The sequence below is a fragment of the Treponema sp. TIM-1 genome (assembly GCF_046533115.1).
Taxonomy (GTDB): domain Bacteria; phylum Spirochaetota; class Spirochaetia; order Treponematales; family Breznakiellaceae; genus JAIRMO01.
The window spans coordinates 1-99,464 of the sequence record NZ_JAJQRC010000009.1 but is presented as its reverse complement, the minus strand read 5'-3'; the positions used below and the strand labels follow the sequence as shown (position 1 = coordinate 99,464).

Annotated in this window: 88 protein-coding genes and 1 other RNA gene; 55 read left to right on the top strand and 34 right to left on the bottom strand. The window is 52.9% G+C overall.

From position 1 onward, the window contains the following. The first annotated feature begins 232 nt into the window (after positions 1–232). Positions 233–928, top strand: coding sequence for a DUF554 domain-containing protein (locus LQZ21_RS06040; RefSeq protein WP_411043341.1), 696 nt, complete (start codon positions 233–235; stop codon positions 926–928). Here LQZ21_RS06040 and LQZ21_RS06035 read toward each other — a convergent pair. After that, complete coding sequence (locus LQZ21_RS06035; protein ID WP_411043340.1) at positions 876–2,162, bottom strand: MFS transporter; 1,287 nt, start codon at positions 2,160–2,162, stop codon at positions 876–878. The two genes, LQZ21_RS06040 and LQZ21_RS06035, sit on opposite strands and share 53 nt — an antisense overlap. Positions 2,163–2,362: 200 nt before the next feature. Here LQZ21_RS06035 and LQZ21_RS06030 point away from each other — a divergent pair, with 200 nt between their 5' ends. Beyond that, the gene (locus LQZ21_RS06030; RefSeq protein ID WP_411043339.1) at positions 2,363–4,540 is read left to right on the top strand and encodes a methyl-accepting chemotaxis protein; all 2,178 of its coding nucleotides are present in this window, start codon (positions 2,363–2,365) and stop codon (positions 4,538–4,540) included. A gap of 141 nt (positions 4,541–4,681) precedes the next feature. Here the strand turns inward: LQZ21_RS06030 and LQZ21_RS06025 are convergent, their stop codons facing one another. The 5 genes from LQZ21_RS06025 to LQZ21_RS06005 form a co-directional block, all read right to left on the bottom strand. After that, positions 4,682–6,334, bottom strand: a complete 1,653-nt coding sequence (locus LQZ21_RS06025; RefSeq protein ID WP_411043338.1) for a putative manganese-dependent inorganic diphosphatase — start codon at positions 6,332–6,334, stop codon at positions 4,682–4,684. A 113-nt stretch (positions 6,335–6,447) separates the two neighbouring features. Beyond that, positions 6,448–7,044 carry a TetR/AcrR family transcriptional regulator gene (locus LQZ21_RS06020; RefSeq protein WP_411043337.1) on the bottom strand — a complete coding sequence of 199 codons (597 nt, stop codon included), beginning with the start codon at positions 7,042–7,044 and terminating at the stop codon, positions 6,448–6,450. A gap of 130 nt (positions 7,045–7,174) precedes the next feature. Then, complete coding sequence (locus LQZ21_RS06015; RefSeq protein ID WP_411043336.1) at positions 7,175–8,362, bottom strand: THUMP domain-containing class I SAM-dependent RNA methyltransferase; 1,188 nt, start codon at positions 8,360–8,362, stop codon at positions 7,175–7,177. A gap of 76 nt (positions 8,363–8,438) precedes the next feature. Then, positions 8,439–9,350, bottom strand: coding sequence for an SAM-dependent methyltransferase (locus LQZ21_RS06010; protein ID WP_411043335.1), 912 nt, complete (start codon positions 9,348–9,350; stop codon positions 8,439–8,441). Positions 9,351–9,393: 43 nt separating this feature from the next. After that, positions 9,394–9,720 (bottom strand): PilZ domain-containing protein, encoded by a 327-nt coding sequence (locus LQZ21_RS06005; protein ID WP_411043334.1) that lies wholly within the window; start codon positions 9,718–9,720, stop codon positions 9,394–9,396. Positions 9,721–9,970: 250 nt separating this feature from the next. Between LQZ21_RS06005 and LQZ21_RS06000 the strand changes: the two genes are divergently transcribed. The 11 genes from LQZ21_RS06000 (at position 9,971) to era (ending at position 22,724) form a co-directional block, all read left to right on the top strand. Continuing rightward, positions 9,971–11,179 (top strand): ROK family protein, encoded by a 1,209-nt coding sequence (locus LQZ21_RS06000; protein ID WP_411043333.1) that lies wholly within the window; start codon positions 9,971–9,973, stop codon positions 11,177–11,179. Positions 11,180–11,400: 221 nt separating this feature from the next. Further along, the gene (locus tag LQZ21_RS05995) at positions 11,401–12,900 is read left to right on the top strand and encodes a sugar ABC transporter ATP-binding protein (RefSeq protein ID WP_411043332.1); all 1,500 of its coding nucleotides are present in this window, start codon (positions 11,401–11,403) and stop codon (positions 12,898–12,900) included. 9 nt (positions 12,901–12,909) lie between these two features. Continuing rightward, positions 12,910–13,911 (top strand): ABC transporter permease, encoded by a 1,002-nt coding sequence (locus tag LQZ21_RS05990; RefSeq protein WP_411043331.1) that lies wholly within the window; start codon positions 12,910–12,912, stop codon positions 13,909–13,911. Positions 13,912–13,975: 64 nt separating this feature from the next. Further along, positions 13,976–14,956, top strand: a complete 981-nt coding sequence (locus LQZ21_RS05985; RefSeq protein ID WP_411043330.1) for a substrate-binding domain-containing protein — start codon at positions 13,976–13,978, stop codon at positions 14,954–14,956. Positions 14,957–15,020: 64 nt separating this feature from the next. Beyond that, on the top strand, positions 15,021–16,187 hold the full coding sequence (locus tag LQZ21_RS05980) for an iron-containing alcohol dehydrogenase (RefSeq protein WP_411043329.1): 1,167 nt from the start codon (positions 15,021–15,023) through the stop codon (positions 16,185–16,187). 9 nt (positions 16,188–16,196) lie between these two features. Continuing rightward, positions 16,197–16,619 (top strand): D-ribose pyranase, encoded by a 423-nt coding sequence (gene rbsD, locus LQZ21_RS05975; RefSeq protein ID WP_411043328.1) that lies wholly within the window; start codon positions 16,197–16,199, stop codon positions 16,617–16,619. Between the two features lie 23 nt (positions 16,620–16,642). Beyond that, positions 16,643–18,691, top strand: a complete 2,049-nt coding sequence (locus tag LQZ21_RS05970) for a beta-galactosidase (RefSeq protein ID WP_411043327.1) — start codon at positions 16,643–16,645, stop codon at positions 18,689–18,691. A 219-nt stretch (positions 18,692–18,910) separates the two neighbouring features. Then, on the top strand, positions 18,911–19,717 hold the full coding sequence (gene larE / locus LQZ21_RS05965) for an ATP-dependent sacrificial sulfur transferase LarE (protein ID WP_411043326.1): 807 nt from the start codon (positions 18,911–18,913) through the stop codon (positions 19,715–19,717). A 46-nt stretch (positions 19,718–19,763) separates the two neighbouring features. Continuing rightward, a complete protein-coding gene (gene larC, locus LQZ21_RS05960) occupies positions 19,764–21,062 on the top strand; it encodes a nickel pincer cofactor biosynthesis protein LarC (RefSeq protein WP_411043325.1) in 1,299 nt (432 codons plus the stop codon). Then, the gene (gene larB, locus LQZ21_RS05955) at positions 21,052–21,804 is read left to right on the top strand and encodes a nickel pincer cofactor biosynthesis protein LarB (RefSeq protein ID WP_411043324.1); all 753 of its coding nucleotides are present in this window, start codon (positions 21,052–21,054) and stop codon (positions 21,802–21,804) included. Before larC ends, larB begins: the two co-directional genes overlap by 11 nt. Then, positions 21,804–22,724, top strand: coding sequence for a GTPase Era (era, locus tag LQZ21_RS05950; protein ID WP_411043323.1), 921 nt, complete (start codon positions 21,804–21,806; stop codon positions 22,722–22,724). The genes larB and era overlap by 1 nt, the downstream gene beginning before the upstream one ends. Before the next feature lie 58 nt (positions 22,725–22,782). Here the strand turns inward: era and thrH are convergent, their stop codons facing one another. Together thrH and LQZ21_RS05940 are read right to left on the bottom strand one after the other, a co-directional pair. Continuing rightward, positions 22,783–23,400 carry a bifunctional phosphoserine phosphatase/homoserine phosphotransferase ThrH gene (thrH, locus tag LQZ21_RS05945; RefSeq protein WP_411043322.1) on the bottom strand — a complete coding sequence of 206 codons (618 nt, stop codon included), beginning with the start codon at positions 23,398–23,400 and terminating at the stop codon, positions 22,783–22,785. Between the two features lie 77 nt (positions 23,401–23,477). Continuing rightward, on the bottom strand, positions 23,478–25,691 hold the full coding sequence (locus LQZ21_RS05940) for a methyl-accepting chemotaxis protein (protein WP_411043321.1): 2,214 nt from the start codon (positions 25,689–25,691) through the stop codon (positions 23,478–23,480). A 503-nt stretch (positions 25,692–26,194) separates the two neighbouring features. Here LQZ21_RS05940 and LQZ21_RS05935 point away from each other — a divergent pair. Then, positions 26,195–26,998, top strand: a complete 804-nt coding sequence (locus LQZ21_RS05935; RefSeq protein WP_411043320.1) for a biotin--[acetyl-CoA-carboxylase] ligase — start codon at positions 26,195–26,197, stop codon at positions 26,996–26,998. A 46-nt stretch (positions 26,999–27,044) separates the two neighbouring features. On the opposite strand, the gene LQZ21_RS05930 is transcribed toward LQZ21_RS05935, so the two are convergent. Further along, a complete protein-coding gene (locus LQZ21_RS05930) occupies positions 27,045–27,701 on the bottom strand; it encodes a glucosaminidase domain-containing protein (protein ID WP_411043319.1) in 657 nt (218 codons plus the stop codon). Positions 27,702–27,860: 159 nt separating this feature from the next. Between LQZ21_RS05930 and radC the strand changes: the two genes are divergently transcribed. Further along, positions 27,861–28,583, top strand: coding sequence for a RadC family protein (gene radC / locus LQZ21_RS05925; protein ID WP_411043318.1), 723 nt, complete (start codon positions 27,861–27,863; stop codon positions 28,581–28,583). 65 nt (positions 28,584–28,648) lie between these two features. Here radC and LQZ21_RS05920 read toward each other — a convergent pair whose 3' ends face one another. Then, complete coding sequence (locus tag LQZ21_RS05920; protein ID WP_411043317.1) at positions 28,649–29,902, bottom strand: S1C family serine protease; 1,254 nt, start codon at positions 29,900–29,902, stop codon at positions 28,649–28,651. Positions 29,903–30,172: 270 nt separating this feature from the next. Here LQZ21_RS05920 and LQZ21_RS05915 point away from each other — a divergent pair, with 270 nt between their 5' ends. The 6 genes from LQZ21_RS05915 (at position 30,173) to LQZ21_RS05890 (ending at position 37,943) form a co-directional block, all read left to right on the top strand. Next, positions 30,173–30,862, top strand: coding sequence for a helix-turn-helix transcriptional regulator (locus LQZ21_RS05915; RefSeq protein ID WP_411043316.1), 690 nt, complete (start codon positions 30,173–30,175; stop codon positions 30,860–30,862). Between the two features lie 179 nt (positions 30,863–31,041). Then, entirely contained in the window at positions 31,042–32,001 is a 960-nt protein-coding gene (locus tag LQZ21_RS05910) for a sugar ABC transporter substrate-binding protein (RefSeq protein ID WP_411043315.1), read from the top strand. Positions 32,002–32,075: 74 nt separating this feature from the next. After that, on the top strand, positions 32,076–33,578 hold the full coding sequence (locus LQZ21_RS05905) for a sugar ABC transporter ATP-binding protein (protein WP_411043314.1): 1,503 nt from the start codon (positions 32,076–32,078) through the stop codon (positions 33,576–33,578). Further along, on the top strand, positions 33,578–34,540 hold the full coding sequence (locus LQZ21_RS05900; protein ID WP_411043313.1) for an ABC transporter permease: 963 nt from the start codon (positions 33,578–33,580) through the stop codon (positions 34,538–34,540). The genes LQZ21_RS05905 and LQZ21_RS05900 overlap by 1 nt, the downstream gene beginning before the upstream one ends. A 179-nt stretch (positions 34,541–34,719) precedes the next feature. Then, positions 34,720–36,984: a pyruvate formate lyase family protein gene (locus LQZ21_RS05895; RefSeq protein ID WP_411043312.1), complete on the top strand. Its 2,265-nt coding sequence runs from the start codon at positions 34,720–34,722 to the stop codon at positions 36,982–36,984. A gap of 2 nt (positions 36,985–36,986) precedes the next feature. Then, positions 36,987–37,943: a glycyl-radical enzyme activating protein gene (locus tag LQZ21_RS05890; RefSeq protein WP_411043311.1), complete on the top strand. Its 957-nt coding sequence runs from the start codon at positions 36,987–36,989 to the stop codon at positions 37,941–37,943. 89 nt (positions 37,944–38,032) lie between these two features. Here LQZ21_RS05890 and LQZ21_RS05885 read toward each other — a convergent pair whose 3' ends face one another. Further along, a complete protein-coding gene (locus LQZ21_RS05885; RefSeq protein WP_411043310.1) occupies positions 38,033–39,280 on the bottom strand; it encodes a D-alanyl-D-alanine carboxypeptidase family protein in 1,248 nt (415 codons plus the stop codon). Between the two features lie 63 nt (positions 39,281–39,343). On the opposite strand from LQZ21_RS05885, the gene nagA reads away from it, so the two are divergent. The 5 genes from nagA to LQZ21_RS05860 all read left to right on the top strand — a co-directional run bounded on the left by nagA (position 39,344) and on the right by LQZ21_RS05860 (position 45,752). Continuing rightward, positions 39,344–40,513, top strand: a complete 1,170-nt coding sequence (gene nagA / locus LQZ21_RS05880) for an N-acetylglucosamine-6-phosphate deacetylase (RefSeq protein ID WP_411043309.1) — start codon at positions 39,344–39,346, stop codon at positions 40,511–40,513. 56 nt (positions 40,514–40,569) lie between these two features. Continuing rightward, the gene (nagB, locus tag LQZ21_RS05875; protein WP_411043308.1) at positions 40,570–41,355 is read left to right on the top strand and encodes a glucosamine-6-phosphate deaminase; all 786 of its coding nucleotides are present in this window, start codon (positions 40,570–40,572) and stop codon (positions 41,353–41,355) included. A 214-nt stretch (positions 41,356–41,569) separates the two neighbouring features. Next, the gene (locus LQZ21_RS05870) at positions 41,570–43,813 is read left to right on the top strand and encodes an alpha-galactosidase (RefSeq protein WP_411043307.1); all 2,244 of its coding nucleotides are present in this window, start codon (positions 41,570–41,572) and stop codon (positions 43,811–43,813) included. Between the two features lie 132 nt (positions 43,814–43,945). Then, the gene (locus LQZ21_RS05865) at positions 43,946–45,133 is read left to right on the top strand and encodes a cysteine desulfurase family protein (protein ID WP_411043306.1); all 1,188 of its coding nucleotides are present in this window, start codon (positions 43,946–43,948) and stop codon (positions 45,131–45,133) included. Positions 45,134–45,158: 25 nt separating this feature from the next. After that, the gene (locus tag LQZ21_RS05860; RefSeq protein WP_411043305.1) at positions 45,159–45,752 is read left to right on the top strand and encodes an iron-sulfur cluster assembly scaffold protein; all 594 of its coding nucleotides are present in this window, start codon (positions 45,159–45,161) and stop codon (positions 45,750–45,752) included. An 80-nt stretch (positions 45,753–45,832) separates the two neighbouring features. Here LQZ21_RS05860 and LQZ21_RS05855 read toward each other — a convergent pair whose 3' ends face one another. From LQZ21_RS05855 to LQZ21_RS05845, 3 genes are all read right to left on the bottom strand, one after another. Continuing rightward, the gene (locus tag LQZ21_RS05855) at positions 45,833–47,455 is read right to left on the bottom strand and encodes a P83/100 family protein (protein ID WP_411043304.1); all 1,623 of its coding nucleotides are present in this window, start codon (positions 47,453–47,455) and stop codon (positions 45,833–45,835) included. A 102-nt stretch (positions 47,456–47,557) separates the two neighbouring features. Next, positions 47,558–49,297 (bottom strand): outer membrane protein assembly factor BamB family protein, encoded by a 1,740-nt coding sequence (locus LQZ21_RS05850; RefSeq protein WP_411043303.1) that lies wholly within the window; start codon positions 49,295–49,297, stop codon positions 47,558–47,560. Positions 49,298–49,302: 5 nt separating this feature from the next. Next, entirely contained in the window at positions 49,303–50,517 is a 1,215-nt protein-coding gene (locus tag LQZ21_RS05845; RefSeq protein WP_411043302.1) for a class I SAM-dependent RNA methyltransferase, read from the bottom strand. 57 nt (positions 50,518–50,574) lie between these two features. Here LQZ21_RS05845 and LQZ21_RS05840 point away from each other — a divergent pair, with 57 nt between their 5' ends. Both LQZ21_RS05840 and pcnB read left to right on the top strand, forming a co-directional pair. Continuing rightward, positions 50,575–51,534, top strand: a complete 960-nt coding sequence (locus LQZ21_RS05840; protein WP_411043301.1) for an alpha/beta hydrolase — start codon at positions 50,575–50,577, stop codon at positions 51,532–51,534. Continuing rightward, complete coding sequence (gene pcnB, locus LQZ21_RS05835) at positions 51,534–52,724, top strand: polynucleotide adenylyltransferase PcnB (protein WP_411043300.1); 1,191 nt, start codon at positions 51,534–51,536, stop codon at positions 52,722–52,724. The genes LQZ21_RS05840 and pcnB overlap by 1 nt, the downstream gene beginning before the upstream one ends. Positions 52,725–52,776: 52 nt before the next feature. On the opposite strand, the gene LQZ21_RS05830 is transcribed toward pcnB, so the two are convergent. Genes LQZ21_RS05830 through LQZ21_RS05820 form a run of 3 tightly spaced genes read right to left on the bottom strand, consistent with a single transcriptional unit; the run spans position 52,777 to position 55,832 of the window. Next, a complete protein-coding gene (locus LQZ21_RS05830; protein ID WP_411043299.1) occupies positions 52,777–53,946 on the bottom strand; it encodes a tetratricopeptide repeat protein in 1,170 nt (389 codons plus the stop codon). Positions 53,947–53,996: 50 nt separating this feature from the next. Further along, on the bottom strand, positions 53,997–54,854 hold the full coding sequence (locus tag LQZ21_RS05825) for a hypothetical protein (protein WP_411043298.1): 858 nt from the start codon (positions 54,852–54,854) through the stop codon (positions 53,997–53,999). A 27-nt stretch (positions 54,855–54,881) separates the two neighbouring features. Continuing rightward, the gene (locus LQZ21_RS05820; RefSeq protein ID WP_411043297.1) at positions 54,882–55,832 is read right to left on the bottom strand and encodes an RluA family pseudouridine synthase; all 951 of its coding nucleotides are present in this window, start codon (positions 55,830–55,832) and stop codon (positions 54,882–54,884) included. Between the two features lie 93 nt (positions 55,833–55,925). On the opposite strand from LQZ21_RS05820, the gene LQZ21_RS05815 reads away from it, so the two are divergent. The 8 genes from LQZ21_RS05815 to LQZ21_RS05780 all read left to right on the top strand — a co-directional run bounded on the left by LQZ21_RS05815 (position 55,926) and on the right by LQZ21_RS05780 (position 63,924). Further along, positions 55,926–56,414 (top strand): divergent PAP2 family protein, encoded by a 489-nt coding sequence (locus tag LQZ21_RS05815; protein WP_411043296.1) that lies wholly within the window; start codon positions 55,926–55,928, stop codon positions 56,412–56,414. Between the two features lie 6 nt (positions 56,415–56,420). Next, positions 56,421–57,854, top strand: coding sequence for a hypothetical protein (locus LQZ21_RS05810; protein ID WP_411043295.1), 1,434 nt, complete (start codon positions 56,421–56,423; stop codon positions 57,852–57,854). Then, positions 57,851–59,173: an SLBB domain-containing protein gene (locus LQZ21_RS05805; RefSeq protein ID WP_411043294.1), complete on the top strand. Its 1,323-nt coding sequence runs from the start codon at positions 57,851–57,853 to the stop codon at positions 59,171–59,173. The genes LQZ21_RS05810 and LQZ21_RS05805 overlap by 4 nt, the downstream gene beginning before the upstream one ends. Continuing rightward, positions 59,148–60,233, top strand: a complete 1,086-nt coding sequence (locus tag LQZ21_RS05800; RefSeq protein WP_411043293.1) for an RnfABCDGE type electron transport complex subunit D — start codon at positions 59,148–59,150, stop codon at positions 60,231–60,233. The genes LQZ21_RS05805 and LQZ21_RS05800 overlap by 26 nt, the downstream gene beginning before the upstream one ends. Next, positions 60,221–60,682, top strand: a complete 462-nt coding sequence (locus LQZ21_RS05795; protein WP_411043292.1) for a hypothetical protein — start codon at positions 60,221–60,223, stop codon at positions 60,680–60,682. Before LQZ21_RS05800 ends, LQZ21_RS05795 begins: the two co-directional genes overlap by 13 nt. Next, positions 60,679–61,314, top strand: coding sequence for a hypothetical protein (locus LQZ21_RS05790; RefSeq protein WP_411043291.1), 636 nt, complete (start codon positions 60,679–60,681; stop codon positions 61,312–61,314). The genes LQZ21_RS05795 and LQZ21_RS05790 overlap by 4 nt, the downstream gene beginning before the upstream one ends. Then, positions 61,311–61,904, top strand: a complete 594-nt coding sequence (locus LQZ21_RS05785) for a hypothetical protein (protein WP_411043290.1) — start codon at positions 61,311–61,313, stop codon at positions 61,902–61,904. Before LQZ21_RS05790 ends, LQZ21_RS05785 begins: the two co-directional genes overlap by 4 nt. Positions 61,905–62,037: 133 nt before the next feature. Continuing rightward, on the top strand, positions 62,038–63,924 hold the full coding sequence (locus LQZ21_RS05780; protein WP_411043289.1) for an alpha-amylase/4-alpha-glucanotransferase domain-containing protein: 1,887 nt from the start codon (positions 62,038–62,040) through the stop codon (positions 63,922–63,924). A 54-nt stretch (positions 63,925–63,978) separates the two neighbouring features. On the opposite strand, the gene LQZ21_RS05775 is transcribed toward LQZ21_RS05780, so the two are convergent. After that, positions 63,979–64,905 (bottom strand): 1-phosphofructokinase family hexose kinase, encoded by a 927-nt coding sequence (locus tag LQZ21_RS05775; RefSeq protein WP_411043288.1) that lies wholly within the window; start codon positions 64,903–64,905, stop codon positions 63,979–63,981. Positions 64,906–65,070: 165 nt separating this feature from the next. On the opposite strand from LQZ21_RS05775, the gene LQZ21_RS05770 reads away from it, so the two are divergent. Then, a complete protein-coding gene (locus LQZ21_RS05770; RefSeq protein WP_411043287.1) occupies positions 65,071–65,553 on the top strand; it encodes a deoxycytidylate deaminase in 483 nt (160 codons plus the stop codon). 67 nt (positions 65,554–65,620) lie between these two features. Here LQZ21_RS05770 and LQZ21_RS05765 read toward each other — a convergent pair whose 3' ends face one another. Further along, the gene (locus LQZ21_RS05765; protein ID WP_411043286.1) at positions 65,621–66,571 is read right to left on the bottom strand and encodes a hypothetical protein; all 951 of its coding nucleotides are present in this window, start codon (positions 66,569–66,571) and stop codon (positions 65,621–65,623) included. 207 nt (positions 66,572–66,778) lie between these two features. On the opposite strand from LQZ21_RS05765, the gene ssrA reads away from it, so the two are divergent. From ssrA to LQZ21_RS05750, 3 genes are all read left to right on the top strand, one after another. After that, positions 66,779–67,126, top strand: a transfer-messenger RNA (tmRNA) gene (gene ssrA / locus LQZ21_RS05760). A 443-nt stretch (positions 67,127–67,569) separates the two neighbouring features. After that, positions 67,570–68,262, top strand: coding sequence for a peptidoglycan DD-metalloendopeptidase family protein (locus LQZ21_RS05755; RefSeq protein ID WP_411043285.1), 693 nt, complete (start codon positions 67,570–67,572; stop codon positions 68,260–68,262). A gap of 195 nt (positions 68,263–68,457) precedes the next feature. After that, positions 68,458–69,402 (top strand): sigma-70 family RNA polymerase sigma factor, encoded by a 945-nt coding sequence (locus LQZ21_RS05750; RefSeq protein ID WP_411043284.1) that lies wholly within the window; start codon positions 68,458–68,460, stop codon positions 69,400–69,402. A gap of 97 nt (positions 69,403–69,499) precedes the next feature. On the opposite strand, the gene LQZ21_RS05745 is transcribed toward LQZ21_RS05750, so the two are convergent. From LQZ21_RS05745 to LQZ21_RS05730, 4 genes are all read right to left on the bottom strand, one after another. Continuing rightward, positions 69,500–71,374, bottom strand: coding sequence for a TRAP transporter large permease (locus tag LQZ21_RS05745; protein WP_411043283.1), 1,875 nt, complete (start codon positions 71,372–71,374; stop codon positions 69,500–69,502). Next, positions 71,371–72,402 (bottom strand): TRAP transporter substrate-binding protein DctP, encoded by a 1,032-nt coding sequence (gene dctP, locus LQZ21_RS05740; RefSeq protein ID WP_411043282.1) that lies wholly within the window; start codon positions 72,400–72,402, stop codon positions 71,371–71,373. The genes LQZ21_RS05745 and dctP overlap by 4 nt, the downstream gene beginning before the upstream one ends. Positions 72,403–72,462: 60 nt before the next feature. Next, positions 72,463–73,425 carry a TRAP transporter TatT component family protein gene (locus LQZ21_RS05735; RefSeq protein ID WP_411043281.1) on the bottom strand — a complete coding sequence of 321 codons (963 nt, stop codon included), beginning with the start codon at positions 73,423–73,425 and terminating at the stop codon, positions 72,463–72,465. 173 nt (positions 73,426–73,598) lie between these two features. Further along, positions 73,599–75,341, bottom strand: coding sequence for a phospho-sugar mutase (locus LQZ21_RS05730; protein ID WP_411043280.1), 1,743 nt, complete (start codon positions 75,339–75,341; stop codon positions 73,599–73,601). Positions 75,342–75,535: 194 nt separating this feature from the next. Here LQZ21_RS05730 and LQZ21_RS05725 point away from each other — a divergent pair, with 194 nt between their 5' ends. The 5 genes from LQZ21_RS05725 to LQZ21_RS05705 all read left to right on the top strand — a co-directional run bounded on the left by LQZ21_RS05725 (position 75,536) and on the right by LQZ21_RS05705 (position 80,020). Further along, positions 75,536–76,741, top strand: a complete 1,206-nt coding sequence (locus tag LQZ21_RS05725) for an LIC_12708 family protein (protein ID WP_411043279.1) — start codon at positions 75,536–75,538, stop codon at positions 76,739–76,741. After that, entirely contained in the window at positions 76,738–78,381 is a 1,644-nt protein-coding gene (locus tag LQZ21_RS05720; RefSeq protein ID WP_411043278.1) for an NAD(P)H-hydrate epimerase, read from the top strand. The genes LQZ21_RS05725 and LQZ21_RS05720 overlap by 4 nt, the downstream gene beginning before the upstream one ends. Positions 78,382–78,409: 28 nt before the next feature. Continuing rightward, on the top strand, positions 78,410–78,997 hold the full coding sequence (locus tag LQZ21_RS05715; protein ID WP_411043277.1) for a hypothetical protein: 588 nt from the start codon (positions 78,410–78,412) through the stop codon (positions 78,995–78,997). A gap of 213 nt (positions 78,998–79,210) precedes the next feature. Then, positions 79,211–79,621 (top strand): hypothetical protein, encoded by a 411-nt coding sequence (locus LQZ21_RS05710; RefSeq protein WP_411043276.1) that lies wholly within the window; start codon positions 79,211–79,213, stop codon positions 79,619–79,621. Next, on the top strand, positions 79,622–80,020 hold the full coding sequence (locus LQZ21_RS05705) for a (deoxy)nucleoside triphosphate pyrophosphohydrolase (RefSeq protein WP_411043275.1): 399 nt from the start codon (positions 79,622–79,624) through the stop codon (positions 80,018–80,020). It abuts the gene before it with no gap. A 54-nt stretch (positions 80,021–80,074) separates the two neighbouring features. On the opposite strand, the gene LQZ21_RS05700 is transcribed toward LQZ21_RS05705, so the two are convergent. Beyond that, on the bottom strand, positions 80,075–81,073 hold the full coding sequence (locus LQZ21_RS05700) for an omptin family outer membrane protease (RefSeq protein ID WP_411043274.1): 999 nt from the start codon (positions 81,071–81,073) through the stop codon (positions 80,075–80,077). Positions 81,074–81,076: 3 nt separating this feature from the next. Here LQZ21_RS05700 and LQZ21_RS05695 point away from each other — a divergent pair, with 3 nt between their 5' ends. Together LQZ21_RS05695 and LQZ21_RS05690 are read left to right on the top strand one after the other, a co-directional pair. Next, the gene (locus tag LQZ21_RS05695) at positions 81,077–81,646 is read left to right on the top strand and encodes a hypothetical protein (protein WP_411043273.1); all 570 of its coding nucleotides are present in this window, start codon (positions 81,077–81,079) and stop codon (positions 81,644–81,646) included. Beyond that, entirely contained in the window at positions 81,643–83,034 is a 1,392-nt protein-coding gene (locus LQZ21_RS05690; protein WP_411043272.1) for a DUF445 family protein, read from the top strand. The genes LQZ21_RS05695 and LQZ21_RS05690 overlap by 4 nt, the downstream gene beginning before the upstream one ends. Before the next feature lie 14 nt (positions 83,035–83,048). Here the strand turns inward: LQZ21_RS05690 and LQZ21_RS05685 are convergent, their stop codons facing one another. From LQZ21_RS05685 to LQZ21_RS05675, 3 genes are read right to left on the bottom strand one after another with little or no spacing between them, the layout of a single operon-like run. Further along, a complete protein-coding gene (locus LQZ21_RS05685) occupies positions 83,049–84,131 on the bottom strand; it encodes an ABC transporter ATP-binding protein (RefSeq protein ID WP_411043271.1) in 1,083 nt (360 codons plus the stop codon). Beyond that, complete coding sequence (locus LQZ21_RS05680; protein ID WP_411043270.1) at positions 84,121–85,794, bottom strand: ABC transporter permease; 1,674 nt, start codon at positions 85,792–85,794, stop codon at positions 84,121–84,123. Before LQZ21_RS05680 ends, LQZ21_RS05685 begins: the two co-directional genes overlap by 11 nt. A 10-nt stretch (positions 85,795–85,804) precedes the next feature. Then, the gene (locus tag LQZ21_RS05675; protein WP_411043269.1) at positions 85,805–86,860 is read right to left on the bottom strand and encodes a thiamine ABC transporter substrate-binding protein; all 1,056 of its coding nucleotides are present in this window, start codon (positions 86,858–86,860) and stop codon (positions 85,805–85,807) included. Between the two features lie 358 nt (positions 86,861–87,218). On the opposite strand from LQZ21_RS05675, the gene LQZ21_RS05670 reads away from it, so the two are divergent. Beyond that, positions 87,219–87,818, top strand: coding sequence for a hypothetical protein (locus tag LQZ21_RS05670; protein ID WP_411043268.1), 600 nt, complete (start codon positions 87,219–87,221; stop codon positions 87,816–87,818). 86 nt (positions 87,819–87,904) lie between these two features. Here the strand turns inward: LQZ21_RS05670 and rlmN are convergent, their stop codons facing one another. The 5 genes from rlmN to LQZ21_RS05645 all read right to left on the bottom strand — a co-directional run bounded on the left by rlmN (position 87,905) and on the right by LQZ21_RS05645 (position 91,620). Continuing rightward, a complete protein-coding gene (gene rlmN / locus LQZ21_RS05665) occupies positions 87,905–88,969 on the bottom strand; it encodes a dual-specificity RNA methyltransferase RlmN (RefSeq protein WP_411043267.1) in 1,065 nt (354 codons plus the stop codon). A gap of 10 nt (positions 88,970–88,979) precedes the next feature. Then, the gene (locus LQZ21_RS05660) at positions 88,980–90,137 is read right to left on the bottom strand and encodes a tetratricopeptide repeat protein (RefSeq protein ID WP_411043266.1); all 1,158 of its coding nucleotides are present in this window, start codon (positions 90,135–90,137) and stop codon (positions 88,980–88,982) included. Next, the gene (locus LQZ21_RS05655) at positions 90,130–90,477 is read right to left on the bottom strand and encodes a hypothetical protein (RefSeq protein ID WP_411043265.1); all 348 of its coding nucleotides are present in this window, start codon (positions 90,475–90,477) and stop codon (positions 90,130–90,132) included. Before LQZ21_RS05655 ends, LQZ21_RS05660 begins: the two co-directional genes overlap by 8 nt. Before the next feature lie 159 nt (positions 90,478–90,636). Beyond that, on the bottom strand, positions 90,637–91,167 hold the full coding sequence (locus LQZ21_RS05650) for an RsmD family RNA methyltransferase (RefSeq protein WP_411043264.1): 531 nt from the start codon (positions 91,165–91,167) through the stop codon (positions 90,637–90,639). Positions 91,168–91,173: 6 nt separating this feature from the next. Further along, entirely contained in the window at positions 91,174–91,620 is a 447-nt protein-coding gene (locus tag LQZ21_RS05645; protein WP_411043263.1) for a hypothetical protein, read from the bottom strand. Between the two features lie 287 nt (positions 91,621–91,907). Here LQZ21_RS05645 and rpsF point away from each other — a divergent pair, with 287 nt between their 5' ends. The 7 genes from rpsF (at position 91,908) to LQZ21_RS05610 (ending at position 96,553) form a co-directional block, all read left to right on the top strand. Then, positions 91,908–92,189, top strand: a complete 282-nt coding sequence (rpsF, locus tag LQZ21_RS05640; protein WP_411043262.1) for a 30S ribosomal protein S6 — start codon at positions 91,908–91,910, stop codon at positions 92,187–92,189. A 10-nt stretch (positions 92,190–92,199) separates the two neighbouring features. Next, positions 92,200–92,658, top strand: a complete 459-nt coding sequence (locus LQZ21_RS05635; protein ID WP_411043261.1) for a single-stranded DNA-binding protein — start codon at positions 92,200–92,202, stop codon at positions 92,656–92,658. A gap of 50 nt (positions 92,659–92,708) precedes the next feature. Then, on the top strand, positions 92,709–93,038 hold the full coding sequence (rpsR, locus tag LQZ21_RS05630; protein ID WP_411043260.1) for a 30S ribosomal protein S18: 330 nt from the start codon (positions 92,709–92,711) through the stop codon (positions 93,036–93,038). Positions 93,039–93,056: 18 nt separating this feature from the next. Next, a complete protein-coding gene (locus LQZ21_RS05625) occupies positions 93,057–94,073 on the top strand; it encodes a YybS family protein (protein ID WP_411043259.1) in 1,017 nt (338 codons plus the stop codon). A gap of 45 nt (positions 94,074–94,118) precedes the next feature. Next, positions 94,119–94,808, top strand: a complete 690-nt coding sequence (gene rplI, locus LQZ21_RS05620; protein ID WP_411043258.1) for a 50S ribosomal protein L9 — start codon at positions 94,119–94,121, stop codon at positions 94,806–94,808. A 13-nt stretch (positions 94,809–94,821) separates the two neighbouring features. After that, complete coding sequence (dnaB, locus tag LQZ21_RS05615) at positions 94,822–96,174, top strand: replicative DNA helicase (protein ID WP_411043257.1); 1,353 nt, start codon at positions 94,822–94,824, stop codon at positions 96,172–96,174. An 82-nt stretch (positions 96,175–96,256) separates the two neighbouring features. Continuing rightward, positions 96,257–96,553, top strand: a complete 297-nt coding sequence (locus LQZ21_RS05610; RefSeq protein WP_411043256.1) for a late competence development ComFB family protein — start codon at positions 96,257–96,259, stop codon at positions 96,551–96,553. Between the two features lie 34 nt (positions 96,554–96,587). Here LQZ21_RS05610 and LQZ21_RS05605 read toward each other — a convergent pair whose 3' ends face one another. Further along, positions 96,588–98,642 carry a WD40 repeat domain-containing protein gene (locus LQZ21_RS05605; protein WP_411043255.1) on the bottom strand — a complete coding sequence of 685 codons (2,055 nt, stop codon included), beginning with the start codon at positions 98,640–98,642 and terminating at the stop codon, positions 96,588–96,590. Further along, on the bottom strand, positions 98,639–99,253 hold the full coding sequence (locus LQZ21_RS05600) for a CpXC domain-containing protein (RefSeq protein WP_411043254.1): 615 nt from the start codon (positions 99,251–99,253) through the stop codon (positions 98,639–98,641). Before LQZ21_RS05600 ends, LQZ21_RS05605 begins: the two co-directional genes overlap by 4 nt. Positions 99,254–99,464: the final 211 nt, after the last annotated feature.

Genomic DNA, 99,464 nt, shown 5'->3' with positions numbered 1-99,464 from the left:
AAATAACTTGCCCAAAAGGGCAAGTTATTTCGTTATTGCGTAAGCAATTAGAATAAAATGCATCGCATTTTATTCTTGAACAGTTCCTAAGGGACATCCCGGGTAAAAGTAATTTTTTGCCCGGGTAACCCTGGAATATTCCCCCCGATTCCGGTATATTCGGTCTAAAAGCAGCAATATTTCCAAAACGAACCGGGTTTTGGGATTGGCCCAACATGCAAGGAGGCATCTGATGCTGGGACCGGTGGTGAATTTTTTGGTGATTGTGGTATGCGCCTTGGGGGGATGTTTTCTGGTTAAGGGTATCCCCGATCGCTTTGAGGATACCATTAAAAAGGCCATAGGGCTTTCGGTTGTCTATGTGGGGATCAAGGGAGCCCTGGACAGCGAGCGGATCCTGCTCCTCATCATGAGCATGGTGGGAGGGGCTGTCATCGGGGAAGGGATCAATATCGATAAGCTGATGAACCGCCTCGGCGCTTGGGCGGAGGGGAAGCTCGGTATGGAGGGAGGGACTTTTTCCAAGGGCTTTATCTCCGCCAGCATCCTCTTTTGTACCGGATCGATGGCCATTGTAGGGTCCATGCAAAGCGGACTTTTGGGAAACCATGAGACCCTCTTCGCCAAATCCATCCTGGACGGTTCCATGTCCATCGTATTTGGGGCCTCCCTGGGGATAGGGGTTGTTTTCTCCGCCATTCCGGTCCTGATCTACCAGGGGGGTATAGCCCTGGCTTCCATGGCCGTCAAGGGCCTGCTCTCGCCGGAAATTATCCGGGAGATGTCCGCCGTAGGGAACCTCCTGGTGGCGGCCATAGGGTTTAACTTCCTTACCTCCCGGGAAATCAGGGTGGCAAACCTTATTCCCGCGATTTTTATCCCCTGGGTATACCTGGGCCTTCGGGGTCTATGGCCTTTGCCGGCTTAATCGTCGCCGCATAGAGGGTGTTGAGCAGCCCCAGGAAGGCCGAAAGGGAAAAAAGCACCTCAATCCCCACCACCTTCCAGATCAGGCCCCCCAGGAGGGCAATGAGGATGCTGATCACATGGTTCACCGAGATCCCCGTGGAGAGGGTGGCGGTTATTTCTTCCTGGCTTCCGCTTATATCCTGGACATACACATTACTGGCCATGCTGGCCAGGGATATGATCGCGTCCAGCACATAATTAACGCAGACCACGATATAGGCGATATTTCTGGGGAAGATCCGGTGGGCAAAGCCGTAGAGTAAACAGACCACGATCAGGACCAGGGTATCGGTGACCATGATGAATTTATACCCCAGCCGGTCGATGAGTTTGCCCATAAAGGGACTGAACAGGGCGCTGAAGAGGGCACAGATGGCCAGGAGCAGGGCAATGACTGAAGTATCGGCGCCGTACTGGAGGATCAACACATAGGGGGCAAAGGTGATAAAGATCTGCTTCCGGGCGCCGTAAAAAACCTCCAGCATATAATATTTGACGAATTTTCTCGCAAAATAAAAACGCCGCCGGCTGGTTTTAAGGGAGGATTCCGTTAAAGCCAGGGAAATAAGGACCGCGGCGGTCATCAGGGCCGCGGCGGCCGCGAAGACAACCTTGAACTGAACCGTATCCTTCCGGTCAAACCCCAGCCGGGAAAAAACAAAAAAAGAAACGGTGACCAGCACGAACCCCGCGATATTCCCCGCCTGACTTAAGGCGCTGGTGATGCCCAGGGCGGCGCCGCCCTTGTTTTTTTGGGCCAGATCCAGGGACATGGTGGTCCGTACGGGCATGATGATATGTTCCCCGGTACTAAAAACCACCATGAAAAGGACCACGATGAATTTTCCCGTTCCGCTGCACAAAAGCCCGATAAGGCCCGCGGTCATGATGGCGATCCCTATCTTGAAAATCCGGCTTTCGGCAAACCGGTACATCCAGGCCAGGATAAAAACCACCAGGAGTCCCGGAATTTCCCGGAAAAATTCCACAATTCCCCGCTCAAAGGCGTTGATATGGACGATTTCCGCAAGATAGTTATCCTGGATACCCCGGTATAATCCATAGGCAATACCGGAAAAGCCCAATACGCTGAGGAACCGCGCCACCTTCGCATCGGGGCGGTATATTGTTTTAAAATCCCCGAGAAGTCCTGCGGCTTGTTTCTCCTGGGGTGACGGAGTGTGATTTTTCATACCAAACGGTGACTGACGTGGTTTTTCAGGCCGCCGTCTCATCCCCCCTACTATATCGGGACGGTCGATAAAATGCTAGCGCCGGGTAACGGTTACTTTGTGGTCAATATATTTGCTCTTTTCTTGTTGTATTTATCATTACTTTGGAGTATGCTAAATAAAGATAGAATGTGGTTTTTTTCAAAAATTGGGGGTATGTTATGAAATTACGGTTACGACTTACCTTGATCACGGCTATATTGCTTGTGGTAGCCGTGGCGGGAGTATCGATTATTTTACTCATGCGGGCGCGGGCTATGCAGACGGAAGCGGCTTTTTCCAATTTGGAGGAGCTTACCGGCAGGTACTCCATGACGATACAGAACCGGTATGAGAATTACCTGTCCGCCGCCAAGACCCTGGCGAACATTATGGATTCCTATAGGGGCGTTCCCGCCGAAGAGCGCCGGACCCGCTATGACAATACGATGTTGTCTATCATGGAATCCAATCCCAACTTTATGGGGATGTTTTCCATCTGGAAACCCAACGCCCTTGATGGTAATGACGCGGCCTTTGCCGGGGAACCAGGGACCGATTCCACAGGCCGGTATATGCCCTGGTATTCCCGCAGGACGGGGTCCCTGGAAAAGGAATCCCTGTCGGAATACGAGCATTACGACGATGTGGTTGCCAACATAGACAATCCCGATCCGGTCATAAGCCTCCCGTATAAAACTCAATATGCCGGGAAACCGATCCTTGGCGTCAGGCTTTGTTATCCCATCGTTACCGATCAGGGGATTGTAGGACGGGTGGGGATCACGGTGGACCTCACCCCTTCGTCCGAGGTCATCGCCCAGATAAAACCCTACGGCAACGGCCGGGCGGTGATGTATGCCACCGACGGAACCATCGCGGGCCATTATGATCCGGCCAGGGTAGGCGAAAATATAAGCGACGCCGATTCCCTGGCCGTACTTGGCCAGCAGGCGGTAAACGATACCCTGGAAACCCTGAAAACCGGAACACCGAATTCGGGACAGAACCACGGGCGTATCTTTGAAAGCTATCCCTTTTATGTGGGGGGGGTAAAAACCGCCTGGACGATTCTTACCTCGGTTCCGGAGGAAGACGTATTCGCGACGGTAAACCGGCTCACCCGAATCGCCATTATTATCATCGTGGTCGCCATCGTCATCGCCGGGGCAATCACCTTCATGGTCGCCGGTACCATCGCCAAGCCTATCGTCAATGTATCCCTTACCCTGAAGGATATTTCCGAAGGGGAGGGGGATCTGACTAAGACCATTGACGTCCACTCCAAGGACGAGATTGGGGATCTGGCAAAATACTTCAACATGACCCTGGAGAAGATCAAAAACCTGATAATCGTCATTAAACAGCAGGCGGTAGCCCTCTTTGACATTGGTAATGAACTGGCCAGTAATATGACGGAGACCGCCGCGGCGATCAACGAGATCACCAGCAATATCCAGAGTATCAAGGGCCAGGTGATCAACCAGAGTGCCTCCGTAACCGAGACCAATGCCACCATGGAGCAGATCACCGTTAACATCGACAAGCTCAACAGCAATGTTGAAAAGCAGAGCGAAAGCGTATCCAAATCCTCAAGCGCCATTGAGGAGATGATCGCCAATATCCAGTCCGTCACCACCACCCTGAACAAGAACACGGAAAGCGTAAAGGACCTGCTGGAATCTTCCGATGTGGGCCGCACGGGGCTTCAGGAAGTGGCCACCGACATCCAGGAGATCGCCCGGGAGTCCGAGGGGCTCTTGGAGATCAACGCGGTGATGGAGAACATCGCCAGCCAGACCAACCTCTTGTCCATGAATGCCGCCATTGAAGCGGCCCACGCCGGGGAGGCGGGGAAGGGCTTCGCCGTGGTGGCCGACGAGATCCGTAAATTGGCGGAATCCAGCGGGGAACAGTCCAAGACCATCAGCACGGTACTCAAGAAGATCAAAGATTCCATCGACAAGATCACCAAGTCCACGGATAACGTACTGAACAAGTTCGAGGCCATCGATAGCGGGGTCAAAACCGTTTCCGAGCAGACCGAGAATATCCGTAACGCCATGGAAGAGCAGAGTGTGGGGAGCCGGCAGATTCTGGAAGTAATCGGGCAGCTTAACGAGATTACCCAGATGGTAAAGGGCGGTTCCGATGAGATGCAGGAGGGGAGCCGGGAGGTCATCACCGAAGGGAAGAACCTGGAAATGGTAACCCAGGAGATCACCAATGGGATGAACGAGATGGCTACCGGCGCGGATCAGATCAATGTGGCGGTGACCAGGGTGAATGAGATCAGTACAAACAACAAGGAAAGCATTGACGTGCTGGTCAGAGAGGTAGGCCGCTTCAAGGTCGAGTAAACGCTGGTACCTTGAAAATACCTGGCCCGGTATACGGAGTTTAAGAAATTCATACGAAGGGAAAAACAAGGAGAAAACAGGTAAATTTTTTCTTGTTTTTCCCTTCTTTTATGTGCCCTAGGGGTTAAAATTTCTTCTCTTTTACCCCCCTGCCTTTTCCACCAGTTCCGTCAGGAGGGGTATAAGCTGTTTTTTCCGGGATACCACCTCTTTAAGCATATAGATCCCCCCCTCGGTGATGGGAAAGTTGATGTGGCTGGTAAAGGCTTTTTTTCCGGCCACAAAGAGCAGGGAATCGAGTACGGTCACATCGGTGACGAGGAGGGCGGAGAAAAGATGATCCTTCGCGGCCCGGACTTTTTCCAGGGCCGTGGTAATTTCGGCCTGCCGTTTCACCAGCACCACGGGATTATCGGTCTCGATCTGGCTGACCGAAAAAGTCATACCCCCTTCGGCGTATTCCTTCATGTCCAGTTTGATGAGTTCTTCCCCGGTCAGGGAATTGACCTGATTCGAGATGGTCTGTATATCATGCCCCAGGCCTTTAATGTCCAGGCCGGTAATTGAAGCAAGGTACTCGGCGGTCTCTATGTCCGTTTCTGTCGTAGTTGCCGACTGCAAAACCAGGGTATCGGCGATAATTCCGCAGAGCAAAATTGAAGCGATGCCCTTTTCCAGGGGGATCTTCTGTTCCCGGTACAGGTTGGTAATAATGGTACAGGTGGCTCCCACCACCCGGTTGATGAAGGTTATGGGGTACCGGGTGGAAAGGTTCCCCAGCCGGTGATGGTCGATCACCTCCAGGAGCTTGTAGTTTTCGATTCCCTCAATGGCCTGGCCCGACTCATTGTGATCCACCATGATCACTTCCACATTCGGCTCCTTGATAAGGTCCCCCTCAAAGATAACCCCCCGCACCTTGCCCTCATCGTCGGCCACGGGCAAACAGCGGGAAGGCATCTTGGTAAGGAGTTCCCGGAATTTCCACACCGGATCGTTCAGACGGATCAGGGGGACCGTATCGTCCCCCAGGGTACTGGTCGGCACGGAATAGATGATCAACATCGCGGTGGAGGAGGTATCAAAGGGACTTATCAGCACGGTTACTTTATTTTTCTCCGCCAGCTCCGTCAGTTCCCGGGAAAGGGTATTCCCGCCGGAGAGGATCAGCGCCCGGACTCCCACCTCAATGCAGCATTTCTGGATATCCCAGCGATCCCCCACAATGACCAGGGCGTTATCGGCGCCCTCCGCTTCCAGGTGGCTTTTGAAATGTGCCGTATAGGACGCGGCCACCACAATGGGGGATTTTCTCAGTTCCGCACCGTTAAAGAGGGTAACCGGCTGGGCATGAATGGTTGCCGCCAGGTGATCCAGGGTAAGGGGAAAGGAGGATTTTTTCCGGGGGTTGATATGGTTGATAATATAACGGCTAAACCCCTGGTAGTGGAGCATACTCCGGTAGACCCCGTTCCGGTCCACAATGGGAAGTACCTTGGAATTGTCCTTTTCCATCAGTTCCAGGGCTTCCCATACGCTGGCATCCTCCTTGACCGTTACCGCGTTCCCGGAAATATAGTACTTCGCCTTGGGGATCAGATCCGGCAGATACTCCGGAACCGGTACGTCGAAGCGTTCAAAGATATATTCCGTCTGGGGATTGATTTTTCCCGCTCGGGCGGCTATAACCCTGCTTTGCCCCTGGATTTGCTTGAGCCGGGCATAGGCGACGGCGGAAACCACCGAATCCGTATCCGGGTTCCGATGTCCTATTACATAAACGGTTTTTTCCATATTTGTACTATACCTGAGCCCTGATATTTTTTATAGGGTTTTTTTCTATAACGGGGCGGTTTCCCATGCCAGATTTTGAGGCCGCCTCCATATTTTTCGGCCTAGTTGCGGGGTTAGATAAGCCGCAGCTGGTTTATGGTCAGTTCCACCGCCTGTTTCAGCTCCCTGGCGGAGGGACGCTTGAGGACCACCAGGCGGAAGATGGCGGATTCGATAAGGCTGTAGAAGAGGTCATCCGCGGTACGGACGTTCACCGCTTTGATTTCCCCGGAACGGATCCCCTCTATCATCATGGTGGCAATGATGTGCCGCAGCCGCAGGGTCCGCCGGCGGACCCTAATTTCGGGATCCGCGTCATTTTTGGAGAGGTATAAGAGAAAATCCAGGATAACCCGGAGAAGCCGGCGGTTTTCTTCCAATCGATCCAGGATCAGGGAGATAACCCGAAGGAGTTTATCGGAGCAATTCAAATTCGTATTTTCCCGTACCCCGGAGATATCCTGCTCCAGTACGCCCAGGAGCTGTTTTATACTGTAATTGAAGATATCCCGTTTATTTTTAAAATAAATATACAGGGTTGTTCTGGTAATTCCACAGAGATCGGCGATTTTTTGAAAGGTGGCGTTCTCAAAACCCTCTTCCATAAAAATATCCAGGGCCTTTTCCAGAATTTCCCGCCGCCGTTTTTCATGTTCTACCACAATGGACATAGTCGTTTTCTCCAGATTTGTATCAAAATCGATGGGGCTTTTCCAAAACCCCAGGTTTGGGAGGGGCGCCGATCCTTTTCTATAATATCCGAGGCGGTTTCAAAATGTCAAATTTCAGACCCCCCGGTCTTTAACCTTTCCCTGCGGACAGTTGGTGGTATTCATAAAAATACGAGGGAATAGCCCCGTTGGTTATTTTTCTAAGGCTGTCCGCCTTCCGGCCAAAATGAGACTCAAATCCGGGATGATCCGTGATAAGGCCGAGTTTCCAGCCCGGAAAATTTTCGGCCAGGCTCCTCATTTCCCGGTAAACAGCCTCCGCCTCCTGAGGATCCCCCAGGCGTTTTCCATAGGGCGGGTTGGTGATAATGAAACCTTCGGGCTCCGGCGCCCGGGCCTTCTTCATGGGGATAAGGCGGAAATCGGGCAAAGGGAATCTCCCCTCCGGCGGCCTGACCCGTATGCCCTTCCCCGGGTTTTCCCCGCGAGCCAATTCATAGGCCCGGATCAGGTTGGATTTTGCCTGGGAAACCGCCCGGGGATCGGCATCGCTCCCGTAGATGCGGATGGTATTTTCAAAATTCACCCGTGCCAAAAGCTCCTCCCGGATGGCCGTTTCCAGGGTCCGATCCCCCAGGGATAAGCCCGACAGGGCGAAAGACCGCCCAATCCCCGGGGCCATATCCCAGGCGTAGATTGCCCCTTCTAAAGGGATAGTGCCGGAGCCGCAGAAGGGATCGTAGAGGGGGAATTTCCGCTTCCATCCGGAGAGGAGCAGCATGGCCGCGGCGGTGGTTTCCCTGAGGGGGGCCGTACCGCCCTCACTACGATACCCCCGTTTAAAGAGAGGTGCGCCGGAGAGGTCCAGAAGCAGGGAGACCTGATCTTTTTCCAGGTACACCCGCAGTTCCGCCGCGTCCCCGTCAGGGAGCCGAAGGACGCCATAGGCATTGCAGAGCCGGTCCGCGACGGCCTTGTGGACCACCCCCTGGATACTGGTAACCGCCTCCAGCCGGGACCGGTTGGACCTGACCTTGGAAACCAGGAGGCCCTTCTCCCGGGGGATGAAATCTTCCCAGGGGATCCCCCGGCTTCCCTCAAAAAGCCCCTCAAAATCCAGGGCTTCAAACCGGGCGGCTTCCAGCAGCAGGCGATCCGCGGTCCTGAGGGCCATCAGCGCCCGGTAAAGCCCGGCAAGATCCGCCTCAAACCGGACCCGGCCAAACCCCGAATCCAAAACCCGGAGTTTGAGTTTTTTGAGCTCGTTGGAAGTCACCCGTTCCGCCCCAAGGGCACACAGGGCCATGGCAATCCACATGAAACCACTGTACCAGTAAAAATGCGATTGTACAATTAAACCGGAGAAAAAATGAAAAATGAGGAAGAACAGCCTGCTAGGCGATCCGGATCCAGGTTAATTCATGTTTGTTGTGGTATAGGTGGACCACCCTGCCGCCGGGCAGGGCAGTGAAGTCCCGAAGGGTTTCAAAGTCCGGCGCCCCCTGGAGTTTTATGGTACATACAAAATTGGCGCAGCGCCCCGAATCGAGCCATTTTTTTATCCATCCCAGGAGCCGGGGAGGATAACAAACCACATCGGAAAAAATCCAATCCAGGGGACCCAGATCTTCGGGGTTCAAGGTGAATGCGTCATGTTGGATAAACCGTACCCCGGGCCGGGCAAGGATCCGGTCTTCCGGGGGAGCGCGGTCCACGGCGATCACCTCCGCCCCGAGTTTAGCCAGTACCCAGGTCCAGCCCCCGGGGCTTGCCCCGGCGTCCAGGCAGCGATCCCCCGGGCCCGGCCATTTCCGGCAGAGAACCAGGGCTTCCTCCAGCTTTAGGTAGGCCCGGCTGGGCGGCCCCTGTTTATCCTCCTCAAAACGGATAATCCCCCCGGGAAAGGGACTTTCCGAGCGGGCCGAAGCGAGGAGGGTATGGTGGTCCAAAAGGGTCCATCCTCCCATGGGGGAATCCGGCAGCCGCCAGGGAAAAGGCCGTGGTTTTGTACTGAGGGGGGGCAGTTTTTCCGTGATCAGGGCGCCCCGGCGGAATTGGGTAAAAAGGACCGGCGCCCAATTCCGCTGCAGGTTCCGCAAGGCCCGGGCGGCTTCACCGATGGAATCGAACTCCAGCCGGAAGGGCTCGAGCCATATATTTCGGCACCACGAAGCGGGGCCGGTATAATCGGGGGAGTAAAAAAAGGGACCTCCCAATTCCTGCAAAGACCCAAGTTCGGCTCTTAAATGATGCTCGAACCCTGGAACGGCCTGAAAAACCCGGCCCGTGAGGGGGATCAGGTTCATCTGTCCATTTCCTTTAGGTTCCTTTTTTTAAGGTTTACCGGGCTTAACGCCAGGAAAGATAATCCACATACCGTTGAAACTGCTTTCCTTTGGGAGATTCTATTATAGCAAATCCTACTTCAAAGGAGTAACCGCCGGACCTTGTCCATAGGACTTCCACCACAATTTCAAAGGGGCCTATTTTTGAGGCCTCCTCGGGCAGAATCTCCATTTTGTACCGGTGATTAAGTTTGATATCCATAAAAACGGTACTCTCGATACCGCAGCCGGTCACGCTGATATCCTTGAGCAGGACCTTACTCTCAGCGACATCGGCAAGTCGGGCCTGGGCATGGGTGGTATAGCGAGTCTGCTTTCTTTTTTCTGTCATATCTTTCCTATTATTTCCTATACCACGGTTTTCGTCAACCGAAGATCCCGGAATTTCTGGCTGATTCGTTGCGAAGGGTACATACCCAAGAACCCACTCACGCGGGGGAGCCTTGGGGCGGAACCAAGGGTTGCGGCTGTTACCCCCGGTAGGTTTTAAAACAGCCTCAATAGTCGCGGGATTGAAATGTTGTTAGTTTTTTAAGTATCTTAAGTAAGTGAGGTATATGCCAATGCAGCGGTATAGAAAAATGGATAAGCTTCAAATCGCCCAGATAAATAAATACAATGTATTCCGGTGTTTAGTCCGTGAAGGTCCGATAAACCGGGCGGCCATCGCGAAACTTACCGATTTAAGTATCCCCACGGTTATGTCCATTGTTGATGATTTATTTGAAAAGGAAGTGGTCCGTTCCATAGGAAAAGGAGAATCCTCCGGGGGAAAGCCGCCTGAAATGCTGGAAATCGTCCCGGAGCGGTTTTGCTATATTGGGGTAGATATTGGCCGTACCACCATCCGGGTGGTGGCTAATAATATTATATCCCAGCAAATCGCCTGTCTTCAGGAACCAACGGGAGATCCCTTTCCCGAAAAGATATTTGCCGAACGTTTATGCAAACTGGTATTACAAATTGTTAAGCAGCTTCAGGCTAAAAAAGAGTGCGTCCTGGGGGTGGGAGTCGCCATGCCGGGACTCATTGAAAACGAAACAGGGAACGTGATCTTCTCCCCTGATTTTGGGTGGGACAATATTCCCCTGCGGGCCTGGCTGCAGGGAAGGCTGCCCTATCCTATCATCGTCGAAAACGCCAACCGCGCCTTGGCTTTGAATGAGAGTTATATCCCCGGTGAAGAGGATCATACCCATACCACCTTTTCGGTGAACCTGGGCTATGGTATCGGTGCCGGCCTGGTAATAGGCGAAGACCTTTATACCGGTTCCAGTGGTACCAGCGGGGAAATAGGGCATATTACGGTTGCTAAGGAAGGCCCGGTTTGTAAATGCGGAAATATCGGCTGCCTGGAGGCGGTTGCCTCCGGCGCGGCCATTGCCATAGAAGCGCAAAGAATCATAAGGGAGGGGATTCCCTCAAAAATTGCCGAATTTTGTGGGGGCGATCCCGATAAAATCGACGCAAAACTGGTTTTTCGGGCGGCGGATACGGGGGACGAAACGGCCCTTGAGATTATAAACATCGCCGCGGAGTATATTGGCATTGGGCTTTCCATGGCGATCAATGTACTGGACCCGGATAGGGTGGTTCTTTGCGGCGGTTTGATGAAAAACGGTCCCCTTTTCTTTAATATGATTAAAACCAGCCTGAAAAAACACCAAATGCGACAGGTTGGAAGGCGCCTGACTATATCCACGGAAACCAAGGGGGAGTATAGTACCGCCAACGGGGCGTGCAGGGTACTGGCGAATACCCTCTGGTGGCGGCGGGCCTTACCTATATAGAAATAAGTCAAAAACAATTTTTTTTTAAGATTCTTGTTGACAAATTTAAAATAATGGTGTTACAATGTTTTAATAACTTAGGAAACTTAACAAAGTTTAATATAGGTTTTTTTGAAATTTGAAATTTTGAAAAACCTTTGTGTTATGGTCTTGAATCCCTATAAGGGGAGGGATTTGGAATCGTTGGTGATACATTGAGAAATTCGTAAGAGGGGTTTGTTTTGGGGAACGAATATCTATTGGAAGTAAAGGACGTAAGCAAGGTCTTTCCGGGAACCCGTGCCTTGAATAAGGTACGATTACAGGTGAAGAAAGGTGAAATCCACGCCCTTTGCGGGGAAAACGGGGCGGGAAAGTCGACATTAATGAACATAATTGGAGGGGTTTATCAGCCGAGTGAAGGTTCACTCTTTTTTGACGGCAGGGAAATAGCCCCCAAAAATCCCCGGGAAGCCCAGGACATGGGTATTGGTTTTGTTCACCAAGAGTTAAGTCTTTGCCCGCACCTGTCGGCAGCGGAAAACATCTTCATCGGCAGGCTGCCCCGTAAGGGAGACATTATTGATTTTAAAAAACTCTATGCCGACGCGGATGCAATACTTGGAAAATTCAACGCCAGTTTTAGCTCCAGAACAAGGGTAGCCAGACTGACGGTCAGTGAACGGCAGCTTGTAGAAATAGGAAAATCCATCTCCCTCAACTGTAAACTGTTGATCTTGGACGAGCCCACTTCTTCCCTGAGCGATAATGAAACGAAAAAACTTTTTGAAGTGGTCCGTAATTTACGCGGCCAGGGCATTTCCATTCTTTATATTTCGCACCGTATGGTAGAAATTTTTGAACTTTGTGACCGGGTCACCGTTTTTAAGGACGGCGGCTATATCTCTACCATGAATATCAGCGAGATCAGCGATAATGACGTCATACGGGCCATGGTGGGTCGGGAGCTTTCAATTTTTTATCCTCCAAAATCGGATTGTATAGAAGAAAATAACATTATCCTGGTGGTACAAAATTTAAGCGGTAATCAATTCCAGAACATCAGCTTTACCCTGCGCCGGGGGGAAATACTCGGTTTTTCCGGCCTTGTGGGGGCGGGCCGCAGCGAGATCATGCGGGGGCTTTGCGGAATAGATCCGGTATACGAAGGGAAAATAACCCTTAACGGCAAAAATAAGCATTTTAGAAATTACCGTGAAGCGGTAAACAGCGGCATCTGTTACTTGACCGAAGACCGAAAACTGTCCGGTATTTTTCCGGTGATGAGTATTAAGGACAACATGATAAGCGCCAACCTTAAAAACGTTTCCCGGGGCATCTGGTTTGATAATGTGAAGGGAGAAAAAATGGTACAGGACTATATCAATCAGCTTAAAATAAAAGTTCCCGGCATTAACTATTCAATTATGAGCCTTTCCGGTGGTAATCAGCAAAAAAGCCTGGTGGGTAAATGGCTTTCGGTCAAGCCGAAAGTTCTTATCATGGACGAACCCACCAGGGGCATTGATGTGGGAACCAAGGCGGAAATTCATAATCTGCTTCGGGATCTCGCCTCGTCGGGAGTCGGGGTGATTATCGTTTCCAGCGAGCTGCCCGAGATAATCGGACTCAGCGATCGTATCGCGGTTATCCATGAGGGAAATTTGATGGGTATTCTTTCATCTGACAGGGCGACCGAAGAAAATGTGATGACCCTGGCCTCGGGGAAACAAATAGCTTAAGGGGGAAGCATGTTACCGGATAAGGTTAAGGCGCTAGCGAAAAAGATAATTGCCCAGCGGGAAGCTACCGTGTTTTTGATTATCATAGTAACGATTAGTATCGTAAGTATCTTTCAACCGAAATTCTTTACTATGGGCAATCTTCGCAGTATTGCCTTGGCTATTGCAACCGATGGCTTTTTTTCCATAGGTTTGTGTCTCGCTCTTATCCTTGGGGGCATTGAATTATCCGTCGGCGGTGTCGCGGCAATGACCTGTGTCGTTACCGGTTATATCTGCCTTCTGGGAGTAAACATCTGGCTTTCCTGTCTCTGTGCGATAGGGGCTGGTTTGTTTGTCGGTTTCTTTAACGGCTTTATGATAAGCAAAATAGGGCTGCCGCCTTTTATTGTTACGTTAGGCATGATGAACCTGTCCAGAGGAGTGGCCTATATTCTTACGACAGGTTCCACAATTTCAGTATCAGGCCGGTTGCCCGATTCATTCCGCGCTTTGGCAATCTCCGATATTTTTGGGATTCCGATGCTCTTTGTCATATTTCTTGTTGTCGCCATAATCGCCCATGTTTTTACGCGATACTCAAGTATTTGCCGTAATATTTTCTTTGTTGGATCCAATGAAAATGCCGCGCGTTTTTCCGGCATCAACGTTGATAAAGTAAAAATATCCGTCTATGTTATTGTCGCCCTCCTTTCAACCATTACGGGAATTTTAAGCGTAGCCCGTTTTAATGTGGCCACTTCCCAGCTCAGTGTCGGCGCTGAAACAACAGCCATTTCCGCCGCGGTTATAGGCGGTACTTCTTTTACCGGGGGTGCGGGCAGTATTGTAGGAACCTTTATGGGAGTTGTGTTGCTCAAAGTGGTCAATTCGGCGCTGGTTATGCTCAATATATCGGTATACTGGCAGAATTTCGTCCAGGGTGTAATCCTTATCCTGGCTGTATCAATGGACTATATTTCTCACCGTGAACGGGGACCGAAACGGAAGGTTAGAAAGCCCGCAAATTAACAATGGTGTCCATGTACGGCGAAAATGCCGTACAGCACATATTACGTTTTATCAGGAGGATTATATGAAAAAGAATGGGTTGCTCTTCTTGACGGTATGCATACTTCTGATCGGCTTTGTGTCCTGTAGTTCAGGATCGGGCCCTTCAGAGCAAAGCGCCGTCTCTTCTCCGCTTATTGGAGATGCCTCAGAGGAATACTACATGGTTACGTTTCTTTCCGGCATTGATTATTGGAAGATCTGTTTCCAGGGTATGGAGGATGCCGCTAAATTATACGGCGTTACCCCAAAATACACCGGACAGATTGATGCCGATGCGGCAGGTCAGGTAGCGGTTCTTGAGCAGGTTATTGCCATGAAACCGAAGGGAATTGCACTTACCTGTGTCGACGCGTATGCCCTTGCGGACACTATCAACAGTGCTATTGCCCAGGGTATCACCGTTATTACCTTCGATTCGGATTCGCCGACTTCAAACAGGCCTATGTACGTTTCTACCGATGCGGAGGTAGCGGGGCTTACCGCGGGTCAATTTATGGCTCCCAAAGTTGCGGGAAAGCAAGGAAAGATTGCTGTTGTCTATACTATTGGTCAATACAATGAAGAAATGAAATTCGCGGCTTTCCAGTCTTACCTTGCCGAACATGCGCCTAATATTGAGCTGGTCAAAGTCAGTGACGGTGGTGATACCACCAAGGCGGCCGATAATATGGCGGCGGCTTTACAGGCTAACAGTGACATAGTCGGCGTGTTCTGCATTTCTGGTATCTCAGGCTCGGTAGTTCCCACTGTGGTAAAAGAAGCAGGCAGGAGAGACCAGATTACCGTACTGACTTATGATGTGGATAAAGCGGTACTGGACATGCTCAAAAGCGGCGATATTGACGCAACCATGGCACAGGGGCAGTACAACATGGGGTACTGGTCTCAAGTTTATCTGTATCACCTGGCGCACGGTCTTCCCGCCGAACCGCCTCCGGGATTTGTTGATACCGGATCATTTGTCGTTACCAAGAATGAGGCTGATAAATACTACATCAAATAAGTAATCCATTTACAGGGAAAAGCGCTTGTGCTTTTCCCTGAATGTTAACGGCAGGAGGTTTTTGATGAAATCATTTAATTACTTTGCACCGACTGAAATCGTTTTTGGATGCGGCCGGGTCAGTGAAATAGGCGGCCTTGCCCTGCGATTCGGTAAAAAAGCGATTCTGGTAACGGTTCCGGAATTTCCTGCCGTTGCTCCGCTTTACAAAAAGATAAAGGATAAGCTTAATGAGGCGGGAGTCGAAATTATTCATTATGACCAGGTTATTCCCAACCCCACCACCGAGGTGGTCGGCGAGGGCGCAAAACTCGCCAGGAAATTCGGCGCCCAGCTGGTGATTGGCCTCGGCGGCGGTTCTTCCATGGATACCGCCAAGGCAATCGCCGTGGAAGCGACCCATCCCGGCACAGCCTGGGACTATCTACACTATACCGCCGGACCGTCTGAAAAGACCCTTCCGATTATTGCCATCGGAACCACGGCGGGTACGGGAAGCCAGACCACTCCCTGCGCGGTTATTACTAACACCGCGAAAAAAGACAAGTCCGCCATCTGGCACAAGAATATCTTTCCCCGGATCGCTATTGTGGATCCGGAACTTACCGTGAGTATGCCGAAGTCTGTTACCGCCCAAACCGGGTTTGACGCCTTCTGCCATAATTTTGAGGCCTACCTTTCGGTAAATACCAATCCCCTAGTAGAGGCCCTGGCCCTGGACGCGATAAAAATAGTGGTGGAAAATCTGCCCAAAGTGTTTGCAAACGGCGGTAATATTGAGGCCCGTTCGAAAATGGCCTGGGCCGATACCCTGGGCGGATTGACCAACGCTTCCGCCGGTGTTACCCTGCCCCACGGTCTGGGTATGCAGATCGGCGGCCATTGCCCCCATGTTACCCACGGTCAGGCTCTGGCGGCGCAGTACCCCGAATTCACCCGCTTTACCTGGCAATCGGCAGTTGAAAAATTCGCCGCGGTAGGACGGATTTTCAATCCGGCCCTGAACAACGAAGATGACAAAAGCGCCGCTGAAAAAAGCTGCGAAGCGATAGATAATTTCCTCAAGAAAATCGATCTCTGGATAGACCTAAAATCCCTCGATGTGACCAAAGAGGATATCCGTGAAATCGCCGACTGCGGCCAAGTACTGGGAGATTACAAGAATAACCCCCGGATAGCGACAATTCCCGAGATGTATGATTTGCTCATGCGCTGCTATGAACGCAAATAGGAGGAGGATATGACCGAAACAGGCATACTTAATCGTGATATCGCCGCGGAAATGGCAAAGCTGGGGCATACCGATAAACTGCTCATTGCCGATGCAGGGCTTGCGATACCGAATAGTACCAGGGTAATTGATATTTCCCTTGATAAAAATGAGCCCACCGCCCTTGAGACCCTCAAGGTGATTTTGCAGCATTTCAGCGTGGAAAAAATAATCCTTTCCCAAGCGACGGAAGAAGTAAGCCCTTCCCGAAAAAAAGAGTTTCTTGCCTGTTTTCCTCCGGATATGCCCTGCGAAATTGTGCCCCACCCGGTATTAAGGGATGAATTCACCAAGGAGGTAAAGTTTGCCGTTCGTACCGGCGACTTTACCGCCAATTCAAACATTATTCTGGTAAGCGCCGGCGGCCCCCGCTGGTACTGTGAAAAATCGTAATGGGAAAGATAGAGGTTGGTAGTATGGTAAAACTTTTTCAGGGAAAGGAAATACCCCTGGGTATATGTTACTATCCTGAACATTGGGATAAAAAATTATGGGCCGATGATCTCAGGCGCATGAAGGAAACGGGAATTTCCGTAATCCGAATCGGCGACTATGCCTGGAGCGTATATGAGCGGACCGAGGGGGTATTCACCTTTGATCTCTTTGATGAATTTCTCGCTTTGGCATCAAAAGAAGGGATGTGTATTATCATGTGTACTTCATCGGTTGCGCCGCCCGCTTGGCTATCCGAGAAGTACCCGGAGATTCTTAACGCCCGTAGAGACGGCGTGCTTTTCCGCCACGGGAACCGCCGTCATTACAATTACAATTCACCGGTCTACCGCGAATTCGTCGGACGGTTGGTCGAAAAAATCGCTTCCCGTTACGGGAAAAATCCCGCGGTCATCGGCTGGCAGATCGATAATGAACTCAACTGCCAAACCGACGAATTTTATTCCGAAAGCGACACTATCGCCTTTCGGGCTTTCTTGAAAGAAAAGTACTTGACCCTTGATGCCCTCAACGAAGCCTGGGGTACGGTAGTCTGGAATCAAACCTATACCGAATGGGAGCAGGTTTTTGTACCCCGTACCCATGTAAGCCCCGCGCCGAATCCTCATCTGCTTCTTGATTATATCCGCTTTGTTTCTGAAAGCGTGTGCGGCTATGTTAAGCTTCAGCGTGATATACTACGCCAATATATTAAAGAGGGTGATTTTATTACAACTAACGGCATGTATGCCAGTATCGATCACCACCGCCTGGTACGGGAAAATCTGGATTTCTACACCATCGTTTCCTATCCCAACGGGGTATTTACCCTAAACAACGATACGAAAAATTCGATGGATCTCAACGACCGCAAGGCAAGCAGGACGCTGGCCGAACTTCGGTCTATTTCTCCGGCATTCGGCATAATGGAACAGCAGGCCGGCGCCGGCGGGTGGAATATAGACGTACCCAGCTCCCAACCCAAGCCGGGGCAGATGACCCTCTGGACAATAGAAAGTATAGCCCACGGCGCCGATTATGTCGGATTCTTCCGATGGCGGACCGCCAATAAGGGGACTGAAATTTATTGGCACGGCGTCCTTGATTATGCGAATAAGGACAACCGGCGGCTTGCGGAATTAAGGGATATCGGCGGTAAGATAAAGGTCCTTTCCCCAGTTAAAGGGTCCCAATACGAAGCCGCCTTTGGCGTTATAAAGGATTATGATAATATTTTTGATTCCCAGGTTGATAAGTGGCATGAACGGCTCAGTAGTGAAAGCGAAGACGGCCTTTTCCAGGCCGCGCAGCTTTCCCATACGCCCATGGATTATGTGTACCTTACCGAAATTACCAAGCTTGAGGATCTAAGCAAATACCCGGTTCTTTTTTATCCACATCCGGCAATTCTCACGGAAGACCGCGTAAAGCTCCTGACCGAATATGTAAAAACAGGCGGTATCCTGGTGTTTGGAGCGCGGACCGGTTACAAAGATACAAACGGCAGATGCCCCATGACGGAACTTCCCGGCCTTGTGGGAGAATTTGCGGGCGTCACTGTGGTGGATTCCACTTTCGTAGGCCCGCAAGACGAAACGGTTAAGATCAGATGGGGGGATTCTGAATTTGATTCCGGGGTGTTTAACGATTTCTTTGAACCCCGGGGGAGATCAAATATCCTTGGGACGTATGAAAATAATTATTATGCCGGAACAGCGGCCCTGGTTTGTAACCCCGTGGGAAAGGGCAGCGTCTATTGCTTTGGTGGAACTTTTAACCGGGAAGCAGCCTTGGTGTTCCTGAAAAAACTCGAAATTGAAGATCCCTACAGGAATATATTGAATTTACCTGAGGGCTGTGAACTTGCGGTTCGTAAAGGCGGTGATAAAAGGTACCTTTTTGTTCTTAATTTTATGGGACAAAAGGCCGCATTGACTTTGAAAAAAGAACTCAGGAACCTTTATACCGGGGAAAAGGCCATTGGTGAAATTGAACTGCCGCCCTTTGGAACAATGGTATTTGAGGAAGGATAAAAAAAGAAGAATAGAGGGAGTCCTGAAACCCCCTGTCCTGCCCGCCAATTGACATCCCCACCCCAAAATGGTATATATGGAATGGCATGAAGCTTGGGTTTTTCCCGTTGGGTTGATCCTCCGGAGTAAACCTTTTAAAATCCCATGAAGGGTCTTTAGGTAAGGGGATAGAATCCTTTTCTATAAAACAGGGTTTATCCTGTTTATGGGAGCGCCATATTGACCATTGAAGAAAAATACGAAGCCCTTTTGCGGCTCATCGCCGGCCAGGGCAGGGTAGCGGTGGCTTTTTCCGGCGGGGTGGACAGTTCTTTCCTCTGCCATGCGGCGGCCGCGGCCCTGGGAGACCGGGCGGTGGCCATTACCGTGGTTTCCCCCATGCTTCCCAAAAGTGAAATCGACGGGGCTGCGGTTTTTGCCGCCAAGATCGGTATAAACCATATTCGTGTCGAAGAAGCCGAGATTGATGAAGAAGTGGCGGCCAATCCAAAAGAACGTTGTTATTTTTGCAAGAAGATAGAATTCGGCACTATTCTGCGGGTGGCAAAGGAGCGGGGGATCAACACGGTTCTGGACGGTTCCAACGTGGATGACCTGGGGGATTACCGGCCGGGCCTCAAGGCCCTGGAGGAATTACGGATCTTAAGCCCCCTGCGGGAAGTTACCCTTACCAAAGCGGAGATTCGGGAGCTTTCCCGGCGTTTTGAGCTTCCCACCTGGGACAAACCCGCCTTTGCCTGCCTGGCATCCCGGATACCCTATGGTGAGCGGATCGACAAGGAAAAGCTTTCCCGGGTGGAAAAGGCCGAGGAGACCCTGCGGGCCTACGGGTTCCGCCAGTTCCGGGTACGTTCCCATGACCGGATTGCCCGGATAGAGGTGGCCCCTGAGGAGCGGCGGCGTTTTTTTGATGAAACGGTACTGGATTCCATCTCACAGACCCTTAAATCCTATGGTTTTTTGTATGTCGCCCTTGAGCTGGAAGGGTACGCCATGGGGAATATGAACCGGGCGGCCCTGGTATAAAACCATACCGTCCTTTCTTTAAACCGCTTTTTGGAAGGTGATAACCTTGAAAACATTACATTTCGACTGTTTTGCCGGTATTTCCGGGGACATGGCCCTGGGTGCCCTGGTGGATCTGGGGCTTGATACCGATATATTGCGGGCAGAGCTTCGTAAACTCCCCATAAAGGGCTGGAACCTGGAATTTCACCGGGAGCAGCGGGGGGGTATTGTCGGCATCCAGGGAATAGTGGATCTGGGAGAACAGCGGGATCATATCGCCCACGACCATGGGCATGAACATCACCACGGTTCCCCGGAGCATCATCATGTCGGTCATGATGGCGGCTCCGGTACGCATCAGGGGGGGCATCATTCATGGAAGGAGATCCGGGCCCTCATTGAAAATTCCCCCCTTACCCCGGGGGCAAAAACACGGGCCCTGGATATTTTTACCCGGATTGCCCGGGCGGAAGCGGAGGTCCATGGCGTCCCTGAGGAGGATATCACCTTCCACGAAGTGGGCGCCCTGGATTCGATCATCGACATTGTGGGTTGTGCCATTTGCCTGGATATGATCAAGCCGGACCGGATCACCTGCGGGGAGGTGGAGTTGGGGAGCGGGACCGTTACCTGCGCCCACGGGGTACTGCCGGTTCCCGCCCCGGCAACCCTCATCCTCTGCCGGGGTATGCCGGTAAAAACCGGGGGCTTCCCCAAGGAAATGACCACCCCCACCGGGGCGGCGATCCTGGCGGCTACGGTGGATGAGTTTACCACCGCCGGCAGTTTCCGGGAAATTAAAACCGGCTACGGCATAGGGACCAGGAGGATGGAACGGCCCAATCTACTCCGGGTTTCCCTGCGGGAGGAGGCGGATGTTCCCCCCCACGGGGACTGGCGGATCGAGGAATTGGTCTTGTTGGAGGCCAATATCGACGATATGAGCGGCGAGGCCCTGGGTTTTCTCATGGAAACCCTCTTTGCCGCCGGAGCCCTGGATGTTACCTTTACCCCGGTGGTGATGAAAAAATCCCGCCCTGGAACCATTATTTCCGTGCTCTGTCCCCCTAAAAAACTGGATACTCTCCGGGAGCTTATGTTCAAAAAATCCGCCACCATAGGGTTTCGGGAAACCGAAGTGCGCCGCCTCTCCCTCCGGCGGGAAGAGGATACCCTGGAGGGGGAATGGGGGGCTTTTCGCCGTAAAACGGTATTTTACGGTGAAAAGCCCCTGCGCTCAAAGCTGGAATACGACGATCGCGCCCGGATAGCCCGGGAACAGGGACTGTCCCTGGAAGAAGCGGAGGAGCGTATCTTGACGGGTCTCCCCAAACGGAAAGAGGAAGCAGCCCATGGCGGATGAGGATATCACGGGGATCCTTCAATCCATCAGGGAAGGGACCCTGTCGGTGGAGGAGGGGAGCGAGCGGATTGCCTCCCTTTACCAGGATGATCTGGGTTTCGCGGTGATCGATACCTGCCGGGAGGAGCGTACCGGCTACCCCGAGGTGGTGTTTTGCGCGGGGAAACGGGTGGAACAGGCCCTGGCCATCATACGGCGGATGCGGGAGCGGGGCCTTCCCGTGCTGGGGACCAAGGCGGGGCCTGAGCTGGTCGCAGCGGTCCGTTCTCAATTTCCGGAAGCGGCCTACGATGAGCTGGCCCGGACCCTAACCCTGGGATCCCCGGCAGGGGAGGGGACCGGCCTCGTGACGGTGGTGGCCGCCGGAACCTCGGACCTGCCCGCGGCAAGGGAAGCGGCCCGGACCGCGGAATTTTTCGGCAGCCGGGTGGAAATCATTGCCGACGTGGGGGTAGCGGGGATCCATCGCCTTTTTGCCCGGCTCCCGGACATCAGGAAGGCCCGGGTGATCATCGCCGTGGCGGGTATGGAGGGAGCCCTGGCGGGGGTTATCGCGGGGTTGGTTAAGGTTCCGGTGATCGCCCTGCCCACCAGCGTGGGATACGGCGCCTCCTTTGGGGGGATTTCCGCGCTGCTGGGAATGCTCACCTCCTGCGCTCCGGGTATATCCGTGGTGAACATTGATAACGGGTTTGGCGCCGGGTACCAGGCCAACCTCATAAACCATCTGGGATCATCCTGATGGACCAACCGGCAATAGACCGGCGGCCCAAGGCCGCCTTTGTGGCGGTGGTGGGCCGGCCCTCGGTGGGAAAATCCACCCTGGTTAACCTTCTCTGCGGGGGCAAGGTTGCCATTGTAAGCCCCGTTCCCCAGACCACGCGGAATGCCATCCGGGGTATCATCAACCGCCCCCAGGGGCAGTTGGTTTTTGTGGATACCCCGGGGATGCATGTTTCGGAAAAAAAACTCAACCAGCGGCTCCTGGAGGTCGCGAACCGTTCGGTGGAAGAATCGGAACTTGTCCTCTATGTACTGGACGCTTCCCGGATCCCCGGCGCGGAGGAAGAGGCCGTTGCCGACCGGCTGGGTTCCCCGGCCTGTATGGAACGAACCCTGGCGGTGATAAATAAAATGGATGCCCCCGGCGCGGATTTTCAGCGGATCCGTAATTTTTTAGATCAGAAGCTGCCCCTTTTAAATCCCGCCCGGTGTTTTCAAGTTTCGGCCCTTAAAAACGAGGGGGTTGACGCCGTGGTGGAATGTCTTTTTGATATCGCCCCCCCGGGGGAACCCTTTTATCCGGAAGAGTATTATACCGACCAGGAGGTGTCCTTCCGGATTGCCGAAATTATCCGGGAAAAGGCCATCAACCGCCTGCGTCAGGAACTGCCCCATGCCATTTATGTGGAAGTGGCGGATACGGAACTAAGGGACGAGGGAAAACGGCTGTGGGTACGGGCCTTTATCCTGACCGAGCGGGAATCCCAAAAAGGCATGGTGGTGGGCAAGGGGGGGGAAGTGATCAAGGCCATAGGCAGGGAGGCCCGGAGGGACCTCAACCGGATCTTCGACTGGAAGGTGGATCTGGACCTCCGGGTCAAAACCGCCAAGGACTGGCGTCATAACGACCACCTCCTGCGGCGTCTCATCGGCCGCTGATAGGGCAGGGACCTTTGTTTTTTCAGCGGCTCAATAAAAAATGTTTTTACCCGGGGCCTTAAGCGGGGGCCTGCCGGGATAAAAAGCGGTCAATCTGGGAGAGGAGTCCGTCAAAGGTATCCACACAGACCAGATCGCTGTGATCTTTTCTGATCTTTTCCGGGGCCCGGAAGAGACAACCATTACCCGCTTCCCGAATCATGGCAAGGTCGTTGAAGGAATCCCCCGCGGCAAAAACCTCAATATTAAGGGACTTAAAGGCGGCCACCGCGTGTTTTTTGCCGTCCCTTTGGCGGAGTTTGTAATCGACAATGGAGCCGTCTTCGGCGATCACAAAACTGTTACAAAAAAGGGTAGGGTACCCCAATTTAGCCATCAGGGGCCGGGCGAATTCCTCATAGGTGTCGGACAGGATGATAACCTGGGCCCGTTCCTTAAGATTTTTGATAAATTCCTTCGCCCCTTCCAGGGGATCCATGCCGTTAATAACCCTGCGGATATCCCGCAGTTTTAAACCGTTTTTTTTCAGTAGTTCCAGCCGGAAACGCATGAGCTTGTCATAATCCGGCTCATCCCTGGTGGTAAGCCGCAATTCGGGGATTCCCGTCGCCTCGGAAAAAGCTATCCATATTTCGGGAATCAAAACTCCTTCAAGATCAAGACATATAAGACGCATATAAGTAAGTATACCATGGCGGTGAAAGCGGCGTCAATTAAGCGAACCGGTTCCCAAATCCGAAATTGGGACCCGCTTCATTTTTCGACTTTAAATTTTGAAACCTCTTTTACCAGGACGTCAATGTTTTTCTTGTTTTCCCCGCTGATGTTGTTCACCCGGTTTACCGCCACGTTGATCTCGTCGGCTCCGGTGGCCATCTCGTTCATCCCGCTGCTTATCTCCTGGGTTACCATTTCCAGGTTTTTACTTTCCTCTATTACCTGCCGGCTCCCCTCAAGCATCTCCTCGGAACTGCCCTTGACCATCTGGGTGACCTCGTTTAATTGGCCGATAGCCTCCAGGATCTGTTTGCTCCCCGCGCTCTGTTCCTCCATGGCATTCCGGATGTTTTCTTCCTGGTCCGATACGGTCCGTACCCCGGTGTCAATGGCTTCAAATTTGCTCAGAACGCTGTTGGTGGACTTGGTTATCTTGTCGATAGAGTCTTTGATCTTCTTGAGGACCATACTGATGGTCTTGGACTGTTCCCCGGAATTCTCCGCCAGTTTTCGGATCTCGTCCGCCACCACCGCAAAACCCTTTCCCGCTTCCCCGGCATGGGCCGCCTCAATGGCCGCATTCATGGATAACAGGTTGGTCTGGCTGGCGATATTTTCCATCACCGCGTTGATCTCCAGGAGCCCCTCCGATTCCCGGGCAATTTCCTGGATGTCCGCGGCCACTTCCTGCAGTCCCGTACGTCCCACCTCGGAGGCTTCTATCAATTCCTGGACATTGGTGGCATTTTTCACCAGGGTTTGGGTGACCGATTGGATATTGGCGAGCATTTCCTCAATCGCCGAGGAGGACTGGGCCACACTGTTACTCTGGCGATCCACCTGGGTCTTGAGCTTATCGATATTGACGGTGATCTGTTCCATGGTCGCGTTGGTTTCGGATACCGAGGAGGACTGATTGATCACCCGGCCCTTGATGCTTTGGGTATTGGCGGTAATCTCATTGATCGCCGCGGCGGTTTCATTCATGTTACCGGCCAGCTCGTTTCCAATATCAAAAAGGGTGACGGACTGATTTTTGATGGTTATCACCAGGTTCCGGATCTTCTCCAGGGTCGCGTTAAAGTACTGGGCCATGTCGCCGATTTCGTCCTTGGAATGGACCGCCACCGTTTTGGTAAGGTCCCCTTCCCCTTCGGATATATCCTTGAGGGTAAGGGCCACCTTGACGATGGGCTTGGCGATAGTTCCGGCAACCAGAAAGATGATCGCCGCCGCGATAAGCACCGCGGTGATCCCCAGGATGATGGAGAAGAGGGTTAAGGCGTTGACATCCTCAAGGATGATATTCTTCTCCGTACCCAGCATCAGGGACCAGGTGGAACCGGTTTCACCGATGGAAAAGGAGTAGATGATGAGTTCCAAATCTTTCTTGAGGACTTGCGAATATACCGAGAATCTTTTTTCCGTTCCCTGGAGTACCGCGTTTTGGGCCGCGTCAACATTCTTGCCATAGAGGCTGTTTTGCGCGTCCCTGAGGAGTTTACCGATATGCTCGTCGGCATAACTGGCGATAACCGTACTGTTGTTGGAATAGATCGTCATGGCGGTAATGTCCCTCAGGCTCGAGTCTTTGATGATATCGTCCACCAGCGGCTGAATGTAGGCCAGATTGATGGTTACCCCCACCCGGCCTACCACTTCGTTGGTCTTGCGCTGAATCACCGGTACGGTGATCTTGGTCGTATAGGTGTTCTTACCGGCCACGATCTGGGATTCCGGATCGTACATCAGATCCTTCCGGGCGTTTTCTCCGGTGATGTTCGCCATCATCGTTGGTATGTCATCATAGGTGAGGTGTTCGATCTCCCCGGAATGCCGGGTGTACCAGTTGGCCCACTGGCCGGTTTCGGTATTGCCGGGCAGTCCCACAAAAGCTTCGTCCATACCGGGATCGATGGTATTGGGCTTAAAAACCACAAAAATGGCAACCAGCCGATCCTCGGAATGTAAAATCGATTCCATGAACTGATCAAAACGGTTGCGCTGCCTTCCCACATCGGCCTTGTCAAAATCAGAAAGGGTATCCGCCAGGGTATGGGCGGTACGTATATAGGCCTCATAACGCATCTGAATGGTCCTGGCCTGTTCCGCCGCCAGCCGTTTCTGGCTTGTCTTGGCCGCATCCATCTGTAGGGAAGAGGCGCGGTTCAACAAAATAATAGACATGGCCGCGACAATGGCGACCACCACGGAAATAACGATGAGACTTAAACGATATTTTAGTTTCATAAACTTTCCTCGGATAAATAAGCCAGATTCCCTTCCTTCAATACCGCCGCTTGTTTACGGCGGGTTTCTTCGTCAGGGATCTGATAAGGGGGATAAAAATAGGATAATACAACGAACTTCATTAACAATTTAAACACAGGATAAAGGAACAGTTAAAAACAATAGCATCCGTAAAAAAAATAGCAGATAATCTTTTGCCATACAAGAAACGATCCGTCTTTATCAAAAAAAACACAATCCTTTTCCGTCATACTCCAAAACTTTTTTTACCAAACCAATTTTAAAACACACGTTTTTTTAAAATTGGCTTTGAAAAAGCGGTCAAAGATCCGCTTTTTCTCTTAACGCTCGATACGGTTTCAAAACTGAAGTTTTGAAACCGCCCTGCCTACTATAAGTATATGAGCATCTAACGCTTATTGTCAAGAAATCGGACTTTTTCCTAAACTTCGGCAGTTTACCCCGCCCTTGAGAAACACCTTTTTTTACCCTATGATAGGGGCATGGAAAGCCTGGTCCGCCTCTCTATCCCCAACCCCTCAGGGGCGCCGGTCTATTACCGGGAAACCCTCTCCAGCACCATGGATGAGGCCCGTCGCCTGGCCGCCCGGGGGGAACCCCATGGGACGGTGCTCTGCGCCGGCCTTCAGGAGGCGGGCCGGGGCCGCAGAAGCCGGTCCTGGATCGCGGCGGCGGGGGAAAGCCTCCTCTTTACCATCCTGCTGCGGTACCCTGCTGTTTCCGCCCTGCCCCGGGCCATAACCCTTAAGGCAGGGCTTGCCCTTTCCCTGGCGGTGGAGGATTTTGCCCCCCCGCTTTTCGGCCGGGTCCGGGTAAAGTGGCCCAATGACCTCATGATAGACTCCCGGAAAGCCGCGGGGATCCTTACCGAAGGGGACGGGGAAACCGTCTACATCGGCATGGGGGTTAACATGGCCCAAACCGCATTTCCCGAAGCCTTCCGCTCTAAGGCCACGAGTTTAGCCCTGGCCCTGGGGGACCCGGCATCCTGTGGGGCGGAATGCCGGTTTCTCCTCCTGGAAAAGATCCTGCCCCGGCTTTACCGGGAACTCACCCTCCCGGAGACCGGGGACGAAACCTGGCGGAGGCGGCTTGAGGATAGGCTCTATAAAAAGGGCTGTCCGGTACGGTTTTTTCCCGGTGGGGCCGATTCCGGCCGCCTGGTGGAAGGGATCCTGGAAGGCATAGGACCCGAGGGGGAACTCCTTATGATTCCCTCCGGCGACTCCGGGCCAGAGCCCTTTATTACCGGGGAACTGGACGTGTATGCCCCTGCCCCGGAATAAGGTTTTCCGTGGGGGAATGCCGTAAAATCAGGCGTCCGGCCGGGCATTAACTTTTTCCAAAGACGGTGTCGTAAAGCCGTTTCAGCAGGGACGTTATTTTATTGCCGTATTCCTTATCCGTGGCCCAGGTTCCGGCCAGGCCCTGGATCTGCGGGGCCGATCCGTAGCGGACCCAGTGGTAGCGGGGATCCACCAGGGTCTGTTTGAGGGGTTCGTCCGTGGCATAGGCCTTGAGGTGCTGTATGTGGGCCCGTACCCCGGTACGGGGATCGGGAAACCACTCCCCGTTTTGGCCGGGACCGATGGCGCCGAGGCCGCAGAAATTGTTCATATCCGGCGTTACCAGGCCCCCAAAGCGGAGAAAACCCGTTTCCAGGCACATCTGGGCAAAGGCCAGATCGTGGTTGACCCCTTCGACGGCGGCTTCTTCCACATAGATCTTGGCCAGGGAGAGCACAAAATCATCATCGGCCTCGGGATTTGCCTTTTCCAGAAAAGCGAAAAGTTTCTCCGGTTCCACCAGACCCTTTCCCAGGATCTTCTCCGGTACCGGGGGAACGGGGGGTTTTTCAACCGGCGTTGTCGTCATTGGTGGCACAGTTTCAGGTTCTTTTGGTCCCGCAAACCGGGCGGTGGTACAGGAGGAGAAAATCATGAGCATACTGAGCAAAACGATAACGTGGCGTTGCATTGAGTTTTCCATACCATTCTATCGGTTTTTTTATCGATAATTTTGAGGCTTTCCCCTAAATTCAGTTTTGGAAAAGCCCCTTTTTATCCATAATACTGAAGTATTTTCAAAAATTCATCTTTTAAAAAGTCCCAATAGAAGTAAGATTCAGGCGAGATCCATATACACGGTATGAAAAAAGACCATTTTTCAGTTTGTGATACCGGTGACGGAAAATTCTTGATATCCGGGCCCCGTTCCCTGCCCTTGTCCCAGCGTCCCCGGGAACGGCTCATCAAATTCGGGGCGGAAAGCCTATCGGACCGGGATTTGTTGTCTATACTCCTTAACACGGGGGTTAAGGGAAAGAACGTCAGTATTCTGGCGGAAGAACTCCTTAACCGGCTTGAACAGGATAAGGAAATTCCTCCGGTTAAGGAACTTATCCGCCTGACCGGGCTGGGGGAGTCTAAGGCCAGCGCGGTGGCGGCCATGCTGGAATTCGGCCGGCGACGGTGGGGTATGATGGGTGCCAAAATCGCCTCCCCCGGCGATATCTTTAATACCGTGCGCCATTATGCGGACCGCCGGCAGGAACGGTTTATCTGCCTTTCCCTGAACGGCGCCCACGAGATCCTGGCGGTCCGGGTGGTCACCATCGGCCTCGTGAACCGGACCATCATCCATCCCCGGGAAGTATTTGCCGATCCCATATCGGACCGGAGCTGCGCAATCTGCGTAGCCCATAACCATCCCTCGGGGGAGCTTAAACCTTCCCCGGAAGACGACGAGGTTACCTTAACCCTCTGGAAGGCGGCAAAAATTCTGGGGATCCGGTTCCTGGATCATCTTATTTTTTCAGCCAAGGCCTATTTCAGTTACAGCCAGGCGGGCAGAATGCCCCGGGAGGGTTAATTGGTTGGAAGGCGGCCTTCCATGCCCCAGGCAAGCTGCACTTGCCAGGCCTGCCTGGGTTAAATTTACTGGTTGCGGATCTCTTCCCGGTCCGCCAGGGTGATTTCGGTCTTGTTGGTTCTTCCCCCCCGGATAAATTCCACCACCACCTTTTCGCCGGGCTTATTATCCTCCAGGGCGGAATACAGATCCGCCAGGCTTTCCACCGCCATACCGTCCACGGAGGTGATAATATCCCCCCCCAGGTAGATCACGCTGGAACCGTACCGGATGGGTTCGCTCCCCTGACGGATCCCCGCCTGATCGGCAAACCCATTGCGTTTGGTCCGGGAAACCAGGAGTCCCGAGGAAACCGGGAGCTTGGCGTAACGAACCAGGGCGGGGAAGAGCTGGACCAACGAGGCGTCGATCCAGCCCCGCCGGACTTTCCCGTAGGTCATCAGCTCCGCCACCACCCGCTTGGCGGTATTCACCGGAACCGCGAAACCTATTCCCACGGATCCCCCCGTGGGGGAATAGATCATGGTATTGATCCCTATCATCCGGCCCTGGGCGTCCAGCAGAGGCCCCCCGGAATTGCCGGGATTGATGGAGGCGTCGGTTTGGATCATATCCCGGATGATGGTCTGCCGGGAGGTTTGAATGGGCCGTCCCAGGCCCGATACGATGCCCACCGTGAGGGTCCGTTCCAGGGCAAAGGGATTCCCTATGGCCAGAACCTTCTGGCCTACCCGGAGGTTCCTCGAATCCCCAAAGGGGATCGTCTTGAGGGCCGCTCCCCGGGGAGGCTCGAATTTGAGGACCGCGAGATCATTTTCCGGGTCTGTCCCTACCACGGTTCCCTCGTATTGACTGCCGTCGGCTAAATTAATAAATACCTTATAGGCGCTTTCGATCACATGGTTGTTGGTCAGTACATGGCCCGAGGTATCAATGATAGACCCGGACCCGGAGCCCCCTTCCTGGGGTACCGGCTCCAGAAACCAGTTGATCGCCACCGTCTCGGTGGTGATGTTTACCACCGCCTCATTAAGCTGTTCATAGATGGCGATATTTTCCCGCTCCCCTTCGCTAAAGGGGATCAGATCCGCGGTATTCAACTGGAGGGGGCTTACCGCGGGGGATTGACGGAGCCCCAGGGCTTCAAAGGCGCCGTCGGTACCCGGAGGGGATAGGGCGGAATCTTCCGCCGCCGGGGTTTCCGTTGTTTTTGTCATAAAGGGAATCCGCAAAAAGCCCACCCCCAAAGCGAACATAATCACAATAAGACCGCTCAGGAAGCAAAAAAAGAATAACTGTCCCTTGCTGTATAGTTTCATCGGATTACCTCCCTTTTTACTATACTCCAAAAGGCATCTTATAACAATCCGGTTTATGCCTGTTCGGGGTAATAACCGGTATGTACCGAAGTTATACCAAAAAGTCACAATCGGCAACATTAATGCCATTTTCAAGGCTGTACAATTACTGGTTTCAATTTATACTGGTTCTGTTGCTATTTATCGGAAACAACGGACCTGAAAATGATTAGTAAACTTATTGTTGATGAATTAGGGTATGGGTACATTATTTGTCCCAGAAAATGGGGAATGAAAGACGAAATTGCTTCATTTCACCGGTTTTATTATATCTTGGGCGGTAATGCCCATTATCTGAGCGCGACCCAGGACACCGATCTTCTGGCCGGCAATCTCTATATACTACCGACTTTTTCTTCGTATACCTTATGGCATGATCCGAAGGATCCCTTGGAAGTTATCTATTTTCATATCGAAATCGCGCCGGATATTACGGATGATTTATTGCGGATCCCCATCAATCAAAATACCCTCGAACTATCTCTGCTCCATACTATGCGGTATTTCAGTGATATTGGGGACGTTCAAAACCTGGATGAACTTTGCGGAATATTGGTTCGATATATAGCGGCTGTATATTGTCCGACCATAGTATATGATTCTCGTCTGGTAAGAGTAATTCGTTATATTACCCAGCATACAACGGAACATATTACTGTTGAAAATTTGGCACAGATAGCCTGTATGGAACGGGCGTATTTTACCCGATTATTTAAAAAACATTATAAGACCACCCCCATGAAATATGTAACCCAGAAAAAAATGGCGATAGCGGCAAAAGAATTATTGTCCGGCGCCATTATAGCGGACGTATCCCAAATGATCTCTTATGAGGATGAAAAAGCCTTTTCCCGGGTATTTAAAAGGGTGTATGGCTGTTCCCCTTCGGAATATTGTAAAAGTCATAATCGGCAACCTTAAAGACATATTTGAAACTGTACAAATACCAGGACTAATTTATAATGATACCTGTATTGGATAGAAAATATGGGGGTATTATAAGGCGCTTTGAAAAAGGCTTTATGATAAAATTACGAGGTCTTGCCAGGTGATTATGGCCGTAGGCCGTATAAATATTTTTTGGAGGAAGAGAGGAAAATATGAAAAAGCGCATTTTTTTGACGGTGATCATCGTCCTTAGTGTGGGTGTTTCAATGGCTTTTGCCGGTGGTGGAAAGCAGTCGGGGGGCGGTACTTTTACTATTGGCTATGCGTCAAAATCGTCGACCACCCCCTTCTGGGTACAACTCAATGCATCGATCCAGTCCGCAGCCAAAGAATTGCAAGTTACGGTCAGGGAACTCGGACCCGCCAAGGAAAACGATGCGGCCGGTCAGATCTCCGTTATCGAGGACTTCTTTACCCAAGATGTTGACGCCCTCATCGTTGCCCCCTGCGATGATGTCGGTGTAGGTCCGGCGGTCAAAAAATTCATGGATGCCGGCAAGCCGGTCATCGCCATTGATAACGGTGTTACCGGGGTTCCCATCACCGCCACGGTTTCCACCAACAATTTGGTCTCTGCGGGAGCTGCGGCCCAATACATCGCGGAAAAACTGGGGGCCAATGCCAAGGTGGTCACCGTTGACGGCATCGTCGCCCAGGGTACCGGTAAAGACCGTAAGGAAGGTTTCGTCAACGCCCTCAAGACGGCCAACGCCAATGCAAAGGTAGTCAACTCCATCGCCGCCGACTGGGTGGATGATACGGCACTGCGGGGTATCGAAGATCTCCTGAACGGCAAGGTGGATTTTAATGCCGTATTCGCGGCATGGGATGGCGGCGCCCTGGCGGCTTACCAGGCTCTGAAGCAGGCCGGCCGGTCGGACATCATAGTCGTAGGGCACGATGCATACGAAGCGGCCTGCGACCTCATGATCGCCAAAGATCCCATTTTCAAGGCTTCGGTGGCCCAGAATCCCGTCAACATGGGAAGATTGGCGGTGCAGGCCACGGTTGATGCCTTGAACGGTAAGACCGTTCAGAAGACTATCGATTCCGGTTACGAGATGGTAACCGGCGACAATGCCCAGGCCTATAAAGATACTAACTACAAGTAACAATTCCGGACAGCCCGTGTCCCGTCTTTTTGGGTGTATGATGCGGGCTGTTCAGATTATTATGGTATAACATATTGGAAAACGACATTATCCTTGAGATGCGGGATATTACGAAACGGTTTCCCGGTGTGCTGGCCCTGAATAAGACCAGGCTGACCCTCCGGAAGGGAAAAGTCCACGTACTCCTGGGTGAAAACGGAGCGGGAAAGTCAACGCTTATCAAAACCATCACCGGCGCCTATGTGCCCGACGAGGGCGAGATCCTTCTGGAAGGTAAACCGGTTAAACTGGATAGTCCTATCCATGCCCGGCAATTAGGAATCTCCGCGGTCTACCAGGAATTCAATCTGATAAATGATCTGGATGTAGCAAAAAATATCTTCCTTGGCAGAGAACTAATGACCGGCGGGTCCTTTGTGATGAACAGCCGCGCTATGTACCGCAAAAGCGCGGAATACCTGGATCGGATAGGAGCGAAGATCGATCCTCATACGGTGGTACGAAATCTGGGGGTCGCCGCCCAGCAGATGGTGGAGATCACCAAGGCCATTTCCACGGAGTGCAAGATCCTCATTTTGGATGAACCCACGGCGGTGCTGACCGGACAAGAGATAGACCGGCTTTTTGAAGCGGTGAAGATCCTCAAGTCCCGGGGCGTAGCCATTGTGTTTATCAGCCACCGCCTTGAGGAGATAGGACGTATCGGCGACGAAGTTACGGTCATGCGGGACGGCGCCTATATCAATACCTTGCCCATCAATGACGACAAAATCGATATTGACCTTCTGGTCAAATTGATGGTGGGCCGTGAAATCATCGATAAATTCCCCAAGGAAGAAGTTCCCATTGGGGAAGAGATCCTCAAGGTCGAGGATCTTTCCCGCAAAGGGACGCTCAAAAATATCAATCTAACCCTCCATGCGGGGGAGATCCTCGGTATCGGCGGCCTCGTGGGCGCGGGGCGTACCGAGATGGTAAAGGCCATCTTCGGTATCGACAAGGTGGATTCAAAGAAGCTGACGGTCTTCGGGAAAAAGGTGTCCATACGCCAGCCCAAGGACGCTATTAGGCTGGGCATAGGTCTTGCCCCGGAAGACCGCAAGGTCGAAGGACTTAACCTCGTTATGAGCGTGATGAACAACATCATAATGGCCAGCGCCGACAGGATGAGCCGTTTTGGAATTATCAGTAAGAAGCGCCGGGTTTCCGTACCCGAAACGCTGGTGAAGAAACTGCGTATTGTGACGCCCTCAATACATCAGTATGTTCAGAACCTTTCCGGAGGAAATCAGCAAAAAGTTGTCCTGGCCAAGTGGCTCGCCGTAGGGAGCCGTATCGTCATATTCGACGAGCCGACCAGGGGCATAGACGTGGGGGCCAAAGTCGAGGTTTATCAGCTCATGAACAACATGGTTAGGGAAGGAGCGGGGATCATCATGATCTCTTCCGAACTGCCCGAGCTTATTGCCATGTCCGACCGTATCCTGGTGATGCATGAAGGCCAAATCACCGGGGAACTTTTACGACAGGAAGCGACCCAGGAAAAAATACTGCGCCTCGCGGCGGGAGGAATATAATGTTTTCAAAGAAGAAAGTGCAAACCTTTATCGGCAATAATTCAAGCCAACTTACCGCGGCCACGGCGCTGCTCCTCCTGATTATTATCCTGGGCATTGTGTCTAAAAATTTCTTCTCGACAAAAAATCTTATCAATATTTGCCTTCAGGCGTCGATTATCGGCGTTCTGGCCATCTGCGAAACCTTCGTTATTATCTCCGGCGGCATCGACCTGTCGGTGGGCGCCGTGGTTGCCCTTTCCTCGTCCATGATGGGGCAGTTTGTGGTTAAGCTGGGTTTCCCCGGTATGGCGGGGATCTTCATTTGTCTGGGTTTTGGCCTCATAGCGGGACTAATGAACGGGCTCCTGGTCTCTCTTATCAATATGCCGCCCTTCGTGGTGACTTTGGGTACCATGACTATCTTCAGAGGTCTTGCCTATGAGTGGACCAATGCGGCGGCCATCTACGGCCTTCCCGACAGCATCAATTTTCTGGGTCAGAAATACCTTGGCATAGTGCCGGTGGCGGTCCTGGCGGTTCTGGGGCTTTACATTCTGTCGTGGTTCCTGTTTAAACACACCAGGTTCGGGCTGTACACCTATTCCATAGGGGGGAACGTGATGGCGGCCCGGCTTTCGGGGATCAACGTGAAGCTCGTTAAATGCGCCATCTACACCCTGAGCGGACTCCTCTGCGGCGTGGCGGGGATCATCATCGCCGGGAGGATGAATGGTACCACCGCCCTGGTGGCCAGCGGTTCCGAAACCGACGCCATTGCCGCCGCCGCCATCGGGGGCATCTCCATGGCCGGAGGCCGGGGCAATATCTGGGGTACCCTTATCGGGGTCCTGGTAATGCAGTGTATCCGCAACGGCATGAATCTGCTGGGGGTTTCCTCATACTATCAGATGGTTATCATCGGCCTCGTTATCATCATCGCCGTCGGTATAGATTGTATCCGTCAGCTTCGAAGCGCATAATGGTTTGTACCGGGGTGTTAATCTTGTTCGTGAATTAACGGCTCCCGGGGTCATGCCAAAAAGTCATAATCGGTAACTTTAAAGATATATTTGGAACTGTACAAAAACAGAAGACAATTTATATTTTATACAGTATTTGTAGGATTTTAAGAGATACCCTGTATTAATGCGGGAGGAGTATGATGGCAGTAAAACTTGAACCTTCAGAACGGATTGTCCGGCTTACGAAGCGGAGTACCGATTTAGCTGTTTCGGGGCGGAGAAATCTTTATGCGGATAACGCGGAATTTCTGGTTTACCACTGGTCGGGCCACTCCGCCGCTTTTTCACCCGCCACCGGTGAAATGGCGGTCAGCGCATCCCAGCGGATAAATATTGGAGACCATAATTGCCGGGTTGATGTGGGGGGAGATTTCCCCTTTGCGGCTCAAATGCCCTCAAAACTCGAAGGGTTTGAATATAGCGCCCTGAATTGGGCCAAGGATTACGCCTTCTTTTTGGATCATAGCCCGGCTGAAGTGTACCCTGACGAAACCATTGTCGGCGAGTTTCACTGGCAGTTGGACGAAGCCAGACTGTACAAGTACCCGGACGTAGTATATGAACTGGGCGAGAAGCTGCGCCAGGTAGGGGCCGGCGGCATGAGTTTGGCCCATACCTGTCCGGATCTTTCCATCGGACTAAAACTCGGCTGGACAGGGCTTTTGGACAAGGTACGGAAAAGCAAGGAGACCCAGGCCGGATACGGCGCGAAGCGGCGGGCGGATTATCTTTCCGCCCAGGAACTGGTGGTGGGGGCAATTATTCGTTTTGTCGCCCGTCATGCGGATAAAGCGCTGGCTTTGGCCCAAAATGAAAAGGACGGGGAACGCAAGGCCCGGTTTGAGCGGGTCGCGGCCAACTGCAGGGCCCTCAGCGAAGGCGCTCCCCAGACCTTTGAACAGGCGGTACAGTGGATCTATTTTTTTCAAGTAGTGGAGCGTCTTAACGGGCACGGAAACGGTTACGGCAGGCTCGATCTTCTTTTGGACGAATTTTATCGCCGGGACACTGAGAAGGGAATCCTTTCCAAAACCGAAGCCAGAGAATTAATCGCCGAAATGTATCTTAAATACGGCGGCAATTATTTTGCCTTCGGAGGCCGCTTAAAGGATGGGACCGACGCGACTAACGAAGTAAGCTGGATAGGTATAGAAGCCTATGATATTACCGGCGGGTACAACCATTTGGGACTTATGTGGCATCCGGACATGGATAAGGATTTTTATGCCTATGGATGCGAGGTGGTGGCCCGGCACGGCAGCGGAACGCCGACCCTGGTTAATTACGATATACTTCGAGATAGCGAACTCTATTCGGGATACAGCTATGATGACGCCTGGAATGTCGCATACAGTGGCTGCCAATGGTACTGCGCCGTGGGTTCGGAATATTCGGATCATGACATGAACTGTCTGGTATTGACCAAATCTCTCGATATGGCGGTTGAAGAAGGAATCAAAAACAACATCACCAAATTTGAGGAACTGTGGGAATTGTATGACCGGCACCTGGAAAAGACCATAGATATGCTGGTTGAATTCAAAAACAAGGTATATGAATGGCAGGATCGGGTTTGGCCGGAAATGGTTACGTCCCTGTGTATGCACGGCCCCATTGAGAAGGGTTGTGATGTTACCAGTCCGAGGGGAGTTAATAATACCTATACATCGGTGAATGTTCTGGGAGTCCCCAACGTTGTTGACGGTCTCCAGGCGCTGAAGGAAGTAGTGTTTGACCGGAAACTGTATAACCTCAGAGAAGTCCGGGAAGCCCGGCTTAACGATTGGCAGGGAGCGGAGGAAATGCGGCAGTTTCTGCTAAACGCCCAAAAATTCGGCAATGATCTTGATGAAGTCGACGCCCTATACGCCCGGGTCGCCAACCGGATTGTGGATATAATGGAACTGAAACGAAATATAAAGGGAGGACATTTCAGACCTTCCCTTTTTCAGTATATGGGCCACACCTATGCGGGACAGCTGCAGGGGGCCACCTATGACGGACGCTTTGCCGCCGAACCCTTTGCCCATGGCTGTAATCCCATGCACGGAAGAAATACCGAAGGGATTACCGCAACGGCGAATTCCCTGTGTAAAGTCGATTTCAGGCGTTTCCAGGGAGGTTCCCTGCAGATTGAGCTGCAGCCAAAATTTTTTGATGGAAAAGAAAATCCCAGAGAATTTGTCTACCGCTTTTCTACCGCCTTTATGGGTCAGGGCGGGGTACAGATAAATCTTAACATCATCGATCTGAAAAAGCTTAAAGCCGCCATGGAGGATCCGGTAAATCCGGTACATAAGGGCTTGGTTGTCAAAGTTACCGGTTATTCCGCCCATTTTTGCGTCATGGATCGCAAATTTCAGGAAGAGTTCGTTGCCCGGGTTAATTATGAAGCCATATAACCATGGAAGCCCTGATCTTTGATACACACCGGGGGACAAGTCATGACGGAGAAGGCTTGCGGACAACTTTTTTCTTTCAGGGTTGTCCTCTCCAGTGCAGGTGGTGTCATAATCCGGAGGGAATTCCCTCTAAACCCTATATAAAATGGGAGGCGCGGAAATGTATAGGCTGCCATACCTGCATTAAGGTATGTCCCCGGAACATTCTGGGGTTTACGGAAACAGGCCTCGGTATTGACCGGGCCCGTTGCACCCGCTGTGGTATATGTACCAAACGATGTCCTTCAAAGGCCCTGCAAATTTCGGCCCGGGCATGGACGATTGATGAACTGGTAGGATATGCTTTAAAGGACAAACATTTTTACGATTCCTTTAATGGCGGTGTTACCTTCAGCGGCGGGGAAGCGGCGTTACAGGGGCCTTTTATTCTCGAAGCGGCTGAACGGCTTCATGCTATCGGCATCAACGTTGCCCTGGATACCTCGGGATATTGTACACCGGAACTTTTTGAATCAATATTTTTGCCCTTCGATTGTATACTGTTCGATTTGAAGATTGCCGATAAGGATCTGCATAAAAAATTTACCGGCGCCGGAAATGAATTTATATTGCAGAATCTTGCTTGTATAGCCCAAAAAAAAAGAAACAGTGAATACACCGGGGAAGTATGGATTCGTACTCCGGTCATACCCTCTGCCACGGATTCGGAAGAAAATATTCTGTCCCTCGCGAATATCGTAGATACTTACCGGGATGTGATCAACCGGTGGGAGCTGTGCGCCTTCAATAATATGTGTAAAAGCAAGTACCGGAGCCTGGGTATAGCGTGGGAATATATGGAAACGGATTTGCTTCCACAGGCCCGGATGCAAAGATTGTTCCAGATCACAAAAAAAGTGCTCGAAGAAAAGGTTCCTGTAGTATGTACCGGACTGACCGCGAAGGCTCATGATTCGTAGGCGAGGCCAGTGTACCGGTCAGAACCTGGCAAAAGCATCCGTCCGCCGGGGCTCCGGCTCCCGCGGGCCTTCAAATTTACCCGGCGCCCTTACGCAAAGAGCCCCCGGAAAAAGAGCCGGATGGTATCCCAGAGGCGCTTGAAAAAGCCCCCCTGTTCTATTTCCGAGGCGGCGGCGAGGGGGATACGCCGGAGTTCCCCGGTCTTGTCGTAAAGGATAAGCTCTCCCAGGGGGGCGCCGGCCGCTATGGGGGCGATCACCGGGTCTTGTAGCTCGATTTCCCAGTGGAGCCCCTCTCCCTGGTCAACCAGGGCGGTACATTCCAGAACCTCGGCGGGGTATAGTTCCAGGGAGTTTTCTTTGCCCTTCCAGACCCGGGCCGGGGGAATGACCGGAGAAGGGGGTCGCAGGGTTTTGTAGTGGGTAAAGGCCCAGGTGAGGAGGCTTTCCCCGTCGGTGTTCCGGATCCGGTCTCCGCCGTATGCGGCGGGGGCCCCCAGGATCACCGCGATAAAACGGGTTCCCCTCCGTTCCGCGGTCAGGGCGATATGGTAACCCGCCTCGTCGATGTACCCTGTTTTAAGGCCGTCCACCCCTTCGACCCGGTCCAGCAGGGCATTGTGGTTACGCTGGATTATGGTATTGGGCCGGTCCCGGAAGGACTCCCCCACATTGGTCGGTTTTGGGTAGGCAAATTCCCGTACCGAATGGAGTTCCGCCAGGGTTTCCGGGTGCATCCGGAGGTATTCCCGGCAGAACAGGGCAAATTCCCGGGCGGTGGTGATGTTGTATTCGGATATCCCCGAAGGTTCGGTAAAACGGGTTTTTGTCAGCCCCAGAAGAAGCGCCTCCCGGTTCATCTCCCGGATAAATTCTTCCACCGAGGGAAAAAAGAGGAGGGCCGCCGCCACGGCGGCATCGTTCCCCGAAGGGACCGCCAGCCCCAGGAGCAGATCCCGGATGCTTGCCCGCTGTCCCGGCCCGATAAACATAAGGCTTGACCGGGGGGGCTGGTTCACGGCCCAGCTTTCCCGGGGCAGCTCCCGGACCTCCTCCAGGGAGATCCCCCGGGCGGCGGCCTCCCGCAGGACCAGGTGGATGGTCATCAGTTTGGTAAGGGACGCGGGGGGAATCTCCTCGTCCCCGTTTTTCGCGTAGAGGACGGTTCCTGTCAAGGCGTCCAATACCACCGCGGCCCGGGAGCCGATATCCGGGGCGTCCAGGGCGGGATCCAGGGCCCCCGCCATAAAGGGGGTAAAGAACAGGCATAGAAAACAGAGGTGGGCGCTTTTTTTTGCCCGGTAACGGAGTATAGCTAAAGTTGGAAATTTGATCAAATAACCCTCCCTTTATTACTCAATATAGTATATATTTTAAGTATCTTGTATAGAGGAGTGGCTATGACCCCTATCTGTCTGCATAACGGGACGGTGATGACCGGTTTTGCCGTTATGGAACAAACCGCGGTGTTAGTCGAAGATGGTTTGGTGGCGGATGTTTTTTCAAAAAAACGGTTTGAACAAAAACATTTTGGCCCGGATGTCAAAGTTATTGATGCAAACGGCGCCTATATAGCCCCCGGCTTTATCGATACCCATATCCACGGTTTTGGCGGGTACGGAACCGAAGACGCCTCCGCCGAATCGGTACTAGAAATGTCCCACATGCTCATCCAATACGGGGTAACCGCCTTTAATCCCACCCTCTATCCCGCCGAGCCGGGGGCCCTGGTGGAGGCGGTTTCCCGGATTGCCTCCGCCATAGGCAGGGAAAACGGGGCCCGGATCATGGGACTGCATTTGGAAGGCCCCTTTCTTTCGCCGGATCGGCTGGGGGTTCAACGGCCGGAAACCCTTAAGCAGGTGGATCTTTCCTTTATGGAACAACTCTGGGAAGCCTCCGGGGGGCATATCGTTAATATGACGGTAGCCCCGGAAATTAAGGGGATGCGGGAACTGGCCCTTTTTTGTATCAAAAAAGGAATCGTCCTCCAGGCGGGACATACCGACGCCAAATATGAAAACATGGTGGAGGGTATGCAGGCGGGGATCCTCCATTCTACCCATCTGTTTAACGCCATGAGTAAACTGGATCACCATAATCCCAACGCCGTGGGGGCTATCCTCATCCATCCCGAAATGTCCTGTGAAATTATCGCCGACGGTTATCATGTGCATCCGGATCTTTTCAAGCTGCTTCTGCGGGATAAACCCATTGATAAGATCGTGCTGGTCACCGACGGACTTAAACCAACTGAACAGGAGCGGGGGCCCTTCTACGCCAACGGAGAAGAGGTGGTTTTTCACGACGGGGTTTTTCACCGGAAGATGGATGACGTGATTGCCGGCTCCGCCCTTACCATGATCCAGGGGATAAAAAACCTGGTCTCCTTTGGGTTCAGTCTGGAAGACGCGGTACGGACCGCCGGTTCCAATCCCGCCCAGGTGATGCGGTATGCCCGCAAGGGTTTGATTATCCCGGGGCAGGATGCGGATTTGGTTGTTTTTGACCGGCATTTTAATGTTTTGGCATCCCTGGTCGGAGGGGTCATTAAAAAAAACATCATATAGGCCGGTTTCAAAACTCAGCTTGGCTTTGAGACAGCCGCTTATAATAAGGAGATACTATGCGTTTGATTATTCAGAAGAATTATGAGGCGGCAAGCCGTTGGGGGGCGGCGTATATTGCCAAACGGATCAAGGAATTTGCTCCCCGCCCGGATAAGCCCTTTGTTTTGGGCCTTCCCACCGGGTCCAGCCCCCTGGGTATCTATAAGGAGTTGATCCGGCTCCACCGGGAGGAAGGGCTATCCTTTGCTCGGGTGGTCACCTTCAATATGGATGAATATGTGGGCTTGGACGATAGCCATCCCCAGAGTTACCACCGGTTTATGTGGGATAATTTTTTCAGCCACATTGATATCCCCCGCTCCCATGTCCATATCCTCAACGGTATGGCCCCGGATTTGACCGGGGAATGTAATGCCTACGAGGAAGCGATTGCCTCCTTTGGGGGGATAGAACTTTTCCTGGGGGGGATGGGCGCGGATGGGCATATCGCCTTTAACGAACCCGGCTCCTCCCTGCGCTCCCGGACCCGGATCAAGACCCTTACCCGGGACACCAAGATCGCCAATGCCCGCTTTTTTGAGGGGGACCTCAACCGGGTACCCTCCCTGGCCCTGACCGTGGGGGTCGGTACCGTGATGGACGCCCGGGAGGTATTGATCATCGTCAACGGTCATCACAAGGCCCGGGCCCTCCAGGCCGCTGTCGAAGGGGGCATAAACCATATATGGACCCTTTCCTGCCTCCAGATGCATCCCCGGGCGATCATCCTCTGCGACGAAGATGCCACCGACGAGTTAAAGGTCGGGACGGTCCGGTATTTTAAGGATATTGAAGGGCTCTAATACCATGTAACATCTAAAATTTATATATATTTTATCACCGGATAAAAGTGGACTTTACCCCATTAGGTAGACACCATGAAACGATTCTCTCTGTACGAAGATGACCGTTGTTTTTTTTAGGATTTCATTCGCCTCCCACTCAGAATAATTTATATATGTTGGCCCCAGCCCCTGCTCCCTTTATTTTTACCCCCCCTTGTGGTATACTTTGAATATGCCCATACGCTATAACCCTGAAGCCAGGGAATTCCATCTATACAATGACTCCTTTAGTTATATAATAAAGGTTCTTGAAAACGGGTATATCGGGCAGGTATACTGCGGGGCTCCCCTTAACCCCTCCCGGACCTATCCCCTCTTATCCCCGGTGCCTTTTCATGGGTTTTCAAATAATTTTCGAAGCACCCCGCGGTTTGAGTATCCCCTTTACGGTAACGGGGACTATAAATATCCTGCCTTTGCGGCGGTATTTGAAAACGGTTCTTCGGTGATTGAGCCGGAATACGCGGCCTATCAGATCAGTATAGGAAAACCGGGGATCCCCGGACTGCCCTCGACCTATATTGAGGATGAGGAAGAGGCCTGTACCCTGGAGCTTGAGCTGTTCGATGCCCCCTCGGGGGTCCGCCTTATCCTGTATTATTCTATTTTTACTTTTTTTAATTGTTTGGCCCGGCATGTCCGGATCATCAATGGGGGAAAGCGGCGGATCACCCTCAAAAATGTTATGAGCCTCAACCTGGATCTTCCTGATTCGGACTGGAACCTGGTTACCCTGACCGGGGCCTGGGCCCGGGAGTTTCAGGCTACCTGCCGTCCCCTGGCGCCGGGTCTTCAGGAAATAAGCAGCCTGCGGGGTATATCCGGCCACGAACAGAACCCCTTCCTCCTCCTAAAGCGGCCCGGCACCGACGAGTTTCAGGGGGAAGCCCTGGGCCTCAGCCTGTTATATTCGGGCAATTTTCTGGCCTCCGCCGAGGTTGATTCCTATGATCTTACCCGGCTGAGGATGGGGATCAACCCTGAGACCTTTTCCTGGGAGCTGGCCCCCGGGGAGTTTTTCGATACCCCGGAAGCAATTCTGGCCTATTCTGCTGGGGGGATAAACCGGCTCTCCCAGGATTACCACCGCTTGTACCGTACCCGGCTTGCCCGGGGGACCTGGCGGGATAAGGAGCGGCCGATACTCCTCAATAATTGGGAAGCTACCTATTTTGATTTTACCGAAAAGAAGCTCCTGGAGATGGCGGATACCGCCGTTTCCTTGGGGATAGAGCTTTTTGTGTTGGATGACGGCTGGTTCGGGTCCCGGGATGATGATACCACCTCCCTGGGGGACTGGGTCCCCCATACCCGAAAGCTCCCCGGGGGTATTTCCTCCCTGGCCAAAGCCATAACCGGGAAGGGGCTTGCCTTCGGCCTTTGGATTGAACCGGAAATGGTCAGCCCCAAAAGCCGGCTTTTTGAAATCCACCCCGACTGGGCGGTGGGGGTCCCCAACCGCCCCAGAACCGAGGAGCGTCAGCAATACGTGTTGGATATGTCCCGGAAAGAAATTGTGGACCATCTTTTTTCCGTTTTGTCCCAGCTTATTAGTTCCGCCCCGATTTCCTATATCAAGTGGGACATGAACCGTTCGTTAACCGAACCCTGGAGTCCGTCCCTGCTCCCCCATCGACAGGGGGAATTTTTCCACCGTTATTGTTTGGGGGTATACGACCTCTATAACCGGCTTACCGGGGCGTTTCCCCACATTCTCTTCGAGTCCTGTGCCGGCGGCGGGGGACGGTTTGACCCGGGGCTCCTTGCCTTTGCCCCCCAGGGCTGGTTAAGCGACGATACCGACGCCCTGGAACGGCTTACCATCCAGGCGGGGGCTTCCCTCTGTTATCCTCTGAGCGCCCTGGGGGCCCATGTTTCGGCGGTCCCCAACCATCAGACCGGACGGCAAAGTTCCCTGGCCTTCCGGGCCATGACGGCCTTTTTCGGGGTGTTGGGGTTTGAGCAGGATCCCACCAAACTTCATTCCGACGAAAAAAAGAAAATCGCGGAACATATCAAATTCTATAAGGCCCATCGGGCCCTATTTCAACAGGGATGTTTCTCACGGCTCCTGAGCCCCGCCGGGGCCTCCTATGCGGCCTGGATGGTAAGTTCCGGGGACCAGGCCGTAGTGGGGTTTTATAAGCTCCTGTCCCGGCCAAACCCGAAACCGGTAATCCTCCGCCTGCGAGACCTGGACCCTGCCGCGGTATACGAAGTTTCGGTCTGGGAAGCGGGGGGCTTTGATCCCGGGGACCGGGAGGGTAATTGCGGCTTCCGGGGCGGGGATGAACTCATGCGGGGGGGGCTCCTGCTCAATGCTCCCGGACTTGATCACCCCATGACCGGGGATTTTTTTGCGGAATTGTTCCTTTTGCGCCGGCAGGAGCCCCGGGTTACCGGTGAAATCGCTTAATCCACGGTTACGGTTTCAGAACTAAAATTTTAGAACCGAAATTATATAGAATAAAATAGAATTTCTTGGTATATTTATAGGAAAGGTAGGAAAATTTATTTTGAAAATACCTTACTAAAATGGAGAGAAATTATGCCAGATAAAAAACGAATTTATATGGATTATAACGCGACCACCCCTTTGAGACCGGAGGTCAAGGCCGCTATGATAGAGGATCTTGAGATTTTTGGAAACGCCTCAAGTATGCACGCCGCGGGACGGCTGGCCCATGGCAGGGTTGAAGAGGCCCGGAACGCCGTGGCCCGCCTTTTTGGGGCAAGTCCCCGGGAGATCATCTTTACTTCCGGGGGTTCCGAATCAAATAACACGATCTTCCAGACCATACGGCGCCTGGGATCCGATGCGTCGGGTAAGGTTCTCCCCTCGGGTCGAACCGAAATTATTACCACCGCCATTGAGCATCCCTGTGTGCTTAATTCCGCGGCCTTTTTACAGTCCCTGGGGTTTAGGGTGACTTTTTTACCCGTGGATGAATACGGCAAAATTAAGATGGATACCCTGGAGGATGCCTTGGGCGAGCGGACCCTGCTGGTATCGGTGATGATGGCGAATAATGAAATCGGGACCATCCAGGATATTGCCGCCATTTCCAAAAAAGCCAAGGCCGCGGGCGCGTGGATGCATACCGACGCGGTCCAGGCGGTGGGCAAGATCCCCGTAGCGGTGGATGAATTGGGGGTGGATTATCTTACCATGTCGGCCCACAAGATCTACGGGCCCAAGGGCATAGGGGCCTTGTATGTCCGGGATAAGGCCCCCCTCTTTCCGCTTATCCACGGCGGTCACCAGGAAGATGGTTTCCGGGCGGGTACCTACAACAATATCGGCATTTTCGGGCTTGGCAAGGCCGCGGAGTATGCCCTGGCCGACCTGGAGGCCTATGGGAAAACCATAGCGCCCTTGCGGACGCTCCTTCGGGACGGCCTTTTGGAGAAGGTTCCCAACATCAAGATCAACGGACATCCCCGGGATGTTTTACCCAATACCTTAAACGTTTCCTTTCCCGGGGCGGAGGGGGAGTCTATCCTCCTCTCCATGGATATGATGGGGATAGAGGCTTCCACCGGATCCGCCTGCGCTTCCGGAAGCCTAGAGCCGTCCCATGTTCTTATGGCTATTGGGTCAGGACCGGAATGGGCCCACGGTTCTATCCGATTCAGTCTCGGCTGGGGGATTACAGAAGGGGATGTACGCTACACCGTCGATGCCATAGCTCCCATTGTCTCCCGGCTCCGGGCCATTTCATCGGTGCAGGTGTAACAGCCGGCCGAGCAGGAGGGATTTTATGTCCGATTGGTTATATTCAGATACGGTAAAGGATCATTTCACCAACCCCCGGAACGTGCTTTTCGAGGATGAATCCAGCTTTCCCGCGGATGCCCGGGGACAGACGGGGAATATCCGCTGCGGAGACCAGATGCTGATGCTCCTTAAAATTAAGGATGATATCATCACCGATGTGCGGTGGAAAACCTATGGCTGCGCCAGTGCCATCGCTTCCACCAGTATGCTCTCCGAAATCGTCCGGGGGATGCATATACAGGATGCCTATAAAATTAAACCCCAGGATCTGGTGGAAAAATTGGGGGGGCTTCCGGATTACAAGATCCACTGTTCTGTTTTAGGGGATAAGGCCCTGCGGGCGGCCATAGACGATTACCTGGCCAAGACGGGAAGGGCGGGACTCCTCAAAGAAGAGGCCACGGAGATATGCCATTGTTTGGGGATCACCGACAAGGATATCGAAACCGCTTTCAACCAGGGCGCCCGTACTTGGGAAGAACTCCAACAGGCCACGAAAATAGGAACCGCCTGCGGCTCCTGTAAGACCAAAGCCCTGGAGTTGCTCCACGAGTTCACCCATATTTACGGGTTTTAGTAGCCGTATCCCGGTAATTTTACCCTACGCCGGCTTATAGGCGCCGGGCAATTTGTTGCGGTGAACCGCAACAAACTCTGCTAGCGTTCCGCCAGGGTCCCCCCGTCCAGGATCACCAGGGAGCCGTCGTTCCGCTGGGTCAGGATCGAGTCCCCGTTAAAGGTAAGGACCGCGAAGGGGTGAACCATTACCGTTGACCGGGCCTGTAAGACCAGGTCCGTATTAAACCGGGCCAGGTACCGGCCGCCCGGGGCGGAGGCGATGGCGTAGAGGTCATTTCCCCGGATCCAGAGGAGGCTTTCCGGGGAGATATCATCATTTCCCTGCTTGGCCATTTCCAGGGTATCGGGATCGATCTCAATGAGCCGGATAACCGCGGTACCCCGGTTTTCACCGGCCACGGCGATGAATTTGCCTCCCAGGGAGGTAAAGGTCCGGGCGTTTACCGTGTTTAAGGCGGAGGTCTTGATCTCCGCTCCGGAATTAATATCCATCCGGACGATCCGGCCCAGGGGTGAATTGGGGTCGGTCAGCCGTACCCCGACCATACTTTCCCCGGCATCCCGGGGAGGCCGGTCGATAAGTTCCTGCTGATCCTTGGCTATTTCCGTCCTTTCCTGCTGGGCTTCGGCTATTTTCCGGTCGGCAAAATCCTCCGCGGCTTGAACTTCCTGTTGTTTTTCCTCCAGGGCCTCTTCCTGCCGGTCCAGGTCCTGTTCCCGTTCGGCCAGTTGGGTTTCCTGCTGTTCCAGGGCCTCTTCCCGCCGGGCTAGTTGCTCCTCGGTTCTCCGGGTTTCCTCCGGGGTAGTCCTGCCTTCGGCTTCTGCCTGCCGGGCTTGCTGCCGTTCCTCGGCTATCTCCGTCCGTTCTTGGGCAACCTCGGTCCGGCCCTGGGCAATTTCGGTCCGCTCCTGGGCGATCCGCTCTTCCTCCTCGGCGATGGCCTCCCGCTGGAGGGACGCCTGTTGCTCCGCTTCGCCGGCTTCCCGTTCCTTCAGATCCACCATTTCCTTCCGTTGTTCTATACCCCGCTCTTCATCCCGGCGGAATTCTTCCACAACCTCCGGGGAACTCAGGATGGTGGTATCCAGGGCGCTTAAACTGCCGGGAACCCCCGTTCCCAGGGGTATGAGCATGAGGGTTTGACCGGGCCATTCATCGAAACGGATGGAGATCCCCGCCTTTTCGGGACTTAAATTATCCATAACCGGATTTTTATAACGATTACCGAAATAATCCCAATTCCCCCGGAATACTGCATTATAGATGGTTACATATTCGGCCAAAAGGGCCGCGTCCTGGGGAGTATATTCATAGGCAAGCTCCAGATAACCCTGGATGATAAGCCTGAGATTACGGATATGATCGACCCCCACGTCAATTCCCAGACCGAATATATCCGCGTCGAGTTTGTCCCCGTCCTGGGGGGATATGGAATGGATGACAAAATAACGTCCCGCGGAACCGGCCCGGTCCGCCCCACCCCGGATGGCCGTCCCCAGGGGGATTCCAATGCCCCGGATCTGTTCCAGGGTATCGATCTGTCCCTGGGGCCCTTCGTAATTGATAAACTCTACCGGGGCAAGATTTTTTTCCAATTCTTCCCGGTTTACCGCCGATTCCTGGGCATTAAGCCGCAAAAGAGGGCTTAAACAAAAGAGGGCCAAAACCAGGGGGTATAAAAGGTTCTTTATATTTTTCATAATCCTTGCTCCAATTATAGAGGCTCTTTCAAAATTAACCGAGTTTTGAAAAAAACGCAAGGGAACCGCGTAAACCGCATGGTGAAATTTGGTCGCTGCTGCTTAACGGCTCAACGATCGTAGTTCCTTTTTAGCCTGATCCCGTACTTTCGGCGGATAGCCGCTGCCCGTAAGGGTTGTCAGAATCTTTACCCCCCCGTTACTGAGGGGCGGGCCGGAAAAACGGCAGAGGGCTCCGGTGGCCGCGGCTATGGCCGTCAAAATCCGCTCATCCTCCCCGGGGGTATTCGGCCGCAGCATGGCAGAAAACATCTCCAGGGCGATACCGTCGGGATCAAGCCCGATACGGCCTATGGCTTCCGCGGCGGCTGTTTTAACCAGCGGTTCCTGTTCGTAATATAAAAGGATTGAAAGAAAGGGGATGGTTTCCCAAGAGCCGATATAGCCCAGCAGCCGGATCCCTTCGATCCGGTGGCGGACATGGACCGGGGGCCGGGCGGCGGATACCCCGGGGGTATGGATAAAGCTCCCGGCCAGTTCCATTAAATAGCCGGTATAGTCCGCTTCGTTTTCCCCAAGGCGGCCCGCGAAAATATCCTCCCGGATCCGTTCCAATCGGTGGTCAATATCCCCGTCCCCAAACCGGAAGGTATAATCCGCCCAGGATAAGAGGGGCGGCTTGCCCAAGCCGTAACTGCCCTCCGGGGCGGGGCCGTAGAGGGATCTCGGCAAGGACCTGGTCCTATGCTCGGTCCGGTAGGCATAGAGGATCCAGTCCTCCCCGCCGGCAAAGAGGATGCCCTCATCGCTGAAGGCGGGAAGCGCCGCCGTCCCCGCCAGATCCAGTATCCACAGCCGCCGGCCGTCTTCGGTAAACCCCGATGCTCCGCTTCGGGAGAGTACATAGATCCCCCGTTCATCAAAAAGCATTAACACTTCTTCCCCGGCATCCTTGGTTTTCCCGGCCCTGAGGTGGCTTTCCCCGGTCCAGAGGAGCCGGCCGTCGGAACCGGAGAGGAGCAGCACCCTGCCGTCCTTCAGGGTAAGGGCCACCAGGTTATTCCGGCTCACCGCGGCCAGGGGGGGGGCGGGCAGATCGGGAAAGACCGCGGATGTCAGGGTCTGAGTTCCATTCGGCTCCCGGCTTATCCTGTCCACGGTGCCGGTCTGGTAAAATACCAGGGTTGTCCCCCGGTCCTCCGAATCTTTCCCGCTGTTCAGGGGGGTTATTACCGCGGGGACCTCCGGAAGCAGCTGGAAGCGGGTTTTTCCAAAGGGATTTATCGAAAGGAATTCCCCATTTTCCAGAACCATCATCAGCCCTCCCCGGTTATCCGCTTTGGGGGCCAAGGCAATGGGGGCGGGTAGTTTTTTTCGCCACAGGGGATACCCCGAGGCGGTATAGCAGATGAGCCGCTCCCCAAAGGGGATAAAGAGCCGTCCGTCCCAACCGACAAGGACCGGCGCGGAAAGGGGGGCGCCCAGATTCAGCCGCCATAGTTCCCTGCCGACCCGGTTGATAACGATAAAGATCCCATCGGTTCCGCAAATATAGCTGATCCCCTCCCGGGATCTGGTGACATAGGGGGCTAATTTTCCTCCGGCAAAATAATCCCAGAGAAAATCGCCCCCGTAGGTATAGGTTTTCAGGTTTCCCCCATCCAATACCACTACCACCGTTCCCGCCTGAACCGACGGGAGCCCCATGACCATTCCCTCCAGGGCTTCCCGCCAGATAGGGGTGGTATAGGACGGGGGATCCCCTTCGGCCGTTTCCTGGGCATAGACCAGGGGGAGGGCTGCGGCAAGCAGGAAAACCAGACAGCGGTATCGCCGGCACATAGCCTTCACTTTTTGAATACCGCCAAGGTTTCGATATGGGCGGTCTGGGGATAAAAATCATGGAAGCTGAGTTTTTCAAGTCCATATCCTCCGCGGCATAACTCCCGGCTGTCCCTGGCCAATGTGGCGGGATCGCAGGATACATAGGCCAGTACCGGCGGCCCCTCATGGATAAGCCATTGCCGCAGGGTCCCGGAAAGCCCCTGCCGGGGGGGATCTACGATTATGAATCCATAGGGCCCTTTCCCGGGGCTTTTTGCCCCGGTCCCCCGGGTCTTTACCCATTGATCCGCCTTCAGGGGGAAAAAGCGGCAATTCCCGCCGGGCATATTTTCCCGGGCCAGGCTCAGGGCCTGCCGGTTTTCCTCCACCAGATCGATCCGGGAAAAATATTCCCCTAAAAAAACGGCAAAGGTCCCCACCCCGCAGTAAATATCCGCCATGGGAAGGGAGGGATCCGCCCCCCCGGCGGCTTCCAGGAGTTCCGGAATCAGGAGTTCCAGGGCGGTTCCGTTACTTTGGAAAAAAACCCCCGCGTCCATCAGAAGTTCCCTATCCAGCAGTGTTACTTTTCCCCGGGAAGGGCCCCCCTCATATACGAGGGTATTGCCCCGGGCATAAACGGTAAACCGGTCCCTATCCGGAGCTATGGGCAGGGTTCCCTCCGCCAGGACCCGTCGTATCCCCGGGTCCGCGACGGGACAGTCGGCGACGGGGATGAGTTCCCCGCTTTTCCGGGCCTTGAAACCCAGGGGAAACGGCCGCCGGGAACCTGCAGGACTTGGTACGGACCGGGAACGCCGGGACGGAGGAATTGGTTTTATACGATGGAATTGCATACGGTTTCGGTACCCTTCGGGGGCGGAAGGATGGATTGCCGGCTCGGGAAAGGAGGAAAAACTCCCTAAACGGACCAAGGCATCCCGGAGCATCCGGCTTTTTTCCGCTAGCTGAGCTTCATAGGACAGGTGCTGAAGGGAACATCCCCCGCAGCTTCCGTAGAGGGGACAAAAGGGCGTCTTCCTCAACGGGGAAGGTTCAGAGATTTCCAGCAATTCCGCCCATGCCCAGTCCTTGTTCTCTTCGATTATTCGTCCGGTTACCAGATCTCCCGGGGCGGTAAGGTTTATAAAGACGGATTTTCCCCGGTAACGGACTATTCCGGCCCCCCCGGAGACGATCCGTTCCACCGGGGCGGTAAAAATTTCACCCATTCTCATGGAATTTTTATTATACCATTATTGTCAGAACATTAACATAGGGAGTACAATGGAGCCATGGATGAATCGAATACATGGATATCCGGAACCGACGGGGCCCGGCTTTTTGTGCGGCAATGGAAACCGGAAGACCGGCCCCGGGGGGTGGTACATATAGTTCATGGTATGGCGGAACATTCCCTGCGGTACGGGGAACTTGCCCGCCGGCTCTGCGGCGGGGGCTTTGCGGTCTGGGCCGCAGATATGCGGGGCCACGGACAAACCGCGGACCCCGGGGTGAACGGGCCCGGGATCGGGGGGCTTCTGGGGCATTGCGCCGACCGGGATGGGTTTTCCCTGGTGGTATCGGACATTGAGGAGATCCACCGTCATATCGCGGAAGCCTATCCGGACCTTCCCCTGTTTTTGTTAGGCCATTCCTGGGGTTCCTTTATTGCGCAAGCCTATATCGAAAGTTACCGCCGGCCCCTGGGGGGCTGTATCCTTTCCGGTACCCGGGGGCCCGACGGATTAAGAATAGGGATCAGTGCGCCGGTTATGAAAACCCTTGCCTTTTTTTGGGGTGTTCGTAACCGTTCCCTGCTTGCCCGGGCTCTGGCGGACGGGGCCTTTAATAAGCCGTTCCGGCCTAATCGGACCAATTTCGACTGGCTTTCCCGGGATGAAAAGCTCGTGGACGCCTTTGCGGCGGATCCCCTCTGCGGTAAACTCTGTTCGGCTGGATTTTACCGGGATCTGGCGATCGCTTTAAGCCGGATCCATAAACCTAAGGCGATGGAGGGGATCCCCCGGGATCTTTCCATTTATGTTTTTTCCGGCAGCGCCGACCCGGTGGGGGATATGGGTAACAGTCCCACCGCCCTGGTACAAGCCTACCGGTCTATGGGGATAACGGACCTGGAATTTGTGTTGTATCCCGATGCCCGGCATGAACCTTTAAATGAAACTAATCGGGAGGAAGTAATGGAGAACCTCTTGACCTGGCTTTCCCGGCGTTGTTCTCCCCGGATAAACTAATGCGGATCCGATATACCACCGAAAAAAACGGTAAGCTGGTTAAAAAGGCGATAGTATATACCCAGAATGAGCACGGTATCAATTTTGCCGATGTGGATGCCGATGCGGTGTATATTATCGAAAAGCTGCGGACCCATGGGTATGAAACGTATATCGTCGGGGGGGCGGTCCGGGACTTGATGTTGGGTAAAAAGCCTAAGGATTTTGACATCGTCAGCGCCGCCAGCCCGTCCCGGATAAAAAAAACATTCCGTAATGCCCGAATCATTGGCCGAAGGTTTCGTCTGGTCCACGTGTATTTCGGTCCCAAGATCTTCGAGGTTTCCACCTTTCGCTCCCTTAAAGACGGTCCCACCAGCAATACCTTCGGGACCATTGAGGAGGACGTGCTTCGCCGGGATTTCTCTCTGAATGCCCTCTTTTACGATCCCGGAAAACAGGTGGTGGTGGACTATGTGGGGGGGATGAAGGATATACGGAACAAAAGGATCCGCCCCATCATTCCCCTTTCGGTTATTTTTAAGGACGATCCGGTACGGATGATCCGGGCGGTAAAATACGCCGCCACCACCGGATTTAAGCTGTCCCTCTGGATAAAGTGGAAAATTAAAAAACAATCCGCCCTGCTTGCTTCCATACCGTCCTCCCGGTTGACGGAGGAGCTTTTTAAGATCATCCATTCCGCCTCCGCTTTCCGGATCGTGGAAAGCCTCGACTTTTTCGGTCTATATGAATATTTACAGCCCCGGGCTTCCGAAATAATGAAAAAAAACAGTGTTTTCCGCACCCGGTATATGAAGAGTCTGGCCGATCTGACCGGTAACGAATCTACCGGAGACGCCTTGGCCGCCCTTATCAGGGATTACCTGGAAGATTTTGTGGACTGGGACGGGGGCATAATGGAGAATTACCAAAACGCCTTCTTTGGGGCGCGGCAATTTGTACTGCCCATAAATCCCCCCCGGGCGGACCTGGATAACGCGGTACGGATGATCTTTGGGGAACATGGGATAACCATAAAAAAAGCCCGCTTTATTGAGCGGGGAAAAGTCTGGTTCCCCGTGGTTGAAGCTCCGGGGCCCGCGGAAATCCCCGGGGGGGACCCCCCAAAAAAAAGACGCCGCCGCCGCAGGGGGCATGCCAAGGGCGGCTCCGGCGGGGACAGTCCCGGAGAGGGCGGCCTGTTTTAGGGTTTTCCGGGCTTTCAACCGGGGCCCGGAACCCGCCCCGGGGCGGGAAACATCATCGCAAACCGGAAATTAAATTTTCAACCCGTTCCTTATACCGCGGGGGGGATAGCCGGGCGGCTTCCTGCAGGAAGTTTATTGCCTCGGCATTATGCCCCTGGGCCGCCGCGTTGAGTCCCCGGGCGTATTGAACCAGGGCTTGATCCGCTCCGTACTGCAGCGCCGAACGGTAATACCCTTCTGCCCGGTCATACTTTTTTTCCTCATAGGCCAAAAGGCCCAGATAATAATAGGAGGCATAATGGGAAGGCCGTTGATCGATGGCCGTTAAAAACGACTGTTCCGCCCCGATATAATCCTTGGCCTCATAGGCCCGTTGCCCTTCATCGATCAATTCCCTAAAGGTTTTGCGGCCGACCAGGTAGGTTTGGTAATCATTTTGGAGCGTGTTGGCGCCGGTCCAGAGGGTAATCCGCTTCATTACCGTTTCGGAGTTAATCGCCGCCGAAGCCGAATCGGAGAGGAGTATAAAGGATTCAATGAGGGCCCTGAAATAATCCGGATTGCCGCTATTCAAAAGAAAAGAAACCAGCGCCCAGGAAAGCCCTTGAAAATGATCGGGAATTCCCCGAATGTCCGCCAGAAGTATGGATTCCAGGGGAGGGGTGGCTTGCCCCAGGGTTTTAACTTCATCAAGCCAGGACAAATTTTCTTCATAGGTTAATTTGTCCGTGGTACGGTCAAAACCCAGGGTATTAAAATATATGGCAAACCCTTCCTGCATCCAGGCGGGGGGGGAGGGAATAAAGGCCCTAAAAAATTGAATAAAAGCCTGATGGGCCAACATCCAGGGTTCTTCCGGGCTGCCCCGGAGTATTACCAGTTCCCGCCGGTCCGGCTGATTATAATGAAGATACACCGCCCCATCCCTGGTTTTTCCCAGACGGGTGGAGACATAGGCGTTATAGATTTCCCGGTCTTCAAAGGCCCGGACCACGAGGGGGCTCCTGAGTCTTTGCTTGTCAAAGTGGAAAAGCCGGTTGAACTCGTTAAAACGCTGCTCCAATTCCCGGGCCAGGGTATCCGCGTCCGCCCATCCCCGCTGGGAAAAAACCCGATAGTAGCCCCGGACGGCTTCGGCCATTTCCGGGCCGGTCCCTTCCTGGGCATAAAGGGAGCATAAGAGGACCGCGCTCAAAATAACGCCGTGGATAATTTTTTTCATGATACCCTCCTGTGGTACCTTCGGTTATTTTTGGGGAGAGGTACCGGTTTCTACTGTATTATCTTATCGATAATAATATTCACCTCTTCAATAAGTATCCCCGTATATCGTTCGATGTTTTCGATTATATATTGCCGCAGTTCATGGATATTCCCCCCCAGCTGGGTTCCATAGGGAACATCTATGGTAATGACCAGCCAGTATCCGGCATCATCGTCCTTGACGGAAATTTTTTTGATCCGGATATTCTGATTATATTCATCCACACAGTGGATAACCATCTGGCTTAAGGCCGCCTCGGAAATAATCACCTTCCCCCGTTTGGAGTATTCCGGTCGTACCACGGATTTTTCATGGACCTTGGGGGTGGGACCGATGGCGTCGGGCCCGTTTTTCCGTTTAAAGATCTTGATGGCGTCATAAAAAATATTGGGATAGTTCCGCTTAATTTCGATGGAGGGAACGGGAATAACGTGTTTTCCCTCGACTTTTCGGGTTCTGATGGCCCGTTCGATTTCCTCCTGGGAGGCGATATCCTCAATTTTGATAATTTTGCTCGGCGGAGGGAGCTGTAAACGGGAGGCGATTTTAATTACCATCTTTTCCGAAGTTCCCAGGACAAGGACCTTTTTGAATTTTTCATTTTGAAGCCGCCGGGCAACCTCATCCCGCCGGGATTTTTCATCAAAGAGGGCGACCTTAACCGCCGCCATAAAGGTTTTTTCTTTTTTTGCCGAGTGGCCCGCCACAATGCGGTTGTCCCGGATCAACAATCCGTCGTCGATAATAAAATCAATATCGTATTTCTGGGCGACCAGTACCGCCCGAAAGCTTTTACCGGTACCGCTTTCGCCAATCAGCGCGTAGGTTTTGATTCTTCTGAGGGTCCAAAAAAAGCCTTGAAACATTACTCTAATTATAACATCAAAGGTCCGTTATAGGGAGTAAGGAGAGAGGATTTCAGTGAATTTATCTCCAAAAAGTTCATATACTCTTTGAAAAAAAGTATCCGGAAGGGGCGCCGCTACTATTTTGGGGACAGCGCTTATTCCCTCCCCGATAAATTCCAGGGAACAGGCATGGAGGAAGATGCCCGGTTCCCGGATATGGCCCCCGTATTTCCGGTCCCCCGCCAAAGGATACCCGTGGAGAGCTGCCTGGGCCCGGATCTGATGGGTCCTGCCGGTGGCTATTTCCAGCCTGATCAGGGAACAGCCGGCGCTTGAGCCCAGGGTCCATACCCGGCTCAGGGCCTTTTTCGCGTTTTCCCCGGGGTTTTCGGCGGGCAAGGTCTTTTTTTGTTCCCGGTCCCGGAAAAGCCAGTCCTCCCAGACCGCCTGCTCCCCGGGGCTTCCCTCTACTAGGGCAAGGTATTGTTTTTTTATCTCCCCCCGGCGGAGGAGGGCGCTGAAATTGCGCGCCCCCTCCAAACTGGTGGAAAAGGCGATGATCCCGCTGGTAGGCCTATCCAGGCGGTGGAGGGGGCCGGGCCTAAAGGAAAGGGAAGGGGGGAGTTTGCCCCTAAGGTAACGGAGAACCTGGGTTTCAAGACTTTCCGGCCCGTGGACCAGCAACCCCGGGGGTTTATTCAGGAAGAGGAGGCCCGCCCCTTCCCAGAGTATATCCGCCCGGGGGAGGGCCCCGAGCGGAGCCCCCCCCGGGGAAAGGCCGGGCGGGCGGGAAAGGCCGGTTTCCCCGGGGATCTGAATATGCGCCCCCGGCGGTACCCGGTCTTTTGCCCGGCCGGGTTTCCCGTCCACCAGGATCCGGCCCTTCCGCAAAAGCCGGTATACCCCTGAAAGGGGCAGATCCGGAAGGGCCTTCCGGAGGATCCGGTCCAGCCGGCGGCCTCCATCATCGGCGCCGGTAATGAGTTCTAAGGCCATGGCATAAGTATACCATAGAGTTATCATAGACATTCAATGCTTTTGCCCTGGACCTATATTGACAAATTCGCCGTCCTGGATGATTGTTAAATAATGTCTGTTACGATGACCATTAACGCGGAGTCACTTAAGGCCTTTTTTGAGAATCCCATATTTTTATCTGCCGTATCAAGTTGGTTTTTTTCCCAGTTACTTAAGGCGGTGGTTACCGCCCTGAGATCTCCCCATCGTAATGGCCGGGAAATTTTGGCGACCATCGCGTGGCGGACCGGCGGAATGCCCTCAAGTCATTCGGCCTTGGTATCGGCTATGACCACTTCCGTGGCTTTTAAGGAGGGAATAAATTCGAATTTATTTGTGGTTTCTTTTTGGGTTGCCATTATTGTTATGCGGGATGCCCTCGGGGTACGCCGTTCTTCGGGAATTCAGGGCCGGGCCATCAATCTGTTAAGCCGGAATGTGGCTGAACGTCTGGGGGGTGAATATCATCCGGTTAAGGAAATTCATGGCCATACTCCTTTGGAAGTGGTGGCCGGTACCCTTTTAGGCATTTTTATGGCCTCGGCATATACTTTTTTATAGCGTCCTATGTCATTTAGAAAATCCACGATTATTTCGGTATTTGTTTCCTTAACCCTGGGCCTGGGGATGTTTTATATGGCGCATCTATTCCTTCCCTCCCCCAGTGGGGAGGGATATGTGGTACTTTCCCTGGATGCTTCCTACGAGGACCGGTATATCGGAGAATTGTTGGAGCGGGGGAATTGGGGGAATTATATTTCCGAATCAACCCAATGGGTTTTCTGGGATGACTTTGGGGAACTGGTACAGATAGCTCTGGAAGCTTACGGGGAGCGGGTTGAACCCTTTGATCCCCGGAACGATGGATACGCCGGACGGCTGCAATCTTTTTTTGTACATGGGGACCGGCGGTTTTTTTTTATTCCCCTTTCAACGGATTTTTGGGGGATCCCCCGGGAAAAAATAGAAGAAAGCCTGGCCCGCTGTTTGGCGGGCATCCCCTTCCAGGTGGAATTTCCCGGCGTTTCCCGGCCCCTGTGGATATATGCCTTCTTTTTTGCCGCCGCCTCCGTTGGGATGCTCCTGTTTTCCGGGGCTCCCTGGATAGGGATAAGCCTCCTTCCCCTATTGGCCGCCTTATCCTACCCGGGGCCCGCGGGATTCGCCCTGTCCGCATCCCTCACCGCCCTGTTTGGACTACTCCTGCAGCCCCTGCGGGAATTTTTTATAGCCCGGCATTATCGGCGCCATTACGTCGGAATCAATAAAAAACCCGTGTTTTTCAAGTCCCAATGGGGGATGATCCCCCTCTTTTTAGTGATTTACGGGGTAATCTGTTACCTGGGACGTTTTCCGGTATTCCTGGGGGCGGGCGGAATTTTTTCATTTTTCCTCATTTTGGGACTGTCCCTCTGGGCGGAATCGAAGAAGGGAACCAGGATGGGGCATATCCGGTTTATACCGGTTCCGATTTCGGTTCCTTTTTCGGGGATAGCTAAGTTTTCCCGGATCATGCTCCCCTTTGCCTTGGGTTCCCTGGGCGCCCTGTTTTTGCCTCCCCTGATCTTGGGATCCGGCTATGCCGCCGCCGATAATCCTCCGGTTTCGGCAAAATGGCAGGAGTATATGATAAATTCCGAGGAATACCAAGCCCATGCCGCGTTTCAGGCTTCTTTTTCCTTACGGCCCCTGAGAATCGACGGGGATACCCCGGATCATGGTGAGTATCTGCGGTACCACCGGGCCGATGATGGCCTTATCGGGGAGTATTCGGCGGTTCCGGATGACCATGTCCGGGAGATCACCCCCTTTCCCCTGGAAGATCTGATGAATTTTCTCGCCCGCCGGGAACATATCCGGCCTTTGGTTTATACCCCGGGGGATCTGCTCTCGGCCCTGATGGTCCTGTTTTTTTGTATCCCGATTTTCTTTCCCTTCGGGCGCAAGCATAGCAAAAAGAAGCGATTATTGGTATATAATGATAAACGGATTGCCGCATGAAAATATATTCTTTTCCCCAGGGGGGAATTTCCTTTGACGATACGACCGTACCTCCCCGGGACAGCAGCGTTATAGCCTTTCTGCCGGGACTTTCGGTTATACCCCTGGTCCAGCATACCGGATGCCGGGCCTATCCCGTTGTTTCCGTGGGGGATTTTGTTCGCGAGGGGATGCTTATCGGCAGGGGCCAGGGAGCGGGTTCGGCGAATGTACACGCTACGGTTCCGGGAAGGGTGGTCCGTATGGTTTCCTGGAAAATGGGCGACAATCATATTAACGATGCCCTGGTAATACGGATGGCGGGGGCCTTTGAAAGATTGGGAAAACGGGAAGAGGTTTTTCCCTGGCAGGGACGTTCCCCGTTTGAGTTACAGCAGCTTATTTCCGAATACGGGATTGTGGAAATGGAAGGAGTCGGGCGTCCGGTATCGGATACGTTCACGGCCCTCCGTTCCCGGAAAGAGCCCTATACCCTGGTACTCCGTTGTGTATTCGACGATCCCTGGCTGGCGGCGGATTATGTATTGTGCCGGGAACGGATAAAGGCGGTAGTGGAGGGGTGTGTTATCACCGCTTCCGCCGCCCGGGCCTCCCGTATCGTTTTTGCGGTTTCCTATAAAGAGAAGGAACTGGGAGCCCAACTGCTTGACGAAGCGGAAGCGGTCTCCCCGGGGCTTTCCCTGTCCTTGGCCCTGGTAAGTTCCCGGTATCCCCAGCGGAACCGCCGGGAGCTTACCTACACCCTGGGGCTTTATGAAAAAAGGGACGGGCTGGATTTCGGATCCCTCCTGTTCCTGGGGCCCGCCACCGCCGCGGCGATCCATGACGCGGTAAAACTGAGAAAACCCATTCTGGACCGGTATGTGGCGGTGGGGGGCTCCGCGGTTAAAACCCCCCAGGTAATGAAGGTCCGGATAGGGACGCGGATAGGGGAAGTTTTCGCGGAATGCGGCGGCTTTATTGATACACCCCAACGGATTGCCACCGGTTCTCCCCTGCGGGGACGGGCCGTAGCGGATCTGGACGAACCCATCGTTAAGACCACCTATGGGGTATTTGCCATTTTGGAGAAACAGATGGGGGGCACCGCCGTTAGAAATTGTATCGGGTGCGGAGAATGCAGGGTGGTATGCCCGGTCGGGCTGGATCCCAAGGTTTTATTTAAAAGTATTCATACGAAACAGAAAGAGGGGGCGGCCTGGGAACGGGCCGGTGAGTGTCACGGCTGCGGTTGTTGTGAGGTGGTTTGCCCCTCCAGGCTTCCTTTAAGTACCACTATCGTGAATTCTATATATGGAGGAAACCCCGATGTTCCATAAGGATCTGGTACTCCTGGAGAAACCCCAAATAAATCTTGCCCGTTCCACCGCGGCGCGTATGTGGGGGGTGAGTCTCTGTGCCGGTATGACCATCCTCCAGTCTGCCTTGACCGATTCCTACCGTTCCGTGATTATCGCCCTTACCGCGGTGGCTTCGGCGGCTGCCGTGGAATTGCTGATTTTCTTTAAAACAAAAAAATTAACCCTGGGGGACGGAAGTACCGTTGCCTCGATATTGATTTTTTCACTCCTTCTGCCGAACCATATTCATCCGGTCATTGCCGCCCTGGGCGCAGTCTTTGCCATGGCCGTGGTTAAAGGCAGTTTTGGGGGCTTAGGAACAAACTGGGTAAATCCCGCCCTGGGGGGCTGGTTTTTTATCCGTTTTTCCTGGCCCGTACTGTTTGATAATGCCCTGAAGGGCTCTCCCCTGACCATACTCTCCGAAAACCTTAGCCGGGGTTTTTCCGATCCTCTGGGCTCTCCCATGGGTATTCTGAAAATAAGCGGAGCCGCCGGCAATGCCCTGGATAATGTCCTGACCTCGTTTTTGAACAATACCATCTTTTCCATAACCCATACGGACTTATCCGAAGGGTATATGGAGCTTTTTTTCATGACCCGGGAAGGGATCATCGCCGACCGGGGCCTTGCGGCTTTTCTTTTGGGTTCCATCATAATTACCGCATCCCAGGTAAACCGTTCCTGGGTTCCCGGGGTGTTTTTGGGAGTTTATGCCGTTTTTGTCAGGATCTTTGGCGCGCTGCCCCTGGGAGGGCCCCTGGGCCAGGGAGATCTGCTCTTCGGCCTTTTAACCGGCGGTACCCTGACGGCGGCTTTTCTGCTGGTGGCAGATCCGGTAACAGGACCGAATTCGAACATCGGGGCCCTTATTGCCGCCGTGCTTGGCGGATTTTTCACGTTTCTCTTTAAGTATAAGGGGAATGAACCCTATGGGGCCTTTTTTGCGGTATTTCTCCTTAATGCCCTGATGCCCCTGATCCGGAATATGGAAAACCGGTTTCTCAGCCGGAAACGGAGGGCTCCATGGGGCGGATAAAAATCAGCGATCTCTCGAAGTTTAAAGAACCGGGCGTTTTGGGAGCATGGTTACTGGGGATCTTCCTTTTAGGAGGATTGTTATGGTATGGTACCCGGGACGCCCGGGCCACGATGATGATTCGGTCGGTAAACAGGATCCTGGCGGCCCGGGAGGATCCCCGGCGCTTAGGGGAGCCCCTTTTCCCCTGGGTAACCCCGGAACAGGGGAGCTGGTTTTCCCTGGCTGATGCCGAGGGCAGGGCCGTGGTTTTTTCGATAATTACCGATGGAGCCTTTGTTCCCTTTGCCGCCATGGTTTCCCCTGAAGGGAGGGTTGAGGAACTGGTTCCTCTGACCGGTAATTCCATTCGCATGGCGGATCGTCTTTCCCAGGAAACCATAGCGGTCTATATCAGGCGTATTGAGGCGGTGGAGTCCCGGGACTCCGCCCGGAAAGGAAAGAAATGAAAGAAGCCCATCAAAATCGTTTGTTCAGGAGCATCCAGGTCCCCCTCCCGTCCCTGACCAATACGTTTTTTCTGGTCATCGCCTCCGGTCGTACCGCCTTTGCCTTGACCGCCCTGGGCGCCCTCCTCTGGGTATACGGTATGACCATCATGGGGCTCTGTTTAGGAAAGCCCCTTCTTCCGCGAAAGGGAAAGAAGATCCTTCATGTTTTTTTATCCGCCCTTTTCGGCAGTTTTTACCTGATGATCCTGAATTTTCTGAATCCCCTGTTGGCCCTGGAATGTACCCTATGGGTTATCCTCTCGCCGGTATCCCTTATCGGATCAGGCATACTGGACCGGGTGGAATCCATGGATCCGGAGGATGCCCTGGCCAAGGCCCTGCTGGAAGCCCTGGTTCTGGGGGGGATGATCCTTGCCCTGGCCCTTATCCGGGAGCCCCTGGGTTTTGGTTCCCTTTCGATCCCCGGCGGGACCTGGGGAATTATTGAATTGTTTAACCGCGATACGGAGGGGATCATCCCGCTGCGGATAATTTCAAGTTCCACCGGCGCCTTTTTATTGCTGGGTTACGGCAGGGCCCTTTTCCGGTATTACCGGAAAAGGGCCGGCGAAGCGGAGGATACCGAATGAGCGTCTTGGCCTTCTTGGGAATAACTTCCGGTCTTTCCCTCAATTTAATCCTCCAATTCGGCCTGGGAATTCAACATATCGGATTTGACGATGAAAACCAGAAGAGGCCCTATGAGCCTCCCATGGTCCAGGGGGGGATTCTTTTTTTGTCCGTTCCCGTTCTGTGGTTTTTTTTCGTCTATATGCTGGGTCCCCTTTCCCTGGGATTCCTGGAATATATGCTGTTTTTTCCCCTCAGCGTGTTGGTTTGTATGGGGCTTGAAGGGGCGGTGAATTATTTTTTTCCCCGACTGCTGCCGGCAGCCAAAGCATTTACTCCCCTGTCCGCTTATAACGGGCTGATCCCGGCCGCCCTGATGATGAGCCTCTGCTTGGCTTCTTCCCTGGGGGAAGTGATAATTTTGTCCCTGGGATTTTACGGAGGGGTTCTCCTGGCAATCTTTATACTCAAGGAAATTCAACGGGGTTCTTCCCTGGAAGCGGTTCCGGCCTTCCTCCGGGGTCTGCCCCTGATGCTGATATCCATGGGGCTGCTTTCCCTGATTTTTTCCGCCATAGGGGTGGTACTCATTAAATTTTGGGGGCTTTAATCGCATGGGTCTGTTTTTTTGGAAAGCCTCCTTTTCAGAAGGAAAAAAGTAGTCTAAAATAAAGATGAGGCTACCTCAAAAACATAATTTTAAACCGGCGCCGGCTCATTCGAAAATATAGGGAAGCGGATTAATGACGTATAAAATCGGTTTTATTTTTGGTTCCCATAATCATATTCCCTATGGAACGGGACATGACGAATTTGAGCGGATCTATACGAATAAATTAAAACCCTTTATCTCTACCCTGTATCACTATCCGGATATTCCCGCGGCCCTCCATTATTCCGGTGTCCTTTTGTACTGGATCGAACGGAATCATCCGGAATTTTTTATGATAATTTTGGATCTTATTTCACGAAAGCAGATAGAACTGCTGGGGGGCGGCTTTTATGAGCCCATGATGACCCTGCTTCCCCTGGCGGATAAAATCGGTCAAATTGAGATGCTGACCACCTATATCAGGAAACAGTTCGGCAAACGGCCCCAGGGTTGTTGGCTTTCGGGATCCGCCTGGGAACAGAGTATGGCCGGCGTCCTTAATACCTGCGGCATGGGGTACACCTTTTTAGAGGATGCCCTTTTTAACCGGGCGGGTATTCAGGACCGGGACGCCTTATGGCCCTGTATCAGTGAGGATCAAGGGAAGCTGGTTACGGTTTTTCCCCTTTCGGGCCGCTTACAGGCTGAATTGCGGCATAAAAAGGCTGCTCCGGTATTGGAAACCTTCTTTAAGGAGTTTTTCCCCGACGGGAAACAGCTTGTTTCCGTGTTTCCCGAGCTTATATTTACGGGAACCGAGGATCCCAAAAACTACGAGGCCGCCCTGCATCAATTTTTCGAGGCCCTTTCCCGGGCAATGGAAACCTCTATCGAACTTACCCTGCCGACCCGGTTTCTCAAGACCCATCAGGATTTAGAAAAGGCCTATTTTCCCTCTTCCGCGTCCCGGCAATTTCTTATCACCTATCCTGAGTCCAACGGGATTTATTCCAAAATGATGTTTACCCATATACTCATCAACCAGTTACGGGGGGACAAGTCCCGTAAACGGAACGCCCGGGAAGAACTCTGGAAGGCGCAAGGGTATAACGCCTATGATCATGCGGGTAACGGGGGTATTTACTGTAATACCCTTCGGAATGCCGCCTACAAGGCGCTGCTGGAGGCGGAAAAAACAACCCGGGAACAGGGAACGTTTATTCCCTCCCTTATGATCTTTGATTTTGATTTGGACGGTGAAGCGGAGTATCTTTTTCAGGATAGAAATATTAATTATTATATCAAAACCAATGGGGCGGGAATTTTCGAGCTTGATTACCTGCCCAAGGCGTGGAACTATCTGGCTACCTTTGCCCGCCGCCGGGAACCCTACATGGAGGAATCCTCCATTGAAGACGGCTACCGGCGGGAGGCTTTTTTGGATCGCCTGGTCCCCCCGGACTTTACCCTCCGGGATGCCCTGGAGAACCGGTTTGCCGGGTCCCGTTTTTGCGGAAGCGAGAAGTATCAGGTGTCTGAAATAGACAAGGCCCAAAAAAAGGCCTGTTTCCGGCTCCTCCCCCGGGAAGACCTGTCCTTTGGGACCGTGGAAATGGAGAAACGGTACCATCTCAATATGGATCTGTTGACCCTGAATTATTCCCTGATAAACCGGGGGCCGAAACCTGAGGATTTTAAGTTTATACCCCAGGCTGATTTTTCTTTTCCCGGCGACGGAGAGACCCGCCTACGGATCCTCACGGTCACTGCCGGGGAGAAAAAGGCGGGTTCCCCGGATTGCCGGGAGTTTAACCATATAACGGGCATTGAATTTCAGGATTTACAAAATGAGACGATTGTAAGCCTTCTTTCCAGCAGGCCCGTTGATCTGTGGCTCATTCCCATCCATACCCGGTGCCGGATCAATGAAAAAATGAGGGATCAGTATCAATCCACCTGCATTATGCCTGTCCAGGCCGTTTCCCTGGGTCCGGGGGAACGATTCGAGACCGAATTCCGCCTGCGGATATACCATTGAGGTTGTTTCGGCCTGCCCTTTGGGAGACGGCGGTAGGGGCGGCGGCGCCCGGCGCTAAGCGATAACCCCCACTTTAAGGAATCCCGCATTCAACCTTCCGCAGCGTATCCCCTGGGCGGCGGCCTCCTCCAGGGTGGCGCCGTCCCCCAGGGCGGCGGCAAGTCCGGCGGTAAAGGCATCCCCGGAACCAATGGGGTTGACCGGTTTTACCGGCTCAACGGCGCTTTCGGAAAAACGATCCCCTTCGGCAAGCCAAACGGCTTTGGCCCCCCGGGTAAGGACAATCCGGCAGTGGTATTTTCCGCAAAGCTCCCGGCAAATTTCCCGAATCCCCGCTTTAACCCGCCTTTCGTCGTCCATAATTTCGTTATGGCGGATCAGATCCGGCGCAAAGGTTTGGGCGAATTCAAACAGGTTCGGCTTAATCAGATCCGGGTGGTATTCCAGGCTGTGGAGCAGATCCGTACCCCGGAGGTCCAGCAGTACCCCCTTGCCTGTTTCTTTAGCGCGGCGGACCATAAGCGGGACCAGGGCGTCGGAGAACCCCCGGGCCTTGGCTCCGGAGATGATGATAAGTCCCTGTTCCGGGAGGAGTTCCGTAAACCGGTCCAGGATCCGCCCCTCGGTCCCGGAATCCACCGGATCCGACTCCTCCACCAATTCGGTGATGCTTTCATCGCCGTTGTTTATCAGGGTATAGCAAAATCGTATAGGGCTCCCGCTTTCCACCCACTGAACCGTTACCCCGTCTTGCCGGCACATTTCCAAATACAGGGGCCGGGTCGGCCCCCCAAGCTGGGTAAGATGGACGGCCGCTTTGCCCAACTGGGTTAAAACCCTGCAGGTATTTGCCCCTTTGCCGCCGATGTCCAATCGGTGGTTTCCGGTTCTGTTCACCGTATTCCCCACTATCGAAGAAAAACAGAGGGTTTTCTGGAAAGTCGGGTTCATACATACCGAAAGATAGGATTTTGGTTTCATAGGATTCCTTTAAAAGATTTTTGGGGTCCCCCAAACTCCGGAGCTTATCTTGAACCAAAGGAGTATCTTAAAGTACTGTATATAAACAACCGATTCGGTACAATAGGCTTTAGCCGCAGGGAGCCGCGGGTTTTTTGAACCGGCTCTATGGATGGGGGAATTATCATGACGGAACCGTATAAAAGGCCCAGTTGGGATGAATATTTTATGGAGGTCTGTGACGCTATCGCCAAGCGGGCCACCTGTGACCGGGGACGATCGGGATGCGTGATCGCCAAGGACAACCAGATCCTGGTGACCGGTTATGTGGGGGCCCCCGCTGGGCTGCCCCACTGCGATGAAGTGGGGCATCAGTTTAAAAAGATGGTACACGAGGATGGAAGCATTACCACCCACTGTGTCAGGACGGTTCACGCGGAACAAAACGCCATCTGCCAGGCCGCCAAACGGGGGATAGCCATTGCCGGGGCTACCCTGTACTGCCGGATGACCCCCTGCAGAACCTGCGCCATGCTGATCATCAACTGCGGCATCCTCCGGGTAGTATGCCAGCGGCGTTACCATGACGCGGATGACTCCGAGGCCATGTTTAAAAAAGCCGGAATACGGTTGGAGTATGTTTTTAACGAAATTCAGCAATACGAATGAAAAGGATCCGCCCGTGAGGGCCGGCGGTCAATATGGCGGACCTCAAATACACGGGGATCCAGGGCGTTCATTCCTGGGTAACGCGGTAACGCAGGTAGGTTTCTTCCAGGGTCCGTTTGGGCCCGGGGGCGGAGATCCGTTTGCGAAAGGCCGCCGCGTCCCGTCGATCCACGTAAAAATCGTAAATAGCCCGGGGATCGGTGTTGGTTACCTCGGTATAGGCGGGTTTGCTCCCCAAAAAAGAGGGGATTTCGTCATAATTAACCGCGCTTACCCCAAAACGTCTAAGCCGGGAACGGACCTCGGTGATTTCTTCATAGGAGAGGCCGAAAAGAAATTCCTCCAGGGCCCACCGGGTTTCATCATTGGCCGTCTGAGACACCAGAAAGTCCCGCCAATCCTTCTCCAGATCCAGGGAGATCCGGATCAATTCACTGGCCCCGTCCATGGTGCCAAAGCTGGGGGGAGTCACGTCCCGGGCTGTCCAGAGGGCTTCCAGGGCCGGCAAATGCTGTACCGATCGGGGGTCGGTTCCGCTGTCCCACAGGGAGATGAGGTCATTGGCCAGGCGGAATTTAATATCTGCGGAAAAGACGGGGTCGGATAAAAACGATAAATAGACCTCCTCGGTCATAATCGTACAAATAATGGAAAATATAACCCTTCGTACCGGGGTATAAAACCTATCCGTATCCTGGACCAGAATGGAAAGCAGGGAAAATGCATGGGCCTTGGCAATCAAATAACTCCTGGTTGCCACGATTTTTGTCGGAATATGGAACAGCCGGGCCGACGGCATAAAATCGCAGAGGGCTTCTATCAGTTTTTCCTCGTTCCGGAATACTCCCCGCAGGGTATGGGCATCCCGTACCGAAGGAAAGGAGGAAACCGCTTCTCCCAGGGCCTTCAGGCAGATAAAACGCTGACGGACCAACACCGCATCTTCGGGAAATCGTGAGTCCAGATATGCTTCTATTTCCCTGACCAGGAGTTCTTCCGTTTCTTTTAACTCAACCATGAGGAGGTATTTCCCTTGGATTTTGGTATAAAAAAGCTATATAAATAACCCTATCCCGCTAATATCGATAGATCAAGTAAGAGGGACGGTGTTTTCATTCCCGCTACCTATTGACCATTACCTATGTGCTTAATATACTACTATTTAGGGGTTTGTGAAAGAGATAAGGCCCGGAAAGCTGGTATATTGCTGGTTTTTTTGTGATCCGGGGGTGCACCGGTTTCGACTGGTACGGTTCGGGGTGCAGGTTGCAGGTGGAGTGCCGAGCTCCTAACATTCGGCAACAATTTAACTGCCGACTACGACAGTTACGCTCTCGCTGCATAAACAGCGGAACGCGGGAACCGGCTCCGCCGCCTTGAGGGGCCGAATTTCCGTCGCAATCAAGGCTGGTCAAGCTCCGCTTCCGGACGGGGGGCGACGAGATATTTTCGGAATACGGACGGGCCGCGGGCCGCAAAGCCAAGCCCATCCCGACAATATAAAATGCGGCTAAACCTGTAGAGATCGGTATTTCGCGTATTAGGACGCGGGTTCGACTCCCGCCACCTCCAAAGAATATGTCCCCGGATGGAGCCGTGGGGCAGGGGCCTTTCCGCAAACAAATCCTCCGGCAAAAGGGAATCACCCCTTTTTTAGGGAGTTGTCCTCATCAATGTCCTTCTTCAGCCCGCATTTTGGTCAAAAAATGAGAAATTGTTTTTTTTTTGTACAAAACTAAAAATAATAGTAGTATATTATGATTACTTAACCAATTCCAGGAAAAACTGCTTGTGAATTATCCGAAAACAGACTATAAATCTCATATAGTAGGGAATTAAAAATGCCGATAATGAACCAATATGAGGCTCAAAGACAGCTTTTTTTATCTCCTTTTACTTTTGGCAGCGTTTATATCCGCTGAAGAAACGGTTCATGTGATAAAAAGGGGGGATACTATTTATTCTATAGCCCGGTCTTATGGGGTTAGCGTCAAAGATGTTTTATCCCTGAATGGTATGACCGATACGGATGTCTTACGGATTCAAGTGGGACAGCGTATTAAAATACCCGGAGGGTTTCAAATTTCCGCCCCCACGGCTTTTAAGGAACACCGGGTAGCCAGGGGAGAAACCTTTTATGGGATAGCCCGGACCTATGGTATTACCCTCCAGACCCTTCGGGATGCCAATAAAATCACGGAAAATTATATGTTAAAGGCGGGCGATCTATTGCGTATTCCCCTTCCGGCCGCCGCCGCTGCTCCGGCAGTTTCCCCGGCGGTCCCCCGGGAAGGGCGCCCAAGTCCGGCGGCCGCGGTCGTTACCCGTTCCATGGAAACCAGGCAGGTGGACGCTTCCATTTCCTGGCCGGTGCGGGCTCAAGAAGTGTCCTATATGACGGGGAAACTCAACGGGGTAGTGGTTTTAGGGGAGAAATCAGAATCCATACGGAATCTTGTCCCGGGGACGGTAGTATCCGCGGGACCTTACCGCGGCTTTGGAAAGGTTGCGATAATACAGGCTACAGGAGGTTATTTGTACGTATATGGCGGTTGTGAAAGTCTTTCGGTAAAGGTAGGCGACAGGGTTGCTCCGGGAACAGAACTGGGAAAATTAGGTATTGATGCGGTATCCGAAAAGCCTCAGTTGTTTTTTATGGTATACCGGAATAGTAATCCCATGGATCCGGCCCGTGCCCCCAGAGCTTAAGGAGCCTGAATATTTTCACAGATAGTTTCAGTATATAAAAATACAGCTAAAGCCTGAAAAGGTGGTAATATGGCAAGAACGGTATCTATTTTGGGAAAAAGTAAGCAGACAGGAAGAAAAGGGGTTTTATATCCTATGAGTGATGTTGGCACGGAGAGAGGCCGTGCAAAAAAAAGAACATCAGATCTCTCATCAATGAAAAATACAAAGAAACCGAAGGCATCCAAAGAAACAGATCCATTGGCTCTTTATTTCAAACAGATTTCAAAATATCCGCTCTTAACCGTTCAGGAAGAACAGTTAATCGGGGAACGGATCGTGGTATTGCGGCAGCAGATACAGAACCTTGCCAAGGAATACGAGGAAAGGGAAGAGGATGGGGCGTATCAAAAAGAGCGTTCCGGTCTGGAAAACTCGCTGCTTTTATATAAAAACCGGATGATCAACTCTAATTTACGTCTGGTCGTTTCTATCGCAAAAAATTACCAACACCGGGGTTTGTCCCTGCTTGATCTTATTGATGAGGGTAATATTGGGCTTATAGAAGCGGTGGAGCGGTTTGATTATACCAGGGGCTGTCGTTTTTCAACCTATGGTACCTGGTGGATCCGGCAGGCCATCATTAAGAGTATCGCCGATAAGGGACGGGTGATCCGTATCCCCATCCACATGCTGAACACCATAAAGAAATGCTACTTTGTGGCTAAACAACTAACCCAGGATCTGGGCAGAGACCCAAGTGAGGAAGAATTATCCGAATATTTGGGGGTATCCATTGCCAAGGTAAAGGAGATCGTCAAACTTTCTCAAGAAACCACCAGCCTGGATACCATCGTGGACGACGGTAATCTGACCCGTCTTGCGGATCTTATCAAAGATGATACCATGGAAGAACCCTTTGAAATGGTCTTTTCCATGACCCTTCAGGAAACCATGGAGGATATTCTGTCCCATCTTTCGGAACGGGAGATGAAGATCATCCAACTCAGATTCGGACTTACCGGAGAAGGGCCCCTCACCCTGGAAGAAACGGGCAAACTTTTGGGTATAACCCGGGAACGGGTCCGGCAGATCCAGGAGAAGGCGACCTTTAAGCTCCGTAACCTGAAGCAGCTCTACGAATTGCGGGAAAATCCGTAAGCAAGCCCCTGGAAACCACGGTTTTCAGGGGCTTGCTCTAAATATCCCCAAGCTCCCGGCAGTACCGGCCCGCCTTCTCTCCTCCTTCCTGAGGGTTTTAGAAAAACCGGGTGAGGAAGGTGGAAAGAGCCGGGATATAGGTCACGAGGAGTACCACCACCAGTTGGATGAGAAGAAAGGGAAAAACATAGCGGCATATATCCACAAAGGGCTTGTGGAACCGGTAACTCGCCAGGAAAAGGTTGAGCCCCACCGGAGGGGTAAGGAAGCCCACTTCCAGGTTGGTGATGAAGATGATCCCTAGATGCACCGGATCGATTCCATAGGCCATACCCAGGGGAGTTATCAGGGGTAAGACGATGAGGATCGCGGAAAAGATGTCCATCAGGCACCCCACCACGAGGAGGGAGAGGTTGAGGAGCAGGAGAAAGAGGAATTTGGAACTGACGGTTTCCAACATCCAGTCCGCGAGGATCATCGGCGCGTTGGTGTCCACAATATAAAAAGACAGGGACTGGGACAGGGCCAGGATGGCCAGGACCCCACCGATAATGGGAACCGACTTGAGGAATACCTGGGGGACCTGTGACAGGGTAATATCCCGGTGGACCAGCACTTCGGTGATAAAAATATAGATTACCGCCACGCCGCCTATTTCCACCAGGGAGAGGAAACCCGTAAAATAACTCACCACCAGGAAAAAGGGCAGGATAATCTCTAAAGCCGACCCCTTAAGGGAGCGGAGGGCCCTTTTGGGGTTAAAGGGTTCCACGGGAATTTTAACCTTGACGGATGCGATAATCCCGAAGATGATCACCGCGACAACCAGGATGATACCGGGGATAAGGCCCCCTAAAAATATGTGGAAAACATTGAGCTGGGCCATGGCCCCCACCAGGATCAGGGGGAGACTAGGGGGAAAGAGAAGGCCCACACTCCCCACGGAAGTAAGGAGACCGATGGAGAATTTTTCCGGGTATTTAACATGCTCCGACAGGATACTGAAGAGGATCCCCCCTAGCGCCAGGATCGTTACCCCCGATGCGCCGGTAAAGGAGGTGAAGAAGGCGCAGATAATCACCGTGGCGATGATCATCCCCCCGGGAAGCCAGGAAAAGAGGCTGCGGAAGGTTTCCACCAGCCGTATGCCGGCCTTGCTTTCCGAGAGGAAAAATCCCACCAGCGTAAAAAGGGGAATGGCGATGATGTTGTCATTGGTCAGGGCTGAATAAATGTCGGTGGCTACCGTATCAACTTGACTCCCCGCGGCCTGCAGCAGGATGAGAACCAGCCCTCCCATGATCACAAAGAGGGGGGTTCCTGCCAAGGCGGCGAGGAGGAGGAAGATCACCGCCGGTACTTTAAGATACACGGCCCCCAGATAAAAAAGATCCGACAGATCATAGGCCCAGAGGGGAAGATCGAATTCCCAGATAAATTTTGCTATGGATGGAAAGGACACCAGGGTCCCCAGAACTATGGCCAGAATGGGAAATATCCGCTTCCGGCCTGAAAGCCCGGTCCGCCGGGCAAAACGGCAGGCGATAACCCCGTATCCCAGGGGGATGATCAGGGCAAACAGGCGATCCGGAATAAAACCGATCAGCTTTCCTGAAAGACCGATTCTGATAAACGCCGGAGCGGTCCAGGCGATAACCGTCACCACAAAAGCGGAGAGGAGGTTTACAAAAACCCGGAGCCGGTATTTGATCCCCTCCCCGGAAAAATACTGAACCAGGGCAATGGCAAGGTGTTCCTCATTCCGGGTGGCGGCCATTCCGGAGAGCATCCCCACCCAAAGGAGGAGATGGATCATAACCTGGGAAGATCCGTTGATACCGGTGTTAAAAAATATCCGCGCCACCGCCTCCGTCACGGGAAGCAGGGCGAGAAGAACCAGGGAAAGAACACAGAAGACGTTTTCAATCAAGATAAGGACAGCGGTCCCCCGGGATTTCTCCGGCCCGTTCATGGATGCTGTCCCCGGTAATCCTGAAGTATGGCCTGGATCCGCTCGTACATTCCCCGGTGGAAAACATTCCGGTTAACCAAATCCGGAATATGCCGGCTTATTTCCCGGTACCATTCCTGTTCCTGCTGGGGGGTTGCCTGGTTTATGCTTACCCCGTTTTGCCTCATATTGGCTATAGCCTCTTCCTCTCCCCGCTGGAAGGAATTTTCAATTTCCGCACCCGCCCGCCGGACTATTTCCAAAAGGGGCGCCTGGTACTGGGCGGGGATTCTGGCCCAGGCGTGTTTGCTCATCAGCACCCCCCCCATGAAGGGAGCGAGGTTGACGGTACTCATGTGCTTGGCGACCCGGTAAAGCTGAAAGGCGGAAACGGAGATAGGGCTTTGGTAAATCGCGTCGATCATCCCGCTGTTGAGCCGCTGGGCCACATCGGTCAAATTTGCCCGGACCATCTGGAACCCCATGGTCCTGAAGGCATCCATAATTTCCTGTTCATCCGGGTTGGTCCCTACTTTAAGACGTTTAAGATCCTGGGGGGTATATACGGGGCTTCGGGAAAAGATCTTGACCCAGCCCGCTTTGACCAAAACCATATTGATATACCCTTCTTCTTCAATCCGGGAATTGAGGATAGGCCGTACCTCTTGTAATACCGCGTCCAGTTCCTCATTATTCCGGATAAGAAAGGGAATGCTCAGGGCCATAACTTCCGGGGCCACCGAATTGAGGGCGATACTGGTGAAGATCGCCGCCTGGATCTTATCCTGCCGGAGTTTCATTAGGTAATCCCCCTCGGAGCCGGGATACTGATGGAGGATGTGTAAATTTACCTCCCCATTGGTGGTCCGGCTCCACTCGGCGGATATCCGATCCAGGGTCCTTCCCCAGGGGGAATTCCGCGGGAGGGAAGATGCCAGGTTGATGGTAATCTTCCGCTGGCGCTGGGGGTAAAGAAAATCGGCGGGCATAACGCAGAACAAAAAAGCGAAGAGAATAAGGGGAAAGCGGACAAATTTCTTATGCAACATATCATTGCTCCTTTTCGGCGTTACGCCCTTTAAGAATCCGGTGTTTCGGAATCGCCTCCGTTACTCATCACTATCCCATTCCTCACCGGTGTCAATATCAATAAAATAATCGGAAACCGTGTCCAAAAGGTTTTGGGCCTTCTGTTGGGCAATGATATTCATCAGGCGGCTGCCGGGATCGGCATCCACATCCATGGCCAGGGCCTTTTCCAGATAGGCTTTAAAGGTATCATAATCCTGGGCGGGGATCGAGACCGCCTGGGCATAGGAGACATAGGGTCCCGCCAGGAGCCCCCGGGACTTTTCCAGGGCCCGGTGAAAATGCTCCTCAACCCGGGTTTTATCCCCCCCCATGGATTCGGGCAGGGAAGAGAGGGCGAGGATGTAAAATTCATCCAGCGCCCCGTGGTTAAAATCAGGATCCAGGGCATAGGCCCGGTCGATGAGGAACATCAGATCCGGCACCCGGCGGCCCAGGGCCAGGTCAAAGGGATCCAGGGAATAGGCGGAGAGGTAGCCCGCGGCGGTCCAGTAGAGGAAGGGTACATCGCCCTTTTTCATCCGGGCCAGATAGGGTTCCAGGGTACCCTCAAGGGACGAGGCCCCGCTGAATCCGGGATACTTTTTATCCAGGCCCCCATAGAGGATGTCCGCCCCCCGGAGGTAGAATTTTTTTGCCCGTTCCAGAGCGGCCAGCCGGGTTTCATACTCGGTGACGGGTAAAAATTCCGCCGGTCCCTGAATAAAGGCATTGGCATACATAATAAAGAGGGAACCCGTGGTGAGGATCAAGCCTTGATGTCCGGGATTGGCGGAAAGGAGGGTTTCATACATTTTTATCGCAAAGGGAAGGGCATCCCCCACCAACTTGGGATCCGGATCTCCGGTAAAGACGGTACTGCTTCCTTCCCCGGTTAATGCGTTGGATACCGCCCGGATCGCCATTTTGTTGATCGAACAGGAGGAAAATACCACCAGGACCGCGAGAAAACCCACATAAACCGGTATAAAATGAGGTTTCATCCTTACCTCCCCCAAAAAACAGCAAAATAATATAGAAGAGAGGCTGACCCGAAACTTCGGTTTTTGAAACAGCTTCCTTAGAGCTTAGAATATCCTTAAAGAGGAAAAAATAAAAGTGCTTACCCCAAAAAAACGTAAAATTCCTGAAGGCCTGAGCCAGTTTCAAAACCCGGTTAATTTCCGATTACCCGGTTTATATCCCCTTTAATCGCCTCCAGTTTCCGGGCCGCTTCTTCCCTGGCCGCCTGCAGCCCGCCTTTTCCCACATCGGCGCAGCAGGTGGCGTAAAATTTTATCTTCGGTTCGGTACCACTGGGCCGGGCGCTGACCACGGTTCCGTCCTCAAGGAAAAACTGAAGGACATCGCTGGCGGGAAGCTCCCCGCTGCCCCGGGCCAGGTCCCGAACCCCGGTTACCTTGATCCCCCCCAGGATAGCCGGAGGATTGCTCCGGTACGTATCCATGATCCCCTTCATGATGGCCGGTCCTTCGGGGCCCGGAAAGTATTTGGAGATCCCCAGTTCCTGCCAATAACCGTTTTTCCTATAGAGTTCATCCAGGCGGTTCAGGAGGCTTTTTCCCAGGCTCCGCCAATAGAGGGTCATCTCCGCGGTAAGGGCGGCAGCGGAAACCCCGTCCTTGTCCCGAACCTCCGTTTCCACGAGGAACCCATAACTTTCCTCGGTACCGAACACAAAGGTCTTGCCGCTCCCGTCCTGTTCATAACGGCGCATGACATCGGCGATCCATTTAAAACCCGTCAGGCATTCAATACATTCCACCCCGTAGGAGGCCGCCACCCGCTTCTGCATTCCCGTGGTAACGATGGTGTTAACCATCACCGGTTTTGCCGGCATCTTCCCCAACTCGTTAAGGGAAAGGAATATATAGTCCGCCAGGAGCGCCCCCAGTTGGTTTCCCGTCAGCAGGGTGTAGGCTTTTCTCCCCCGGTCCTTGTCGGGAACGGCAATACCAAAACGGTCCGCGTCGGGGTCGGTGGCCATTACCACATCGGCCTTTTCCTTTTTCCCCAATTGTATTGCCATATCCAGGGCTGCCGCTTCCTCGGGGTTGGGGAAGGCCACCGTGGGGAAGTCTCCGTTCCCCTCCCGCTGCTCGGGAACGGTAATGACCTTGAGTCCCAGGTCTCCGAGGACCTTTTCCACATGTTTCGCCCCGGTACCGTGGAGGGGGGTATAGACGATCTTCACTTCTCCGGCCTTGGCCTTGATCAGATCCGGCCGGAAGAGACGGCTTTTTACCATGGACTGATAGGGCTCGTCCACTTCTCTATCGATTATCTCCAGGAACCCCCGGCGGAGGGCTTCGTCCTGGCTTATTTCTTTTATCTCCGTAACGGCATTTACCTCGTCAATGATCCCCTGATCGTGGGGGGGGATAACCTGGGACCCGTCGTTCCAGTAGGCCTTGTACCCGTTGTATTGGGGGGGATTGTGGCTGGCGGTAACCACGATCCCCGTATCGCAGCCCAGATACCTGATGGCGAAGGACAGCTCCGGGGTGGGCCTGAGGGAGGAAAAGAGGTAGGCCTTGATTCCGTTGGCGGCAAAGATCAACGCCGAGGCTTCGGCAAACTCCGCCGAATAATGGCGGCTATCATAGGCGATCACCGCTTTCAGGGTCCCCGCCGCGGCCTTGCCGGGCACGGCCTTGAGGAGGTAGCCGGCAAGGCCCTGGGTGGCGCTTTTGACCACCAGGGTATTCATCCGGTTATACCCGCCTCCTATCACCCCCCGCAGCCCCCCGGTGCCGAACTCCAGGTTCCGGTAGAACCGATCCTCCAGTTCCGTAAAATCTCCGGCGGTCAGGAGTTTTTCCACCTCGGCGCTGAAAAGAGGGTTTGTTTCTTTGGTTATATATTCCTTCGCCCGATCCAAGATTGCGTTTTTATCCATAAAATAACTCCCCGTATGGTATGAATTCAGTATAGTCCCCGAGCCATTTGAAGGCAAGGGAGTTTTTTTGATGGGGCCATGGATCAGGCTGTTTCAAAACCAACCGGGTGGCTCGAATGGCATTGAATATTCCCCGGGGGGCGAGTAAACTTATAAAAGCATTGATAAGGTTCCGGTCCGGTCAAAGGTTTTTTATGCGGAAAATATTTTTTATCGTTTCTATGAGTTTGGTACTATTAGGGGGGTGTTTTCGGGAAAAGATCCCTTCCATCACCCGCAAGGATCTTTTCACTATTAATATTGGAAGGCTGGAAGATCAAATTGATCTTTTTAATCTTGAGGGAGCCCGGAGTAACCGGAAAACCGATATAGCCATGCGGGATGGGTTATTGTATATCTCCAACGGGAACGGGGGAAAAGTCGTTCGATACAATTCATATGGGGATCTGCTCTTTATGATTTATAACGACGAACAAAATCCGCCCCCCCTTATCCTGCGGCGGAACAATGAAAATCAAGGGATTGTTACCCGCTGGGCCTACGCATATCCCCTCCAGGAACCGGGAATTATCGCCGTAGATTCCCGTAAACATATCTATGTGGAAGACCGGGTTCCCCAGGGGCAGGATCGTTTTGATGCGGAAAATAAAGCCATGCTGGACCGACGGGTACTTCATTTTGATATTGACGGCCGTTTTGTAAAATATCTCGGCCAGGAAGGGGTAGGGGGGACCCCTTTTCCCAATATTATCGGGATTTATACCTCGGCTAACGATGAATTGGTGGTCGTTTGCCGCCTTTCCACCGGATGGAATACCTATTGGTTTGACGCTTCCGGGACGCTCCTGTACCTCATCCAACTGGGGAATGAGGGTATTCCCGTTCCCCCTGACCGGGATTTGGTTATCCCCTTTGTAAATACCCTCTGTGCATCCCCGGATGAGCGAAAACTATATCTAAAAGTCGATTATTACCGGGACACCTATGACGCCTCCACCAATACCCGGTCCGGAAATGAACCCGACAGTTCGGTTATCTGGATTATGGATGTGGAAACCGGAATCTATAGCAGGACCGTGGAGGTCCCCTTTTATGAATCCCTGGTTATCCAGAACAACCGGAAGGTAAGCGAAAATATGTTTTATTCGATGCTGGGGGTTATAGAAACGGACAAGATTTTTCTTTATTTTCCCGTGGAAGGCGGGTATTCCATTTTGATCCTATCATCGGAATCCCAGGAACAGCGGCGGGGGTTTATCCGGGTGGATAATGAGGAGCTGCAATTTAATACCTTTAATCTTTCCTCGGAGGGTATATTATCCGCCCTCCTGGCCACGGACTGGGAGATCCGTATGGTCTGGTGGAGAACCGATGAATTAATAGGGGATATTTCATCATGACCGGAAGGCACATCCCGGGGGATTTCCCGGTTTCTTCTGCCGGGGAACGGCTTTTTTCCGCGGGATCCGCCCAGGCCTTGGATGCCCAGGCCCCCTCCTGGGGCCTGGATCCCTTCGCGCTGGTGGAAGCCGCGGGCCGCGGGTGCGCCCGGATCCTTACCGAGGCGTATCCCGGCCTTTTTTCCGCTTCTTCCCCGAAGATCGCCGCGGCGGTGGGCTCGGGAAACAACGGTGCCGATGCCATGGTTATGCTGCGGGCCCTTATCCTGGACGGCCATGTTTCTCCCGCCGCTGCCGCGGTGGTAATAAACCGTATGCCCGGCGCCGAAGATCGCAGTCCCCGTTCCAGCGCCCTGCGGGCGCTGGATAAGATGGGGGTTTCGGTATATCCCTGGCAGGGAACCATACCAAAAAACGATACGTCCGGAATTGACCAACGGGCCGTATTGGCCCGGGCGGATATTATCATCGACGGTATCGCGGGAACGGGTTTGCAAGGCCCCCTTTCCGGAGTTGCCGGGGAGATGGCCGCGTGGATTGGGGAATGTAAAAAAAAGGCGGAAACCGGCGGTTCCGGCGTGGGAAAGCCCCGGATCGTTTCCATTGATATCCCCTCCGGGAATTTTGACCTTTTTGAACCTTCCATGCCCATCATAACGGCGGATCTTACCCTGGCCATTGATCCGAAAAAATTGTGCCTCTACAGCCCGGGGGCCCGGGTTTTTGCCGGGATCATCCGGTCCGTGGAGGGTATTTTCCCCCCGGGCCTGATGCAAGCCTTTGAGGGCCCGGAACTGCTGACCTGGAACCAGGTCCGACACCGGGTCCCCCCCATAGGGCCCGACGCCTATAAATATGAACGGGGGGTGGCGGAAATCCACGCGGGATCTCCGGGAAGCGCCGGGGCCGCCCGGATTGCCGCCCGGGGCGCCCAGGCCGCAGGGGCAGGGATAGTCCGGCTTTTGGTCGACGAAGCCCTGTATCCGATCCTTGCTGTTTCCGCGGGAGGCATCATGGTGGCCCCGGTAAAGGCCGGGGAAGGGGCGGATGCCCCGGAGGAAAATCGCTTTTCCCCCGATGCGATACTCCTGGGGCCCGGTTGGGGAAGAACCCCGGAACGGCTTCCGGTTCTGCGCGGGGCATTGGACCGGGAAGCGGCAGGATTCCCCCTGATCCTGGATGCGGATGCTATCGCCCTGTCCCGGGACCTAACCTTTCACGGCAACACCATCCTGACCCCCCACCTGGGGGAATTTGCGGCCTTTACCGGGCTCCCCAAGGAAAAAATTTTATCGGCGGCCGTCCCCGTCATCGCCGATACTGCCCGGAAAATACGGGCCGTGATCCTTTTTAAATCCCATGTGCTCATCATTGCCGGGGAAGACGGGCGGGTGGGAATCGTAGACGGCATGGCCCCGGTTCTGGCCGCCGGGGGAAGCGGCGACCTTTTGGCGGGGTTTTGTCTTGCCATTGCCGCCCGAATGAAGCGGGGGGGGTATTACGACGGGTATACCTGCGCGGCGGCGGCGGCGGCGTTGCTGGCGGAAATCGGCAGGGCCCCGGATAAGGCCCATCGTTTTGTGGATCCCCTGGATCTGGCGGAACGAGCCGCTTCCCTGGCCGGCAGGGCCTGGCTGTAAAAATTAGCCTATGGAGGAGCTTAATTTTATGGAAGAATCTCAGCCCCCCCCGGGGGAGTCCCGGGAAAAATCCGCAGCCGGGATAGAAAAAGCCGAACAGGAACTGGTATTTTATTATTCCCGGACCCGGCGCCTGGAACGGGCATCCCCGGCGGTTCGGGAGTTAAATGATCCGACTCCGGTAAGGCGGCCCAGCCTGTTTGGAACCCTCACCGCTACCAAACCCCTCACCTTCCTTTTTATGTCCGTGGTTATATTGGTCATCGGCATTTTTATTACCTCCTATTTTTCTTCCCGGAATGATCGGTCTACCCTGGGGGGGAATTCCCTTACCCTCTCCGCCATGAGGTTTGAGGGCTCCTCCTATATCGTTATAAAAAAAACCGTCCCGGGAAAAACAGAAGCCTATACGGGGATAGTGGACATCGCCGTCTCCGTTTATGTAAAGTCCGGGGAGGCCCCCCCCGGAGAGCTTCCCCTGGCAAACCGCCGGGTGTTTTTTTCCCCGGAACCGGAAGAAGAATACCGGATAACGGTTCCCTTCGAGGCTCAGGAATTGCTGTTCCTTATGCGGGCCGGAGAAGAATACCTTAACTTACGGATAAAAACCGAATGAACAGGGGAGGTTTTAAAATTTGACCCTTGGGAACCTCCTCCCCCAATACTTTTTTTTGCCTTTCCGATCCATCCTTCCCGATCCTTTCTTGACCTGAAATACGTAATGGAGTATTCTTAGACTTATAGAGACTGTTTCAAAAGCCTTTCCGGAACCAACCGGATTTGGGAAAGGTTCCGTAGACACAAAAACCGTTCTGAATGGGGAATTTGCATGATCCAATTTTATTTTTTGTCCATTTTTTTTAACGTGGTTTCAGGGTATGTTCTGGCCATGGAGGATAAGGAGCGGGAGGGGCTTATTGAAACCGGCCCGTACTTCTCCTTGAATAACGAGACCGTCCGTTTGGTTTTGGGAATTTTGACCCTGGTCAGTGGTTTATTAAAACTTCTTTCTTCAATACAGGGGGATATTCCGGTAATTGGGGACCTGTTACCGGCGGTACTGGGCTTACTTGTGGGCTTTATCCTTGTTTTTGACTACTACCGTACCAAAACCAGCATTGGATCGGAAAAATCTGAGCTAGTTGAAGGGATTATCGCAAAAAACAAACGATGGTTAGGGTTTGCCGCTATCGCATCGGCCCTGCTGCATTTTCTTTTTCCAACGGTGTTGTTTCTTTAAGTGGCGGTTCGGAGATCGGTGGCGGGGATAGCGCTGGAGGGGGAAAAATTTTTTATTGCCCGGCGTTTACCCGGCGGGGACTTAGGCGAAAAATGGGAATTCCCCGGCGGTAAGGCGGAAGCGGGGGAGTCCGATGAGGATGCCCTTATCCGGGAATACGATGAGGAATTCCAGGTTTCCATAAAAATCGGTGAGATTTTGGGAACCGTTTCCTTTGATCACCGTGGTGTTACCCATACCTTAAACGCCTACCGGATCTATTTCTGCGGCAGGGACTTCACCCTAAAGGAGCATAGCGAATGGCGCTGGGCCGGTTTTGGGGAGATGGAAAAATTGGACTTTGCCGATTCGGACCGTAAACTTTTTGGTTATCTCAGGCACCTGCAACATGACGAATGAAACTGCAGTATCTCCCAAAGGAAACCCCTGAAAGCTGAAGTTTCCAGGGGTCCCCTAAATCCGTATCTTCAGTGAAAGTCCTCCATTTAGGGCGGAATAGGCCGTCCCCGCTTTATTGTTGTCCCGGAGGGTAATATTGTTGGTCAGATCTTTTATGATGGTTAATCCCCGGGGCCCTTTGATAAACCGGTAAGAAATAAATGCGGAGAGAGCGATTTTTTCATGCAGGGAAAAGATAAATTCTCCCGAAGGTTCAAGAAAAATGCCTCCGAACATATAATCGTTAAACTGTAGGGGCGGATTCCGCAAAGGATGGTGATCCTCATCCAAACAGATTATTAGGGGGCTTATCTGGAAATCTATGGTGGCAGCAAAAAAACGGTAGGGAATATAGAAAGAAATGCCGGGGGTTAGGATAAACCAATTCTGGGTATAGGAAATCACCGGCCCATATTGGAAAACCTTGGGAATATTTTCAGTCCAGGGGGTATAAACACCGGGCGCAATCTCCGTCCCGTATTGGGAGTAACCATCCAGGGCAGTCCAACTATAATACATATAATTAAAACCGCCGTAAAATTTAAACAACATCCTGGATAATAGGGGTACCGAAATACCCGCCTTAAGCTCTATGAGCGTGGCCCAATGGGTATAATTATTATGGGAGGAAAAATGGGACAAGCCATCCCCCGGGGCCTGCCAATCCCGGTCTTCCATAATCCCGGTCTGAGCAGGAAAGGAAAATCGGGCGGTTAAATTCGACACAAACCCCAGCTTTTCCAGGGGATAACGGCGGTTTACATCCAAAGAAAAACCCCACAAGAAGAGGGGCTTTATATCCCAAGTAAGCTGGCTTAATAAGGTATCGCCGTCGGTCGTTTTATATACCAGTTCTTCGACCTGTCCGTATAAAAAACCGAAAACCGGGGACACCGAAAGAACATAGCTTGTTTCGGACTTGGGGACCGGTTCCGTTTCCCCCGCCAGAGGAAAGACGGTAAAAAAAATATATAAAAGGCTGACTAATATTCTAAAAAAATATATATTATTCATTATATGAGCATATATGTACCGGGCATAATCGATCAAGGGATACGATTCCGTCCCCCCTGGGGTGCAAATCTTGGATCCGGTGAGACCGGCCTGGGGAAAAGGGCCTTCCAAACCATTTTTCCCCCTGAATCCAAGCGAATTTCCCCGCAATTCAGTTTTTGGAACGTTTCCGTGGCGGCTGTTTCAAAATCCGCCATTTTGAAACCGGGTCTGCTTTTTTTTATCCTTCTATCCCTTATTGTCCTTGATTCCTGCAACCGCGGCTCCGGAGATGCCGCGCTTATTCCCCCCCCGACCCCCCCCCTATCCCGGGATGTTCTGGGTTACGGGGTGGTAAACGTTTCCTATATTCAGGTAGTAAAGGAGCCGGTTCCGGGCTCGGAATCCTTAGGATACCTGAGAAGAAGTTCCCTGGTGCGGGTTCTGGAACGGAAGACGGTAGATTACCGGGGGGACTTTGAATCCTGGGTCCTGGTGGAGGGGAATTATCGGGGATGGTTACGGGAAGCTATGATTCGGATTTATGATAACGAGGCCCAGGCAAAAACCGCCGCGGAGTCTATGCCTCTATGAAGCCCCTCTTGGGATGGCTGCTCCCCCCGCTGGTGGGCGCCTTAATAGGGTATATCACCAATGCGGTGGCAATCAAAATGCTTTTTCGTCCCCTCCGGGGGATTATCTTTTGGGGGATCCGTCTGCCCTTTACCCCGGGGATACTGCCCAGGCAGCGGTATAAACTCGCGGACAGCATCGGGACCATGGTTGAGCGGGAACTCTTTACGGCGGAGATCATAAAGGCCCGGCTCCATCACCCCGATGTTCAGGAGTATATCCGGGAATCCTTGGCCCATTATACGGAACAGATTCTTACCACGCCCCTGGAACAAATTTCCCCGGTCCCGGCGGCCATGACCGATAAAAGCCCTGTATCTCCGGATGAGGATATTCGGGAGCTCCTCACCAGGCTTGCCCGGGGATTTATTACTTCCCCGGCCTTTAACTCGGTCATGGACCAACTCTTTTCCACCCTGGCGGATACCTATGGGAACCGTACCATCCGGGATATTTTGGGTAATTCCGGGGAACTGGAAGATGCGGTGGAAAGAATAGTCCGGGAAGGCATCAATTCTTCAATGCCGGCCCTTGAATACGCCATTACCCGGGTGGTAGAGCAGGCCGGTCCGGTGTTGACCGGTTCTTTTATACAATTTTTAAAAAAAGAAGATATCCACCGGGCGCTGGAAACCCACGGCCGTATCTTTCTCAATAAAACTATCCTTAAATTAAACGTCTTTCAGCGCCTTTTTATTTCCGCCGGTCAATACGACCGGACCCTCCACGAACGGATGCCCGAAATAATTGACGATCTTATCCTGGAATTGGAACATCTGATGGATGATGAGCATATGAACCGGCGGATTAGCGCCTTTCTCCAGGAAAAGGCGCGGCTTTTTGTTTCAGGCCAGGAATTTTCCGGAGATTTTACCCGGATACTTACCGAACTCATCCTGGCCTATCTGAATCGTCCCCTGGAAGTACTGATCCGTCAGTGGACCGCTTCCGAATTTTCCGGGCTGGGGCAAAAAATTCTTTCCCTGATAAACGGGAAAGAAGGGATGGATATTAAAATACGGTTTGCCCTGGACCATTTTTTTGAAAATCACCGGGAGATCAGCCTTGGGGTGCTTTTCGCGGTGGAAGAAAGAACTAAGGCAAGAATCGATACCCTATTATGTCACAAACTTCTTTTGATGATGGATGAACAAACCGAAGCCTTCCTTAACTCCATCAAGGTAAAGGTCCTGGTTTCCGACCGGATAAATTCCCTGGATATGATCCGGGTTGAGCGGATAGTCCTGGATGTGATGGCCGACCAGCTCAAGTGGATAAATTTTTTCGGCGCGATCTTAGGTGCCCTTATCGGGCTGTTCCAGTCGTTTTTTTCCTGGTTCATTAAATAGGGTTCAACCTTCCGTTATGAGGGAAGCACAAAACGGATAAGCCCCTGGGCCAGCCGCCATTCCATGGGGCTGTTTTTTGGGGGAAGCTCCATCCTGATGCCTCCGGGGGCCCGAAACAAGGCCCCCCCAGGGGCCTCTGCCTCCAGGATCATCCGTTCCCCCTCAAAAAAACCTTGTTTAAACCGGGCGGTAAACCGGACCGGATTGTCCCCTCTTCCCGCGGCGGGGTCTGGGGGATGCCCTTTCCCGGCAGGGGAGAGGGCATCCTGGGGGATAAAGACCAGGGGCTTTTGGGAATCATATCCTGATCCCCGGGGGACCAGGAGCTTGCCCAGGGGGGACGTGATCTTCCACCCTTCCGGGGTTTCCCCGGTGACGGTGCAGGGGAAAACCGAGCCGGCCCCGAAAAACCGGGCGCCGAATTCGGTTTTGGGGGCAAGGAAAAGCCCCCGGGCGGAACCGGTCTCCAGGATCCGGCCCCCGGACATGAGGGCGATCCGGTCCCCCAACACCGCCGCCTCTTCCCGGTCATGGGTCACAAAAATTCGGGGGATTGGGCTTTTGGTACCGATATCCCGAAATTCCTTTCGTAATTCCCGCCGCAGGGGGGCGTCCAGGCTGGAAAAGGGCTCGTCCAGGAGCAGGGCCCTGGGTTCCGTGGCCAGGGCCCGGGCTATGGCCACCCGCTGCCGTTCTCCCCCGGAAAGGGTATGGATCCGCCGTTTTACATACCCCGAAAGCCGGACGATCTTGAGGGTCTCCTCAACGATAGTTCGCCGCTCCCTGCGGGATATCCCCCGAATAAAGGGACCGTATCCGATATTATTTCCTACATTTAGGTGGGGAAAAAGGGCTAAATCCTGAAAAACCACTGAAACGTATCTTTCCCACGGGGGGAGATGATTGACCGGCTTCCCGTCGATGAGGATAATTCCCGTATCTTCCTTGACAAACCCGGCGATAAGGTTGAGGACCGTAGTTTTACCGCACCCCGAAGGACCGGCCAGGACCAGGGTTTCCCCATTGGCCACCGTAAAATCAATATCCACCAGAAAATTATCGTAGTGTTTTCGCAGTCCCCGTACTTCAAGCGCCATGGCCGTTCCTTCCGGAACCTGCTTCTGATAGAAGTAAGGCTCCGGCACAACATAAAATCAAAAGGGCCCCCCCGGCGCAGGCCGTACCATACCGGTAGGCTCCGGCAGCCCGGTAAATGAGGAGGGGCAGGGTTTCCCATTCCTCCATCCCCAGCATGAGAACCGCGTTGAGTTCCCCCAAACTTAAAACCGCGGAAAACGCCCAGGCGGATCGGATCCGCCGGAAAAAGAGGGGGAGGGCTACGGTGAGGATCCGTTTCACCGGTCCCCCGCCGAATACCGAAGCGGCATGCAGCAGATTTTCCGGCAGGCCGTTAAAGCCCTGGCTGAGGGAATTAAAGGCAAAAGGAAGGGCGATAACCCCGTGGATCAAAACCACCGCCCAGAGGGATCGGGCATGATCCCTGCCATAGAGCATAAGCCAGCCCAGGCTTAACACGATTCCCGAAGAACTTAGGGGGGCGGTAACGCCTATTCTGACGAGGGTTCCCAGGAAACCGCTTCTTTCCGGAAGCGGTTTTTCGGCGGTTTTGACCGCCGCGGCGGCCAAAACCGCTAAAAGGCTCGCCAGGGTAGCGGACAGAACCGCCAGGATCAGGGATCGGCCCAGGGCGGGGAACACGGTTCCGGCGGTTTCCAGGGATCGCCACCAGTGGAGAGAAAATCCCCGGGGAGCGGCCCGGGAGGGCTTATACAAAAAGGACTCTACCGGAACCGATATCAGGGGCCCCAGGACAAAAAAGGCCGTCACCAGGCCGTAGAGGGTTATGCCCAAGCGGGCCGGAAGGGACCGGTTTTGCTTTTCCATAACCCGGTACCGCAGTTCTGTCCCCGCCGTCAGCGCCCGTCCCCGGCGTTCAAAAAAAAGAAACGCTAAAAAAGCACTTCCCGCGATAAGGGTTTCCACCAGGGCGAGGAGCCCCGCCCGGTGATAATCCAGGGATATTCGGGCATACCGGTATATCTCTACCGCCAGGGTGGTGGCCTTCGGGCCTCCCCCCAGGACCAAAACCACGGAAAAACTGGTGAAACTGTAAAGAAAGGTGAGGAGGGACGCCGCGGCGACAGCGGGGAGGCTCAAGGGCAGGAGGATCGTCAGGGCCGTCTTGAGTCCCGAAGCCCCCAGGGAAGCGGCCGCGGCTCCGTAGGTGTTTTTTGTCTGGCTTAAACCGTCTCCTACCAGGCGGATCACCAGGGGAAAGTTATAGAACCCATGTGCCAGGATGATAGCCGCCGGCCGGTAGAGGAGTCGCAAAGGACCTTCTTCCCTGCCGGTGGCGGCCATAAAAAAACGGTTTATCCAGCCGGAATTCCCGAAAAAAAGGACAAATCCCAGAACCACGAGGATCGGGGGCATGGCAAAGGGTATCCCCGTGAGGGCCCTGATAAGGGCGGCTCCCCGGAAACGGCCGGTTCCCAAGAGCCATGCCCCGGGAAGCCCCAGGGCCAGGGCGGTGAGGGTGCTGAGTCCCGCCTGCCGGACCGTAAAGGCCAAAACCGGCAGCAGGGTTTCCCCGGGCAGGGCCGCCCCCTCCCGTAGGATCCCCCCGGCCAGGGCCGAAGCATAGGGCAGGATAAAGGCCGCCCCCGCCGCTCCCAGGGGCAGCAGGGCGAAGGCCCAGGAAACCCTATTTTCGTACCGGTGATAGCCGCTTTTTCCCATGGGATCCGGATCAGCCGCCCAGGGAGGATGATAGGGCGGTCCACTCGTCCAATTCCCTATCGCTTATCGGCCGGGGCCGCAGGGGTTTATCACTCTTGGGGTTGATCCTAAAGGAGGTGGGCAGGGGAATATCTATCACCGGGTACATCCAGTTGGTCAAGGGGATCACCTCCTGAAAGACGGGGCTCAGCATAAAATCCAGAAATTGTTTGGCGTTTTCTTTGTTTTTTCCCGCCGCCAAAAGTCCCGCCAGTTCAATCTGGATAGGATGGCCATCGGTAAAAAGGGCGGCCCGGTATTGTTCGGTATCCTCATACTCCAGGTGATACCCCGGGCTGGTGGTATAGGACAAAACCAGGGGGGCCTCTCCGGCGGTAAAGAGACCGTATCCGGAACTCCACCCGTCGGCTATGGTCAGGATAGAGGGGCCGAGCCGCCGCCAATAATCTTTCCAGCCGTCGCCGTATACCTCCCGGGTCCAGGTTAAAAAACCCAGCCCCGGCGAGGAAGTCCGGGGATCCAGCAGGATCAGCTTTTTGGCGTAGATCCCCTGGGTTAAATCCTCCAGACTCCGGGGAGGATTGGGGATACGCTGCGAATCGTAGACAATGGCAAAATAACTGTAATCCCAGGGGATTAAACGGTAATTTTCGTCAATGATAAGCTCCGGTAACAGGGACTCTGCCCCTTGGGGCTTATAGGCTTCAAAAAGCCCCGAGGCCAGGGCCCGATCCGCCATGTTTTGGTCCAGTCCCAGGATAATATCCGCCCCGGCGTTTTTTCCTTCCAGAAGCAGCCGGGATAAAACCTCCCCGGCGTCCCCGTGAACCACCCACTTAATGGTGATCCCCGTTTCCGCTTCAAACCGTTTAGTAATTTCCGGACCAGGACCCCATTCGGAATCAAAGGAATCGTAGGTCCAGATAACAACTTCCCTGGCCGCGGCTTCCCCGGCGGGAGGCTTTTGTCGGTTTCCTCCCCCAAAAACAAGGGAGGAAAAAAGCAAAAAAAACATGAAACCTAAAACAAGGAAAGGGTCAATGGAAGCATGATTTTTTCCATTCATCTTGCTGCTCCTTACACTGACCGGAGGGAGGATGCGGGATCGTGCCGTTTAGCCGCGTTCCTGAAACGTAAAAGAACCCGTAGGTTCCTCTGTTCAGGCGGGCGTTTTCCCTTCGCCGGCATTATCCGGATCAGGTTCAGCGGGTGTGATCTCAGGCATCGCGTTTTACCGGAACAACGAACCCCTGCGGATACTGCCGGCCCCTGATAAAACGGTCAACCACCCCGAAATCGGTGTGCGATAAAATAAGTCCGATAAAAATCAAACCATCTTTACCCTAGCAGATCCGGACCGTCCCGTCAAGGTTCATTGACAACAAATCCCTGTTCCAGTATGTTTGTGGTAAGAGGAGGGTGTTATGTCCCGGCAAAATATCGGTGAATCAACAGGGCATCCGACCTTTGAGGATGTGTGGGTTATGTTCCAGGAAACCGATCGAAAGTTCCAAGAAACCGATCGGAAGTTCCAGGAAACCGATCGGAAGTTCCAGGAAACCGACCGGAAAATCAAGGAAGCCTCGCGGATCGTGGGTGATTTGGGAAATAAATTGGGGATCGTGGTTGAACATCTGGTATTAGCCAATATTAAAGAAAAATTTAACCGCCTGGGTTATGCCTTTACCAAAATGGGTCCCGGCGTATTAATTGAAGACCCGGATAAAAAGATCATTACGGAGATCGACGCGCTGCTGGAAAACGGGGAATATGTCCTGGCGATAGAAGTTAAAACCCAGCTGCGGATTGATCATGTGGATGAACATCTTGAAAGGATGGAGAAGCTCCGGTCCTATGCCGATGATCGCCGGGATAGCCGTAAATTTCTGGGCGCGGTAGCGGGAGCGGTGGTGGCGGAAAATGTAAAAAAATATGCCCAGAAAAAAGGTTTCTATGTGATACAGCAATCCGGCGATACGGTAATTATAGAAAATCCCCCGGACTTTAAACCCCGGGAGTGGTAGCCCGGATTTTTCCCTTTCCCCGGTACGTTAAACCATAATATCCGGTGTTTACCTGACTTGGCGGTAAATAGTTCCTCAGCGCTTCCCTAAAAGGGCTCCCCCAGTTGACCGCAGGCGCCGGAGACCCCCAGGCCTTTTCCCAGGCGCCGGGTTACCCCGATACCCCGCTTGGTCAGGGCTTCGGAAAATTCGGTAATTTCCCGGGGCGCGGGTTGTACCAGGGGACGGCCTTCAAATTCCATGCCCGCCACCGGGTTCCAGGGGATAAGGTTCACCACCACCTCAAGCCCCGCGGCAAAATCGGCCAGGGCCTCCAGGTCCCGGCGCCGGGTGTTGAGCCCTCCCAAAAGTACCACTTCCAGGGTAATCCGGCGCCGGGTTTTTCGCTGGTAGTAGGCGAGGGCTTCCTTTAAGCGGGGGAGGGGATTGGCCAGGGTTACCGGCATCAGCCGTTTCCGTAGCTCCCCGTCGGCGGTGGTCAGGGAGACCGCAAGCCGTACCTCCGGTCCCTGATCGGCCAAATCAAATATGCCGGGGATGATGCCACTGGTGGAGACCGTAATCCGCCGTTTGGAGATTCCCAAGCCCTGGGGATCGGTGAGGATCCCCAGGGCTCGGCGGAGTTCCCTAAGATTCAGCAGGGGTTCCCCCATCCCCATGATAACGATATTGGCAATTTCCGGGCCCTCGGCGGGGCTTTTATGCTCCCCGGCTGCCGCGGAACGGATATGGAGAAACTGTTCAACTATTTCCCCGCCGTCAAGGTTACGCCGGAACCCCAGGGCGCCGGTTTTACAGAAAACACAGGCCATGGGACACCCCGCTTGGGTAGAAAGACAGGCGGTATGCCGGCCCTCGCCGTCAACCAAAAGGACTCCCTCGATCTTCGCGCCATCCTCCAGGGTTATCCTGAGTTTAACGGTTCCGTCGGGATCCTCCAGCCGGGCAGAGACCATACTGGAATAAAGGGTAAACCGGGAATCCAACGCCTCCCGAAGTTCCCGGGAAAGATCCGTCATATCCTGAAAAGACCGGATTCCCCGGATTATCCACCGGTAAACCTGCTTGGCCCGGAAGGGCGGTAAGGGGGAAAACAGCGCCCTTAGTTCTTCCAGGGAGCGCCCTGACAATACGGACTTGGACGAACCCATCCGGGTATCTTCAGGATTTGTATTTTTCCAGAAGTTCGGTCACCGTGGGGTTACGGATCCCTAATTTTTGGAATTCCACCAGTACCTCCACCGCCTGGGCCTTGTCGTTCTTTTTTATCCAGCAATCGGCCAATTCCACATAAAGCCGGTAATTTTTGGGATCCTGCTGGATAAGACGGCGCAGGGATTCAATGGCCTCCTGGTATTTATGCTGGGTCTTGGCTATCACCGCCAGGCCCAGAACCGCATAGGTATCAAATTCAATATTCAGCGCCCGGCGATAATAATCTCCCGCCCGCTCAAAATCATTCAGGTTACGGTAGGCGTCCCCCGCCCGGGTCAGGATCACCTTGTTCCGGGGGTCCTGTTCCAGGATACGGTTCCAATACTCCAGGGAACGGTTCTGCTGGTTCATGCCCCGGTAACAGTCGGCCAGCCCAAAGAGGGCATAAAAATTGAAGGGCTCTTTTTCAAGGGCCTGTTGAAAATAGGGTATCCCCTTTTCAAAGGTTTTTAATTTACGGTGGCAATTTCCTATGGAGGTGAGTACCCGGATATCCACCGCTTCTTTATGGACTTCCAGCATCTTTTCCCAATAAAAAAGGGCGTCCCGGTATTCTTTAAAATCGTAATGCAGATGCCCTAAACCGATAATCGCATAGGGATTTTGCTCCTCCATTTCCAAAACCCGCAGATATACCGCCTTGGAATGTTTAAAATCCCGCACCTTTCGATAGGCATCGGCAACCCGGGTCAGCACGGTAATGTTTTTATCGTCATGGAGCAGGTATTGTTCCCATATTTCTATGGCTTTATGAAATTGGTTCAGGGCCTTGTAACAATCCGCCAAGCCAAACAGGGCGTAATTGTTTCCCGGGTGATGGGCCAAACAGTGCCGGTAATATTCTACTGCATCCCGGAAAGAACCCCGCTTCCGGGTGGCATCCCCCATACCTACCAGGGCATAATTGTTGTTTTCGTCCACCACCAGGATTTTGGTAAAACAATCCATGGCATCGGCGATTTTATTTTCTTTTAAAAGTTGATATCCTTTTTTTGATAATTCTGAAATTTCCGAGATCTCAGAAGCTTCCTTAATCTCTTCAGTTTGATTTTCCGGCCCATTTTCCTCAATATTTATGGAATTTTGACTGCCATAATCACTCATTGGGCTGATCCTCTTCTTCCCGTAATAAGGTTCCGATTATAACGGATAAACGCTCAATGATAGGTTCACATTTGGCATGATCCGGCGCTATCCAATACATACGGAGGGCATCTATATCCCTCCCTTTGGAAACATAATAGTCGCCAATCCTTACTAAGCCGTCGGAATATCCGGTTGTTAGAAAAATTCGCTTGGCCCCTTCTATATCCCCGGAGTTGTATAAAACATTACCCTTACGATTAAGAACCGCTTTTTGGGCTCCGTCAATGGTGGGTTTAGAAACGGTTTTTATGAACTCATTTTGAGTTTCAAATCGACCGAATACTTTTTTATAATCCATTTTGATCCTAACACTACCGTTATATTATAATATAACGTCATTTTTTCCAAATTTACAACTGAATTTTATTAAAATTCGGGGCTGTTTCCAAACCAACCGAATTTTGGAATGCCTGTTTAAGGAATATATTGTATTAGATATTACTAAATTATTCAAGTATTATACCTTTATAAAAAAGTCAACTACCGACCGGCCATAGGTCTTGGAATTTTCCAGCCGGAGCGGTTCCGGAATATCCCGCCACGATTCCTCCCGGGGCCGGTGTACGAGGAGCCGGGAACCTGCCGGGAGGAGGGGGGAATAGGTTATGGCCCGGAGGAGTTCCCCCTTATATTTATAGGGAAAGGGGGGATCGCAGAAGATGACGTCAAATTTTTCCTTGGCCCGTTTAACATAAAGTTCCACCGCTATAAAGCGGCACTTGATCCTGACCGGAGCGATGGAAATATTTTTTAAGAGAATTTTCCGTTTTAAGGGATCCATTTCCACCGCTTCAATCGGTTCCGCCCCCCGGGACGCCGCTTCCAGGGCGATAATACCGGAACCGGAAAACAAATCAAGAAAAGAAACCTTGGTTAAATCCCCCAGGCTGGCAAAAACCGATTCCCGCATCCGGTCCATGGCGGGCCGTATTATCCCTTCGGGAACTTCAATCCTCCGTCCCCGAAGGATTCCCCCGGAAATCCTCATGATCTATTAAAAATCTTTGAGGAGTTCGATCAACTCATCGGCGCTGACCACCAGGTTATCCGATTTTTTACCGGCTTCCACCTTGGATTCGGCAAGGGTTCTTTGTCTCATCAGGGCTTGTTGTTGAAAGATGCCTATTTTTTCACGGAGCGGCGGCGGTAAGGCTGCCCCGGAAATACTTCCCGAACCATTGGCCAGTTCCGATAGAACCTCCTCAAATTGATGTTCGGTTTTGGAGAGGTTATAAAACTGCTCCTCCCGTTCTATAAACCGTTTGTTTTCAATTAAATTATGCAAAAGAAAGGTCAGGGTACGATCGATAAAGTCAACGTCGGCCAAGGTTATTTCCAGAAAAAGCTCGGGATCCGCATCAAGGAGCAACGAATCCCGGATCATCCTGATCCGTATGGAAAGTAAAAAGATGTTATCCTCAAAATTGATATGTTTAATCATAACCACCTAGACCGCTTTCAAGAGCAGCTTACTTTTGAAGCTCCTATCTTATAAAATATCGGCTTTATAGGATGTTTGTATAGTTATTTCCAGCGAAAAAAACGGATAAAATAGCATATTGACAAAAAAAGTCAATTTTTATATTATAGAAAAAAGCGCTGAAAATCGTGCATATAAGGCTGAAAGACAGGTAAACCTTGTCTTTCAGAACACGATATTTTGAAACAGCCTTTTTATACCTCTTTGTCTGTGTAAGCAGACCATATTTTAGTCCGAAAGGAGGGCCCATGCGACCGTATGAGCTAACGGTTATTTTTCCCCTGGAAGAAGACCTGTACCAGGAAGGCCGGGAACATCTATTGACCGACTTAAAGGATCATGGGGCGGAGATCGAAAAAACCGATGAAATCGGGGATAGGGATCTTGCCTATGAAATCAAAAAAAGAAGACGGGGACGGTATGTGCTTTTTACCCTCAAACTGGATCCGGCAAAGCTGCAAACCCTGGACCGGGTTTTTAAGCTCAATACCAATCTTCTTAAATATCTTTTTGTAAGAATAGAGGAATAAGGAAAAGCCTATGGCCGATCTAAACCATGTAGTCCTCATTGGTAGATTAACCCGGGATGCGGAGCTTAAATATACTTCCGGCGGGCAGCCGGTTTGTAAATTTTCCCTAGCGGTTAACCGCCGAAAGAAGAACGGCGATCAATGGGTGGATGAGGTGAGTTATTTCGATATTGTCCTGTGGGGCAGACAGGGTGAATCTTTGAATCAGTACCTGGTTAAAGGAAAAATGGTGGGAATTGAGGGGGAACTTCGTCAGGATCGCTGGGAGCAGGACGGACAGAACCGTTCCAAGGTGGAAATTGTGGCAAACAACCTGCAGCTGCTCGGCGGTGCTCCCGGAGGAGGAAATTCCCCCTCCGGAACCGGTTCGGGCGCTTATCAGGAGCGCCGGCCGGAAAATTCCCCGGAACGAAGTCCCCGGGAAACCCCGGCAGGGGATGACGGTTTTACCGATGATATTCCTTTTTAACGCGGCTTTTTTGCCGTTTTTTCCAAAGCCTCAATTTTATGGAGTTTATTATGTCAGATGAAAAATATAGTGAAAACGAACGTCCGCCCCGGCAGGATAGGGGAATGGATGTTCAGATGGACGGCCGGGAAGGGGAAGATAGAACTGGCCGGGGCGGCGGCAAGGGAAAAATCTATTTTAAGAAAAAGGTCTGCAAATTTTGCACCCAAAAGTTGAAAATAGATTATAAGGATGCCGATGTGCTTCGCCGGTTTATCACCGAGCGGGGGAAAATATTGCCCCGGCGGATTACCGGAACTTGCGCAAAACACCAGCGGGCTTTGGCTTTGGCAATTAAACGGGCCAGGGTTATCGCCTTGCTTCCCTTTGTTGCCGAGTAAGCCGCGTCTCCCTTGTCTATGACCATCCGTCGCAGATCGGATCTTATGCCTATCCTCGTGAGTGCTCTGGTGAGTGTAGGGTGTATGTACAGTGGGTTCCTCAGTTTTTTTTCCCTGGTTCCCCTGGGGGTTGTGGCTTTTGGTTATGATTTGCGGACCGCGTGGTTGGCCGTTGTTTGTGCCGTTCTGGGGAACGGTATATTGTTTGGGGGAATTACCCTTTTTTTAGGGTATGATCCGGGGGAATGGGGGACGGATATTTTTTATTTTTCCGCCATGGCATTACTCTTTGGATGGATTACGGCGCCGCCTTCATCGGGACCCCGTTTTTTACGGATCCGGACCGTCTATCGTATGGTGGTGGGTTCCCTGGGGGGGGCCTTGGTCTTTTTGCCCCTTTTTATTGCCCTGCGGAATAACGCCGGATTTCACGCGTTTATTAAAGCCCAGTTGGAGTTGTTTAGTTCCCTATACGTCTCTTCCGGGGGGGCCGATGTGGTGCGCCGTTCCCTTTTGGAGCAGCTAACCCCGGATATCGTTTTGGAAGCCCTGGAATTTATTCTCATCCGGGGCGGCGGGGTAGCATCCTGTGTTTTGTTTTTTTTCATAAGCCGCCAGGGGGCGTTGATGTTGACCTGGATTATTCGGCGCCGGCGCGGGGGAGGAAATTTATCGGCCTTTCATGTGGCGCCGGGGATTATCTGGGTGCTTTCCGGCTCCCTTTTGTCGGTAGTGTTGGGAACCTGGATCAAGGCGGCTCCCCTGGAAATTATCGCGTGGAATACCCTGGTCCTGTGTGTTATACTGTATCTGGCCCAAGGTGGGGGGATTGTGTTGTTTTTTTTAAACCGTTTTGCCATTCCCCCTGCCCTGCGGGTTATATGCAATATTGTGTTTTTGTTTACCATAGTTAACCCCGGTGTGGGTCCGTTTATTCTTGGAATTTTAATTTTTTTGGGGATAGCGGAAAATTGGGCGCCCTTTCGGGTGCAAAAATCAAAGGGCCCATCCTCTACTCCGAGGGTGGGAAATTAAAAGAAGAAATAAAAGTTCGGCTTTTATTTCAAAGGAGCTTGTGTTATGAAAGTTATTCTCAATAAGGATCTGAGTCCCTTAGGCGAAGAAGGGGATGTACGGGATGTAGCTAAGGGTTATGCCAGAAACTATCTCTTTCCCCGGGGCATTGCCCTTCCCTATACGGAAAGTACGATCAAGTTATTTGAAGCCCGGCGGGAGGAGATTGACGCCCGTAAGGCGGATAAACGGAAGGATGCCCAGGGGCTTAAAGAAAAACTGGAGGGCCTGGACCTGCTTTTATCCATGCCCGCCGGGCCCAATGGAAAACTTTACGGCGCCGTTACCAGTCAGACCATCGCCGATGAACTTTTAAAACAGGGATTTCCGGTTGAGCGGAAACGGGTGGAGATTCCGGGAAATACCTTTAAGAGTGTCGGTAAATACAAGGTTATGGTTAAGCTCTACGAAAATACCTTTGCGGAAGTAACTATTACGGTCCAGGGCCAGGAGATCAAGGTGGAACCAAAAAGTCCGCCCCCCAACCGGCCCCGGAGGCGCCGGGATACTCCGGAGGGGAGGGATCAAACTGCCCCGGAGGCGGCGGCCGTGGAAGCCGTTTCCCCAATTCCGCCGGAAGATCCCGACAAAACCGCGGCGGAGCTTGTTCCGGAGGAGACAGCAGACACGGGCACGGCCGAGAGTTCCCCGGAGCCTTCCCCCGATGCCGGTACGGTCGAAGTATCCCAGGCATAAGCTTTAGGTCCCTATGGCAGCTGCGGTGCTTAAGGATAAAATTCCCCCCCATAATGAGGAAGCGGAGCAGGCGACTTTAGGCGCTTTACTTCTGGATGAGGATGCGATTACCGTCGCGATCCAGTACCTGCGGGGGAATGATTTTTATTCCAATGCCAATCGCCGGGTCTACGAGGCGGTTTTAAGCCTCTTCAATCAGGGGCGGAAGGCGGATATCATCACCGTTACCGCGGAACTCAGGCAGGCAGGGGAATTGGAGGCTTCCGGAGGGGCCGCTTATGTGGCGTCCCTGACCAATGTGGTGCCCTCCAGCGCCAATGTGGATTATTATGCCCGGATAGTAAAGGATTGTTCCGTCCGGAGGGTTCTTCTGCGAATATCCGCGGAGGTAAACACCAAATCCTTCGATGAATCCCAGGACTCCCGAATAATACTGGAAGAAACCCAACAGCGTTTATTTGATCTCGCCGATAACCGGCAGACCGCTACCTTTAAAAGCGCCAAGGAGATCATCCCCCAGGCGATAGATACCATACAAAACCTCTTCAATAGCAAAGACGCCTATACCGGGATTCCTGCGGGGCTGGAAAAATTAGACAATATGACCTCTGGTTTTCAAAATTCAGAGCTTATCATTATCGGCGCTCGACCTTCCATGGGAAAAACCGCCCTGGCCTTAACCATGGCCGCCAATATGTCCATCCATAACAAAAAACGGCCAATTCCGATTGCCTTTTTTACCCTGGAGATGTCTGATTTGGCCCTGGTACAGCGGCTTATTTCCAGCGAGGCCCGGATCGAATCCACTAAAATTCGGGCCGGCCTCTTAAAACCCTCTGATTTTGACCTTATTTATAAAGCGGCGGATCGTATTTATAACGCGCCCTTTTTTATTGTGGATATGCCCAATATGAAACTCCTGGATCTCCGGGCCCAGGCCCGGAGGCTCCGGGCCCAGCAAAAGGTGGAGATCATCTTTATCGATTATCTTACCCTGATAAGTTCGGACAACTATCAGCTTCCCCGGCATGAACAAATAGCGGAAATTTCCCGTTCCCTTAAAAGCCTCGCCCGGGAACTCAACATCCCCATCGTAGCCCTTTCCCAGGTCCGCCGGGATGCCGAGGGTAAACGGCCCAATCTTTCAGATATCCGTGAATCGGGTTCTATCGAACAGGATGCGGATCTGGTTATGTTTCTGAATACGGCGGAAGGAACGGAGAAAAAATCCATGGACGAGGTCCCCACCGACGGGATACTTATGGAATTAAATATAGCCAAACAGCGGAATGGACCAACCGGTCCGGTGAAGATTGTTTTTATAAAAAAATATACCAGATTTGAGCCCTGGGCAAGGGATACCTAATTTGAAGGGTCCTCTGCCCGGGAGCCTCCCGGGGGTAATGTCCGCGGCGGGGGGAGCCATTAAATTTTTGTGAGGAGGAGCTATGGGATTTATTGATAATTATAATTTCGAGCTGCTGGTGAACGAATCGGAAAAGGTGGTCCTGAAAGAATTGGAAAATCAGCTTGAAGCCTATGAGGGGGTAATTTGCCGCTGTAATGATTGTGTGGTCGATATGGCCGCCATGGCGCTGAATACGGTAAAACCCTTCTACCGGTTTTCTCTTTTGGGAACCCTCTATGCGGCCCAGGCAATGGAAGATAAGGTCTATGCCGATTCGGTAAAACAGGCGGTCGCCCAGGCCATAGAAAAGGTACATAAAAATCCATCCCACGATTAAGCAGGATAAAATTAACAAGCCGGGAGCCGCCGCGTTAGGATCCTTTTTTAATGGTTCCGCTCAAAACCGATCCGTCGGCTTTTTCCAAAAACCACTGGGTTTCATACATCCTCAGCAGGGCGCACCAGGATCCGTTTTCCGGATCATGCCAGGTAATGCTGCCGTCCCGGTCTATGGATAAGAAGTAGTTTATGCCGCCGATAAGTTTTATGGGCAGGCCGGAGGTCCGTTCAAAGGGAACCGTAGCGCCGGCCCGGTAGATAAGGGCCCCTTCCTCACCGAGGGTGCTTGCCAGGACGCCGTTACATTCGGCCATATCAAATCCGGTATCTTCCCCCGGATATTCCGTTAAAAGCATGGAACGATCCGGTCTCGTGACATCTAATTTGATAATGCCGTTTTTTACGGTACCTGAAGCCAGGGCCGCCACACCGCCGTATAGGGTCCCCGTCAACCCCCGGTATACCCGGACCCCGATATCAACAGGATATGACAGGGGTACGGTTTCACCGCTTAAGAGATTCACCTTGAGAAAGGGAGCCCCCCCCGAACCGGTACTGCGGCTAATGATAATATTTTCCGGGTCAAGAAAAGCCGCATCCAGGGCGCCCTGGGAGGAAAAGGAAAAGATGCTGTCTCCCGTGTTGAGGGAAGTGACGGTGATAGTTCCGCCGGTACCCAGGGACAATACCTGGTCCGTCAGCATGGAGACGGAAAGCAGGGGCTCCCTGGGGGTAAAGGAAACCGACGGAGCCGCCGCTCCGTAAGTCCCCGGGGAAACGCCCCGGGCCGGGGTATCCATGGCGGGGACCAGGACATTTTTTATCATGGGGGCACCAAAGTCTCCGTCGGAGCGCCAGAATATGAATTTTCCCGGCTTACCGGGATGTATTTCCGGTTCCGGGGTGATGTCGGTATAGTTTTGGGCGGTCTCAAGCTGAATGACCCCCTGGTCTTTTATGAGCCCATAGTCCAGGGGAAGAAACCCCAGATCGTTGGCTTCCCCGATAAAAGCCAGGACCCCCCCGGAAGCGGCAACATCCCGGAGGGGCCGTTGATCCCCGGCGGTCATAACCGTACTATTTTGCCGGCGATCAAAGCCCCAGACCTTACCGTCGGCGCTTCCCAGCACCGGTATTTTTCCGGCACTGAGGACGCTGGTTACCTTTTCGGGTATGGATACGGTTAAGGGTCTTGTCCGTTCCAGCCTTCCCCTGGGAGTAAGGGAAAAATATGCTGTCCGGCCCCCAGAAAAACACAGTAATTGCAAAGTTTCGGAAGCCTCGGGAACCAGGAAAGCCGGAAGCGGGGAAGGCTCCCGGGCAATGATATCCCCGGAAAGGGCATTCACTATCACCAGGCCGCCGGAATCAAAGCCGGCAAAAAAATTATTGTTCCCCATAAGGACCGGAGAGAGGATATCGGAAGGAACCGATACACGTCTGATTTCGTTCCCCGATCCCAATTCCCAATAGGAAAGGCTTCCGGAGGGTAAATAGGTGATCATCGTCCGTTCGGATCTGCCGGTGGCGGCGAAGGTAACGGTTCCCCGGATATTTAAAGAAAAGGGCATATCCTCCCCGGTTTCCGCATTGATAAAAAAAACGCCGGTTCCGATCTTCTCTGCCACGATAAGGAACGTGCCTCCCCCGGAATAATTAAGATAGGACAGGGGTTCGCTAAAGGAACGGATGAAAAGTTTCTTTTTGGTTTCATAATTCCAGACGGAAATACGATAAAGCCCGGATTCGCCCCCTTCAATCAGGGCGATTTCCGGTTTGTTGGGCCGTAAAACCATGGAACTGATGGAAAAAGGGGATAACTGAAAACGTTCAACCGCGGCGTTAGCGGAGATATCCCAAACCCCCAGAAAGCCGTCTTCCCCACCGCTTAAAACCCGTCCCTGGTGGTCGTAAAGGAGGACATTAACCGGACCTTTATGCCCGTTTACGGGTAAAACCGTTTTTTTTCCGGAAATTCCCAGGGATTCGGCCAGGACCGGGAGCGTTACGAAAAAAGCTAAAACTATCCAGACACACCGCAGGGGTACTACGATTTTCCCCGATACGGGCCGGACCGGGGAAATCATTTTAATTCCTCAGGACGCATCATATTCTGTACCGAAAGATATGAACGCCAGCGAAGGGACGAGAAAAGTTCTCCCCGGGGGTTGGCTTTGTAGTCCCGGTTTGTTTTTTCGTAGAGTTCCAGGGGAAGATGGGTAACCGCGATTTCATCGGTCTTTAATCCGTGGATGTGAAATTCAAGGGACTCCGGTCCTTTATCCTGGTACCATATACTGATCTCCCCATCAGGATTGGTTTCTTCGGCTTTAAGGAGGAGGTAATATTTTAACGCTTCGATAGCCGCCGGTTCCAGCCGGTCCCGGTAAACCGCGATCCGATCCGAAAGTTCCGGATAGCCGATAACGGTTTCTTTTTGTTCCTGGTCCTTTTTCCTGCGATAAAATTCCCCCCGCTCCAATTCGGGGATTACCTCCAGCCGTAAGTTTCTACTGGGCCAGAGGATGGTTATGGGGAATTCGGGTTTATGCTTTTTTCCGCAATTGGTACAGAAAAAATTCATAAAAGAACCGTCCATGATCTTCTCGATATATTCATCCTGGGCATCCAGATCAATTTCCCCGGGAACTTCAACGGAAAAAATATTATCACAAAAACAAGGAATTTTATGTTTCATCCAAGACTCCCTATAAAAACTGTTTTAACGTGAGGCTGTTTCAAAATCTTATGGTCCTGATGTCCCATGATTTTAAAAGACCAGCTTTACTTGTCAAGCAACCCGGCGGGGCAAACCCTAAGGACCCGCGCAAGAATAAAATGCAGAGCATTTTATTCTAATTGCTTACGCAATAAAGAAACAATATGACCATTCGGTCATGTTGTTTCTG

What these genes read in the sequence shown, in the direction of transcription:
- LQZ21_RS06040 (WP_411043341.1), top strand. Translation starts at nt 233, where the DNA reads ATGCTGGGACCGGTGGTGAATTTTTTGGTGATTGTGGTATGCGCCTTG.
- LQZ21_RS06035 (WP_411043340.1), bottom strand. Translation starts at nt 2,162, where the DNA reads ATGAAAAATCACACTCCGTCACCCCAGGAGAAACAAGCCGCAGGACTT.
- LQZ21_RS06030 (WP_411043339.1), top strand. Translation starts at nt 2,363, where the DNA reads ATGAAATTACGGTTACGACTTACCTTGATCACGGCTATATTGCTTGTG.
- LQZ21_RS06025 (WP_411043338.1), bottom strand. Translation starts at nt 6,334, where the DNA reads ATGGAAAAAACCGTTTATGTAATAGGACATCGGAACCCGGATACGGAT.
- LQZ21_RS06020 (WP_411043337.1), bottom strand. Translation starts at nt 7,044, where the DNA reads ATGTCCATTGTGGTAGAACATGAAAAACGGCGGCGGGAAATTCTGGAA.
- LQZ21_RS06015 (WP_411043336.1), bottom strand. Translation starts at nt 8,362, where the DNA reads ATGTGGATTGCCATGGCCCTGTGTGCCCTTGGGGCGGAACGGGTGACT.
- LQZ21_RS06010 (WP_411043335.1), bottom strand. Translation starts at nt 9,350, where the DNA reads ATGAACCTGATCCCCCTCACGGGCCGGGTTTTTCAGGCCGTTCCAGGG.
- LQZ21_RS06005 (WP_411043334.1), bottom strand. Translation starts at nt 9,720, where the DNA reads ATGACAGAAAAAAGAAAGCAGACTCGCTATACCACCCATGCCCAGGCC.
- LQZ21_RS06000 (WP_411043333.1), top strand. Translation starts at nt 9,971, where the DNA reads ATGGATAAGCTTCAAATCGCCCAGATAAATAAATACAATGTATTCCGG.
- LQZ21_RS05990 (WP_411043331.1), top strand. Translation starts at nt 12,910, where the DNA reads ATGTTACCGGATAAGGTTAAGGCGCTAGCGAAAAAGATAATTGCCCAG.
- LQZ21_RS05985 (WP_411043330.1), top strand. Translation starts at nt 13,976, where the DNA reads ATGAAAAAGAATGGGTTGCTCTTCTTGACGGTATGCATACTTCTGATC.
- LQZ21_RS05980 (WP_411043329.1), top strand. Translation starts at nt 15,021, where the DNA reads ATGAAATCATTTAATTACTTTGCACCGACTGAAATCGTTTTTGGATGC.
- rbsD (WP_411043328.1), top strand. Translation starts at nt 16,197, where the DNA reads ATGACCGAAACAGGCATACTTAATCGTGATATCGCCGCGGAAATGGCA.
- LQZ21_RS05970 (WP_411043327.1), top strand. Translation starts at nt 16,643, where the DNA reads ATGGTAAAACTTTTTCAGGGAAAGGAAATACCCCTGGGTATATGTTAC.
- larB (WP_411043324.1), top strand. Translation starts at nt 21,052, where the DNA reads ATGGCGGATGAGGATATCACGGGGATCCTTCAATCCATCAGGGAAGGG.
- era (WP_411043323.1), top strand. Translation starts at nt 21,804, where the DNA reads ATGGACCAACCGGCAATAGACCGGCGGCCCAAGGCCGCCTTTGTGGCG.
- thrH (WP_411043322.1), bottom strand. Translation starts at nt 23,400, where the DNA reads ATGCGTCTTATATGTCTTGATCTTGAAGGAGTTTTGATTCCCGAAATA.
- LQZ21_RS05940 (WP_411043321.1), bottom strand. Translation starts at nt 25,691, where the DNA reads ATGAAACTAAAATATCGTTTAAGTCTCATCGTTATTTCCGTGGTGGTC.
- LQZ21_RS05935 (WP_411043320.1), top strand. Translation starts at nt 26,195, where the DNA reads ATGGAAAGCCTGGTCCGCCTCTCTATCCCCAACCCCTCAGGGGCGCCG.
- LQZ21_RS05930 (WP_411043319.1), bottom strand. Translation starts at nt 27,701, where the DNA reads ATGGAAAACTCAATGCAACGCCACGTTATCGTTTTGCTCAGTATGCTC.
- radC (WP_411043318.1), top strand. Translation starts at nt 27,861, where the DNA reads ATGAAAAAAGACCATTTTTCAGTTTGTGATACCGGTGACGGAAAATTC.
- LQZ21_RS05920 (WP_411043317.1), bottom strand. Translation starts at nt 29,902, where the DNA reads ATGAAACTATACAGCAAGGGACAGTTATTCTTTTTTTGCTTCCTGAGC.
- LQZ21_RS05915 (WP_411043316.1), top strand. Translation starts at nt 30,173, where the DNA reads ATGAAAGACGAAATTGCTTCATTTCACCGGTTTTATTATATCTTGGGC.
- LQZ21_RS05910 (WP_411043315.1), top strand. Translation starts at nt 31,042, where the DNA reads ATGAAAAAGCGCATTTTTTTGACGGTGATCATCGTCCTTAGTGTGGGT.
- LQZ21_RS05900 (WP_411043313.1), top strand. Translation starts at nt 33,578, where the DNA reads ATGTTTTCAAAGAAGAAAGTGCAAACCTTTATCGGCAATAATTCAAGC.
- LQZ21_RS05895 (WP_411043312.1), top strand. Translation starts at nt 34,720, where the DNA reads ATGATGGCAGTAAAACTTGAACCTTCAGAACGGATTGTCCGGCTTACG.
- LQZ21_RS05890 (WP_411043311.1), top strand. Translation starts at nt 36,987, where the DNA reads ATGGAAGCCCTGATCTTTGATACACACCGGGGGACAAGTCATGACGGA.
- nagA (WP_411043309.1), top strand. Translation starts at nt 39,344, where the DNA reads ATGACCCCTATCTGTCTGCATAACGGGACGGTGATGACCGGTTTTGCC.
- nagB (WP_411043308.1), top strand. Translation starts at nt 40,570, where the DNA reads ATGCGTTTGATTATTCAGAAGAATTATGAGGCGGCAAGCCGTTGGGGG.
- LQZ21_RS05870 (WP_411043307.1), top strand. Translation starts at nt 41,570, where the DNA reads ATGCCCATACGCTATAACCCTGAAGCCAGGGAATTCCATCTATACAAT.
- LQZ21_RS05865 (WP_411043306.1), top strand. Translation starts at nt 43,946, where the DNA reads ATGCCAGATAAAAAACGAATTTATATGGATTATAACGCGACCACCCCT.
- LQZ21_RS05860 (WP_411043305.1), top strand. Translation starts at nt 45,159, where the DNA reads ATGTCCGATTGGTTATATTCAGATACGGTAAAGGATCATTTCACCAAC.
- LQZ21_RS05855 (WP_411043304.1), bottom strand. Translation starts at nt 47,455, where the DNA reads ATGAAAAATATAAAGAACCTTTTATACCCCCTGGTTTTGGCCCTCTTT.
- LQZ21_RS05850 (WP_411043303.1), bottom strand. Translation starts at nt 49,297, where the DNA reads ATGTGCCGGCGATACCGCTGTCTGGTTTTCCTGCTTGCCGCAGCCCTC.
- LQZ21_RS05845 (WP_411043302.1), bottom strand. Translation starts at nt 50,517, where the DNA reads ATGAGAATGGGTGAAATTTTTACCGCCCCGGTGGAACGGATCGTCTCC.
- LQZ21_RS05840 (WP_411043301.1), top strand. Translation starts at nt 50,575, where the DNA reads ATGGATGAATCGAATACATGGATATCCGGAACCGACGGGGCCCGGCTT.
- pcnB (WP_411043300.1), top strand. Translation starts at nt 51,534, where the DNA reads ATGCGGATCCGATATACCACCGAAAAAAACGGTAAGCTGGTTAAAAAG.
- LQZ21_RS05830 (WP_411043299.1), bottom strand. Translation starts at nt 53,946, where the DNA reads ATGAAAAAAATTATCCACGGCGTTATTTTGAGCGCGGTCCTCTTATGC.
- LQZ21_RS05825 (WP_411043298.1), bottom strand. Translation starts at nt 54,854, where the DNA reads ATGTTTCAAGGCTTTTTTTGGACCCTCAGAAGAATCAAAACCTACGCG.
- LQZ21_RS05820 (WP_411043297.1), bottom strand. Translation starts at nt 55,832, where the DNA reads ATGGCCTTAGAACTCATTACCGGCGCCGATGATGGAGGCCGCCGGCTG.
- LQZ21_RS05815 (WP_411043296.1), top strand. Translation starts at nt 55,926, where the DNA reads ATGTCTGTTACGATGACCATTAACGCGGAGTCACTTAAGGCCTTTTTT.
- LQZ21_RS05810 (WP_411043295.1), top strand. Translation starts at nt 56,421, where the DNA reads ATGTCATTTAGAAAATCCACGATTATTTCGGTATTTGTTTCCTTAACC.
- LQZ21_RS05805 (WP_411043294.1), top strand. Translation starts at nt 57,851, where the DNA reads ATGAAAATATATTCTTTTCCCCAGGGGGGAATTTCCTTTGACGATACG.
- LQZ21_RS05800 (WP_411043293.1), top strand. Translation starts at nt 59,148, where the DNA reads ATGGAGGAAACCCCGATGTTCCATAAGGATCTGGTACTCCTGGAGAAA.
- LQZ21_RS05795 (WP_411043292.1), top strand. Translation starts at nt 60,221, where the DNA reads ATGGGGCGGATAAAAATCAGCGATCTCTCGAAGTTTAAAGAACCGGGC.
- LQZ21_RS05790 (WP_411043291.1), top strand. Translation starts at nt 60,679, where the DNA reads ATGAAAGAAGCCCATCAAAATCGTTTGTTCAGGAGCATCCAGGTCCCC.
- LQZ21_RS05785 (WP_411043290.1), top strand. Translation starts at nt 61,311, where the DNA reads ATGAGCGTCTTGGCCTTCTTGGGAATAACTTCCGGTCTTTCCCTCAAT.
- LQZ21_RS05780 (WP_411043289.1), top strand. Translation starts at nt 62,038, where the DNA reads ATGACGTATAAAATCGGTTTTATTTTTGGTTCCCATAATCATATTCCC.
- LQZ21_RS05775 (WP_411043288.1), bottom strand. Translation starts at nt 64,905, where the DNA reads ATGAAACCAAAATCCTATCTTTCGGTATGTATGAACCCGACTTTCCAG.
- LQZ21_RS05770 (WP_411043287.1), top strand. Translation starts at nt 65,071, where the DNA reads ATGACGGAACCGTATAAAAGGCCCAGTTGGGATGAATATTTTATGGAG.
- LQZ21_RS05765 (WP_411043286.1), bottom strand. Translation starts at nt 66,571, where the DNA reads ATGGTTGAGTTAAAAGAAACGGAAGAACTCCTGGTCAGGGAAATAGAA.
- LQZ21_RS05755 (WP_411043285.1), top strand. Translation starts at nt 67,570, where the DNA reads ATGACCGATACGGATGTCTTACGGATTCAAGTGGGACAGCGTATTAAA.
- LQZ21_RS05750 (WP_411043284.1), top strand. Translation starts at nt 68,458, where the DNA reads ATGAAAAATACAAAGAAACCGAAGGCATCCAAAGAAACAGATCCATTG.
- LQZ21_RS05745 (WP_411043283.1), bottom strand. Translation starts at nt 71,374, where the DNA reads ATGAACGGGCCGGAGAAATCCCGGGGGACCGCTGTCCTTATCTTGATT.
- dctP (WP_411043282.1), bottom strand. Translation starts at nt 72,402, where the DNA reads ATGTTGCATAAGAAATTTGTCCGCTTTCCCCTTATTCTCTTCGCTTTT.
- LQZ21_RS05735 (WP_411043281.1), bottom strand. Translation starts at nt 73,425, where the DNA reads ATGAAACCTCATTTTATACCGGTTTATGTGGGTTTTCTCGCGGTCCTG.
- LQZ21_RS05730 (WP_411043280.1), bottom strand. Translation starts at nt 75,341, where the DNA reads ATGGATAAAAACGCAATCTTGGATCGGGCGAAGGAATATATAACCAAA.
- LQZ21_RS05725 (WP_411043279.1), top strand. Translation starts at nt 75,536, where the DNA reads ATGCGGAAAATATTTTTTATCGTTTCTATGAGTTTGGTACTATTAGGG.
- LQZ21_RS05720 (WP_411043278.1), top strand. Translation starts at nt 76,738, where the DNA reads ATGACCGGAAGGCACATCCCGGGGGATTTCCCGGTTTCTTCTGCCGGG.
- LQZ21_RS05715 (WP_411043277.1), top strand. Translation starts at nt 78,410, where the DNA reads ATGGAAGAATCTCAGCCCCCCCCGGGGGAGTCCCGGGAAAAATCCGCA.
- LQZ21_RS05710 (WP_411043276.1), top strand. Translation starts at nt 79,211, where the DNA reads ATGATCCAATTTTATTTTTTGTCCATTTTTTTTAACGTGGTTTCAGGG.
- LQZ21_RS05700 (WP_411043274.1), bottom strand. Translation starts at nt 81,073, where the DNA reads ATGAATAATATATATTTTTTTAGAATATTAGTCAGCCTTTTATATATT.
- LQZ21_RS05695 (WP_411043273.1), top strand. Translation starts at nt 81,077, where the DNA reads ATGAGCATATATGTACCGGGCATAATCGATCAAGGGATACGATTCCGT.
- LQZ21_RS05690 (WP_411043272.1), top strand. Translation starts at nt 81,643, where the DNA reads ATGAAGCCCCTCTTGGGATGGCTGCTCCCCCCGCTGGTGGGCGCCTTA.
- LQZ21_RS05685 (WP_411043271.1), bottom strand. Translation starts at nt 84,131, where the DNA reads ATGGCGCTTGAAGTACGGGGACTGCGAAAACACTACGATAATTTTCTG.
- LQZ21_RS05680 (WP_411043270.1), bottom strand. Translation starts at nt 85,794, where the DNA reads ATGGGAAAAAGCGGCTATCACCGGTACGAAAATAGGGTTTCCTGGGCC.
- LQZ21_RS05675 (WP_411043269.1), bottom strand. Translation starts at nt 86,860, where the DNA reads ATGAATGGAAAAAATCATGCTTCCATTGACCCTTTCCTTGTTTTAGGT.
- LQZ21_RS05670 (WP_411043268.1), top strand. Translation starts at nt 87,219, where the DNA reads ATGTCCCGGCAAAATATCGGTGAATCAACAGGGCATCCGACCTTTGAG.
- rlmN (WP_411043267.1), bottom strand. Translation starts at nt 88,969, where the DNA reads ATGGGTTCGTCCAAGTCCGTATTGTCAGGGCGCTCCCTGGAAGAACTA.
- LQZ21_RS05660 (WP_411043266.1), bottom strand. Translation starts at nt 90,137, where the DNA reads ATGAGTGATTATGGCAGTCAAAATTCCATAAATATTGAGGAAAATGGG.
- LQZ21_RS05655 (WP_411043265.1), bottom strand. Translation starts at nt 90,477, where the DNA reads ATGGATTATAAAAAAGTATTCGGTCGATTTGAAACTCAAAATGAGTTC.
- LQZ21_RS05650 (WP_411043264.1), bottom strand. Translation starts at nt 91,167, where the DNA reads ATGAGGATTTCCGGGGGAATCCTTCGGGGACGGAGGATTGAAGTTCCC.
- LQZ21_RS05645 (WP_411043263.1), bottom strand. Translation starts at nt 91,620, where the DNA reads ATGATTAAACATATCAATTTTGAGGATAACATCTTTTTACTTTCCATA.
- rpsF (WP_411043262.1), top strand. Translation starts at nt 91,908, where the DNA reads ATGCGACCGTATGAGCTAACGGTTATTTTTCCCCTGGAAGAAGACCTG.
- LQZ21_RS05635 (WP_411043261.1), top strand. Translation starts at nt 92,200, where the DNA reads ATGGCCGATCTAAACCATGTAGTCCTCATTGGTAGATTAACCCGGGAT.
- rpsR (WP_411043260.1), top strand. Translation starts at nt 92,709, where the DNA reads ATGTCAGATGAAAAATATAGTGAAAACGAACGTCCGCCCCGGCAGGAT.
- LQZ21_RS05625 (WP_411043259.1), top strand. Translation starts at nt 93,057, where the DNA reads ATGACCATCCGTCGCAGATCGGATCTTATGCCTATCCTCGTGAGTGCT.
- rplI (WP_411043258.1), top strand. Translation starts at nt 94,119, where the DNA reads ATGAAAGTTATTCTCAATAAGGATCTGAGTCCCTTAGGCGAAGAAGGG.
- dnaB (WP_411043257.1), top strand. Translation starts at nt 94,822, where the DNA reads ATGGCAGCTGCGGTGCTTAAGGATAAAATTCCCCCCCATAATGAGGAA.
- LQZ21_RS05610 (WP_411043256.1), top strand. Translation starts at nt 96,257, where the DNA reads ATGGGATTTATTGATAATTATAATTTCGAGCTGCTGGTGAACGAATCG.
- LQZ21_RS05605 (WP_411043255.1), bottom strand. Translation starts at nt 98,642, where the DNA reads ATGATTTCCCCGGTCCGGCCCGTATCGGGGAAAATCGTAGTACCCCTG.
- LQZ21_RS05600 (WP_411043254.1), bottom strand. Translation starts at nt 99,253, where the DNA reads ATGAAACATAAAATTCCTTGTTTTTGTGATAATATTTTTTCCGTTGAA.